Below are 115,343 nucleotides of genomic sequence, written 5' to 3'. Positions count from 1 at the left end.
CTGGTACGACGAGAAAAAATGGATCAATCACGATTGGCCACTTTGGAGAATGACTTTCCCAACCTATATCGGAACATTTTTTTAGAATTAAAAACAACTCAAATCTTAATATTTAAACATTAAAAACAAAATTATGGCAAAAAAAGTAGGAATTTTATTCGGGATGGAAGATACATTTCCGTGGGCATTTATTGATAAAGTTAACGAACTTGGAGGCGGAGAAATTATCGCTGAACCGGTAAATATAGATAAATTAGAGCAAGGTGCAGATTATGGTTATGCAGTAATTATTGACAGAATTTCTCAGGATGTTCCTTTTTACAGAGCTTATTTAAAAAATGCAGCATTGAACGGAACTTATGTGATCAATAATCCTTTTTGGTGGAGCGCAGACGAAAAATTTTTCAACAATGCTTTAATGTCAAAATTGGGTATTCCATTACCTAAAACAGTCTTACTTCCTTCACACGAAAGACCTACAGATACGTCTGAAACATCTTTTAGAAATTTAAAATTTCCTCATGATTGGGAATATATTTTTGAATATGTAGGATTTCCGGCTTATATGAAACCTCATGATGGGGGTGGTTGGAAAAGCGTTTACAAAGTTGAAAATCCACAGGATCTTTGGGATAAATTGAGCGAAACAGAACAATTGGTGATGATGGTTCAGGAAGAAATTGTTTTTCAGGATTATTACAGAGTTTATTGTTTAGGGCAAAAATACGTTCATATTATGCCTTATGAACCGAGAAATGCACCTCATTTGAGATATGAAACAACTCACCAAACTGAAGGTGAAGATCTAAAAAAATTGCTAAAAACGATTCACGATTATACAATCAAAATGAATCAGGCTTTAGGTTATGATTTCAACACAGTGGAATTTGCAGTAAAAGACGGAATTCCTTATGCTATTGATTTCTGTAATCCGGCTCCGGATGCAGACAGAAACTCTGTAGGAGAAGAAAATTTCGCCTGGATTGTGGAGCATTCAGCAAAATTAGCTATTGAAAAAGCGAAAGAATATGTTCCCGGAAAACCAAATATTGCTTGGGGAACTTTCGTAAAAGATTCAGTTAAATAGAAAAAACAAAAACACAGATAAAAAAATGCATCAATTTACTATAGGAATCGAAGAAGAGTATCAGATTATCGATGTTGAAAGCCGCGATTTGATTTCTCATGTTTCAAAAATCATTGAAGGTGGAAAAGCTGTTTTAAGTGAAAATTTAAAGCACGAAATGCACGAATCTATGATTGAAATGGAAACCGGAATTTGCCAAAACATTCAGGAAGCTCAGGCTGAACTAACCAATCTGAGACGTCATTTAATCAACACAGCTCACGAACAGGGACTTCGTGTTTCCGGTGGCGGAACTCACCCTTTTTCAAACTGGGAACACAATACGATCACGAACGGAGAACGTTACAATAAAATCGTAGATGATATGGGTGATGTTGCCCGTGGAAACCTCATTTTCGGTTTGCACGTTCATATCGGAATCCCAAATCGTGAAGAAGGTGTAAGAATTCAAAATGTGATGCGATATTTTCTTCCACATGTTTATGCACTTTCCGTAAATTCTCCGTTTTGGATTGGTAGAAATACCGGATTTAGATCTTACAGACAAGAGATTTTCGTTAAATTTCCAAGAACAGGAATTCCGAGCTACTTCAATTCTTTGGCAGAATTTGACAGTTATGTAGATCTTTTAGTGAAAACCGGAACAATAGATAATGCTAAAAAGATTTGGTGGGATCTTCGTGTTCACCCATTCTACCCTACCATTGAATTCAGAATTTGCGACATGCCTTTGAGAATCGAAGAAACGGTTTGTCTTGCTGCAATTATGCAAAGTTTAGTGGCTAAAATTTACAAACTGCATCAGCAGAATTTAAGTTTCAGAAGCTACAGAAGATTATTGCTGAATGAAAATAAATGGCGCGCCTCAAGAGACGGGATCCATTCTCATTTAATTGATTTTGGGAAAGAAGAATCTGTTCCTTATGCGGATCTTTTGAAAGAACTTTTAGAGTTTATTGACGATGTAGTAGATGAATTAGGATGCAGAAAAGAAGTGGAATATGCCTGGAAAATTTTAGAAAACGGAACCGGTGCAGATCGACAATTAGCGGTATATAAAGAAACCGGCGACTTGAAGAAAGTAGTTGATTACATGATCTCTGAAACCGAATTTGGTATTACTCACGGCGAAGCTGCTATATAATATTTTCATAACTTTGCAGAAATTATGAGGTTATGAAAGATGTAAGAATTGCTTTGCTGGATATGAATAACAATCAGACGAATCAAGGTTTTAAAAATATTAAAGAAATCTCTGAAACGTTCAAAAAGCAGTCAGAAGAAAATATTACGATTACAAGTTTTGATATAAGATTTAAAAACGAGATTCCGAATATTGAAGATTTTGATATATTCATTTCTTCTGGAGGACCGGGAAATCCACACCGTGAAGGTTTTGAATGGGAACAGAAATTTGCTGATTTTTTGGATGCTGTTTATGAACACAACAAACAAAATGAAGCTAAGAAATATCTTTTTTTAATTTGTCATTCTTTCCAATTGGCGAGTATCCATTGGGATTTGGGAAATATCTGTAAAAGAAAATCTTATTCTTTTGGAGTGCAACCGATTCATAAAACAGAAGAAGGTGAAGTTGAGTTTTTATTTAAAAACTTACCCGATCCTTTCTATGCGGTAGATTCAAGAGCGTATCAGTTTATTGAACCTAATTTGGAGCGTTTTGAAGAATTGGGAATGAAAATGGTGGCGATTGAAAAATTTCGTCCAAATATCAATCTAGAAAGAGCCATTATGGCAATTCGTTTTTCTGACGAAATTTTCGGAACTCAGTTTCATCCGGAAGCAAATCCTGACGGAATGATTGAAAACCTGAAAGACGAGAAAAATAAAGAAGCCATGATTGAAAACTACGGAATGGAAAAATATCTGGAAACCGTAGACAGGATCAATGATGAAGATAAAATTGTTCTTACACAATCTCAGATTTTACCCCGCTTTTTAAGTGATGCGAAGAAAAATATTTTGAAAGCCAATAAAGCAACAGCTTAAAAATAACTCAAATAAAAAATAATTAAAATCGAGCATTATTGCTCGATTTTTTAAATCACAAAAGAAAAAAAACATGATTCAAAAATACAGAAAACAATTTAACGAAGAATTTTCTCAGGAAAAATACAATCAGATGAAATCTTTGCTGATTGAAAAAAGTGGTTTAGAGCCGGGATTTAGACTTTCTGAAAGTCCGATCTTTTTAACTCAGGAATTCAAAGAGAAATTAATTTCCGCAAGTGAAAGTATCATTGATCAGATCCAAAATTTACCTGAAGGAACTTTAGAGAAATCAATCCCTGAAAACTGTAAAGTTCCCAATGATACAAAACAGCCTCACTTTTTCACAATAGATTTTGGTGTCTGCAGAAGCCCAAATGGTAAAATTGAACCTCAACTCATCGAATTACAGGCATTCCCTTCTTTGTATGCTTTTCAGAATATTTATGAAGAAACTTTTTGTGAAGTTTATCCTTTTTTAAATGAGCTTAAAAATAATATTTCAAAAGAGGATTATCAAAAACACTTGTATGAATTAATTGTTGGAAATGAAAATCCTGAAAATGTAATTCTGCTTGAAATTTATCCCGAAAAACAAAAAACAGCAATTGATTTTGCTTTAACTGAAAAGCTTTTAGGTATAAAAACGGTTTGTCTGACAAAAATCAAAAAAGAAGGAAAGAAGCTATTCTACGAAAATAATGGAAATTTAACCGAAATCAAAAGGATTTATAACCGTGTAATTTTTGATGAGCTTGATAAAATTCCAGACTTGAAAACTGAATTTAATTTCCGTGAAGAAGTCGATGTAGAATGGGTTACTCATCCAAATTGGTTTTTCAAAATATCCAAATATCTTTTGCCTTTATTGAAACATGAATTTGTTCCGAAAAGTTATTTCCTTAATGAATTTCCGGAAAATGAAAGCTTAGAAAATTTCGTATTAAAACCTTTATTTTCTTTCGCAGGAAGTGGAGTAAATTTAAATCCGACAAAAGAAATTACGGATGATATTTTGGACAAAGAAAACTATATTTTGCAGAGAAAAGTGAATTACGAACCAATTTTTGAAGATATCAACGGAGAATTTTCAAGAGCGGAAATTCGTTTGCTTTATATTTGGAAAGAAAATGAAGAAAGACCTGTTTTGCTTCAAAATCTTTCAAGAATGACCAAAGCAGCAATGGTAAATGTAGATTTTAATAAAAAAAATGCAATTTGGATTGGAAGTTCGCATGCGTTTTTTGGAGAATAAAAATATATTAGAAATGAATAGAAAAATTAGACTTTCTTTTTTATTGATATTAAGTTTAAATTCTTTAATCTTTTCTCAAGAAAATGAAGTTTCGTTGAAAACTCAGGCAAAACAATTTTCGCTTGATTTTGTTAAAGCTTACTTTCAAAAAGGTTGTAAAAACTATGATCTTATTTCTAATTCTGTAATTATTCTTGATGGAGATGGTATTGTAGAAAAGAAAAAATTTAAAGATAAACTCTGTGAATCATTTAATTCTGCAATTCGTAATAAATCTAAAACTTACAAAGATTATATAGACAATTACATAATTGAAATTTATACACCTCAAGAACTTATAGAAAAAAGTAGAGTTAAGCTTCCAGGATATTATGTTCCAACTGAAACTGATTATTTTTTCTTTGGCAATAAACTAAAAGATGAAAATAATGAGAATTTCATTTGGGATGACATGTTTATTTTTATGGTTAGAAAAGAAAATAACACTTGGTTTTTTAAAGGGGCAAGTGGATAAATTTAATCTTAATTTATTTTTATAAAAATAAAACCTCAGAAATACTGAGGTTTTTGCATTATATAAATATTATCTTAAATCCTATCCTCCTCAAGCAATTCTCTCGCCTGATATTCCTGAACAAGTTCAATAGCATTAGAAATCACATCACTTAAAGCGGTGATAAAAGTTCCTTCTTCTGCCATTCCCATTGCGTGTTTTAAAGCATCAATTTCTTTAGGAATAGTCTCATAACTTACATCTTTTCCTGAAGCCTGCATTCCATCGATAATCAATCCATTGATTTCTTCTTCTGTTCTTCCGCGAAGATGTTTTTCATTTCTGATGATGATATGGTCAAACATTCTTCCTGCAATTTTTCCGCACAGTCTGATATCTTCATCACGACGGTCTCCAACACCAGAAATAATCCCGATTTTTTTGGTAGATTCTACATTTTTAAGATAATCTTCAATCGCTTCATAACCTGCCGGATTGTGAGCAAAATCAATTAAAACTTTAAAATTTTTAAATTTAAAAACATTCAGTCTTCCCGGAGTTAATTGCGCACTTGGAATAAATGTACGAAGTGAATTTGAAATATCTTCAATCCCGAAACCATAAAGATAACACGCTAAACTTGCAGCCAGAACGTTATCAATCATAAATCTCGCTTTTCCTTCCATTGTAATAGGAAAGTCTTTTACTTTTCCGATTCTGATTTTCCAGTCGCCTTTTTTAATCGTAACGTAACCTTCTTCATAAACGCAGGTTGTACGACCTTCTTTAGCGAATTTCTTGATGTATTCATTATTTTCATCCAAACTGAAAATCGCAACATTACTCGGTAAATCGTTGATAACTCTCATTGAATATTCGTCTTCAGCATTCAGAACGCTCCATCCGTTTTTCTTTACGCTGTCGAGTACTACTCTTTTTACTTTGGTTAAATCTTTCAGATTGTGAATATCATTTAAGCCTAAATGATCTTCTTTAATATTGGTTAAAACTCCAATATCACACTGTCCGAAACCTAAACCTGAACGAAGAATTCCGCCTCTTGCTGTTTCCAGAACAGCAAACTCTACAGTTGGATCTTTCAGAATAAATTCAGCCGAAATTGGACCAGTTGTATCACCTTTCGTCAACATCGTATTCTGAATATAAATTCCATCTGAAGTAGTAAATCCTACTCTATAGCCATTACTTTTTACGATATGTGAAATTAATCTTGTCGTTGTCGTTTTTCCGTTGGTACCTGTAACTGCAATAATTGGAATTGTAAACGGTTTTCCTTGTGGATATAACATATCAACAACCGGAGCTGCAACGTTTCTCGGAAGACCTTCACTTGGAGCCAAATGCATTCTAAAACCAGGCGCTGCATTTACTTCAATAATCGCTCCTCCGCTTTCTTTTAATGGCTGAGTAAGATTTTCCGCCATAATATCAATTCCGCAAACATCCAATCCGATGATTTTTGAAATTCTTTCTGCCATTGTGATATTTTCAGGATGCACCATGTCGGTAACATCAATAGAAGTTCCACCTGTAGAAAGATTTGCAGTAGATTTTAGATAAACAACTTCTCCTTTTTGAGGAACAGTTTCTAAAGTATATTGAAGTTTTTCAAGCAACTCTGTTGTATCTTTATCAATAGCAATTTCAGTTAAAACATTTTCGTGACCGTAACCTCTTCTTGGATCTTTATTTTCTTTTTCAATCAGTTTCTCAAGATTAGATTCTCCATCACCCACAACATGAGCAGGAACTCTTCTCGCCGCAGCAACCATTTTATTATTGATTACCAAAACTCTGAAATCGTAACCTGTAATGTATTTTTCAACAATTACTTTTTTAGAATATTTTTGAGCGTGTTCTAAACCCGTCACTGAAGAAACCCAATCGTTAACGTTGATTGAAGAACCCTTACCGTGATTTCCATCTAAAGGTTTGATGACAATTGGATAACCAATTTTTTTGATAACTCTTTGCAGATCTTCTTCATCTACAATCAAATCTCCCATCGGAACAGGGATTGCAGCATCATGAAGCATTCTTTTCGTTAATTCTTTATTACAAGCAATATCAACAGCAATTGAACTTGTATTTCCAGTAATTGTGGCCTGAAATCTCTGTTGATTCACTCCGTAACCTAGCTGTACCAAAGAATTAGTACCCAATCTAATCCAAGGAATTTTTCTTGAAACTGCTTCTTCAACGATGCTTCCTGTAGAAGGTCCTAATCTTACACGCTCTCTGATTTCTTTTAATTTCTGAATACAAGCATTAATGTCGTATTCTTTATTTTCAATTAAAGCTAAAGCAATTTCAACCGCCTGTTCAGCTGCATAAATCCCTGCATTTTCTTCAATATAATCAAATACTACATTGTAAACTCCTGGAGATTTTGTTTCACGAGTTCTTCCGAAACCAGTTTCCATTCCTGCTAAAGTCTGGATTTCTAAGGCAATGTGTTCAATTACATGTCCCATCCAGGTTCCCGTTTCTATTCTATGAAAAAAACCGCCTCTCGTTCCTTCAGAACAACGGTGCGAGATCAATGAAGGAATAAGAAGCTCTATTCGTTCTCGAAAGCCTTCAATTTTATTGGTAGGAAAATTCTCTAATTCTTCGAGATCCAAACGCATTTGTATCAACTTCTTTCTTCTTATACTCCAAATATTAGGACCACGTAAAGCCTGTATCTTCTCAATTTTCATATGCAGCTACTTATTTTTTTTCATTTTGTTGAGTGAAATCATAAATTTTAACAACTATTATTTAATTATTAAAAAATCTAAGAATCACAGTTTAGTTATACCTTGTTATAATTAATAAAAACATCTTTCTAAATCAAAGATAATGTAAAACCTTAAAAAAAACCATAGGGTTATTAAAGATTTATTAAAAAAAAGCAATTTTCGTAAACAATTATAAATCAAACTAAATACGTTAAAACTGAGTTTAAATTTCCTTAACAATTTATTATTTTTTAAATTTGCAGGCTATGAAACCTGTTGGAAAATTAATTATTATCGGTGGAGCTGTGAATAAAGGCAGCTTTTCTGAGACCGATTACGATCAGAATGTTGAAAAAAATCTTAACTTTTTTGAGAGAGGAATCTTAAGGAAAATCATTACTGAATCTAAAAACAAAGAAAACTCGATAATCGAAGTCATCACTACGGCTTCGCAAATCCCCCAAATTGTGGGTGCTGAATATAAAAAAGCTTTTGAATTTTTAGGAGCTAAAAACGTCAATATATTAGACATTCACAATCGTGAAGAAGCTAATTCTGATGCTATTGTTGCCAGAGCAAACGCTGCGGATGTTGTGATGTTTACGGGTGGAGATCAATTGAGATTGACTTCTATTCTTGGAGGAACAAGATTTCACGACGCTATTTTGCTGAAATATCAGGAGCAGGATTTTATCTATTCCGGAACTTCTGCAGGAGCAGCTGCTGCCTCTGAAAATATGATTTATCAGGGAAGCAGTTCTGAAGCTTTGCTAAAAGGCGAAATTAAAACTACACAAGGTTTAGGTTTAATCGATAATGTAATTGTAGATACCCATTTTGTACAAAGAGGAAGAATCGGAAGACTTTTTCAGGCTGTCGTAAACAATCCCAGAACTTTGGGAATTGGTTTGGGTGAAGATACCGGACTTTTCATTCATAATGATACAATGACAGCAGTTGGATCAGGATTGGTGATTATTGTTGACGGAAGATTCATTAAAGACACTAATCTTACGAATATCAATTTAGGCGAACCAATTTCTATTGATAATCTTACTGTTCACGTCATGTCTATGAATGATCATTATGACTTAACGACAAGAAAACTGACGATAGAAAATTCACAGTTTAATCCGATACCTCAAACATAAAAATAAATTAAAGTGAAGAATTTCTTCACTTTTTTTATATATTTAAAAATCAAATAATCAACATGAAAATTATAATCCACGGTGGTTTTTTCTCTGAAAGTGACCAAAGTCACGAAGTAAAAATTGCCAAGCAAAATTCTTTAAAAACGATTGCTGAAAAAGCTTATCAATATTTAGAAACAAATTCGGCAGTTGATACTGTTGCTTATGCCGTTTCGCTTTTGGAAGATGATGAATTATTTAATGCAGGAATCGGTTCACAAATTCAAAGTGATGGAATTATAAGAATGAGCGCAGCTTTGATGGATGGTGAAACTCAGAAAATGAGTGGTGTAATCAATATTCAGGATGTAAAAAACCCGATTTTTGTTGCTAAAGAATTGATGAAAGAAGATGACCGTGTTTTAGGCGGAAACGGAGCTAAAAATTATGCTACTGAACATGGTTTTGAGAATTTCTCAACTGAAATTCCTCAAAGAAGAAAAGAATACAAAGCTAAGCTTGAAAACGGCGGAAAAGGAACTGTTGGTTGCGTTGCTTTAGATAAAAATGGAAAGTTAGCCGTTGCAACTTCTACCGGAGGAAAAGGTTTTGAAATTCCGGGAAGAATTTCTGATTCTGCTACAGTTGCAGGAAATTATTCCAATGAATTTTGTGCAGTTAGCTGTACCGGAGTAGGCGAAGACATTGTAAGTAATGCCACTTCTGCGAAAATTGTTACCAGAGTAACTGATGGAATGACTTTAAAAGAAGCTTTTGACAAAACTTTTGCAGAATTAAAAGAAATAGATGGTTTTGCAGGTGCAATTGCCATTGATAAAAATGCAAATATTTATCATCAAGATTCTTATCCAACGATGGTTTTTGCGAGTTTTGACGGAAATGATTTTGAAATCTTTAATTAATTTTAACAAATATTTATTATTCCGAAATATTTTTTGGCATAGATTTTACATCATTGTTTATAACAAATTTAATATTATAAACATTTAAAATCAGAAATCATGGGAAATAAGACAAACGGAATTTTAGCTTTATTAGGAATTGGTGCTTTAGCATATTGGAAGTACAAAAAATCTACTCCAGAACAGCAACAAGCGGTAAAAGATAAAATCAATTCTGCAAAAGATAATTTGAACAAATGGGGAAATGATTTGAAAGATAAAGCAAATGATGTTGCTTCGCAAGCTCAAAGTAAATTCGATGAAGCTAAAGCTAAAGTTGAAGATACGGCTTCAAATATTTAAAAATTCATTCAACATTCATATACAGAAAAGTCATCATTACGATGACTTTTTTTGTGCAGAAATGGCATAAACCATTGGTATTTTGTTTCCGAATTTTTCAGTCCTCCATTTTCCTTTTTCGAATTCTTCGATGTGTTTAAAACACGGATAAGGTGACCAATCAAACTCTTGAAATTGTTCAATAACCAAGTTTTTACTGATAAGATTTTGCATGACTTCAGACAAAGAATGATTCCACATTACATATTCCTGAACAATTTCCGCTGAAAAATCAGCGTAAGTTCCTTCATACGTTTCCGCAATTGGTTTTTCGTTAAAATAATTGTAAGAAATATCTTTAAAATCATCATCAAACATCCAAACTACAGGATGAAATTCTGCCATAATAAATTTACCGCCCGGTTTTAAAAAACGATCAATCACTCCTGCCCATTTTTCAAGATCAGGAAGCCAACCAACTGTTCCATAACTCGTAAAAACGATGTCAAATTTTTGGTCTAAATTATTTGGCAGATCATAAACATCAGAACAGACAAATTCTGTATCAATATTACATTTTACAGCTAAACTTCTTGCTTCTTCAATCGCTTTATCCGATAAATCAATTCCGGTAACTTTCGCTCCCATTCTAGAAAGCGAGATAGAATCCTGACCAAAATGACACTGCAAATGCAAAATTGTTTTGTCTTTCACATCTCCTAAAAGTTCAAGCTCTATTGAATTTAATGAGGTTCTGCCTTTCAAAAATTCATCAACAAAATAAAAATTTGACTTCAAATGCGGTTCTACTTTGGCATTCCAGGATTTTTTGTTGATTTCTAAATAGTTTTCCATTGAGTTTTTGTTTGATGTAAATATAATTTTTTTTGAAAATATAAATTGGTTTACGGGAAACCGTAATGAAAAAATGTTTTAGCAATGTAGGTTTGCAATAGAAAAAACAATGCTTTTGTTGTACTAAAGTTTTGTTTTACAGGAAAATTAATAACATTTAAATATCAAACATGAGTAAAAATTCTTCTTTAGGAGCATCTGACCTTTTTTTGGGTGTGCTCGCTATTTTATTAATCAGCGTAAGTTTTTACCAGACTTGGCTTGGTCTCGAACAGATTTTTGGTAATGCATCTTTTGTGATCGCATTGGTTCTTTCACTTCTTCTGCTTTTCCTTTGCTGGATGTTGCGTGCTGCAAAGTTGGAAGGTAAATCAACGGGAAGTTTAGTCGGTATTTACATTTTTATTGCGTCATTTTGTTTCATCGCCAACTTTAATGCTTTGTACACACGGTTTATGCGAACAGACATTTACAGCAATGAATTGAGAACTTTAAATGAAGATTTTAATAATTTGGAAACCAGCATAGAATCAAAATTAAGTTATAAATATCCAAAAGAAACTGCCAGAAATATAGAAATAAAGAAAAAGCAGTTGATGGCTCAAATTATTGATCCTGCAAACCAGGGAATTGGTTCGAGAGCTCAATCTTTAATCAGAGATATTGAAAAAATGACAGGTCAAAAAGTTGATTTACTGACACCTGTAGGTAATGATTACGATGATTTGGCACAAAGAATGGGAAATCAAATCGATAATATGGTGATGGATTTATCTCCGGATGAAAGAAATCTAAAATCTGACATCAATAGTTCTGTTTTGAAATGGAACAAAAGAACGCAGGAATTTCTGGCTTTAAGTAAAAAAGACAAAGATGATTTAGCACAAACCCTTATTGACAATGCTTTAACCGATTATAATAAAATTGGAAGCAGGGCAACAAATGTTTTGGGCGAAGATAAATTCAAATTTGAAATTCTTACTTCTAAAACTCAGGATGTAGGAAAAATCGGTTACGCTTTCGAGCATGCTATAAAAAACTTCGGAATGTATCAATTTGTAGTTTTGGCAGGTTGTATTCTATTGGATTTTGTGATTGTGATTATCATTTTACTGGTGACAAATCCTGATAATAATAGTAACAGAAGTGTATTAGGCGGTTCCAGAAAAAAAGGCTCAACATTAATTCCAAATAAATAGAAAATGATAAATAAAGATAAACCGTTCTCATTTGACGATTACGATAATGAGAATATTTTTCAGAAGCAAGATAATTTTCAAGATTTAAATCATCAGCCTGAAGAAAACCCTTCGATTTACTCTACTCTTGAAATGGATGATGACGACGGTTTTGTTCCTACCTCCAACGGAAGTACAACTACGGTACAAAATAAAGACAGCAATTTTGTATTCTTTTATGGAACTTCCGCATCAGGAAAATCTGTAATTCTGTCTGCAATTTTATATTATCTAAATTCTTTTGCAGGCGTTTTACGTCCTAAATTAGGAAGCCCAAATTCTCGTGAAGCTCACGTTTTACTTGCCGATTTTTTTGAAAATATTAAAAAAGGAATTCTTCCCAACAGAACAACGAGAGATCAAGTGACACGATTAGATTTTGTATTTGATCCTAATAATAAATCTAAAAAAGTTCCGCCGATAAGTTTATCATTTTTAGAAACTGCAGGTGAAAACCACAACGAAATTTCGCGTGGAGGAAAATATGTAGATGGAATTGAAGCCTATCTTAACTCTGATATTCCGTTAAATTTTATCATTGTGACAAGCTACGACAGAGCGCATCATGAAGATTCAAAAATTGTTGAATTTTTAGATTATCTCGAAAGAAAAGGTAAGAATCTGAAAAACGTAAATGTACTTTTAGTGATTTCAAAATGGGATAAATCTGGGAATTTAGGTGTTGATAATGAGCAGCATTTAGAAAATTTCATTAGTGAAAGATTGAGTATGACCAACAACAGAATTGATACTTATAATCTAAGCAAAACGTATTTCACGATAGGAAATGTACAAAATCAAGCAGGAATGGAAAAAATCACATTGCTCAATCTTGATTCAGCTGAAGTTATTTCCAAATGGCTCTATCATAATATTGTAGGCTATAATTTGGATTACGAAGGAACTTTTTGGGAAAAAATAAAATTTAGCTTTTCTAAATAATGAAGAATATCAATGTATTCGGATATGCAACCTTTGGTACGCCAAATGGCTTTACACAATCCTGTATCCACGGAAATCAAAGTTTAGAAAAAGTTCTTAAAAAATTTGATTTAAAATCGGATGCCATTCAGCTGCTCTCGCCAAATGACCGTATTTACTCGATCAGAAAAGAATCTGTACAAAACAATGCCGTTGTCTCTTACTCTGTTTACACGTTTGCAAAAGAGAAAAACTCAAATAGAAGCGGAACATTTATAGGAACAAGTTTGGTTTTTACGAACGAAATTCTTCCTGAAAATTTAATTTTAAGTTCTCTTCACGAAATTCATATCAATCTTAAAAACAATAATGTTAGCGGAGATAATTTTGTTTTGAATATCAGTCACTCGAAAGATTTTAACCTTCAAAATATCTTTTCGAAAGATTTTGAAAAATTAGAACATCAAACCAATAAAGTTAGTTTTTTAGATTGGGATAATTCCGGATATAGTCTGGTTATCAAAACGGATAAATTAGACGTCAATTCTATCCAAAATTTATTCAAAAAATCTATACAAATACTTCCTAAATATGAGACGATTTATTTTATTGACAGTAAAGAAATAGCTGAATTTGTTTCTCAAAAAAAATTATTCAGATTAATCGACAATAACGGATTAGACAGAGAAATTGAGAAATTACAGGAAGAAAGAGTACAGAAAACGGCAGATGCAATTTTAAGTTTCAAAAACAAAAGGCAAAAGCACGAAGAAGAGGGAAGAAAAGAATTTGACAGTTTAAAAAAGAAAATCGAGCAAAACGAGCAAAAGCATTCTGAAAACAGCAAAACAATTGAGGAAGCAGATCGTAATCTTAAAGCTTTAAACAATCTTTATCAAGTTTTTTTAAGAAAATCAGACGAATTAATTACAAAATTAAGCTCTGAAAAGGAATTGGGTGACATCAATTATTCTTTTAATCAATTGGAAAGAGAATTTATCAAAGAAAAAAATAAATTAAATTCTACAAATGAAATTTCTTCTTTTTCTAATAACAGAACAGTTCCATCAAGACCGACAAGTCGATTTATTCATGAAGACGAAGAAGAGCCAAAAGAAAGAAAATTGGATGTTTTCAAAATTATTTCGGTAGTTTTAAATGTACTTTTAATTGGCGGGGCAATTGTATTTTACACTATGTTTTATGAAAAACCACAGGAACAAATTCCGATTAACATACCAGAAAATAAAGAAGACATAACTCTTGAAACCACCATTTTAGATTCGGTATCAGATAAATTGAATCCTATGCCGAATGCTATTGCAGAAAATCAAGAAAACATCGCAGAAATGCTAAAAAAATTCGATAGTACATCTAAAATAAACTATGTTGTTGAAGTTATTTTCGAAAAAAATAAAAGTATTAAAGATATTTATCAAAATCAAAAAGGTAATTACACAAAAGCACTTTTTGAAAAAAACACCAATGCTTTTAAAATAAATAATTCTGATACTATTTTAATGAATAAAAATTTACTGTTGCAAATTCCAACTTATAAAAACTGAAATTTTCAATATCCTTAATATCTTACTCTTAGGTTATAAATTTCCTAAGAGTATTTTTCATAGTGATAAAAGTTCTATGAAAGTAAACTCAGAATCCTTTGATAACAGCAATAAAATACTTATCTTGAAATAATGTACAAAACTTTAATTCTTCTACTTTTCCCACTCCTACTCTTTTCTCAAACCAAAACCTACAAAGTAATTGGTGTAAAAGACGGAGATACTGTTGAACTTTTAATGGATGGGAAACCGCAAGTTGTAAGATTATCAAATATCGATTGCCCTGAAAAAAAGCAACCTTTTGGAAATAATGCAAAACAGTTTGTTTCTGATTTATGCTTTGGAAAAATGGTGGAAGTTTCAGGTAATGGTAAAAAAGACAGAAACAAAAGGTTGATTGCAGAAATCATTTTATCTGATGGAAAAAACATTAATAAAGAATTGGTAAAAAATGGTTTAGCTTGGCATTTTAAGAAATATTCTAAGGATAATAGTTATGATATTTTGGAAAAACAAGCCAGAAAATTAAAGCTCGGTTTATGGAAAGACACAAATCCAATAGCGCCTTGGGATTGGAGAAAATCACGAAAATCATCTTCACCTAAATCTACTAATATGGTATTTTCCAAAAATTCTTCAACAAAATAAAGAGGATTTCAAATCATGATTTCTTTTAGTATTCCCAGATTTTTATCAGTATCTAAATTTTCTCTGATTTGATATGACTTAATTTAAACGATAGTTAAAAAAAATCCACATTTTAATATTAAATATTGCTTAAATTAGTATAAAATATATTGGGTTTTCCAAAAACTATGTTAAATTTGCCTCAAACTAAGAGCTAAAACCTAAATTAACAACTGTATTTCAAATTATTATATCAAATAATAATTCCACACCTTATCATTTTTAATATTTTTATGAGTTTTGATTAATGCTATCAAAGCAATAATTATATTTATTTTATTCATCGTTAAAAAATACTTTTGTTAAAAAAATAAGAGCAGCTTGAGATTAGTTTTTTTAGTAGAAATTTATTATTAAAAATTATGACAGCAATTTTAGAAAAAAGTCAGATAATCAATATGTTTGAAGATTCTAAAAGTAACAATGCAAGTTATTCTTTTGGAATTAATTGGGGGAAAGTAGAAATGCAGAAGCGTAACTTTTTAGGTATTAAAACTAAAAAAGTGGCCAGTGACATAGACCTTGATTTTACCTGTGTTATGTTTGATTCGCAAAAAAAAGCAATTGACTGGATTTATTCTCCGAAATATAACAGCTGGCTTATTCAAAATAATTTCCCATTGGGGAAATTCCAATCTAAAGACGGAGCTTTTAAACATCATGATGATACTTCAAATGAAGATTCTGAACACAAAAAAGTGATCAATGTAAATCCTGAGAAAATAAGTGAGGAGGTTTATACGGTTTTCTTTTATCTGAATATTGATGTGAAGAAAACTAAGCAAACTGATTTTTCTTTGGTTGATTCTATAGAACTTAAAATTAATCATCCGGAAATTGATAAAACGCTTTCTGAATTTAAAATTCAGCCCAATTCTAATAAAAAAAATAAAGGAACTTTAGTTTTAGGTAAGCTTTATCGAGAGAACGGAACCTGGAAATTCATGGCGATGGATAAAGCAATTGATGAAAAAAGATTCATCCGCTTTACACGGGGATTTTAATTGTTTGTTTAAATATTATAGAATATTTCTACTTAAAATAATGATAAAAAATTCCGGCTGTAAAACAGCCGGAATTTTAATTTATACTTATCCGAAAAAATCTAATTTAGATTAATTTGTCATATTAATTCTTACATTCGGCAACAGAGTTTGTACTTTATCAATCTCAGAATTCGGAATACTATTTCCTTTTAAATAAATAGTTTTCAGTTTTTTCATCTTTTCAATTCCGGCAGGAAATGCAGTGATTTTATTGTTTCTGATATCTAAAACCTCAAGATTTTCAAGGTTATAGATTTCTGCCAAGTCTTCATTAGAAATATTGTTGTCGTTGATGAATAATCCTGTTAAGATTTTCATTTTAGACATTCCTGAAGGAAAAGATTCAATCTTGTTTTTGTAAATATCAAGTCTTTTTAAGTTCTCAAGTCCATACATGGGAGCAGGAAAAACTTTGAAAAAGTTATCATGTAAATTCAAAGTTTTAAGCTTGCTTAGTTTTGAAAAACTGTTGGGTAATTTTTCAAGACTGTTATTTGAAAGTGATAAATCCTGAAGATTACTTAAACTTCCTATTTCTTCTGGAAGAACGGTCATTAAATTGGCTGAACAAGAAAGTGATTCAAGATTAACCAAATTTTTAATTGTTGAAGGCAGATTAAGTTCCTTCGATTTTACATTTTCTCTGCTTCTTTGGTCTAATCCTCGAGTAAGCATTAATTTTTTCAGCGTCTTTAATTTCCCTATTTCTTTCGGAAAAGAGAAGTAGCTGTATTTTATAAACTCAAGTTCCTCAAGTCCTTTAAGATTAAAAATCTGTAAAGGCATTGTTTCGCTTCGCATATTATGAATATTCAACACCTTAAGATGATCTAAGGAAGAAAATTCTTTTGGAAAATCTGTAATACCGTGACCTCCAGTTATCACAAATTTTTCAAGATTTTTAAAATTTAATATTTTCGGAGGAATAGATTTTAAATTATCAGACTCACTGATAATTAAAGTTTTCACATTCCATGAAAAAATATGATCAGGAATCTTATCAATTTCTCTTAGCACAACACGGTCGCTCTCTTTTGACAAATCAATTTTTTCTGGAGGAGGCATCTTTGGAGATTCATGATATTGCGCTGAACTCAAGTTAAACAAGAAATAAAGCGGTAAAAAGGCAATTTTCTTCATCATTTAGTTCGTTAAAAATTCCTCTAAAGAAACCGTTTTCTGTTCTCCTGCTTCAAGATTTTTAAAGGTTACAGTTTCGTTTTTAAGTTCTTCTTCACCTAAAAAAACAAGGTTTTTAATTCCTTTCTTTTCGGCGTATGTAAATTGCTTTCCAATTTTAGCATTTTCGGGATACAATTCTGCAGAAATTCCTTTTTCTCTTAATTGAATGATTAATTTTAAAGCTTCTAAAGTTTCTTCGCCTCCAAAATTGGCAAACAGATATTCTACGTTTGAAGTGGCGTCTTCAGGAAAAAGATTCAACTCTTCCATTACAAGATAAATTCTGTCAAGACCGAAAGAAATCCCAATTCCCGGAACATTTTTTACTCCAAAAACTTCAGTAAGATTATCATATCTTCCACCGCCACCGATAGAACCCATTTGCGCTTCGTCTGCTTTTACTTCGAAAATTGCTCCGGTATAATAATCTAAACCACGAGCTAAAGTAATATCAAAAACAAGGTTCTGAATATCAACACCCAAATTTAAAGATTGAGTGATGACATATTCCAGTTCTTCAACTCCTTTTAATCCGATTTCGTTTCCTGCAAATTTTTCTTTTAATTGAAGAAGATTTTCCAAAGCATCATCAGATTGATTAAACAGGAAATCTAATTTATCAATAGAATCCTGAGAAATTTCTCTTTCCAGAAGTTCTTTCACGACTCCATCTTTCCCAATTTTATCTAATTTGTCTAAAGCAACCGTGAAATCAATTAATTTATCTGTAATTCCTGCATATTCAGCTAAACCTGAGAGTATTTTTCTGTTGTTAATATGAATCGTCACTGAAACTTTTAGTTCAGCAAAAGATTTTAGATATAATTGCACTAAATCAACTTCCTGCAAAAGGCTTTCGCTTCCTACAACATCGGCATCACACTGGTAAAACTCTCTGAATCTACCTTTTTGCGGACGATCAGCTCTCCAAACCGGCTGAATCTGGTAACGTTTATAAGGAAAAGTAAGTTTCCCATGATTCATAGCTACAAATCTTGCAAAAGGTACAGTTAAATCATAACGAAGAGCTTTATCTGTAAGATTTTCTGAACTAAAAGGTTTATCTAAAGCTTTCTGAAAATCATTCTGCATTTGAGTTTTTTTGTCATCTTTAGCTTCATTAATGCTTGAATTTAAAATCTTAAAAATCAAGCGATCCCCTTCTTCTCCATATTTCCCTGTTAATGTTGAAAGATTTTCAAAACTTGGGGTTTCCAAAGGCTGGAAACCAAAAAGTTCAAAATTCTTCTGTAATATATTGATGATGTATTTTCTTCTTGAAACTTCCAACGATGTAAAATCTCTCGTCCCTTTTGCTAAGCTTGGCTTCATTTTTATAAATGATAATTGATTGTTGATAAATGATATTGATTGCAAAAATAAGCAATTGAAAGGACTTTTAAACCAATAAAAAAGCCGGAGGTTTTATTCTCCAGCTTTCAGTTTATCATTTGTGTTTTAATCTGTAAATACTTTTTTACACGCTTTCTAAAATTTCAAGAATTTCTTCACCATAATTTTCAATTTTATGCTTTCCAAAACCTTTAATATCTAAAAGCTCTTCTTTCTTTGCCGGTTTATATTTAGCTACAGAGATCAATTCTTTATTAGTAGCAATAAAATAGGACGGAAGATTTTGTTCTTTGGCTTTTTCGGACCGCCAAAGTTTCAGGGCTTCTAAAATTTCAATTTCATCACTGTTCAGCGTTTCATCATCAGCAGAATATTTCACAGCTTTAGAATCTTTCACCGTGTTTTTATTGATCTCTGTTTTATATTCATTGAAATACAAAACCACAGACCAGAAGTTCTCCTCATGCACAAAAGCGGTCTCCACTTTTATGATTTCGTGATTGTTCAGAAAATCATCAATCATTTTCTGATCCTGCAAGAGAAATTCATCTGCAATTCTCACTTTTAAAACTTTTATATTCATCTTTAGTGATTTTAAAGCTTATTTCAATTATTTACCACCTAAAAGCAGAAGTTCATCTACTCTTATTTCCGTAATATATCTTTTCACACCATCTTTATCGTCATACGATCTGTACGTAAGTTTCCCTTCAATAGCAATCTCTTTTCCTTTTGGAACATACTTTTGAAAAATTTCTGCTGTTTTTCCGAAAGCAACCAAACTGTGCCATTGTGTTTCTTCTACTTTTTCACCTTTTGAATTGGTGTAATGATCATTTGTAGCCAACGATACGGAAACTTTCATTCCGCCATTTTCGAAGTTTACTGTTTCAACTTCTTTTCCTGTAAAACCTATTAAGGTTACTTTGTTTCTCAGTGACATAACTTTGTATTTTTAAAATTAATATTCAGATAAGAGACGTTCACTTGTTTTCTCAAATCTCTGTTGCAAAGATTCGACAGATTGGAAAATTTAGTCGGTGATAAACTATTTAAATTCGTTTGTAGTCGTTTGAAAACGGATTAACAATTAAAGATCAATTGATTATCATTTTCAAGAATTTTCTTCAATTATTTATATATTGTTTTATATTTAAACTTTATCAGAAATAATAAAGTGAATACTTCGGAGACAATTCTACTAGAGACTCACTTAATAACGACGATTTCTACAATTTAAATGAAGATTTGATTATACTAAATTCACAATGGTTGAGAAATCACCCGGATTTATTAGTTTTAAGTATTAGTGATATGTTCACCGAGTTAGAAAAATTTATTGGAAGAAAAATAAATCACTAAACAGAAATCAGCATTTCCACCAACAAAGTTTTTCAAAATTCAGAATTACAATGTTATTGTATTTTGTCCATTTTTTTCCTCATATAAGAACAATTTCTTTCTTTTTATTATATTAAAATTAAACCATACATGTTGACTTAACTTCAAAAATTTAAAGAAACCCATGTAATAAAATATCACACATGATTGTTTTAAACTAAAAGACAAGAATGAAATATATACTTTTCCAGATTTTACTTTTTACATCCATATTTACTTTTGCACAAAACGAATTAAAAATTACAGGCACAATTTTTAGCCAAAAAGATTCAAAAATCAGTCAGGCAATTGATGTTTATTTATTTGACCGCGAAAATCATTTAATAAAATCGACCATTACTCAGGATGCAAAATTTGAATTTAATCATTTAAAATCGGGAACTTATCATATTCAAATATCTTCTGACGAAACCATTCAAAATGAAAAACCATTTCTTTTGGAAAAAGATGCAGAATTGAATATTCTTTACAATCTAAAAACTCAAGAAATTCAAGAAGTTACCATTGCAGGAAAAAGAAAAAGTTTCACCGTCGAAAATGGAAATATTACTTTAGAAATTGCCAATTCACCATTAAATAAATTGCCGACATCTGTTGATCTACTTTCAAAACTGCCATTTATAAGGGTTGATGCGAATGGTGAAGGTTTAAATTTCGTTGGAAAAGGCGTTCCATTGCTTTATATCGATAATCAAAGAGTTGATTTTGCCACTTTATCGGGGATTTCTGTAGAAGATATAAAATCGGTTGAAATTATTAGAAATCCATCTGTGAAATACGAATCTGAAGGAAAAGCAGTTATTAAAATCAATTTAAAAAAAAGCAGAAAAGACGGATCTCAACTCAGTATTTCAGAAACTGCGATGTTTCAGAAAAAATTCAGTAATTATCTGAATGTCAATTTTCAGCATAAAAAAAATAAAACGGAATGGAAACTCAATGCAGCCTACAATCAGATCAATCATTGGGAAAGCAATGGTTTTGATTATCAAGTTCCTTCCGAAAATATAAAATCAGATTACATTATAAAATCGATTACAAAAAGACCACAAACGATTTTCGGAGCAAGTATTTATCAGGAAATTAACGAAAACGATTATGTGACGCTATCAGTAAATGCGAACTTCAGACCGGATATAGGAGATAATAATACGGTGACGAATTATTCTGAAAACGGTAATTTTAATCATATTAAAACATTAAATCATCAAAACAGTAACCGAGCCACCATCAATTCGATTTTTAATTACAATAAAAAACTGACAGAAATTGACGCCAATATTTTCACAGGCTTACAGTACAAGAGAGAAAGCAAAAATGTAGATTACGATTTTTATAATGATACCAACAATTCGGGCTATTTATTTAATCAGTTTCGAAATCAGCACTATTCGGGAAATGTTTATTCAGGAAGAATTGATGCCGAGAAAAAATTTGGAGAAAAATATCTTTTGGAATTGGGTGGAAGTTTTACAACAGCAGAAACCAAAACCGACAATAAAACTAATTATGCAGAGATTTTACCCATCGAATATTTCAAATATAATTTCAAGGAAAGCAATATTGCATCTTATTTAAATCTGGGAGCTACACTAAAAAAATGGCAATTGAAAGGTGGTTTAAGAATGGAAACCACCCGTGCAAAAGGATTTGATATTGTAGAAAATGCAGCCAATATTGAAAGAAATTATATCGATTGGTTTCCTAATGCAGAAATTACTTTTGAGCAAGATGACAAAAAGACATTTAGCTTAAATTATCGCAAAAGTATTTCCCGTCCCAATTACAGCAATCTGGCTTCTGGTGGTTTATATGGAAGTCCGTATGTGGAATATGTAGGAAATCCAGAGCTTATTCCAACATACTCAAATACAGTATCTTTTGCTATGAATATTAATAAATGGTCTTTGAACGCTTCTGTTTATTCTTCAAAAAATCCGATGGGCTACACTTTGGTTTATAACGAAAACAGCCATATTTCAAAGTTCACGATGGTGAATTTCGAGAAAGAACTTGGTGCAAACGTCGGTTTAGATTATCCATTTAATTGGAAAAAATGGAGTTCGCAAAACAGTCTTACATTAAACTATGACAAAACAGAAGATTCTTTGGCAATCTTAAAAAAGTCTACACCTTATCTCTATTTTTCAACTAATAATACTGTTGTTTTGTGGAAATATTTAAGCTTTTTAATGGATGGCTCTTACATTACAAAACGTGTAGAAGGTTTATATGAAGGCAATGCAATGTGTCTTGTCAATCTTGGCTTCACCTCTTCGGTTTCTGATTTTGATTTTACTTTTCGATACAATGATGTCTTCAGACAGATGGATTATGTGCAACAAATGACATATCAAAAAATAACGTCAAAAGGAACTTTTTTCGGTAATACTCCTACTCTTTCAATCGCCGTAAAATATAATTTCGGTAAACTGAGAAAATCGAATTATAAAGAGAATGCTGTAAACGAAAATTCGAATAGATTGTAAAGTTAAACTTTAGGTTGTTGTACGATTTTAATCTGTCTAAAATAGTCGTTTTATTTTTTGTCATTCTGAATGGAATTTTGCGAAGCTTTATGAAATGAAGAATCTTGAAATTCAGGTTTTAGAGATTTTTCGATTTCACTTCAGAACTACGTTCGTTGACTTTCAGTCAACACTCAAAATGACAAGCTTATTATTAAAACTCTCTCCTAAAATTAGAATGTTGTGTTGCCGTAAAATAATCACAAAAAACCTGATAAACTGCAGAATCGGTATGGCTTGCTTTAATTCCTAACTGAAAATAAATATCAAGAATTTGGTGCGACAAATCTTCAACCAAATCTGATGAATAATCATGAATTTCGGACTGTTTTTCAGAAATAATTAATTTGAAATCATGTAATAAAGATTCAATTTCATCAGCAAATTCAATTACCTTTTCCATTGCATCTTCTATTCTTTTATTGAAAAAATCCAAGTTAAGATGAGGTCGAATTTGAAGTGCTTCTTCTGCAAAATGAGAAGCCATCCCTAGATAATTTACCAACAAAGTTAAATCCACAAAAATCCTGAAAGGAATTTTATCTAAAACATCATCCGTAAAAAATTCATCATAAATAAAACTGTAATCTTCCGAAACTTTTACGTTATCCACTTTAAAAGAATACGTTCCGGTTGCTTTCATTCCCATCGATTTCCAATTGGGAATAATTTCAGCCTGATCTTTAGAAACAACAAATGATCTGATGATTTCAGAACCAGATTCATCAAGTAAAGGATTTCCGTTTTCAGTTAATTTAGCATTTAAAGTAAAGTGACTTAAATGTGGTGCTCCCGTTGCAAAGTGCCAAAGTCCGTTAATCAGAAAAGTTCCGTCGGCTTTTTTTTCTGCAGTTCCTCCAATCATTCCGCTTCCTCCGAAACAGGTTTTAGCATCAGCAAAAAATTCTTCTGCTATTTGAGGTTTTAAATTTCTTGAGAAAAAGTTGGCTCCAGAACATAAAGTCAACATCCAGCCTAAACTTCCATCGATTTTTGACCAATCAAAAAGTATTTGTAAACCTTGGCTTAAACGTAATCCCAATCCGCCATACATTTTCGGAACCCAAATCTGAAGTAATCTCTCCTGATGAATCTGATTGATAATTTGAGACGAAACTTCAGAAGCTCCGTGCATTTTTTCTCTTATTTCTTTATGCGAAAACATTGTGAAATTCTTTTCGATGGTTCTTTTAATCATAATTGTCTTCTGCTTACTATTGTTTCTTATCTCTCGTAGATTTTGCAGATCATCAAAAAAATCTGCGCGATTTGCTAAATCTGCGTGAAAAATTTAACTATTAAATTTATTCAACAACCGCTAATTCTTTTGATTTAATAATCTTCCGCCATTCCAAATAACCGGAAATAGCAACAATAAATAAGAAAGCCGTCAAAACAGCATACAGATAAAGACCTTTATGAATCAACAACGGAATTGCGATGATATTGCTCATATTCAGCAAAACCCAGTTCTCAATTTTTCTTCGAGCCATTAACCACATTCCAGCCCAAGCAAAAGCACTTACCAAAGAATCTAAAATCGGGACATCAGAATCGGTAAACTGTGTTAGAAAAAACCAAAACAAACCGAAAGTTCCCACCACAATTCCTGCAGTAATCACTTTTTCCTGATTGGTGGTTTCAGAAATTACTGTTTCTGATTTTCTTTTACCAAATTTCCAGTAGAGCCATCCGTAAATGCTCATTACCAAATAGTAAAGATTTAAAGTAAATTCCGCATAAAGCTTTGCGAAAAACATCACGTAAAGTGAAAGCGAAATTCCGGCGATACCAAAAAGATAATTGTTTGAATTGTTTTTTCTGGCTAATAAAACCTGAACTACTGAAAAGCAGACACCAAGCCATTCTTGCCATGTTGTCTGTTGTAAAATTTCCTGCATCAAATTAACTTATATAAATTAAATGATGAGATGATAAATCATAAAAATCCCTACGTCGGCATTATCCGAATCAGGTGTGGAAAAATTTCCCGGGTATCATCTCAGCCGCTATTGCAGCACCCCATTGATGGCGCAAATGTGAGACTTTTTTTTGGAAAATGAAAGTATTTTGTTTTTTAAACTGTAAAATACATTATAATTATATTGATTTAAATACAATTATCTTATTAACGCAATGAGCGCTAAAATTTTTTTTAATGTTTAAGAATATTTTTCGTTCGCAAGGGCACTTCGTTCAGCAAAATTCAATAGCGCTCATAGCTGAGTGAAACGCCATTGCGAACGGAAAATGTTTCAATTAATATAAATTGACTTTGCGTTCATTGCGTTAAAATTTTATGTCGCTTTTATTTCTCTTAATTAGCCGTTTACAAACGGATATTTTGTATCTTTAAATTTCAAATAAATTTATTGTGAAAAAGACTTTCAAAAGAACGCTCAGGGTATCGAAATATGTCATTTATAAAGAAACATTGGTTGATTATAAAGAACATTTTTGGTCATTTTTAGGAGCTTTTTTTGGTATTGGAATTATTGCTTTTTTACAGTCACAGTTTTTATTTAAACAGGAAAACATATTTTTAATCGGTTCTTTCGGAGCTTCGTGTGTATTAATTTACGGAGCGATTCAAAGTCCGCTTGCTCAGCCGAGAAACTTAATTGGCGGTCATGTGATTTCAGCAATAATCGGAGTTACTGTTTTTAAAATTGTTCCTGATATTATCTGGATTTCGGCACCTTTGGCGGTTGGTTTATCGATAGTTTTTATGCAATACACCAAAACACTTCATCCTCCTGGTGGAGCAACAGCATTAATTGCAGTCAGTTCGACGGGAAAAATCCCTGAGTTGGGCTATTGGTATGTACTTTCGCCTGTTTTATCGGGTTGCTTGATCTTACTCTTAGTTGCTTTGGTTTTTAATAATATGACAAAAAACCGAAGCTATCCTACTCACAGCAGATTAATTAAAGCTTTAAAGAAAAAACATAAACACAAACTGAAAAATTAATTAGTATGGAATGTATCGAATGCGGCGAAAAAATCATCGGCAGGTCTGATAAAAAATTCTGTAACGACGCTTGCAGAAATGCTTTTAACAATAAACAGAACAAAGATTCGAGCAATCTGATGCGGAATGTAAACAACAAACTTCGCAAAAATTATCGTATTCTGAGTGAAATTAATATTGATGGAAAAACTAAAATTGCAAAGTCAAAATTAGATGGCTTAGGTTTTGATTTTAAATATTTTACCAATATTAAAGTTTACAAAAATGGTTCTGAATATAAATTCGTTTACGACCAAGGTTATAAACTGTTGGAAGAAGATTTTATATTAATTGTTAAAAATTAATTTCACAAAAATGAAAGAAATTATTTTAATTACCGGTGCAAGTGGAGCCATTGCAAGAACGCTTTCAAAAAAATTAGAAAATGAATACTCCATTCGGTTTTTAACCCGAAAAAAAGAAGCCGATAACGAATTTGAATGGGATTTGGAAAACCAAATTGTCGATGAAAACGCTTTTGAAAACGTAAGCCATATCATTCATCTTGCAGGAGCGAATATTTCTGAAAAACGATGGACCGACGACCGGAAAAAGGAATTAATTTCCAGCCGTGTCGATTCAGCAAAACTGATTTTAAACACATTAAAAAAGAAAAATTTAAAGCTAAAATCCTTTATTTCAGCTTCAGGAATTAATTATTACGGAACAAAAACTACAGATAAAGTTTTTACTGAAAATGATGCTTCAGGAAATGATTTCCTGAGTGAAGTCGTCGTTGTTTGGGAGCAAGCTGCAGATGAATTTAAGGTTGAAAATATTGCGGAAAGAGTTGTGAAAATAAGAACTGCTGTTGTTCTTTCTAAAACTGAAGGCGCTTTAGAAAAAATGATGACTCCGATAAAATTTGGGATTGGTTCACCACTTGGAAACGGAAAACAATATATGCCGTGGATTCACATTGAGGATATTTGTTCGATTTACCAATTTGCTTTAAAAAATCCTGAAGTTGAAGGTTCTTTTAATGCTTCTGCTCCACAACATACAACTAATGAAAATTTAACGAAATTAATTGCTCAGGTTTTAAAGAAACCTTTGTTTATGCCGAATGTTCCAGCTTTTATTTTAAAATTGATATTTGGTGAATTGGCAGATGCTTTATTAGAAGGCTCTAGAGCTTCTTCGGAGAAAATTCAGAAAGCAGGTTTTGAATTTAAATTTCCTGATTTAAAAATGGCTTTGGAAGATTTGCTGAAGAAATAATTTTATAAATTAATAATAAACAGACATAAAAAAATAGAATGCGAGAGACGAATGTAAGTATCGAAAAAACAGAAATCTTATCTGATAATTGGTACACGTTGAAGAAAGTAACCTTTAACATTAAAAAACAAAACGGAGAAACCGAAACGCAAAGCAGAGAAGCTTATGACAGAGGAAACGGAGCCGTTATTCTGCTTTATAATACTGATTCCAAAAAAATAATTTTAACAAGACAATTTCGACTTCCAACGTACATTAACGGAAATGCGAACGGAATGTTGATTGAAGCTTGTGCCGGTTTATTAGACGACAATAATCCTGAAGACTGCATCAGAAAAGAAACTGAAGAAGAAACAGGTTATAAAATTTCTAAAGTTGAAAAAATATTTGAAGCTTACATGTCTCCCGGATCGGTAACAGAAATTCTGCATTTTTTTATTGCTGAATATTCTGATGAAATGAAAATCAATGAAGGAGGCGGACTTGAAGAAGAGGGCGAAAACATAGAAGTTTTAGAATTAAATTTTGATGAAACACTTGCTATGATTGATAACGGAGAAATAAAAGATGCGAAAACCATTATGCTTTTACAACATCTTCGACTGAAAAATATTTTGTAGAATTCTACATCCACACCTAAATTAAAATATTATGAAATTTTTATTCTCAATTGGGCTTTCGTTATTGCTTTCTTCTAATTTTTTCGCTCAGAAAATTGAAAAATTAAGCACAAGAGATGTTGCCATTGTAGAGCATTTTAAAAATGATTATAAAAAGAAAAGCTATAAAAAATTTGCAGGAAAAATAACGGTTAAAGATAATTTGATACAGTTTGACGACAAAACAGTTTACTATGATAAATCTGATAAAATCACTTCAATTATTCTGAAAGAAGGCTTAATTTATCCACAGCTTTTAACCGATTTTCAAATGCAGAAATTTTTGGATGAAACAACCGATAAAACACAGAAAAGATTTTTAAAATTACAAAAAGACCCGAAAGCTTCTTTTGATGTGAATAATATTAAGTTGAGTAATACTACAGAACTCACTTTTTTAAATTCAAATCTCAAAACCAAAAGATTTAAAATTTCTTTGAAAGACATCAGACTAAATTCAACATCGATTTATCTTTTTGAATTGATGAATGATAAATCAACGAAAGATATTTCTTTGGAGGAGTTTATTAAGGGGGCCAAATTGACTTATATTGATACTGAATAAAAAAAATTGACCTAAAACAATGAATATTTTAAACTTTCTTAATAAGCAATCAAGAATTGAAAAGATTCAGGAGTTTATTGTCTTAAATAAGGAACAAAATATAGAATTCTGGGAAAGAAATGGGTTTCAGGAACTTCATAATCTTATAATTATTCTTTCGCAATCTGAAATAAAAAGCTTAGGTAAAATCATTGAAAGCTGGAACGAAAAAGAACAAGCAATTCTCACAGATTGTATTGCTTATGGCATTGATGGCAAATTTGATATAAAATATGATGATGAAAAAAGAAGTTTAATAGCTAAACTTTACTTTCATGTTCCATACTTTTTACACCCTAATATAAAAAAATGGAGAAAAAACTACAAAATCAATTCTAAAACAAAAAGCAGTAATTTAAACATTCTTTCTGTTTACGATTATTTATTAAAAAACGAATATGTAGATGGTGATTTATGGAGTATGGGTGGTGGAAATGAAGCAATCCAAAGTATACTAAATTACTTCAATGATAATGATTGGAATGAATTAAAAATAGATTTTCTTAATTGGACAGAATATCAACAATTAGTAATTATTAATGCTATTCCGCATGGTTTTGACAATACATTTCCTCCTAGTTCACAAGAGAAAATAACTCATCAGTCTGGAAATTTCTTACTTGATATATTTGTTTTATTAGATGATTTTGAGATAAGATCAGAAATTTCTTATAATAGTTTTTTCATCAATAGGAGTAACACTCAACAAATAGAAAAGCTAGAGTTTATGAAAGAATGGATGGTAAAAAATGGTTTTGATAATGAATCTTGGAAACAATCTATAATTAGTCCCCTCAGCAATATTGAAGAAGCAATAAGCAAAATTAATTTTACAAATTAAGTAGATTTCATGAAAATTAAAAATATAGATCATATTGTTTTAACTGTTGCAGATATTGAAAAGACTGTAGAATTTTATGCTGATATTCTTGGTTTTGAAGTCGTAACTTTTGGAGATAACAGAAAAGCCTTGATTTTCGGAAATCAAAAAATCAACCTTCATCAAAAAGGAAAAGAGTTTGAGCCCAAAGCTGAATATCCAACTTCAGGTTCTGCAGATTTATGTTTTATTGCTAAAACAGACATTCACCAAGTTTTGGAAGAATTAAAACAGAAAAATATTGAAATTATTGAAGGAATTGTTGACAGAACCGGAGCTTTAGGAAAAATAAAATCCGTTTATTTCAGAGATCCAGATTTTAATTTGATTGAAGTGAGTAATTATGTGAATATTGATTAATTGATTTAAAGCATTAGTAATTTCCTATGTATTAAAGAAATCTTATTTTTGTCAAAATTCAATCATGAAAAACCTTTATATCATTCTGTCAGCTGTTTTTATATTTTCTTGTCAACGAAAAAAAGAAAACAGTGAAATTATTACAATAGAATCCGACCAAATACAAAGAAATAAAATTATTCATGATACTTTAACATCAGATCAACTTGATAAAATTAAAATCATTCAAAAAACATTTCAAGAAGTTTATCCTGTAACCTTAGAAGAAACAATTGATAATTTTAAAAGGGATCAAAATCCTGATAATGAAATTGCAATATGGCTTGATATGTCGAGTGCGTATGAAAACTACTTAAAAAGTCAAACTAACAATTTAGATTTAACGAAAAAACAAGAAGTTTTTAAACTTTTACTTTCAATATCTATGATGCCTTCCAATGAAGCCATACTAAATTCTGAATTAAAAATTCTGGATGAAAACGAAGCAAATAAAGTCTTAAGCTTTTATACTGAAAGCCCTAAACCTATTAAAGTTTATCAGAAATAAACTAAATACTCACTCCATGAATATTCTTCACTTCCGCCATTACAAAAGTGCTATGTGTACTTCCGATAGAATCTACGCTTCCTAATTTATTAAACACAAAATCTTGATAATGTTTCATACCTCTTACCTGAACTTTCAGTAAGAAATCAAAATCACCAGAAATATTATAACATTCTCCCACTTCATCAATTTTCAGTTTGATTTGACAAAAAATAGTAAACCACCATTCAGTTTTTCAGCTTCTAAAATGGCTGTATAATGTTTAATATAACCTTCCTGCTCTAGTCTTTTAACAGATTGGGCGATTCGTGATGAAGTAAATGATCTGGAGAAAGCAGGAATCAGAATCATCCAAAATATCTCCTATATAGATGCAGATCTGATTACGATTGAATGCTCCAGAAGTCAGATGGAACTGTTGAATGCTTTTGCAGATTTCAAATATCCGAATGAGATTGGACCGGGAGTTTATGATATTCACTCACCAAGAGTTCCGACGAAAGAGGAAATGGTAGAATTGCTGAAAAAAGCTCAAGCCGTAATTCCTGCACAGCAACTTTGGTAAACCCCGATTGTGGCTTGAAAACCCGTCATTGGGATGAAACGGAAAAGGCGTTGATTGCGATGGTGGAGGCTTCGAGGGAAATGAGTAAGGAATTTGCTTTGGAGATGCTTTAATAATTATGATATTTGTTTTTTCAGGAGCCTTTTGAGGCTCCTTTTTTTTTGGTAAATAATTATAATATCAATATATTTAGTTAAAATAAAATTATGGATGAAAAAAATACTTTAGGAATTTTAAAAGATTCACAACAATTGTTAATGGCAATTTATGGTGACTTAGCACAGCCTTCAGTGAAAAAAGTTGGAGTAGCATTAGGAACGGTCATAGAATTTTCAACATCAATATTTCTTCCTTTAAAATTTCAAAGTGAAAAATGGAAAATTAATTTTGATAAAAGATTAAATGATTATAAAAATAAGTTATATAGTATTTCTGAAGAAGATATTATAGAAGTCAATCCACAATTGGGAGTTCCTATAATTGACCGTTTAGTATATACCACAAATGATGATATAGCTGAAATGTTTTCTAATTTATTAACAAAAGCTAGTTCTATAAAAACAGTATCTCAAGCACACCCAAGTTTTATAAATATTCTAGAAAGAATTTCCTCAGATGAGGCCAAAATTATTAAATATTTAAAAAATAAATCATATATTACTAATATAAGCTATAGGCTTTATAGAAGAGGTACAGAAGGATATGTAACTACATTAAATAAGGCTACTAGTTATTATTTCCCAATAATGTTTCAATCTATTTAGATAATTTAACTTGTTTAGGTATAATTAGTCAAGAAGAAAAAAGGTTTAAAGGTGATTTTGAAGCATATGAAACCTTATTTAAAAAGTATAGTTTTGAAAATATTAAAAACGAACTATCCTTTGCTTTGGATGATTTTGATAAATTAGAGAAAGTTAAATCATTTTATGATGTAACCGATTATAGAAAGGCATTTATAATCTCATGCAGTATTTAAAATGTTATAAGTAAATGATATGACCATCGAAGAATTTGTAAAAAATTTCTACATAGAAAAACAAAATATTCTCAATTCCAGTTTTGATACTCAATCAGAATATATAAGTCTTGTTTCAACTAAAATTGAAGAATTAAATCTCAATGAGATTAAAAATGAAAAATTTAAAAAGATCATTTCTTATCTTTTAGATGATACTTTTTATACAATTTTGCTTGGTTTGGATGGTTCGGCAAGTATTGGAGATTTACAAGAACCTTTTAAAATTTATGATGAAGAAGATAATTTAATTTCTGATGGTGGAGATTTGGAAGGTTATGCATACAAATATTTTCATGAGAATAAATTAGAAACTGAAAATTCAAAATGTGATTTTATAGCTCAAATTCATTTTAAAAAAGAAAATGAGGGGGGAAGAAATCATTATGTAAAAAGTGATTACCGATGTCAATTGGTTTTCAACTTTGATGATTACCAAACTTCTGCTCGTCAAATTTATATTGGGACAGATTTTGCTTTTCCCGGAGATATGGTGAATGCAGAAATCGACATCCTATCTCAAGAGTATTTTAATGAAAAATTAAAGGTAGGAATGGTTTTTAAATTATATGAAAGTTTACAATTAATTGGTACCGGAAAAATTATTAAAATTGTCAACGAAAAATTATTCAAAGATTAACTTACTATTACTAATCCTCTTCGAAACTTAATTTAATTATATCTTTTTCCACTCAAATAAATTAATAATCAAAAACTTACGATTTTTCAAATTAAAAACCCTAATTTTGCACCCCGAAATAAGGATTATTCATTATGAAAAAAATAGGTGATTACAGAAAACTTCTTGAGGTAGACAATACCGCTACTTTGAAAGATTTAAAAACAATTTACAGAAATGTGATGAAAGATACACATCCTGATAAATTTGTGAATAATGAAAAAGGGAAACTTGAAGCTGAGGAAAAAAGCAAATCTGTGATTGAAGCCTATCACTTTTTGGTAAGTATCAACCCTGAAACGCAGGAAAAATACAAAGAAGAATACACAGAAACGATTACTACATCAATTATTACTGATTTTTATCTGGAGAAATCAATTTTGAAAGTTCAGCATTTGAACGGTAAAATGTTTGAATACATCGGAGTTCCGAGAAATACATATATCAAAATGGTGAATGCTGATTCTCCGAGTCGCTTCGCAAGAAGACATATCTATGGTAATTTTATCTATAGAAAGTCTGGTGAAGTGATGGCTGATTAATTTTTTCAGATTATAAGATATATTGAGCTTTCAGATTATTCTGGAAGCTTTTTTGTTGCTTTTGGTCAAACTCAAAGGCGCTAAGATATTTTAAATGGCAATTATTTATAAGGCGCTAAGATTTTATCTACGATAAAATTCATGATACCGAGATTGTTGAAAATATTTGATTTCTTGCGCCTTAAAAACAGCATGAAAGATAAAAAGCTTTGCGACTTTGCGATAAACCAACAATATATTCAAGTGCTTTTATAAAAATATTAATTAGTTTTTAAGATTCCTTCGTTGCTTCAGAACTACGTTCGCAGATCTTCAGTCTGTTCGCAATGACAGAAGAAAACCGCATCATTTCTAATACGGTTTCTATGTTTATGATTAAAAATTAATTTCCGTTACCGTTAAGATACGTTTTTATCGTTTCCAAAACACCAAAGCTGTCATTGGAACAGGCTTCAAACTTCGCAGCTTCTTTTACCGAGGGATGTGCATTTTTCATGGCATAAGAATAATGTGCATTTTTAAGCATTTCAATATCGTTCAGATAATCGCCGAAAGCCATCGTTTGTTCGGGAAGTATATTTAAAGATTTTTGTAATTTTTCGATTGCGTTTCCTTTGTTGGTGTGTTTATTCATAACATCCAGCCAGTTTTTTCCGGACACAACAACAACCAAATTTTCATTTTCAAACTTTTTCAAAGCAGGATACAAAAACTCTTCAGAGCTCATCGGATGATAAATCGCAATTTTAAAAACCGAATCATCGACTTCCTGCGTAAGGTCTTCCCTTTTCTGATTTTCAATATAATATTTAGAAAAATAATCTACAAAATTTTGATCTTCACTTTCGTAATATGAACTTCCTTTTGCACTTAAAACCGCTCTTGCATCAGGAATTTCCCGTACCGCATGAATAATATCCGCAATTGATTTCTGGCTTAATTTATCTGCAAAAACTTCCTCATTTTTATAGACTACATATCCTCCGTTTTCAGCAATAAAACCTATTTCATTTTCAATTTCTCCAAAATATTTTGTAATTCCCGACATCTGTCTTCCACTTGCAGGGACAAAGAGAATATTCCTTTTTTTCAGTTCTTCATACACCTTTGGAAAATCCGGACTTACTTCGTATTTCGAGTTCAGGAAAGTTCCGTCCATATCGGTTACAATCAGTTTAATATCCTTCATAAAATTCTTTTTTCTTCTTCTTTTTGTTAAACCTTGTACAAATATAGAGGTTAAAATCTTAAACGTTGACTTGGATTCTGTTATAAATAGTTAGTTTTATTTTAAATTTTGTTAAGACAGAAATGAATTTAAAAGTTCTTTTGTCATTCTGAATGGAATTTTGCAAAGCATTATGAAATGAAGAATCTTTTGAATTGATATATTTGAGATTTTTCGACTTCACTTCAGAACTACGTTTGTTGACCTTCAGTCAATGCTCAAAATGACAACTTTGTAAAATTGAACTTGAAAATTAAAACTTTTTTAATGCTTTAAAAATTCGTGCTTTATTCAATCAAATAATTAAATTCTTTTCTATATTGAGATGGGCTTTTCCCAGTAAATTCTTTAAAAGTTTTATTGAAATAGCTGAAGTTATTAAAACCTGATTCAAAACAGACATCCGTAATGCTTAAAGGTTGTTCCGCAAGCAATTTTAAGGAATGCGTTATTCTATATTCGTTGACGAATTGTGTAAATGTTTTATTGGTAATTTTCTTAAAATAACGACAGAATGATGGAACTTTCATACTCGCCAAATCAGAAATCTGCTCCAAAGTAATCTGTTCTTTAAAATGGTCTTTTACATAATTAAAAATATGATTAATTCGCTCGTTATCCTCAACTTGCGTTTGTAAATAATATTTCCCTGCGTTTAAAATTCGGTATTCATTTGTTGAAGCAAGTTCTTCCAAAATTTTGAGGAATTTCATTAATTTATCTAATGCAGAAGATTCATGCATTTCAAGAATTTTTAAACCAATTTCTTTTTTTATCATTTCTGAAAATACAATTCCGGCTTTTGCTTTTTCGAGTAAAGCGGTAATTTTCTGCATCTCTGGTAAAGCCCAGATTTCTTCGCCTAAAAAATCGGGTTTAAATTGGATAACCATTTCATAATCATTATTGGTATTTTCATTGGTCATTCCGCAATGCGGCAGATTGGTTCCCATTAAAACCAAGTCTCCATCTGAAAAATAAGAAATATTACTCCCGATTTGTCTTTTACCGGAACCACCACAAACGAAAATCAACTCAATTTCAGGATGATAATGCCAAACATGAGACTTGATATTTTCATTTTTTAAAAATTTTAAACTTGTGAAACTGCTTCCTATATTAGGTTTTATGGCTTCAAAGGCGGGATGAGAATGTTTCATATCACTACCATTAATTTATACACAAAATTAACAAATACTATTTAAATAATTAATCTAAAGGTTAAAATAGCACATAAATAAGAAAATTGTAGAGTAGAACCAAGTTTATACTTCATCTAAATTTGCAGTATTAACAAATGAAAAATAAATGTTATGAAAAAAGTATTTAAATCAGTTTTATTGATAGGTTTCTTATCCATTTCAGCTACGGCAATGAGTAAAGAAAAGGACTTTTCTCTTTCATTTGGAAAAACGGAAGCAGAAACGGTAAATTTTGAGGTATCGAATGCAAAAAATGTATCGGTAGTAATTTACAATGACTTTTACGGAGAATTGTTTTCCGATACTTTTGAAGACTATAATTCTGTGAGCAAATCTTATAATTTTAAAGATTTGGATTCAGGAGTTTATTATTTGGTACTTGAATCTCAGCAGAAAATTGAAAAATATAAAATCAAAGTATATTCAGATAAAAAAATTGAGATTGAAAAAGAACCTGTTTCAGAAATATTTAAGCCTGAATTTGTAGTTGACGGAAATAAGGTTAAATTACTTTTATCTGGAGTAAAAACCACTGCGAAGATTTCGGTAACAGATTTTGAGGATACTATTTACTACAACGCAACAAAATCTGCAACAAATGGAGAGATTGAGCTTACTTTTGATTTTAGTAAAAAAACAGCTGATCAATATATCATCACTGTAGAAGAAAACGGAAAAGTTTTTAATAAAATAATCAGTTTGAGATAATTGAGCTGATAAGAATTTTTATATAGTTTGTTTTTAAAGTTAGGTTTTTCCTGAAATTTTCAGTGAAAATCTGACTTTTTTGTTTTTTATGAATTGTTTGTTTTTGATTTAATAGGATTGCCTCCTATCCTTTAGAATTTCGTCCCGTTGGAACTGTGTAATGTATCTGATGGTAGATATTTAATAATTAAGTTTTCAAGCTTTATTTGTCTTTGGTTAAGCGCAAAGGCGCAAAGATTTTATCTGCGATAAAATTTATGGTACCAAATTTTTTGAAAACCTTTGATTTTCTTGCTCCTTAAAAACAGCATAAATGATAAAAAATTTGCGGTCTTGCGAATAATCAACTTTATTTTTTTCAAATTGCTTCTTGGATTCATACTGGATTACAAACATGCCGTTTACTTTTTAAGATTGCTTCTTCGCTTCGCTCATCGCAATGGCACATAAAAAAACCGCATCATTACTGATACGGTTTCAAGGTTAATTAAGGTTGTTATATTAATCTACGTGTTTCGGAGTATAACCGTCTTCACTTAGTTCTTTTTCTACATATTCAGCTTTCATTTCAGCGTCATAATCAACTGTTTCATTTTTACCCATTCTTCTCAATAATGAATCGAATAATGAATAAACCACTGGTACGATAATCAAGGTTAGGAATAATGATGAAGTTAAACCACCGATAATTACCCAAGCTAGACCATTGTTCATCTCCGCTCCTGCTCCTTTTGCAATCGCAATCGGAATCATACCGAAAATCATCGCAATCGTTGTCATCAAAATCGGGCGAAGACGTGCATGGTTTGCCTGAATCAAAGCATCATGCGTACTTGCTCCGGCTGCTTTTCTCATGTTGGCAAAATCGACAATCATAATCGCATTTTTCGCCACCAAACCAATCAACATAATCATACCCAACATCGTAAAGATATTAATGGTATTTCCTGTAATAGCAAGGATCACCATTACTCCAATCAATGCCAAAGGAATAGAGAACAATACCACAAATGGATATACAAATGAATCATACAGCGAAACCATTACAAGATAAACCAATACGATAGCCGCTAATAATGCGATTCCTAACGTACCCATACCTTCTGTCTGGTTCTCCATATCTCCGCTCCAAATGTAATTTACTCCGGCTGGTTTTGTTTTTTCGTTGTCCATAAACTGCGCTGCCCATTCGTTGGCAACATCACCCATAGCACGACCTACAACTTTAGATTTCACTTTTACGGAAGCTGTTTTATCTCTACGCTCCAGCAAACTTGGTCCTGAACCCATTTTCACATCAGCAAACTGGCTCAATCTGATCTGTTCGCCTGATGGATTTGTGAACATTAAGTTTCTTACATCATCAATCGACTGTCTGTTTGCATCGCCAAAACGGATATTAATGTCATATTCATATTCTCCAGCTCTGAATTTTCCGTCTGTATTTCCTGAGAATGCAGTCTGCATTGTCTGACCAACACTTGAAAGATTTAATCCTAAAGAAGACATTTTATCTCTGTCAATATTCACCTGTACTTCAGGATTTCCTGAATCTGTTGATAATTCTGCATCTACAGCTCCCGGAACTTTTTTAAGCAAAGCTAAAATTCTGTTCGCTTCTTTGTTTGCAGTTGCATTATCCTGAGCGGTAACCACCATTTCGATTGGTGCAGCATCCGCTCCCATTAATCCGATTGGCGCTGTTTTAAATTCAACTCCAGTGAATTTTTCTTCTAATGCTCTTTTAATTTTAGCAGATTTAATATCTGTACTTTCATTACGTTCAGCTTTATCAACCAAAATTACCTGAATTTCTGATTGGTATAAAGTTGCCTGAGCTCCACCAAAACCTGATGATTGCTGACCAACTGTCGTAATCATATCGACAACATCTTTATCGTCTCTCAGGTATTTTTCAACCTGTAAAGTCAATTGATTGGTTTTTTCAACGGAAGCATCTTTCGGTAATTCCATTTGAACAAGGAACTGACCTCTATCCATTTTCGGGAAGAATTCTCCACCAATAAATCCACCTCCCATTAATCCCATTGTCACTACAATTAGAAGTACAAAGGTAAGTACAACGGTCATAATTCTTCTTAAACCAGATTTTAAAACCCATTCAAGAATTCCTGTAATCCAATGTGTGAATTTATCTAATTGCTTTTCAAACCAAAGGATAAATTTCTCGAAAGGATTTTTCCCCGTTAAATGAACCAATTTTCCAAATCTTGAAGATAACCAAGGAATAATGGTAAATGATGCCAATAAAGAGAACAATGTTGCAATAACTACCGTGACACAAAACTGTGCTAAGATATCTGAAACCAAACCTGAACTCATCGCAATTGGTAAGAATACCACCACAATTACCATTGTAATCGCTGTAACAGTAAATCCAATTTCTGAAGCACCATCATACGCTGCACGAATTCTGCTTTTACCCATCTCCATGTGACGGTAAACGTTCTCCAGTACCACAATCGCATCATCCACAAGAATACCTACAACCAATGAAAGTCCTAGTAAACTCATTAAGTTTAGCGTGTATCCCATCAAATACATTCCAATCACCGTTGCAATCAACGATACCGGAATAGAAACCATTACAATAAATGCATTTCTAATATTATGAAGGAATAATAACATTACCACTGCTACCAATATAATCGCTAAGAATAAATCAAAAATTACGTGGTCTGCAGCTTCAAGAGTAAAGTCTGTATTGTCATCAACAATTGCAACCTTTAATCCTTGAACTTTATAATTGGTTTGAACCTGCTCAATCGTTTTCTGCACTGCTTCAGAAACTGATACTGCATTGGCATCAGACTGTTTTTTCACTTGAAGTAAAATGGTAGGATTTTGGTTAAATCTCGCCACTTTTTCAATATCTTTTTGGGTATCAAAAACTGTTGCAATATCAGATAAACGAACCTGAGCCCCATTTTTGTTTGATACTACAAGACTATTCATTTCAGCAATATCTCTGTATTTTCCTGAAAGTCTAATAGTAGATCTTGAAGTTCTCGTTTTCAAAGCTCCCGTCGGGAAATCTAAGTTTGAAGAAAGAATCGCCTGCTGTACATCTGAGATGGCAACGCCATAACCCTGCATTTTCTTTTCATCTAAGTTCACCTGAATTTCTCTCTCCTGTCCACCAACAAGGTCAACCTGAGCAACACCGTTTACACGTGAGAAAACCGGTTCTACTTTTTTATCTAAAAGATCATAAAGCTCTTTACTGTTTAGTTTATCACTTGAAATACTCAAAGTCATAATTGGTAAATCATCCAAAGAGAATTTTTGAAGCGATGGCGGATCTGCATCTTCCGGAAGGTCTGCTAAAATTGCGTTTACCTTTCTTTGAGCATCATTCAACGCATAATTCACATCAGCACCAGTATTCAACTGAACCATAATTACTGATAAACTTTCGTAAGAAGAAGATTCAACTTTTTTTACGTTTTCCAAAGAACCAACGGCGTCTTCAATCTTTCGGGTCACCGAAGTTTCCACCTCAGAAGGTGAAGCTCCAGGATAAACCGTAGAAATCGTTACCATATTGGTTTCAAACTTCGGAATCAATTCGTACCCCATCATGGAGTAACTTAATAAACCTCCCAACGTCAGAATCGTAAATAATACGATGACAAGGGACGGTCTTTTAATGGATATTTCTGCTAACTTCATCTTCTACTACTTTACGATATTGATTTTTGAACCGTTATCAAGGTTAATCTGTCCGCTGGTAATTACTTGTTCACCACCGTTTAATCCGCTGATGATTTGTACTTTATCTCCGTATACTTTTCCTGTTTTTACAGTAATCATTTTAGCAGTTCCATTCTGAACTATAAAAATTTGTCCTGAACTTACTCCATTAGCAAAAGCTTCTGCAGGAACCGTTAACATATTTTGAGTTTCAGCACCATTATTTGTTTTAAATAAAGCTGTTGCATACATACCTGCCTTTAAGTTTCCTCTGTTTTGAACTTCAATTTCTACAGGGAAATTTAAAGAAGCATCACTTTTAGGAGCGATAAATGTAATTCTTCCGCTGAAAGAGTCATCAGGTAAAACATTTACATTAATTGCTACTTCCTGACCTAACTGAATTCTTCCAATCTGGCTTTCATCAACCAAAACTGAAAGTTTTAATGAATTGATATTTACAATTTCGAATAAAGCTGTTCCCGGAGCAACAACCATTCCCGGCTCAACCATTTTTTTGTTGATTGTACCGCTGATTCCCGCTCTGATACTTGTATCGCTAATTTTAACACCTTGAGCTCTTACTGCAGCTTGCATATTTTTAAGCTGAAGTCTTGAATTATCTAATTGCTGTTTTGTAACACCACCTGTTTTGAAAGCATTTTCATAACGTTGGTTATCTGCAATTGCATTCTGCAAATTGTTTTGAGCCTGAGTAACATCAACTTCAATCGCATCTCTCTTGATTGTTGCTAAAGTTTGGCCAGCTCCAACTTTAGAACCTTCTTTTACCAAAACACTCACAATACGTCCTGAAATTTCAGAAGATTGCTGCATTTCCTGCTTTGGAATAAAAGTTCCGTTTGCTGAATAGTCGGTGTTGATATTTTCTCTTGAAACAGTAATTACATTCACGTTGATTTTGTCAACCTGTTTTGCAACCTCTTTTACTTCTGTTTCCTGCTTCTTTTTATTATCTGTTATTTTCCAAGCTGCCAAACCAACAAGTACAGCTGCTACGATGATATATATTAAAGTTTTTTTCATGTTCTTATGGGTTTTGTAAAGTATTAAGCTCTCCTTTAGCTTTTATTAATTTAATTTCAGCCTGTTTGTAATCTAATAAAGCAGTGGTGTAATTTTGTTTTGCATCTGTTAAAGCATTTTCAGAATCTAAAACTTCCGTTAATGTTGCCAAACCGTACTGATAATTAGCCTGAGTATCTCTCTGAACTTTTTCAGCTAATGTTACATTGCCTTTCATGCTTTCGATATTGATAATGGTATTTTCCATATTGGTAATGGCATTTTTATATTCTAAACTTAAACTCAACTGTGTATTTTCAATATCCTGATCAATGTCTAAAATATCAATTTCTGCCTGTTGAATTTTTGATTTTGTAGCTCCACCCGTGAAAATCGGAATGTTTATATTTAAACCAATCGCAGAATAATCACTCCAAAGAACACCATTATTGATTCCGTTTGTCAAAGGAAATTTAGCACCTTGTCCACCCCAACCGTAATTTGCCTGTAAACCAACTGTTGGATAAAGATATGCTTCGGTTGCTTTTTTATTGTATTGTAAAAGTTCTCTGTTTTTCTGCAAAACTTTCACTTCAGTTCTTGTATCTAGATCTACAGTTCCAGCGATTAGTTCAGGTCTTGGTTCGATAGATTTTTCTTCAAGCTCGATTTCATTTTGAATAGGAACTCCCATATAAAATTTCAGAGAGTTTTTTGAAAGCTCAACCGCATTTACTAACTGCTGTCTGCTTGCACTGATATTCGTCAACTGAACATTGGTTCTATCTAAATCAATACCTTTTGCTAAACCATTATCTACCAAACTTTTAATTACATTTCTTACCTTTTCAGTATTGGTGTAACTTACGTTTAATGTTTTAAGATTTTCTTCTTGTACAAAAACTTGATAATAAGCGGTTGCAACATTCTCGATAATCTGCTCGTTTGAAAGCTGAGCATTTAGAACATAAAATTCTCTTGTAGATTTTGCAGCTTTAAGACCTGTAAAAACTCTTTGGTCAAAAATTGCCTGATTGACAGTTACTACAGCACTTGAACTCCAAGGTTGTCCCAGTTGTGCACGAATTCTCTGACCTCCAAACTCTAACAACGACTCCTGAATGATCGGGTTATAGGTCAAACCTGCAGTAGCACTCACTTGTGGTAATGCACCTGCTCTTGCTTCGTTGATCTTGTATTCCGCTTTTTTAATCTGTAAAGCCGCTTTTTTAGCTTCAGCTTTATTTTGCAACGCTTGTTTAATAGCTTCCTGCAGAGTAATCTGCTGTTGCGCATAAGCTGATGAAGAGGCCAACATCATAAATGCTGCAGCTACACCAATTTTGAGCTTTTTAGCAGTTATACGTTTTCTGTTCATAATTCTATACTTCGTTTATTTTTTTTGTTTAATAATGTTATTCCTAAAGGACGATTGATTTCTTAAAATACTTTAACAGTTTTTAATTATTTTTTAAAAAGCATATTTAAGATAATATCTTTTCTGTCAGCAATCAGTAAATCAAATTCTTTGTCATCAATCATCATATTCTCTAGAAAAAGAGGACGCACCGCACTCGGAAATACCAAAAGTGAGATCATATTGAGAACAAATTGTACAGGTGCCATCTTTTCGATGTTTCCCAATTCCATTTCTATTTCAATATCCGCATACAGTTTCTTTAATTCCTCTTCTTCTACATCCCTTTTATGACAACTTCCTTTATTAATTTGCGAGACAATATAAGTTTCCAAATAAGGATATTGAAGACTTGTCTGTAAACTTCCGTCAATAAAATTGGCAATCTTTTCTTTAAAAGGAAGGTCTGAATTCATAATCAGTTCAGATTTTTCTTTTTCCACTCGATGAGCTTCATCAAAAATAATTTGAATCAGATTATCTCTGGATCTGAAATAGTAATTAATCAGTGTTCTGTTGACACCCGCTTCATCGGCTATTTCCTGTGTTGTAGCATCAAACTTCCCTTGCACGAAGAAAAGATTCTTTGCAGTTTGCTTGATTAACTCTTGGGTTTGGTCTTTTTTTTCTTGTTTTGACATTTTTGTTAAACAATTTTGTGCAAATATATATCAATCATTTGTTTTGACAAAATTGTTAAACAAAATAATTAAGTAATTTCTTGTGATTATTATCATAAAAAAACTCCGAACAAATGTTCGGAGTTGCAATTTTATATTTGAGGAATAATTCTATAGTAACCTTATTTTATCATCTAAAATATCGACCACTTTATCTTTATATAAACCTCCTAAAGCTTTTTTAAAGTTTTTCTTGCTCATTTGCAGTTCATCTTTAATTTCTTCCGGAGAAGATTTATCTGAAAGATGCAGTAAACCGAAATTTTCTTCTAATTTGTTTAGGATTTTTTGTCTGAATTCATCAATATTTTCAAAACCTACAGGTTGAAGAGAAACATCTATTTTTCCGTCTTCACGAATTTCTTTAATGTAACCTTCTTCTTCAGATAGCGGATACAGTTTTTTGTAAACATCGGTGGTGTAGATCAGTCCAATATATTTTTTATTAATAATAACATTCCAGCCTAATTCACTTTCGTTCATCATCAGCAATTCAACTTTATCCCCTTTTTGGAAAGGTAAATCCTGATATTGAGGATTTCTCTTAAACTTGGTAGTTCCGGTAATTAATTTTAAATCTTCATCAATATAAAGATTCACCAAATATCTTTTTCCTTCAATAATCTTTGTTTTCTGCTGCTTATACGGAATAAAAAGATCTTTAATAATTCCCCAATCCATAAAAGCACCGCTCGGAAGACTTTGCACACAATTCATTACGGCAAATTCACCAACTTCAGCCAAAGGAGTTTCGGTTGTAGCTTTTAGCTTGTTATCATCCTGATAAACAAAAACTTCCAATTCATCCCCAATTTCTTTTTCTTCCCGAATGAAAACTTTAGACATAAAAGCTGTTTCGCCAGAATCGTCATTAAGCATCCATCCTGAATGATTTTTTTCTGAAATTTTTAAAGTTTGGGTTTTTCCGATTTGCATCAATGATAAATTTAGGGTGCAAAGGTAAGGAAAATAAGTTGGAGAGTTTTAGAGTTTAAGTTTGCTGAATTGATTTAAAATTAATTTCTATAGTTTTTCAAATCACTAATAAGGTTCTGCGATTCCTTTAAATAATCTGTATTTTCATCATTATTAAATACACCAACAGACTTTATCAGTTTATCTTTTTCATAATAACGTCTTAGTTCAGACAGCAGTTGAGGTTTTTCTAAATATCCATTTTCATCAACAGTCTGATATTTTTTAGAATGCACAAAAACCAATTTACCATTTTCTGTAAAGAAATATTCGGTGGTAATTATCCATGCAGATAAACCTAGCCAATATTCCATTTTCAAAAGTTTATTATTTTTATAGTATCCTTTTAATTCAACTCCATTATCAGTCACTTGATTTTTATCCATGAAATAAGAATATGGAACCGTTTTAATTTTAAAACCTTTTGTCTGATTAATATTTAGAACGGTCTTTTTTACAGACTCAATATTTTGTCCAAATAATAATCCGGAAAAAACAATTAGTGAAAATGGAATCAGCTTTTTCATAATGTTTAATTATTAGAGATAAAATCCATTAAATTACGTCTGCTGCTATCAAAATCCAATGCATCTCCAACGATAAAATATTTCTGTTTGTCAACACATTTTGAAAATAATGATTTAGCCAAAGTAATTTTATTTTTATCAAAACTTAAATCTTTCACTAAAACAGCAATCTGATCCGAAGTAAACATCGCGTGACGACCTTGCTGATTAATAAATGTAATTTTCTTATCATCAAACCATGCATCTTTTTTCATTGCAGACATAAATTGCTGGAAAGTCTGGTTATCCATTACATTCGGATAGTTTATGTTTCCATTGTTACCTGAATTTGCATAAGGATTATTCCAAACGTCATTCCAGTTATTAAAGCCATAATAATCATTTTGAATCGGATAAGAATCTAACAAATACAGACCTTTATTTGTGAAAAAATCGAGCACCAATCTGCTGTTGTTTCGGATATTTAAAGTTGTTCTGTAAATCAAATAACCGTTATCATAAATAGCAATAGGAACTCTTCCCGACGAAAGATCAAAAAAGCGGTATTTTCCTGAATTATTTGAAATTGACTGATCACCTAATTCCACATTAAAATATCCTTGCTCAGGAATTCTTAAAAAAACTTCTGCATACCCGTAATTCTGATTCCACTGATAATTTGGATTCGTCGGTCTTCTGTTTTGATTATTCTGATTATTTGGATTTCTAAATCCTGAATTACCGGAATTGTTATTTTTTGAAGCCTCTGTTTTATCTTTGGAAGCCCCCATTTCATTTTTTGAGGCTTCATTTTTCAAAAGTTCACCTGCTTTTCCGGCTTCCTGTGCAAAAAATAGTAGACCAGATAAAACAGCACAAATTGTAAATATTCTTTTCATAATGATTTGATTTTATAGTGAATTCGAACTCTATTTTCATGCCAAAAACTGACAATTTTAATTAAACTAAAATTTAAATTTTATCCGTTTAACCTTGCTCAAAATATTGAACCCAAGGGAAATTTAAACAAAAAAAAGAGAAGCCAAAACTTCTCTTTTATATATCTGCCAAAACTTGGCTTTTGTACTTTTTACTTGACTCTTACATGTGAAGTGCTCTCTTACCTGTAGCATCCAAAGCAGCTTCTTTAATAGCTTCTGCGTAAGTTGGATGTGCGTGAGAACTTCTTGCAATATCTTCTGCACTTGCACGGAATTCCATTGCAATTACACCTTCAGCAACCAAATCTGCAGCTCTCGCTCCAATCATATGGAAACCTAGAACCTCATCTGTTTTTTCGTCAGCGATAATTTTCACCAAACCATCGATATCACCACTTGCACGGCTTCTTCCTAAAGCTCTCATTGGAAAAGTTCCAATCTTGTAAGCTACACCTTCTTCTTTCAATTGCTCTTCAGTTTTACCAACTCCTGCAACTTCAGGCCAAGTGTAAACAACTCCAGGAATTAAGTTATAATTGATGTGAGGTTTTTGTCCAGCCAAAGTTTCAGCAACAAAAACTCCTTCTTCTTCAGCTTTATGAGCCAACATTGCTCCTTTAATTACATCACCGATTGCATAAATATTTGCAACATTAGTCTGTAGATGATCGTTGGTTTTAATTCTTCCCCTTTCATCTAATTCAACACCCGCTTTTTCAAGAGCAAGTCCGTCTGTGAAAGGTCTTCTTCCTACAGAAACCAAACAGTAATCTCCTTCAACAGTAACCTCCTCTCCTTTTTTATCTTTAGCAGTAATTTTTACAGAATCTCCGTTTCTTTCAACGGCAGAAACCGCTGTAGAAAGCATAAACTTCATTCCCTGCTTTTTAAGAACTTTAGTCAATTCTTTACTTAAAGCTCCATCCATTGTAGGGATGATTTTATCCATAAATTCAACAACAGTAACCTGAGAACCTAATCTTAAGTAAACTGACCCTAATTCAAGACCGATAACTCCACCACCAATTACAACCAAATGCTTAGGAATTTCTTTTAAATTCAAAGCTTCAGTAGAAGTAATCACTCTTTCTTTATCCAAAGTGATGAAAGGCAAAGAAGACGGTTTAGAACCTGTTGCGATAATTGTATATTTAGACTCAATGGTTTCTGAAAAACCGTCGTTTTTAGTTACTTTAATCTGAGTAGCAGATTCAAAGCTTCCAACCCCTTCAAAAACAGTAATTTTGTTTTTGTCCATCAGGAAGTTAATTCCTTTTGTAGTCTGCTCTACCACTTCATTTTTTCTCGCAATCATTCTTGCGATGTCAGCTTGTGGCTCGTTAATGATAATTCCATGGTTTTCGAAATTGTGTTTTGCGTTTTCGAAATGCTCAGAACTGTCTAAAAGTGCTTTTGAAGGAATACATCCAACGTTAAGACAAGTTCCTCCCAATGTAGAATATTTTTCAATAATTGCTGTTTTGAAGCCTAATTGTGCAGCGCGAATTGCAGCCACATAACCTCCAGGACCGGAACCGATTACGGTAACATCAAATTGACTCATTTTATATTTAATTTATTTATTATTCAGTTGATTAATTCTTACAAATTTAATGATTAATTACCACGCCACAAAGTGAGTTTTGTCAAGTTTTTTGAAAGGAATTCAGAATATTTAAATGTTAAAAACTAACATTTAATTTTCCTTCACCGAAAACTTCTCTATTTCCAAAAAAGTTTCCTCCGCCAATATACCAAGGAAGGTTTTCGAGATATTCTACGGCATTTTCAGGCTTCATTTCAGCAACCTCTTTTTTAGCGATAATTCCTTTAAACCATCTGCTTAATTCTGGAGAATTTTCAGATTTGATAAAATATTTAAGCCAGATTCTTTGACAAAGTCTGCATTGAATAATACTAACTTCAGCGTTTCTGCCATCTGTAAAATCGGTTCCTACTATTGAAGTTCTATATTCAGATTCAATTAAGTCATGCTTTTCACAGGCACAACCCAATTTCGGGAGTTTTTTCATGAATGATTTATTGATTTTAAATAAAATTGAGGTGCAAATTTAGGTAAATATAAAGATTATTTATTCGTCGGTTTTTCGTGTGAGAAACAATCATCTGCAAATTTTAAAATTCTTTTCTTGATAGTTTCATCACAGTTTCCACAATTTGAATTCATTGTTTTTACAAGATTTTCCTTAATTCCATTTGTCTCTTTATAGTTTTCAAAATCATAAAAACCACTGTATGCAATAGAATTATACCAATCTAAATATGTTTTCCCAGATTTATCAAAATCTATATATTCAAAAAACTCTTTTGGATATTTTTCCGCATATTTTCTTGCAGGAATTCCTGTATATTCTCCCAGAGCTCCGTCTTGAATAAGTATCGTTTTATGTAAAATCCATCGGTAAAATGGTCTTAAAGAATCATTATCTGTTGTAACCAAATTTAATAATCTCGCAGTTTCAGGTTCATCCTTAGGTCTATAGTTGCCTAAATAAAACTTTAACGCTTTTGAATCTAAATTTTTATTGGTAATATAATATCTCACAGGTTTTCCCCAAACAGAATCGAGATCAATAGAATGAGTTAATCCAAAACCTTCTTGCCAATTTGTAGATTCATATTCTACTGTGTCTTTATTTTCTTTAATGGCTGAAATTTCTTGCTTTTTACAAGAGAATAAAGTGAGTAAAAACAGTAAGAAAATAATTCTTCGCATTTAATCGATTGAGTTTAAAAATATTATTTGTTCACTAAATCCAATAGAATTTTCTCGTATCTATCTAAAATAATTTCCTTTGAAAACCTCGATTTTATAGAATTTTTTATTGAATCTGAATCGTAATCACGATGAATAAGGGTAAGAATTTTTTGTGAAAAATCTTCATGATTTTCAATATCCGCAATTTCTCCGTTTGTATTGTGCTGAATGATTTCGTTGATTCCGCCTTTACAGTTATTAACCAAAGAATACGTTCCGCAAGCTCCGGCTTCCAATAAAACATTTGGGAAACCTTCGTAACGTGAGGAAAGAATAAAAAGATCTGCAAACTTTAAAAACTGATACGGATTCTCTTGTCTTCCATGGAAAATCACCTGTTTTAACCCTAAAAAATCTTTCATCTGATGAAGTATCTCACGATCTCTTCCATCTCCTAAAATATGAAGGATAATTTTTTCATTTTTAAGCCTTGAGAAAACTTTTAGCAAATTATCAAAACCTTTTCTTGCTGATAAATTGCCGATGGCAACTACGTTTTTATAATTATATTTAAAACTTTCGGGTTTAGTAGAAATTAAAAGTTTTTCATTAATAAAATCAAAATCTACAGGATTATTGATTTTTGTGATTTTATGCTTTTTAATATTAAAATTGCTCACTAAATCATTCATCATATCATCGCTTTGCGCAATAATCTGCTGATAATTATTGTAGAAATTATAAAAAAATTTTATTTCTTTTCTTTTAATGTGTTCAGAAACAACATTGGTTTCTCTTGCAATAAATTTAATTTTCGGGAAAAGCTTAATAAATAAAGACAAATACGCATTCACTTCACCAAATCCAGAAAAAACAATATCAGGTTTTCTACGATAAATTTGAGAAAGAATGGGTTTTAGAGAATTTCTGATTCGTTCGATATTCAAATCGATAATTTCAACGTCTTTTTTAAGTAAATTTAAGTACCCCCCCTGTTTACGAAGAAGCAAAATTTTAGTTTCAAAACGATCTCTTGAGAGATGATTTGCGATGGTAGTAACGATTCTTTCTGCACCTCCGGTTTCCAAATCCGGCAGAATAAACATGACAGAAATTTTCTTATTCATAATAAAAAAAACTTACCCCAAAATTAGATAAGGTTATATTTTCTAATTCGCAACGTCACTGATAAATTTAATTCGCAACATTCTTACTTCTTCGTCAGACAATTCGTCTCCAAATTCATCTAGCAAAACTTTCATGCTGTCGCTTTCAGATTCAGTCATGAACTCCATGAATTCATCTACTATATCTTCATCAAAATTTTCTTCGATGTAGTAATTGATATTTAATTTTGTACCCTGATAAACAATACGTTCCATTTCCTTTAAAAGATCATTCATTGAAAGATTTTTGGCTCTTGCAATATCTTCCAAATCAATTTTCTTATCGGTATTTTGAATGATGAAAACCTTGTGACTCGATTTATTAGCCACATTTTTCAAAACCATATCTTGAGTACGCTCTATATTGTTTTCTTCAACGTAATTTGCAATAAAATCTGCAAATTCTTTTCCGTATTTTTTAGATTTCCCTTCACCTACTCCATAAACTTTTGCAATTTCCTCTACAGTAATCGGATATTGTACCGTCATATCTTCCAAACTCGGATCCATAAAAACCGTGTAAGGTGGAATCCCATGTTTTTTGGCAACTTTTTTTCTAAGTTCTTTTAAAAGTGCAAAAAGATTTTGGTCTAAACCTCCGCTAGATTGTTGCTGTACCTGATCGCTTTCTGCTTTTGTCTGAGACAAATCAAATTCACGGTCTTCAGCAATTAAAAAACTTTCTTTATAAGTATTATCTAAAACCTGATGACCTTTTGGTGAAATTTTTAAAACGCCATAGGTTTCAATATCTTTTTGTAAGAAATTCTGAACAGTTGCCTGTCTTAGGATTGTTTTCCAATAATTATCTTTTTCAGATTTCCCAAAACCAAAAAATGAACTTTGCTCCATTTTATAGGATTTGGTTACAGCATTTTCTTTTCCAACAATCACAGAAATTAAATCTTTAGACTTAAATTTCTCTTGAGTTTCATTAATTAATTCTAATGCTTTTTTCAAATCTTCTGAAGCATCTTTCAGCTTTGGCGGATTTGCCGCATTATCGCACATTTTCGCTCCTTCACCATTTACCGGATCGAAAATTTCTCCGAAATAATATAAAATATACTGTCTTCGGCTCATTGAAGTTTCGGCATAACCAACCACTTCATTTAAGAGCTGCAAACCGATTTCTCTTTCAGAAACAGGTTTTTGAGCCAAAAATTTCTCTAATTTTTCAATATCTTTAGGATCATAAAAAGCAAGGCAATACCCTTCTCCTCCATCACGACCTGCACGACCGGTTTCCTGATAATAACTTTCCAAAGATTTTGGGAAATCATAGTGAATTACAAAACGAACATCAGGTTTGTCAATTCCCATTCCGAAAGCAATTGTGGCAACAATTACATCTGCTTCTTCCATTAGAAATTTATCCTGATTGGCAACTCTCACTTTTTGGTCAAGACCTGCATGATAAGGAAGAGCATTGATTCCATTCACCTGAAGAAGCTGTGCAAATTCCTCCACTTTTCTTCGGCTTAAACAATATATAATTCCCGATTTACCTTTATTCTTATTGATAAATTTCACGATTTCTTTGTCAATATTAACTTTTGGAGTTACCTCATAAAACAAATTAGGCCTATTAAAACTTTCTTTAAAAACTAAAGCATTCGACATTCCCAAAGTTTTTTGGATATCATCCTGCACTTTTGGAGTTGCTGTAGCCGTTAAAGCAATCACAGGTACATCTGCAATTTTATCGATAATTTGTTTTAAGTTTCGATATTCAGGTCTGAAATCGTGTCCCCATTCTGAAATACAGTGCGCTTCGTCTATTGCAACGAATGATATTTTTACATCTTTCAAAAATTCAAGATAATCTTCTTTAATTAAAGATTCCGGAGCAACATATAAAAGTTTTGTTTTTCCGCTTTTTATATCATCAAAAACCTGCTTGGTTTGGGTTTTGTTTAGAGAAGAGTTCAGAACGTGGGCAATACCTGTTTCCGAAGAAAGTCCGTTTACAGCATCTACCTGATTTTTCATCAGTGCAATTAGCGGCGAAACGACAATTGCAGTTCCCTCAGAAATAAGAGCCGGAAGCTGATAGCAGAGAGATTTACCTCCTCCTGTAGGCATCAGGACGAAAATATCTTTTCCGTTTAAGAGATTATTGATGATCTCTTCCTGCTGTCCTTTGAAAGTTGAAAATCCGAAGTATTTTTTTAATTCGCCTGATAAATTGGCTTTTTTTGCGCTCATCTAATTTTGTATTGCTAAATTTGCATCCAATCCAAAGTTATAAAATTTTTACTTAAAATGAAAGCAATAGCTTTTTTTACTGTTTAAATTTATATTGAGTATAAATTGAATTCTTTGGTAATTTACATACTAATTTCGTTATAAAAATGGAAAGAGACAAAATTATCTCAATCGCAAAGAACACATTAACTATAGAAATTTCTGAACTGGAGAAATTAAAAGAAAGAATCTCAGACGAATTTGTAAAAGCAGTAGAACTAATTCATTCTGCAACCGGAAAATTGATTGTTGTAGGAATCGGAAAATCTGCACACGTTGGAAATAAGATTGTTGCAACTTTAAATTCTACGGGAACGCCTTCACAATTTTTACATGCTTCAGAGGCAATTCATGGAGATTTGGGAGTTATTCAAAACCAGGATGTAGTTTTGTGCATTTCAAATTCAGGAAATTCTCCTGAAATCACCAATTTGGTTTCTTATTTAAAAGATTATTCTTCCGCTTTAATTGCAATGACTGGAAACAGAAAAAGTAAATTGGCAGAATTTTCTGATGTCATTTTAGATACTCATGTTGATTTAGAGGCATGTCCGAATAAACTGGCTCCGACAAGTTCTACAACCAATCAAATGGCTTTGGGAGACGCTCTAGCAATTTGTTTAATGGAATTGAATGATTTTAAAGAAAATGATTTCGCTAAATTTCATCCGGGTGGAAGTTTAGGTAAAAATTTAACCGCAAGAGTTGAGCAGTTTGTTTCTTCTCAAAAACCTCAAGTTAGTGAAGATTCATCAATAAGAGATGTGATTATCTCTATCAGTTCTTCAAGCCATGGAATTACCGTTGTAACTAATGAAGAAAAGATTATCGGAGTTATTACCGACGGAGATTTACGAAGAATGCTTCTTAATGGCGATGATATTTCTACAATTTTAGCAAAGAATATCATGTCTGCAAATCCGAAAACGATAGAAAAAGATGCTTTAGCAAAAGAAGCGATGAAAATTTTAAAAGATAATAATATCGGACAATTAATCGTGACAGAAAACGGGCAGTATTTCGGAATTATTGATTTGCATAAATTGCTGGACGAAGGAATAAATTAGGTTTGATATTATTTAAAGTGAGAAATTTTATAATATTTTGTTTTGCATTTTTATCATATAATCTAAATGCTCAAGAAGTTGATAGAATGTATTATTTATTAGGAGCAGTTGATAATTATTCAGGTAGAAATTATGACCTAAAAAACAGTGAATATAAAGGCTACATTTTAAAGGTCAATAAAGATGAAACCAATAAAATTAAAAGGCTTGAAGAAGTTTCCGGATTAAAATTCTCAAGTTTCAGTTCCGAAATTTTAAAAGATTGGGTCTCTCTTAATTCTGATCATTATGAAAAAGAAATTAATAAATATTATTCTTTCTCTAAAATGAAAGGTATAGAAAATTATAACGGAAAATTAAATCTTGACAAAGTTTTAAAAGGAACAAAAAACCAATTATTATCTTATTTGTTAGGTTCATTTTTAATTCATGGAAGTATAAAAATAGAAAATGACGGTGGAGATCAGTACGAGGTTTATCAGATTTCAGTTGCTAATGCTCAACCACAATTTGAAGTTTTAAAATCCATTTTAAAAGAATTAGGCGTATATACTATTAAAGAAGAGATTTGGTATAAAACTCCATTTACATTTCATGTGAAATTTTCACCTGATTCCGAATTAAAAACTTTATTAGATAAAGAATTAGCTTATCAGAACAATAAGTATCTAAAATAATTATTATCATTGCAAATCGAATCTCAGAATTCATAACATAAATTTATGGCAGAAGAAAAAGACATGTCTTTTTGGGGACATATTGGCGAGCTGAGAGGACACTTGATCCGATCTATCATAGCAATTATTGTTGCGGCATTTATTGTCGGTTTTAACATTAATTGGATTATGGATCACATCTTTTTTGGTCCTACAAGAAATGATTTTCCAACTTTTAAATTGGTGAATGAATTTTCCCGTTGGATTTTGGGCGAAGACAGTATTACTTTACCGGACGAATTTCCGGTGCGTGTTCAGAGATTATATCAGCAGTTTAATGTGATGATGGCAGTTTCCATTTTTGGTGGAATTGTAGCCGCATTTCCATACATCGTGTGGGAATTATGGCGATTTATCGGCCCTGCTTTACATCCGAATGAAAGAAAAAATTCAATTTTTGTCATTAATTCGGTTTGGATTTTATTTATGACCGGAGTTTTGTGTGGATATTTTCTGATTTTACCTTTCGCTGTAAATTTTGGAGTTATTTTTAAAATTTCAGATATTATCATTCCACTCTATGACTTAAGTGATTATACTACTCTATTCTTACAGGTCGTTTTAGGAATGGGAGTTGTATTTTTATTTCCGGTTTTGATTTATTTCTTAACCAACATCGGAATTTTAAATCCGAAATTCATGAAAACATACAGAAGACACGCCATCGTTTTAATTATGGTTGTTGCTGCAATTATTACTCCTGCAGACGTTTTGAGTATGATGATGGCAGCTTTACCATTATTGCTATTATATGAATTTAGTATAGTAATGTGTGGTTACACTTATAAAAAAGTACAGAAAAGAGAAGTAAAGCTTCCTGCGGTAAGGTAAAATGCATTAAAAAAAATCAAATATTAATCAAATAGCTTGTTGAAGAAAATCCAATAAACTATTTTTTTAAATTTAATTTTCAATAATTACTGAAAGTTCAAAAAGTTTTATTTATATTTGTTTAGAAATAAAACAATAATCAAGATGAATAAAATATTGAACTATTTAATTGCAACAGTTTGGTTTGTCAATGGTCTGTTTTGTAAAGTTCTAAACTTAGTTCCAAGACATGAGCAAATCGTTGGCAGAATTTTAGGTGACAATCATTCAAGAATTGCAACAATAATTATTGGAATTTCAGAAACAATTATGGCAGTCTGGATTTTATCCGGATTTAAATCAAGACTGAATGCAGCAACACAGATGATCGTCATTGCTTCAATGAACATTCTTGAATTCATTTTAGTTCCAGATTTATTACTTTGGAAACATTACAATTCGTTGTTTGCTTTTCTTTTTATGATGTTGATTTATTTCAATGAATTTTATTTAAAACAAAAAACCAAAAAAGTATCATGCTGAAATTTCTAAAAAATCACCCGTTCGCTGTAGAAGCTTTTTTTGAAAGTTCGCTTGTTTTCACCTTCGCAGTTCCGAAAGAAGAGCTGAAACATCTTATCCCGGAATGTCTCGAGTTAGATATCTTTCAAGATAAATGGGCTTTCGTAGCTGCAGCTATGGTTCAGACTAAAGACCTCCGTCCGAAAGGCTTTCCGAAATTCATGGGAAACGATTTCTTTTTAATTGGTTATCGTGTTTTTGTAAAATACACCAACAGCGCTGGAAAAAGACTGCGAGGTTTATATATCTTAAAATCTGAGACCGATAAAAAGAAAATGGAATTCATGGGAAATATTTTCACCCATTACAATTATACAACGACCGACATCCATCAAATTGAGAAAGAAAATTCAAAAGAAATCCACTCAATTCAGTCAAAATTTAAAGTCAGTTTAAGCAAAACAGAAAAAGATATTTTGCTGCCAGAAAATTCACCATTTGCGGACTGGAAAGAAGCCAGAAGATTTGCCGGACCTTTGCCTTTCACTTTTACTTATAATGAAAAAACAAAAGAAGTTCTCATCATTGAAGGCATAAGACAAAACTGGACTCCTGAACCCGTAAAGGTTCTTGATTATCACCTCGATTTTTTAGATAAATTACAACTGAAAAATCCAATTTTAGCCAACGCTTTTATTATTAAAAATATCCCGTATTACTGGAAAAAAGGAAAAATAGAATCATGGAAATAAATAGAAGAAAATTTCAGGGCGTTTTAAATATTTTAAGCTTTAACCGACATTTTTACATTTTCGGAATCGGAGTTTTAGCTTTAATTATAATCAGTCACCAAATCTTTCACTGGTCAGATAGTCTGTTTTGGATCATCATCATTTCATTTTTATATGGACTTATAATGCCTTTGATTGTCTCTGCATATATTTATGATTTTTCCGGATATTATAATTTTAATTGGCTTAAAAAATGTGAAATTGACGATTTAAAGGTTAAAAAAATTGTCAATATCAATGCAGGTTTTGATGAGACAAGTTTTATCATTAAAAACAATTTCCCCAATGCAGATCTGAAGGTTTTCGATTTTTATGATTCTGAGCGACATACCGAAGCAGCAATTATAAGAGCTAGAAAAGTAAGCTTGGTTTATCCGAATACACAACAAATGAAATCAGATTCAATAGCAATGAATGATAGTTCTATTGATCTTGTTTTTCTTCTTTCGGCGGTTCATGAGATCAGATCAAATGAGGAAAAAATTCAGTTTTTGAAAGAGTGTCATCGGATTTGTAAACCAGATGGAAAAGTTATTATGGTTGAACGTTTAAGGGATTTTCCAAATTTTTCAGCATTTTCAGTCGGATTTACTCATTTCTTTTCGAAAAAAACTTGGAGGAATGCTTTCGAAAGTGCAGGTTTTAAAACTTTTGAAGACATTAAATTTACTCCGTTCATGTCCATTTTTATTTGTAAACCATAAAAACTTTTGATAATGCATACTCAGTTAATTATTATCGGGATCATATTCATTGTTTTAGCATCAATCCACATTATTTTTCCGAAATATTTTGAGTGGGAAAAAGAATTCAGATTATTGAGCCTGATCAACTCTCAAATTATGAAAGTTCATACTATTTTCATTGCTCTGACCGTTTTTTTAATGGGTTTACTTCTTCTTACATCTTCAGATGAATTAATAGAAACCAATCTTGGTAAAAAAATAATATTCGGATTGGCAATCTTTTGGACTTTCAGACTGATCATTCAGTTTTTTGGTTATTCATCAAAACTCTGGAAAGGCAAATTATTCGAAACGAGTGTACATATTATCTTTTCTCTGCTTTGGATCTACATAAGTTTTGTGTTTTGGACTATATATTTTAGTCTTACTATATATTCTTGAGATTAAATTTTATATTTTTGAAAGCATCAAGTTTCACATCTTATGAAAAAAATTTCATATTCGCTTCTATTGATTTCCGGTCTTGCTTTCGGACAGTTTTTTGAAAAGAATAAAACATTCACAAAACAGGATACTTTAAAAGGGTCAAATACAAAATTCCGGGATTTTTGGGATGTTAAAAAATATGATTTGTCTGTAGAACCTAATTTCGAACAGAAAAGCATTAAAGGGAACAATACAATTAGTTTTGAAATTACTAAAAACATAAAAAATCCTGTTTTTCAGATTGATTTACAACAACCGATGAAAGCTGATAAGGTTCAGTGCAGTTTTCCTACAATTGGCAACTTTAAAAGAGACGGTGATTTCATCTTTATTTCAGCTAATAAATCTTTAAAAAAAGGAGAAAAATACACAATTGACGTAACGTATTCTGGAAATCCAATTATTGCCAAAAATGCACCTTGGGATGGAGGCTGGATTTTTAAAACTGATGAGAAAGGAAATCCTTGGATGAGCGTTGCCGATGAAGGAATCGGAGCATCAGTCTGGCTTCCTACAAAGGACATTTGGAGTGATGAACCAGATTCCGGAATTGTAATGAAAATTATTACTCCGAAAAACTTACTTGGAGTCGGAAATGGAAGGTTAATCAATCAGAAAACAGAAAATAATAAGAACGTTTTCACTTGGGAAGTGAAGAATCCAATTAATGCGTATTCTATCATTCCGAATATTGGAAATTATGTAAATTTCAAAGATTCTTATGACGGCGAAAGAGGGAAATTAGATCTTGATTATTGGGTTTTAGATTATAATTTAGACAAAGCTAAAAAGCAGTTTCAGCAGGTAAAACCGATGATGAAATCTTTTGAATATTGGTTCGGACCCTATCCTTTTTACGAAGATTCTTATAAATTAGTAGAATCTCCACATTTGGGAATGGAGCACCAAAGCAATGTAGCCTACGGAAATGGTTACAAAAACGGATATTTAGGAAGAGATTTATCAGAAACCGGAGTAGGGTTAAAGTGGGATTTCATCATCATCCATGAAAGCGGACACGAATGGTTTGCCAACAATATTACTGCAAAAGATCAAGCAGATATGTGGATTCATGAGGCATTTACCAATTATTCTGAAGTTCTTTTTACCGAAAATTATATTGATAAAAAATCTGCAGATATTTATGCACAAGGAATTCAGAATACTATTGAAAACGATGTTCCTATTATCGGAAAATACGGTGTGAGAAATGAAGGAAGCGGCGATATGTATGCAAAAGGTGCAAGTATGATTCACACGATGCGACAGATTATCAACGATGATGCTAAATTCAGGCAGATCTTGAGAGGTTTGAATAAAGATTTTTATCATCAAACTGTAACTACCCAACAAGTAGAAAAATACATTTCTGAAAAGGCCGGATTTGATTTTTCGAGTATTTTCAACCAATATTTAAGAACGGTGGATGTTCCTGTTTTGGAATATTCTCAAAATGGAAATGAACTGAAATATCGTTTTGTAAATGGAGTTAAAAACTTAAATCTTCCGATAAGATTTGGTGATCAAACTATTTCTCCGAATGAAAACTGGCAGGTTTTAAAACTTCAAAATTCAAATCCGGTGCAGTTTAGCAAGAATTATTACATTAGATATAAAAAAATTCAGTAAAATATTAAGAGCAAAATCGGTTTTCGGTTTTGCTTTTTTTAACTAAAATTTAGCAATAAATTATATTTCCGCTTGTAACAAATTCAATTTAAAATCAACTACTTATCTATAAATTAGACCTAATGAAAAAAATAGTAATAAGTTTAGGGATTCTGGCAGTAGCTTTCGTTCAGGCACAGTCGATTAAAACCAATATCGATTTACTTAACGTAAAAGACGATAAAGTAGCCGTAACGATGGAATTTCCGAAAATGAAATCGAACGACGTAAAATTTCACTTTCCTAAAACCGTTCCCGGAACATATTCTGTGGATGATTACGGAAGATTTGTAGAAGGAATCAAATTTTTAGACAATAAAGGAAAAGAAATCGCTTTTACCAAAGTAAATGACAATACGTATTCATTAAAAAATGCAAAAGCTTTAACCAAAATTACGTATTTCGTTAACGACAGTTTTGATGAAGAAAACGAAACTCAAAAACACAAAGCCGTATTTTCTCCTTCCGGAACTGATATTGAGGAAGGAAAAGTTTATTTAATCAATACCCATGGTTTTATTGGATACATCAACAATATGCAGGATGTGCCTTATCAGTTGGTTATTCAGAAACCTAATGATTTTTATGGAACGACTGCTTTGGTTGATCAGGATAAATCTGAAGCGACCGACACTTTTACCTTGGCGAATTATGCTAAACTTACTGACTCTCCATTAATGTATTCAAAACCTGATTACATCACTTTCAATGCAGGCGGAATGGATCTTGTTTTAGGTGTTTATTCTCCGACCGGAAAATATAAAGCAGCAGATTTTAAAGAAAATTTAGAAAAAATGGTAGTTGCTCAGAAGAAGTTTTTGGGCGATATGAATACCAATAAGAAATATGCCATTATGCTTTATCTTGCAGGAACTCAAGGTCCGCAAATAAAAGGTTTTGGAGCTTTGGAACATCATGAATCTACAAGTGTTGTTCTTCACGAAATGATGCCAAAAGAAGCGATTGATGAAGCAATTGTAGATGTCGTTTCGCATGAGTTTTTCCATACGGTAAATCCTTTAAAAACACATTCTGAGGAAATTCACTATTTCGATTATGCAGATCCGAAAATGTCTCAACATCTTTGGATGTACGAAGGCGGAACCGAATATTTTGCCAATTTATTCCAGATTCAGGAGGGGTTGATTACGAAAGACCAATTTTTACAAAGAATTGCTGACAAAATCAAAAACTCGAAAAGTTATAACGATACGATGCCATTCACGGTGATGAGTAAAAATATTCTTCAGGATGAATACAAAGATCAGTACCGAAATGTTTACGAAAAAGGAACGCTTTTGGCAATGTGTCTTGATATTGAATTGAGAAAATTATCAAACGGGGAAATGGGTTATCGTGACATGATCAGAAAACTGTCTCAACGATTTGGTGAAAACAAACCATTTAAAGACGATAAACTGATTGACGAACTGGTAACGATCACAGGATTTCCACAGGTAAAAGATTTTTATAATAAATATATTGCAGGAAGCAACCCGACTCCTTATGCTGAATATCTGAAAGAAGTAGGCGTTGAAATCAATAAACAGGAAACTCCGCCAATTTTCTGGTTTATTAAAAGCCCTGAGCAAACTGGCTTTGATGAGAAAAGTAGTGCATTTGTATTTGACGACCATTCTGCACTTTCTCCTTTTGCAAAAAATATCGGTATGAAAATTACCGATAAAGTTCTTGCTCTAAATGGTAAAACAATCAATATTCAGAACGTTCAGGAATTTATCGGTTATGCTCAATCCATCAAAGACGGACAAGACGTGACGGTAACGGTTCTTCGTAAAAATGGTGATAAAGAAGATAAAATTGACTTGAAAGGAAAAGCTATTTTAGATAAAATAACGATGGAAACGCTTCAGTTTAAAACCAATCCCACTCCTGCTGAGCAGAAACTTCAGGATCAATGGTTGACCGGGAAAAAATAGTTTTTTTAAACATAAATCTAAAAAGTCAGTAAGGTTATCTTGCTGGCTTTTTTCGTTTAAAACATATCCGTTTCGGTTATTTAACAGTCTGTTTCGGTTGTTTAGCGAATCATTTCTGTCTTTTATCTAAACGATACGGTCTTCTACCCAAAAGTTTCCGTTCTTAACCTTATTATTTCAATTTTTAACCGAATCGTTTGGGTTCGGAACCCTAATTTTCCGGTGGATAACCGAATCATTTCATTAAACAACCGAAACTATGAGGTGTTGAACCGAATGATTGAGATTGTTTAGTTTGATATATATTAATTTTAACGCAATAGCTCTCAAAGATTGATTTCCTGATCTTGAAATATTTTCCGTTCGGAAGGGCGTTCTACTCAGCTAAAGATGTAACTGCACATGGCTAAAAATCAACTGAAGATTTACGAACGCAGTTTTGATTTTCCGAACGAAAAGTTTTAAACAATAATTTATAAATCCTTAGCGGAGACATTAAAATGATTATTGCAATGGAAAACAAAAAAACAGCTCTCATGAGAAAGCTGCTTTTCTTTGTTAATATGAAGTGAAAATTTAATATAAATCTAATTCTATCGGATTATTGTTCTTTTTGAAACCTTCTTTGGCATTTTTTTCCATTTCTCTGAAAACCTGATTAGGATCTGAAATCTCTCTTCCATCAGCAGATTTTGTTTTGAAAATAACTTTATTGGTGTCAGAATTTTTAGACATCATTTCTCGCATATTTTTAGTAGGATCATTCTTGTAATTTTTCCATACTTTTTTAAACTGCTCTTTTGTAGCTTCGATATCTTTTGTTCCTACTCCGTAAATCTGCATTCCATTCGGAAGTGCAACTTCTTCATTTTCAACTTTATTTATTTTTTTATTTCCGGCTAAAGTCATCGAATGTGTTCCCGTTTTATCTTCAATTTTCACAATTAAACCTGGAAGTCCGTAGAATTTGTAAGGTCCGTCCTGAAAAGGAATTTCCGTTGTAAACCAAGCCGTCCATTGTCTTCCAAGATAAGTGGTCGTTGCTTTTTGAGCACTATATTCTCCAATTTTTTGTTTGTCGGGAAGAATTTTCCATTCTGGTTTTTTGTTTTCTTCGACTTTATAGCTGTCGCTTGCAACTCTTGTAAACAAATACGTTTTAAATTCAGGATACTGTTTTGTTACTTTATAACTAATTTGTCCGGGTTTCTCAGATCTATTGATGGTAAAACTACCAGAATTAAGCTTCATTTGTTTTGCCAATTCAGCATTTTGCGTAGAATCTGCAATATACTTTTGATTATCCATAAAAACAGAACCCTTTTGATCGATATCTAAAAGCATTACGGCGTTTTTCACATTGGCTTTATCCGTAGAATCTGAAACAAACTTGTAATCGTAAAAGAATCGGTTGGTCTGTGAAAAAACTAATACCGATAAAAGTAAGAAGCTTAAATTTAAAGTTGTTTTCATAAGTGTTTTATTTTTTAACTAATTCAATTCGGTTGTTGTCTTTTTTAATTTTTTCGATTTGGCGCTGTTCCATTTCTTTCATGTGATTATTTTGTCCTTCAACCATTTTGATAGTAATTCCGCCTGACTGAATCATTTTTAATCCACTTGTAGGATCTTTTTCAAAATCTCTGATCAGCTTATCATATTGCTTTTGATTGATTGAAATATTTTTATCAGAAATAATATCTTTTGAAAGTTCTTTTATATTTTTTACACCCTGCAAATTAAAAACATGAGATTTAGTCTTGTCTTCCAATTTCACGATAAGTCCCGGAAGACCATGAAATTTATACGGTCCATCCTGGATCGGAATATCTGAAGCAAACCACGCCGTCCAATGTCTTCCACCAAAATCAGCTTCTGCTTTCTGCGTATTCCATTCTCCTATTTTTTGTTTCTCTGAGCTGATTTTCCAGTTGATTTTTCTTTCTTCAGCTACCTTATAATTATCAAGAAGAACTCTGTTATGAAAAAACACATTGTAACCGGGATATTTTTTTGATATTTTATAATTCACTGATCCTTTCCCCGCATCTGCACTTATAGAAATGGCACCTCCATTAGAAGCCATTTTCCTAATTTCAGCTCTTCTCAAAGAATCTGAACTGTATTTGTCATAACTGTAAAATTGAGATCCCTCATCTGAAACATCGAGATTCATCATCTCAGATTTTACTTCAGATACATTGGTAGAATCTGGAATAAATCGGTATTCGTAAATGAAACGTTTGTTTTGAGCGTTCGCTAAAATTGCGATAAGTAATAAACTGAAAGTAGTTAATAATTTCATTCTAAAATTTATTTGGTGAAAAATTCCATTTTGTCAAGCTTTGAAAAACCCTTGTCTCCATAAGGGGTTCTATACATTTTCACAGATTTGAAAGGTGCTTTTGCAAGTTTTTCTTTTCCAAACATTTATTCTTCAAAACCTTTCATATACATTTTGACTTCTTCTTTTGTGTATTCTTTTCCATCTATAAAAAACTGACCATCTCTTAAAGGCATTACCATCGTATTTGAATTTACAGGTGCGTAACTTTTTTTATCTTTTGTAAGTGGTTGGTCTTTACCGGTAACATACGAAGCAATAAGATCAGATTTAAAAATAATCATATTATTTCTGTTAATTTGTGACTGTTTTTCTACTTTCGCCTGAAGCCTTTCCGCCTCATCTCTCAGTTCTTTAGTTTCTGCCTGAGTTAACGGATTTTTATCATAATCTCTTTTAGCAGCAACTTTTACTTCTTCTGCAATAATTTTTCCTGTATTTTCTTTTTCTCCGTTTTGTCTTTTTATTTCATTTTCACGAGCGGTATATTTTTGATTAACGTATTGCTCATAATACCATTTCGGATTTATTTTTTTGACTAGTTGATGAAATTTCCCAGCATTTTCTTTACTCATTTTAGAAATATCAGTTGCCTGAAAAACTCCATACTGTTCTCTTTCTCCAAAAATCCAATGGTCTTTGTCATTATTTACATGAGAATTTGAACTGAAAGCAATTGTTTTATTTTTATTTTGTTGATAATACTCTTCAAATTTTTGTTTAGAAACAATTTCTGCATTAATCACATATAGAGCTTTCTCATGGGCATTATTTAACTGCTCTTCATAAGGAATATCGTTTGCCTGAGGGCTATATTTTACTTTTTCTGCTGCAGGTGTATCCCAAACAACAGCAACAACTTTTCCGATAAACTGATCGTCTTTCTTTACATTTTTATTTTTTCCGCCAACGTAAATAATCGGTAAATCATTACTCAAAAAGTTTTTATTTGCAGAGAAATAATAATTTTTATCAGCATTAAATTCAGCCTTTTTCTGAGAAAATATCTCCTGACTTACTTTTTTACCATTAAAAATGAAAATATCATTTGCCTTATATTCTGACGTCCCATTTATTTCATCAGAAATCGTATCATGAGTTATTGATAAATTTTTTCCCTTATTTTTAATTAAATCAGCAATTGTTTCTATTTGCTCATTCTGCTTTTCAATTTCTTTATTTTCTGCATTTACCATATATGCAAAAGCAATGGTAAACATGATTGGAAGCGCAAAAAAACGTCTTGCGTAAGCATATTTTGTTTTTGGTTTTTGTATCATTTTGAGTCTTTTTTTAAGATTTGAATTCAGAAACGGACTGGTTCCCGGTAAAATATTTCCTGAAAAATGGCTTGATAACAACATCTCTGCAAAAGCTTTGGTATCAGATTGTTTTACAGCTTTTTTGTCAGCCAAATATTCGTGAATTAAACTAATTTCTTTTTTGACAATATGAAAAATTGGATTGAACCAGAAAATTGCAGTAACGATTTCGATGAAAATTTTATCATACGAATGTTTTTGTTCAATATGAACCATTTCATGCTTTAAAATCTGCTTTCCCAAGTCGGATTGGATGAGAATACTGTCTTTCCAAAATAGGTTTTTAAAGAACGAAAACGGTGCATCATGCAAATCAGTATGGTAAAAATTAATCCCACTGATTTTTTCTTGTCTAAATTTATTTTTAAGACGATTGATCCTAATAATTCCAATAAAAAGTCTGGTTAATAAAACTGTTGTAATTCCAGCGAGTAAAAAAGGAATATATCTTAAAAATTCATTCTTATCATTTGTATTTTTAATCTCTGTGAAATTTTGAAATTTATTGAGAATCAGAAAAACTTTGTCATTCAGTTCTATGGTAAAATATTCAATTTTCAACAACGGTAAAACCAGAGAAACCACAACCAGCAACAAAAGATAAAATCTATTATAGTGATGAAAAGTCTTGTCTTTCAGGAAAAATAAGTAATAAGCAAACATAATTCCTGAGCAAATAAATACTTTAAAACAATAGATTGCGGTTTCCATGATTTTGTGTTTTTATTATTTTATTTCTTAGTTTTGATATAAATCTCTCCTGATTTTTTTCCTGTAGTTTTTGTTTTATTTACAGTTATTGATTCAATATTTTTAGGATTAAGATTTTTCATTTCTTCGTTTGAACTTGCTTTTTCATCGATGAAAATTTTAATATCCTCATCAGAATTAATGTCAATTATATCTTTAACATTAGTCTTGAAAGTTGAACTATTAGGTAGAGCTCTGCTAATTGGTGGCGTTATGGATTGTGTATAAGAATAATTTACTTTTGGTGCATGAGCATTTACTGCAACAATCCATGGTTTTCCCTGTAATTCAGCTTGTTCTTTTCTGATTTCCTTCAGTTTTTTCTCAGCTTCAGCTCTTTCTTTATTTAATTTATCAAGCTTTCTCTGTTCTTTTTTAGTAAGCTCTTTCTTTGAAAAATTGCTTGTTCCATTGAAAAAACTATAATCATTTCCTGAATAATTTTTTACAATTTTCTTTAATTCTTCAGAATTAGCATTAATATCTTTTCCATTAATATAAAATTTATTGAGCTTTCCGTATTTCTCTTTGAATTCAGGTGAATTAAATTTCTCTTTTATTGCTTTAATTTTATCTTCGCTTAAATCTAAATCTTTAAAATCTTTAGAGTTTAACATTTTATCAAAATCAAACTCTTCTCCATGAACAGTTATTTTATAGTTATCTCCATCAGGGAAAACTCTTTTTACTTGCATATCTTTAAGAATAACTTTAGCATCTTTTTCTGCTAACATTTTATCTCTTCTTGTTAAAAGTTCTTCAAAATCAGCTTGATATAATTTGTCACGGGAAATCTTATCCATTTCACCAGAAAGCTGTTTCAATTCTTTAGCTTTTAATTCAAATTCGTAGCTTTTTTCACCTTTTTCTTTAGCTATTTTTTGAAGTTCAGTAGCTTTTTCTTTTGATTTTTCGCTTAACGTTTTTAGTTTTTCAGATTGAATTTTTAATTTCTCATTTGCCTTTGAAATTTTTTCCTGCTGTAATTTTACAATTTGATCCGTTTCATTTTTAGGAGATAAAGTATCTTTTTTAATTTCAGCAACGGCTTTTTCAATTTCAATATTGGTTTCTTTTATTTCTTTGTTTTTGGCATTCACCATGTAAGCAAATGCAACGGTGAATAAAACAGGCAGAGCAAATATTCTTCGCGCATATGCGAATTTTGTTTGAGGTTTTTGTAACATTTTAAGTCTTTTTTTAAGGTTTGAACTTAGAAACGGACTGGTCACAGGCAACTCTTTTCCGGAAAAGTGGCTTGCTAAAAGCATCTGCGCAAATGCTTTTGTGTCCGATTGTTTTACGGCTTTTTTATCAGCCAGATATTCGTGAATTAAGCTTATTTCTTTTTTAATGATATGAAAAAACGGATTGAACCAGAAAATAGAAGTGATAATCTCCATAAAGATTTTATCTACAGAGTGTTTCTGCTCAATATGAACCATTTCGTGCTTTAAAATTTGTTTTCCGATGTCTGAATTAATGACAATAGTATTTTTCCAAAAAAGATTTTTGAAATAGGAAAAAGGTGCTTCAGAAAGATTGGTCTGGTAAAAATTTACTCCTTCAAAACTTTCTTTTTTAAATTGGTTTTTGAGTTGTTGGATTCTGAAAATTCCGTAAAGAAATTTCCCTAAAAAATAGAGAGAAACCAATCCCAAAGCTGAAAAAATAATTCTAAAATAAATGTAGTCATTGTCTATGCTTTTATTTGCGTTTAAATTTTGTAGCTTACTAATTAATAAAAACAGATTTTCATTAACCTCAATTGTGAAATCTTCCACTCTAATCAAAGGCAGGAAAATCGAAATCAACATTGCAGACAAAAGGTAAAATCTGTTGTAATGATGAAACGTCTTGTCTTTTAGAGACAACTGATAATACAAAAACATTACACCCGAACAGATTATTACTTTTCCGAAATAAAAAATAAGAGCTTCCATAGTTATTAGTCTTTGTTTTTTAGTTCATTTAATAGCATTTCAAGATCTTCAACGGTCATTTCGTTTTTTTCAACTAAAAAAGAAACGGCACTTTTGTAAGAACCTTTAAAATAATTCTTCACCAAACTTTTCATAGTCTTTCCAGAATATTGCTCTTTTGTTACCAAAGGAAAATATTCATGCTGTCTGCCGTAGACATTATAATCAACAAATTCTTTATCTTTTAGAACTTTCAGAATCGTAGAAACTGTATTCGTATGCGGTTTCGGTTCGGGATAGAGATCCAAAAAATCTTTTAAGAAACCTTTTTCGAGTTTCCACAAAAACTGCATTACCTGTTCTTCTGCTTTTGTTAAAGTCTGGATGATCATAATATGATTTTTAATTATTGTGATAAAGTTACTAAAAAATCCATATCACTAATAAATTAGTTATACAAATGTAGAATTATTTTTCATTCGAACAACTATTTTTTTAGTGATAAAAATAAAATTTAAATAATAAATTGAAAATCAACATTTTACAAAATATTAAAATATGTTAAATTTTCAATTAACAGAAATATGCTCTAATTATTTATCAGAGAATTGGTGAATTTTAATATAAATTCTTAAAACTTGTTAAAATTTATTAAATAAAATGATTATGAATGTGCTGAAAATGAGAAAATATATTTATTTTAGTGCTTTAAAAATTTCTAATGAAAAGATATACTCTACTTTCTGTTTTAATGCTGTTGATTTTTAATGTAACATCAGCTCAAACATCATCTGTTTTCGGGTCTGTTACAGAAGCAAAAACAAAGATTGAAAACACTGTTCCTTTGGTTTTGGAACATTTGAAAAAAATAAGCGAGTCTCAGAAAGACAATTCAATACTTACTAATGGTACAACTGCACTTAAAAAAGAATATGATGCGGTAGCTTTAGAATTTGATCTTTATAAAGGAAATATGGCAAGTTGCATCGTTAATAAATCTAAGAAAGCAACAAAATGCATGAATTATCACACGCAGTATTTCAAAAATACGTTAGGAAATTACGATAACTTCATCAATTATATCACAAAGAAAAACGGATATTTAGGAGTTGATGATGATAGCGTGAAAAAAGATTTCAAACCAACAGAAATTGCTACTAAAATTGATACTGACTTTACAGCAGCTTCAAAAGCAGTTGGAAGATTGAAAGGAAACAGCAAATCATCTTATTTTGAGCAGGTAAAATCTGAAGATTTTAAACTGGCTCCATTTGAGACGTTGATAAAATAAGAGTTTTTATAATTTATATAAAAGTCCCGCTTCATTGAAACGGGACTTTTTTTGTTATAATTTTTTATATTCGTCTGAAACAACTTTACCATTAAAGGGTTCACTCCAAGCTACGAAAACTCTTTCATCTGTAGATCTCAAAATTTCAGCCTGAATAACTTCATATTCACCGTTCTCATCTTCTCTCTGCACAATAAGATCTACACCTTTACCAATTCCCTGATCAACTTCAACTTTATACCTTTCACCATCCTTAATGAAATCTTCTTTTCTAAATGTCATATCTGCCATAATTATTTATTTTTAATAATACGACAAGCAATTTATAAACCAAAAAAAGCAAAATTTCAAACGCAAAAAAGGAGAACCATTTCTGATTCTCCTGTTGGTAGCGGGGACACGACTCGAACGTGCGACCTCCGGGTTATGAGCCCAACGAGCTACCTACTGCTCCATCCCGCGATATATCTTTATATTTTTTATCGAAAACACTTTGCTTTGTAGCGGGGACACGACTCGAACGTGCGACCTCCGGGTTATGAGCCCGACGAGCTACCTACTGCTCTACCCCGCGGTATATTTTTTAAACGTTTACCGAAAACGTTAAATTAGTAGCGGGAACCGGACTCGAACCGATGACCTTTGGGTTATGAGCCCAACGAGCTACCTACTGCTCCATCCCGCGATATATCTTTATAGTGTTTATCGAAAACACTTTGCTTAGTAGCGGGGACACGACTCGAACGTGCGACCTCCGGGTTATGAGCCCGACGAGCTACCTACTGCTCTACCCCGCGGTATATTTTTTAAACGCTTACCGAAAACGTTAAAATTAGTAGCGGGAACCGGACTCGAACCGATGACCTTTGGGTTATGAGCCCAACGAGCTACCTACTGCTCCATCCCGCGATATATCTTTATAGTGTTTATCGAAAACACTTTGCTTAGTAGCGGGGACACGACTCGAACGTGCGACCTCCGGGTTATGAGCCCGACGAGCTACCTACTGCTCTACCCCGCGGTATATTTTTTAAACGCTTACCGAAAACGTTATACTTAGTAGCGGGAACCGGACTCGAACCGATGACCTTTGGGTTATGAGCCCAACGAGCTACCTACTGCTCCATCCCGCGATATTGGATTGCAAATATACGAATATATTTCAAAACCACAAGCAATCCTTTAAATAAAGGCATATTCTTTGATTAAACCTAAATATTCGTACATTTGTTTATGGCAAAGATTTTAAAAATTTACCCCGACAATCCTCAGGAAAACCTTATTAATGAGGTTATTAAAACCCTGAATAATGGCGGACTGATTATTTATCCGTCTGATACAGTTTATGCTTTAGGCTGTAATATTTTTGACATTAAAGCCATGGAAAAATTGGCTCAGATTAAAAAACAGAAGCTTGAGAAAGCAAAATTCTCTATTATATGTAATGATTTAAGCCATTTATCCGATTTTACAAGACCTATTGACACCTCAGTTTTCAGGTTTTTGAAAAGTCACCTTCCTGGACCGTTTACATTTATCTTAGAAGCCAACAAAAGTTTGCCTTTAGCTTATAAAAATCATAAAACTATTGGTATCCGTGTTCCAGATCATCCGATTCCGCAGTTGATTGTTGAAAAACTAGGACATCCTATCGCTTCAACTTCTATTAAAGATGACGATGAAATAATCGAATATTCTACCGATCCGGAATTAATCGCTGAGAAATATGATCATTTGGTTGATTTAGTTATAGATTCAGGTTATGGAGATAATGTTGCCTCTACAATTGTCGATTTAACTTCAGGCGAACCGGAAATTATTCGTCAGGGAAAAGGAGAAATTTAGAAAGATATTTAAAATGAGTCTGAACGGAAGATATTCTTTAGGCATAATACTCACTTTTGTATTACTTGCCACTTCGATGCTGTATTCTATTCCTTTAATCAATTCTTTTTTTAATTATAAAACGTTAACGACAGATTTATTTTTTTACAACAGACTTTCTCTGTGGTTGGTTTTGTTATTGGTTTTAATTTATAATTTTTTCATCGAAAACAGGTCGTTTTTTGTTTGGGAAGATCGGAAATATTCATTTCTATTTTATTTTGGAGCAGTCATTCTTTTATATTTAATTAGTTTATTTGGAGGAGCTTTTCTTAATGCAATTGTTATTTTTTTAACCAAAGAAAAAGTAAGTGAAAGGCTTATAGAATTTAAAATTTTATTTAAAAACAATTATTTACTCATTATTTTTACTTGTTTAACAGCAGGAATTATTGAGGAATTGTTGATGAGAGCCTACATTCAGCCAAGAATTGAAAAAATATACAATAGTCCGGCTTTAGGAATTATTGTTTCCGCATTATTATTTGCTATTTTACACAGCACATATGGAACGATTGCACAAGTTGTAGGTCCTTTCTTTATCGGGATTGTATTTGCCTTATTTTATAAAAAATATTCCAACATTAAAATTCTGATTATCTGCCATTTTATGTTTGATTTTATCTCGATGATGCTGATGAATTTAGTCGATTTTAAACATTTATCTTTATTAAACCTATGAAAATTATAACCTCTCCTGCCAAATTAATGAATGTAGAAAACTCAACCGATTTTTTGAGAAGTTCTACACCAAAATTCATTGAACAGGCAGAATTGATACAATCTCATTTAAAACATAAATCGCCAAAATATCTTTCAGATTTAATGGAAATTTCGTCAAAACTGGCAGACGAAAACTGGGAAAGAAACCAAAAATGGAAATCTAAACCTACCTCAAAAGAATCTGCACCAGCGATGTTTGCTTTTACAGGCGAAGTGTATCGTGGGCTTGATGCAAAAACTTTAGACAAAAATGCAGTCGATTATCTTCAGAAGAATTACAGAATACTTTCCGGATTATATGGCTTGCTGAAACCTTCAGATAAAGTGATGTTATACCGTCTGGAAATGGGCAGAAATTTTGAGTTTGAAGGAAATAAAAATCTTTATGAATTTTGGACAGAAAAAGTAACAGAATTACTTAATTCTGAAATGAAGAAAAATGAAGTCCTTTTAAACTTAGCGAGTAATGAATATGTAAAAGTGGTTGACAGAAAAAAACTCAATCATCAGGTTATCGACTTTGATTTTTATGAAATGAAAGATGGAAAGCTAAAAACAATTGTTGTTTACACCAAACACGCAAGAGGTTTAGTGGTGAGATTCTGTGCAGAAACAAATGCTAAAAATTTGAATGATGTAAAAGCATTTAATTATGATCGATACAGAATTGATGAAGAAAAATCGACAGATACAAAACTAATTTTCACAAGATAATGACATTATTACAGCTTAAAAAATATTTTTCAGATTCGCTTTCGGAGGTTTATACAGATTCTGAAACAGCATTTATATTTCAGGCTTTTGTGGAGGAAATATTAGATTTAAATTCAATTCAGCAAAGACAATTTTCGGATGAACAAATCTCTTCAGAACACGAAGAAAAATTTAAACAAATCATTTCAGAATTAAAAACCGGAAAACCATATCTGCAGATTTTAGGCGAAACCGAATTTTATGGAATGAAATTTTTTGTTGACGAAAATGTTTTGATTCCGCGTCCGGAAACGGAAGAATTGCTTGAATTTGCCATTCATAGGATAAATCAGCAGTCTGTCATTCTAAATGAAAGGAAGTGTAATGAAGAATCTAAAGATTCCTCGTTCCTTGGAGTAACAAAAAATACGTTAAAGATTCTCGACATCGGAACCGGAAGCGGAATTATTCCTTTGGTTTTAAAAAAACATTTCCCTCAAGCTGAAGTTACTTCCATTGATTTTTCTGAAAAAGCTTTGGAAACTGCTAAAAAGAATGCAAATTTTCACCAATTAGGAATAAATTTTATTAATGCTGATTATTTGAATTTAGATTTAGATAAAAACTTTGATGTTATTATTTCAAATCCGCCCTACATCGGAATGGATGAAGAAAACGAAATTGCAGACTCTCTAAAAGAATTTGAACCTAAAATGGCGTTATTCTCCCCGACTTCTGATGCCTTAATTTTTTATAGAAAAATAGCTGAAGATTCTAAAAAATATCTGAATGAAAATGGACTCCTCTTTTTAGAAATCAATCAGAAATTAGGTCCAGAAACCTTAGAACTATATGAAGATTTTACTCATTCTGAATTGATAAAAGATTTAAGTGAAAATGACCGTTTTATTTTTGGAATTAAATAATATTACGTTCAAAAATTCATATAAAGTTAATTGTAATCCAATTTCGTTTTATTTTTATATTCTTAATTTTATCACACCAAACAAAAATTATATTTATGAAAAATTCAATGAAAAGCGCTCTGCTTGCTTGCGGAGTTTTATTTACGATTTTCAGTTGCAGTACTGATGCAACAACTCTTACGGATTCTGAAATGAATTTTGCTAATAAAAGTGAAAATAGTAAGAAACAACAGACTTATCAGTTAAAAGTAGGTACTACTCAAAACGGAGTAAACACAATGAGTGGAACTTATGACATGGGCGGAATTTATGCAACCGACGTAAATACAGGTGATGTTTATGACGGATATATCACTTATGTTGGTGGTTTTGCAAAATTACCAGGATATTTTAACGATCTTCCTGAAGGAACTTATGAAATATCGGCGTATCAGGGACAAGGAGGTTGGGTTGGTTATGGATCTACTACAATAACCTTAACACCATCTTCAGTTGGACAAGACGGTTATGTGAATGTTTATATCCCAATTGCCTGGGCCGAATAGTAAATCTAAAATAATAAAAAAGACTGTTTTCATTAGAGAACAGTCTTTTTTATTTCAGATGATTTGAAAGAATTTAGTTAATTCTTTTTCTTACAAATATTTCATACGCCAGATAAATCAACGGCAGTGACATAATTCCTATAAATAAAGAATTTTCAATTGCACTTTGAGGCTGAACAATCACAGCATAAACCAACCCAAAAAATGCTCCGCCTAAATGCGCTGCGTGTCCTAAATTATCCCATTGTTTCGGGTTTAACATCATATAAACAGAATATCCAAAATATAGAAGTCCAAAAATAAATCCTGGAATTGGAATAGGTATAAAAAAGAAGTAAATTCCGATACTTGGTTCCATTGCTATTGCCGCAAATAAAATACCCGAAACTCCTCCACTCGCTCCAATTGCAGAATACCACGGTTGTTTTTGGTAAATAAATAATGAAAAAATATTTCCTAAAAGAATAGAACCAAAGTAAATAATAAGAAAACCTACATTTCCGAATCCTTCTAAAATTACCGGACCGAAGAAGTAAAGTGTCATCATATTAAATAACAAATGCATTATATCTGCATGAAGAAATCCTGCAGATATAATTCTGACATATTCTTTTCTATGTTGAATTGCTCCTACATTAAATTTATATTTTTCAAATATTTCTTTATTGTTAAATGCTATAAAACTTATAATTGCTGTAATAGCAATAATTATAATTATGATATTCATATTTTTTAGTTTTCGCTCTCATCACTCTGAAACAGATCTCCGATTGTTCCGCCTTCATCATCTACAGAAGGTGTAAAATCCGGTTCTTCATAAACTTCCGGCTCCTCTTCTTCTGGCTCAGGAATTGTAATGTTGATATTTTTAACTTTAAATTTCGTGAACTGATTTCCGATTGCTTTTATTCCTTTTACGGCAATAAATTCGTCTATATTGATAGACTCCGGATCACGTTCTTTTCCTTTATCTTTTGCAAAAATAATTTCTGCAGTTGTATTATTAGAAACAAGAATTCTTTCGATAAAAGATTTCGGATGTTCCGATGGCATAAAGGTTTGAATATTGGTATTGTTTTCCAGCAAGAATCTTTTGATGAAATAAATATCCTTTTCTCCGTCGTAATAAATACAGGTTATAGGTTGATTTGGTCGCCATTTTTCTAAGATAATATATTCATCATCGAAGCGGTTTCCAAGATCAAAACTTACCAATTTCGCTTCACCTTGAGCATTAATAGTTAAGATTTTATCATCACCTTTAAAATTCCCTAGTAAAGTTCCTCTCACATCGGCATTTAATCTTCTTACGGTATCATCAAACCAGATTTTTCTCGGAGCTAAAGTAGAAACACCTTCTTCCTTTAAATCAACTTTCTTTACAGAATATTTGGTTACCAAATTCCCTTTTGAATCCCTTCCTTTAATGGCTAATTCAGAGAAATCAATTTCCATTTTATTTTTTCTGATTCTTGGATTTGGTTTTAACAAAACAGTTACAACTTCCGCTTCACCATTCGGATTTGCCGAGAAATAAAGCATTTCCGAGCCTTTTATATCCGAACCTAAAGCATAATCTGTATTTCGTGTAACACCGGTTACCGAAAAACGTTTCATATAATAAGGTCCGTCTCTACCTTCACGATAAATCATGTTATAAACAGTGCGTTTATCATTCTTTTTAAAGATGGCAACGTGTTGAATGTCTTTTCCGATGAAAGTTTTAGCCTCCACTTTCACGACTTTCATACTTCCGTCTTTTCTGAATGTAATAATATCATCGATGTCTGAACAGTCAAACAGGTATTGATCTTTTTTAAGCGAAGTTCCAATAAAACCTTCCTCGAAATTGGCATAGAATTTTTCGTTGGCAACGGCAACTTTCGATGCATCAATCGTATCGAAAATTCTTAGTTCCGTTTTACGTTCTCTGTCTTTCCCGTATTTTTTTTGAATGTTTAAATAATATTCAATTGCATAAGCAATAAGATTTGCCAAATGGAATCTTACCTGCTCTATTTTTCCTTCTAGTGCTGCAATATTTTCTTTAAACTTATCTAAATCGAATCTTGAAATTCTTTTAATTCTGATTTCAGTTAATCTTAAAATATCTTCTTCCGTAACTTCTCTTAAAAGGTGTGCAGTATGAGGTTTTAAGCCTACAGCAATTGTTTTTAGAACTTCTTCCCAGCTTTTCACTTCTTCAATGTCATGGTAAATTCTGTTTTCGATGAAAATTCTTTCCAAAGAAGAAAAATGCCAGTTTTCCTGCAATTCGTGAAGCTCGATTTCCAATTCTTTCTTCAATAAAGAAACGGTGTGATCGGTATTCATTTTAAGAATCGTGGAAACATCAAGGAACATGGGTTTATCTCCAACAATTACACAAGCATTCGGAGAAATCGTAACCTGACAATCGGTAAATGCGTATAAAGCATCGATTGTTTTGTCGGGCGAAACTTCGTTGTGAAGATAAATCAGAATCTCAACTTTATCTGACGTATTGTCTTCAATTTTTTTGATTTTAATTTTCCCTTTCTCGTTGGCTTTCAAAACAGAATCAATCAAATCTGTTGTTGTTTTAGAAAAAGGAAGCTCAGAAATCATCAAAGTATGTTTGTCTACCTGAGAAATCTTCGCTCTGGCTCTTACTTTTCCACCTCTGTGACCGTCATTATATTCTGAAACATCAAGAAATCCTGCGGTTAAAAAATCCGGGAAAATTTCAAACTTTTTACCTTTTAAATAGGCAACTGAAGCTGTAATTAATTCATTAAAATTGTGCGGAAGAATTTTTGTGGAAAGTCCAACCCCGATTCCTTCAACTCCCTGAGCCAAAAGCAAAGGGAATTTCACCGGTAAATCAATCGGTTCGTTATTTCTTCCATCGTAAGATTTAGACCATTCTGTAGTCTTTGGATTGAAGACAACTTCCAAAGCAAATGGTGTTAATCTCGCTTCAATATATCTTGCTGCAGCTGCAGAATCTCCGGTGTAAATATTCCCCCAGTTTCCCTGAGTATCGATAAGCAATTCTCTCTGCCCGATTCCGACCATTGCATCGGTAATCGAAGCGTCACCATGTGGATGATATTTCATCGTATTACCGACAATATTCGCTACTTTGTTGTAACGCCCATCCTCCAATTCACGCATGGAATGCATAATTCTACGCTGAACCGGTTTGAAACCATCATAAACAGACGGAATCGCTCTATCTAAAATTACATAAGATGCATAATCCAGAAACCAGTCTTTGTACAGTCCTGAAACTTTTTTTAAGCTTTCGCCTTCGTGAGAGTTGTCTTCTATCATTACTTATTCTTGATGTCTTTTCTCTTTATTAGTTTTTACTACTTTGTTGAGGGATACTTTTAAATCGTTGGCTTCTTTATTTGTTAAATACGAAATTTCATATTTTAAAATCGTCGAGCCACTATTTTTACTCGTAATGGTTATATAGAGTCTCTTTAGAAACAAAACATTTACCATCTCAAACTTAATTAATTTATACTTCGGAAATTCGTCACTTAAAGGTTTATTAATGAACGGGACAATATTTCTGTTTCTAAAATGCAATGCTTCTCCATCGCTGTCATATTCAAAAATTTGCCTTCCGTTTAGGTAAAAAATAATCAGTAATATGACCGGAATTATAATTAAAAAATAACTTTTACCTTCCAGAATATTAAATCTCATTTCATCAAAAATAAAACCTATAATTCCTGCAGATAACATCATCAATAAAAGGGTATTGAAAAAATTATATACAGGTGCTTTTTTCCTGTTACTTAATCTCATCTTGTGTATTTTGTGTTTTTTGTTAAATTTTATGGCTCAACTTCATCTAAAATCTCTTTTTTATTAATATCCTGATCTTCAACAACTAGATTTTCAAGAATGAAAACCTGTCGATCCGGTGTGTTTTTTCCCATGTAGAATTCCAGAAGTTGCTCGATTGTTTGATCTTTTCCGATAACTACAGGTTCAAGGCGAATATCTTTTCCGATAAAATGCTTAAACTCATCAGGTGAAATTTCTCCCAAACCTTTAAATCGGGTAATTTCAGGGTTTTTACCTAATTCATTTAAAGCTTTCACTCTTTCTAATTCAGAATAGCAATATCTCGTTTCTTTTTTATTTCTAACCCTAAATAACGGAGTCTGAAGAATAAATAAATGTCCGTTTTTAATCACATCCGGGAAAAACTGAAGGAAGAACGTAATCATCAAAAGTCTGATGTGCATTCCGTCAACATCGGCATCCGTTGCGATAATTACCTGATTGTATCTTAAATCTTCAAGACTTTCTTCAATATTTAAAGCAGCTTGAAGCAAGTTGAATTCTTCATTTTCGTACACCACTTTTTTGGTCAAACCATAACAGTTCAGAGGTTTACCTTTCAATGAAAATACAGCCTGCGTTTCAACATCTCTGGATTTTGTGATTGATCCTGATGCAGAATCTCCTTCGGTAATAAAAATCTGAGTTTCAGCTTTTCTTTCTGCCTTTTGATCGTTGTAGTGCTGTCTGCAATCACGTAATTTTTTGTTGTGAAGCGAAACTTTCTTGGCTCTTTCTCTCGCTAATTTCTGAATTCCGGAAAGTTCTTTTCTTTCTCTTTCTGAAATTAAAATTTTTCTCTGAATAGCTTCTGCAATTTCAGGATTTTTATGAAGAAAATTATCTAATTTACTTTTTAAGAAATCAATAATAAAAGTACGAACTGTAGGTCCGTTTGGTCCTATATCGTTTGAACCTAATTTAGTTTTTGTCTGAGATTCAAAAACCGGTTCTTCAACATTGATGGAAATTGCTGCAACAATCGATTTTCTTACATCGGAAGCATCAAAACTTTTATTAAAAAATTCACGGATTGTTTTTACATAAGCTTCTCTGAAAGCATTCAAATGTGTTCCACCTTGCGTTGTATTTTGTCCGTTTACGAATGAAAAATAGGTTTCTGTCTGAGATTTATCGGTATGCGTAATCGCCACTTCAATATCATTATCTTTCAAATGAACAATCGGATATAAAACATCACTTTCAAGCTCTTCTTCCAGCAAATCTTTCAATCCGTTTTCAGAATAAAAAGTTTCACCGTTGAAAATAATCTTCAATCCAGGATTCAGATATGCATAATTGCGGAGCATTCTTTCGATATACTCTTTTCTGTATTTATAATGAAGAAAAATTTCAGAATCGGGAGTAAACAAAATTTCGGTTCCGTTTCTGTCTGAAGTTTCTTTTTCATCGTGTTCCTCAGTGATTATACCTCGGCAAAATTCAGCAACCTTCATTCTCCCTTCACGGAAAGAACGCACACGGAAATAATCTGAAAGTGCATTTACGGCTTTTGTACCGACACCATTCAGACCAACTGATTTTTTGAAGGCTTTACTGTCATATTTACCACCGGTATTCATTTTTGAAACCGCGTCAACGACTTTCCCCAAAGGAATTCCACGACCGAAATCTCGAATCATGACTTTTCCGTCATCTACTTTTATTTCAATTCTTTTACCGGATTTCATTCTGAATTCATCAATCGAGTTATCCAGAATTTCTTTCAGCAAAATATAAATACCGTCATCAGCAGACGAACCATCGCCTAACTTACCGATATACATACCGGGACGCAAACGAATATGTTCCTGCCAATCGAGGGTTCTGATATTATCTTCGGAGTAGATAGGTTGTATTTCTTGTGACATATATTATTTCAGCAAACATACAAAAGTACAAAAACGGCGAAAAATATCCGAATTTTTTCGAGTCGTTTTTCTTATATTTTAATGATAAAATTTAAAATTTTTAATCTTATTAATATTCATTTAATTTAACATAAAATTACAGTTCGAAATTTTAAAATTTGCACTAATTTAGATTCATAAAGAATTTAGATGATACAACTTCCTTCTTCGAAACTTCCAAATGTTGGAACCACCATATTTACCCAAATGTCTCAATTGGCAAATCAACATCAAGCCATTAATCTTTCACAAGGCTTTCCTGATTTTGAGACAGATTCCGAATTACTGAATTTAGCTAATGATTTTATTAAAAAAGGATTCAACCAATATGCTCCTTTAGGTGGAATTATGGGTTTGAAAGAGGAAATTGCAAGAAAAATTGAAAATTCTCATAGTGCAATTTATCATCCCGAATCTGAAGTCACCGTCACAGCAGGCGGAACTCAGGCAATTTTCACAGCGATTGCTACATTCATTAAAAAAGATGATGAAGTAATTATTTTTGAACCCGCTTATGATTGTTATGAACCAACCGTAGAACTTTTCGGAGGAATTGTAAAACGTTTCCAAATGAAAGCTCCCGATTATGAAATTGATTGGAATGTGGTGAAAAATTTAGTTTCAGAAAAAACAAAAATGATTATTCTGAACAATCCGAACAATCCTTCCGGGAAAATTTTAAAAGAAAATGATATTCAGGAATTAATAAAAATCGTAAAAGACACGAATATTTTAATTTTAAGCGACGAAGTTTACGAAAATATTGTCTTTGAAGGAAATCAACATTTAAGCATCTGTAAATATCCTGAATTAAAAGAAAGAAGTCTTTTAATCGCTTCTTTCGGGAAACTTTTTCACATCACAGGTTGGAAAATCGGATATTGCGCAGCTCCAAAAGCTTTAACAGACGAATTCAGAAAAGTTCATCAATTCAATGTTTTCTGCGTGAATACTCCACTTCAAATGGCTTTGGGAGAATACATGAAAAATGACGAGCATTATAATCAACTTAATCAGTTTTTTCAGAAAAAAAGAGATTTCCTGAGACAAGGTTTAGCTCAGACTTCATTTGAACTTCTCGACTGTGAAGGAACGTATTTTCAGGCTTTGAAATATGATAAAATTTCAGACAAAAGTGACTTTGATTTCGCCACAGAATTAACCATTCATCATAAAGTGGCAAGCATTCCGTTTTCGGCTTTTTATAAGGATAAATTAAATGAAAATGTAATCAGATTATGTTTTGCAAAGAAAAATGAAACTTTGGAAAAAGCGATTGAGAATTTGGCTAAACTTTAGATAAAAATTGATGGCTTTGAGAATCTCATTCACATCTTTTCACGAGTAATACCTTTCAAAATACAGATTTTATAAATATTCATGAGCTAATTTTAACGTTGCAGAATAATTCAATTTTTATATTTTAATTATTCTGCAGTAAGTATAATAAGTCCAACAAAAATATAGCCCTTTTGGGTGATTGTTTTGAAGCGATATTACCAATACTTTTGAGTAAAATTAACAACCATGAAATCATTATCATTAAAATCGCTGTTCATTATTTTATGTGCAAGTATTAATTTCACTTTTGCACAATCAACTTTTAAAGACAAATATTTACAGTTTTTGGAAGAAACCGCAGTCGTCTCACAAAATGACATCAAAAGCTTTATGAAGAAAAAAGGCTTTTCACTAGAAGATTCTGCTGACAAATTTGACTCTAAAATGTTTTCCTTTAAAAACTCTTCTGATCAAAGTGTTATGGTAGCATATACCAATACCGGCAAATTATATGCAGTAAATTTTAGCATAAAAGGATATATGGACGAAGCAGAAGATGAACTGGAAAGTAAACAATTCAAAATGCAAGATAAATTGCTTAAGAAAAATGGCTATAAATATTTTTTTCTAATTGATGAGTATAAAGATTCAACGAGTGCGATGTTATTCACAGATCAGCACAATTTCAACAAACCTTCTAAAAATGACAGATTGGTAACGGTTGACAAGTTAAAAGAAATACTTGGACAAAGTAATACATCTGTGCAAAAAATATTAACACAGAAAAAATATTTTCATGATGAAGAAATGGATGATGAGAAAGATGGTCGTAAAGAGGAAGTATTTATAGACGTTGATTATGAAACAGAAATCGTTGTAAGTTATAAGAATGGGAAATCTTTTATCGTGGAAGTAGATAACATTACAAAGGATGACTATAATAATATGCTACAATGGCTAAAATCTAACAAGAATGAAAAAATGAAACCGGAAACAGCTATGTTTAAAACAAGAGATTCTTGGGATATCTTTAATGGGGATTATACCGTATTTCTAGCTTATGAGAATGAACCCAACTTCAAACCAGTTAAAATTATTCTACGTAAAAACGACTAATTAAAGATGCTTATTTACAGATATAAACATCATTTCAACAAAGCAAAAGCGCTCTCAAATTCATGAGAGCGCTTTTTAAAATATTATATAACTAACTTTTAATATTTTTAAACATTAAATCTGAAGTGCATCACATCACCGTCCTGAACGATGTATTCTTTACCTTCAACAGAAAGCTTTCCAGCTTCTTTTACCTTTGATTCTGTACCATAAGTAACATAATCATTATACTTAATAACTTCTGCACGAATGAAACCTTTCTCGAAATCCGTGTGAATTACACCTGCAGCTTGAGGAGCCGTCCAACCTTGTCCGATTGTCCAAGCTCTTACTTCTTTTACACCTGCTGTAAAGTAAGTCTGAAGCTTCAATAAATCGTAAGCTTTTCTGATCAAACGGTTTACTCCAGGTTCTGTAAGACCAAGCTCTTCTAAGAAAATTTCTCTTTCTTCGTAAGTTTCCAATTCATTGATATCTGCTTCAATCTGAGCTGCCAAAACTACTACTTCAGCATTTTCATTCTTAGCCATTTCTTCAATTTTCCCAATCCAATCGTTTCCGTTTTTAATTGAATTTTCATCCACATTACAAACGTAAAGAACTGGTTTGTTGGTCAACAACTGAACTTCACCAATAATTGATTTTGCAAAGTCATCCATTGCAAATTCTCTTGCATTTCTACCATCTTCAAGGTGTTTCTGGAGATTTTGAAGTATTTCGTACGTCAATAAATCTTCTTTTTTTCCAGACTTGATGAACTTTTTCGCTTTTTCAACAGCTTTACCCACTGTTTCCAAATCTTTTAACTGAAGTTCAATATCGATAATATCTTTATCTCTCAAAGGATCTACTGAACCCTCAACGTGGATAATATTTCCGTTTTCAAAACATCTTAAAACATGAATAATTGCTTCACACTCACGAATGTTTGCCAAGAATTGGTTTCCTAAACCTTCTCCTTTACTTGCTCCTTTTACAAGACCTGCAATATCTACAATCTCTACAACAGCAGGCAAAACTCTTTCAGGGTTTACCAATTTTTCAAGCTCGAATAATCTTTGATCCGGTACAGAAACCGTTCCTAAATTCGGCTCGATAGTACAGAAAGGATAATTCGCTGACTGCGCTTTAGCATTGCTTAAGCAGTTAAAAAGAGTTGATTTACCTACATTCGGTAAGCCTACGATTCCACATTTCATAACGTTAGATTCAAAGTTTAAGGTTTAAAGTTTAAGGTGATATTACCTTTCACTTTCAGCGTGCAAATATAGTGATTTTACGGTGGAATTCATAATACAATTTTATTTCTTGATAAACATCCGCAAATCATACTTTTCTTTAATGTTTTAAATTAATAATGATAAATATTGCAAATTAAATTATTTCGAAAAAGTCAGTATTTTAGCCATCCCAAAAATATTTCATGAACACTTCAACTTTCATTCAAAACCACGTCAATATATCCGATAAAAGCATTAATGCCACTTTAAAATTATTATCAGAAGACTGCACGATTCCTTTTATTTCACGTTACCGAAAAGATGCAACAGGAAATTTGGATGAAATTCAGATCGAACAGATTTTTAAACTTAATAAACAGTTTGAAGAAATTGTAAAACGTAAAGAAAGCATCTTAAAATCGATTGAAGAGCAAAATGCATTAACCTCAGACTTAAAAACAAGAATTGAGTCAAGTTTTGATATTCAGGAACTAGAAGATTTGTATTTGCCATTCAAAAAGAGAAGAAAAACAAAAGCTGATACTGCAAAAGAAAAAGGGCTTGAACCATTGGCAAAAATCATTATGAGTCAAAACGTTCAGGATTTACAGTTCTTGGTTTCAAAATATATTAATAACGAAGTTGCATCCGAAGAAGAAGCTTTACAAGGCGCAAGAGATATTATAGCAGAATGGATTAACGAAAATATGTACGTTCGTAAAAATCTTCGCCGACTGTTTCAGCGTAAAGCTGTAATCATTTCAAAAGTTGTTAAAGCAAAAAAAGATGAAGAAGGCGCACAAAAATTTTCGCAATATTTCGAATGGGAAGAAAGTTTAAACAGAACTCCATCACACCGACTTTTGGCAATGTTGAGAGCAGAATCTGAAGGTTTCGTAAAAACAAACATCGGAATTGATAAAGATGAAGCTTTAGATTTTATAGAAAATGCCATTATTAAATCTAAAAATGAAAGCGCAGAACAAATTGTTTTAGCCATAAAAGATTCTTATAAAAGACTTCTTGAACCTGCTATTTCTAATGAAACTTTACAGGAAGCAAAGGAAAAAGCAGATAAAAAGGCGATTGAAATATTCTCAGAAAACCTCAGCCAACTTCTACTCGCTCCGCCTTTGGGAGAAAAAAGAATTTTAGCGATTGATCCGGGTTATAAAAGTGGTTGTAAAGTAGTCTGCCTTGATGAAAAAGGAGATTTACTGCACAATGAAACCATTTATCCTCATGCTCCGCAAAACGAAAGCGGAATGGCAATGAAGAAAATCCGTTCGATGGTGAATGCTTACCATATTCAGGCGATTTCTATCGGAAACGGAACGGCAAGTCGTGAGACAGAATTTTTTATTAAGAAAATCGCTTTTGATAAGCCATTACAGGTTTTTGTGGTTTCAGAAGCGGGAGCGTCCGTTTATTCTGCTGGTAAAATTGCGAGAGAAGAATTTCCGAGTTTTGATGTTACGGTTCGTGGTGCGGTTTCTATCGGAAGACGGCTTTCAGATCCTTTGGCTGAATTGGTTAAGATTGATGCAAAATCAATTGGTGTAGGACAATATCAACATGATGTAGACCAGACTCAGTTGAAAAATGAACTGGATTCTACGGTGATGAGATGCGTAAACTCTGTTGGAATTAATTTAAATACGGCAAGTAAATCGCTTTTAAGTTACGTTTCGGGAATTGGTGAAAAGATGGCAGAAAATATTGTGAATTACCGTGCTGAAAACGGTGCTTTTGAAAACAGAAAGCAACTGAAGAAAGTTCCGAGGTTGGGTGAAAAAGCTTTTCAGCAGGCTGCAGCGTTTATTAGAATTACAAATAGTGAGAATCCTTTAGACAATTCAGCAGTTCATCCTGAAGCATACGGAATTGTTGAAAAAATGGCGAAAGATTTAGGCATAAAAACGGATGAACTGATTGCCAATAAAGAAAAAATAAATTTAGTTCAAGCAGAAAAATACCTTACCGAAACCATTGGAATTTTAGGGATAAAAGATATCCTGAAAGAGCTTGAAAAACCAGGATTAGACCCAAGAAGAGCAGCCAAAGTTTTCGAATTTGATCCGAATGTAAAAAAGATTACAGATCTAAAAACAGGAATGATTCTTCCCGGAATCGTCAACAATATTACCGCTTTCGGATGTTTTGTAGATTTAGGAATTAAAGAAAGCGGATTGGTTCATATTTCTCAGTTAAAAGACGGTTTTGTTTCTGATGTAAATGAAGTTGTGAAATTGCATCAACATGTTCAGGTAAGAGTGACGGAAGTTGATGTACAGAGAAAAAGGATTCAACTGAGTATGATTTTATAATTAAAATAATGAGAATTTCGGAGCTGACAGAAAGAAAAACAACCCGCAGAGCAACTCGAAATTTTGATTCGGAAGGCAGGCGTATTTATCAGGAATTTGAATATGAGTTACCTTACAAAGCTGATTTCACAGGTAGTGAAAGGCAAAGAGAATGTGCAAAAGTAATTGATGCAATTCCTTTATTTTTGATTTTCCTTTTCGTTTTTAAACAAACTCTATTTTTCTCATTTTTGTTTTCGATTCCAGCAGTAATAATTGTTGGAAGTGTTACTGAAACAATTTGGGGAACAACTTTAGGAAAGAAATTTTTCAAGATGGTTGTTATTGATGATTTTGGAAACTTTCCTGGTTTTTCTAAATCTTTAAAAAGGAATTTTTTGTGCCTGTCAAACTTCTATCCTTCATTTTCAGAATATACTACGAAAAATGTAGCATTTGGAACTCAAACATTTTTCAGAACAGATTTAAGTATGCACATGAATAATAAATTGTGTACGACTTATATTGTCAAAGAAAGACAACTGTTAGAAATCAAAAAGTTATTAAAATAAAAAAATCCGTTTCAAAATAGATGAAACGGATTTTTTATAAACCTTCTTATTAATCAAACTAAAATTTGAAATCAGATTTTTTAATGTCTTTGTTGTATTTTAAATCTATCAGACTCACAATTTGATCACCATTCTCAGATTTAAATATATTTTTTGAACAGTAGGTAAGCTCTCCAAATTTTTTATAATCTGTACATAAAATGGTTGAAAAAGAACTTTTATTAGGATTCTTTTTTTCCTCTTTCTTCAGTAAGAAACTTTCTGTATCATAATATAGATTTGTAATACTTCCATCTTTTGCAGTAGCTTCTACTTGATTAAGTTTTTCATCTTTATCAGTTTTTATAAACTTTACTTTAAATAATTCAGGGTCAAGATAAGCCACTTCATTCATTATATACTTTCTATCATGCTTATCTTTAAACTCTTCCTGATCTGCAATTTTCTTTTGGCCATTTACAGTTTCATATCCTGTTTTACCATCAAACCAAGATCTGTAAACAATTCTCCCTTCATATTCTATTTCAAAACTTCCCAAGTTTGGAGCCATTTCTTTAGTAATGTAATTTACATTTCTCCCATCCATAATGGTAGAAGATTTAGAATAAAGAGTTTTTATATTGCTTAAAAGTTCTTTTCCTCCAGTAGCATTAATTGATTTTTCAATGATTTCTTTCCCTTTGATTTCCTCTGTAGTTTGGGAAAAAACAAAATTATTTGCCATTATTAAGCAAAAAGTAATTGCCGTGGTTATTTGTTTCATATAGTTTTTAATTATTTATAATCCTTAGAATCTCTTCTCGGTTCTTTTACTTCCGGCCATTTTGAGATTTCACCTTTATCATTTTCAGGCATTGTTCTGCGCTCTCTGCTTGTAAATTCAGAATCTTCAGAAGCCATGTACGCTAAAGTTGCGGTAAGAATCACATTGTTTTTAACCTCATCAAAAACAATTTTATCATATGTGTCTTTCGTAGTGTGCCATGTATAACCGAAATATCCCCAGTTTAATGAGCTTAAAGAAAATCCGGGAACTCCTGCTGCAACAAATGAAGCATGGTCAGAACCTCCTCCACCCGGCATTCCTGGGAAATCTGTTTTGATGTGATCCCTCACATTTTTTGGAACGGCATTCAACCATTTTCCGATGTAGTCGTATGATTTCACAAAACCTTGTCCTGCAATATTTACTACTCTACCCGTTCCATTGTCTTGGTTAAAAACTGCCTGAGTTCCTTTGATAATTTCAGGATTATCTGCTACAAAACCTCTTGAACCGTTCAAACCCTGCTCCTCACTTCCCCAAAGTCCGACAACAATCGTTCTCTTAGGATTCGGATAATATTTTTTAAGAATTCTCATGGTTTCAAGCATTGTTAAAACGCCCGTTCCATTATCTGTAGCGCCTTGAGCGCCATCCCAAGAATCTAAATGAGCAGAAAGAATTACATATTCATTCGGTTTTTCTGAACCTTTAATCATCCCTATCGTGTTGAAAGTTTTTGCATCGGGAAGAACTTTTGATTGAGCGTCAACCTTAATTCTGGGCTTACTTCCTTTTTCAGCCATTCTGTATAATATTCCATAATCTTCCACATCGATATCAAACATTGGAATTTTAGAAGTTTTTGCTCCGAAAATACGGTTAGCTCCCATAATTCCTGTCCAGTTTGAAATCGCAATTCCCGCTGCTCCTGCTTTTTCTAAAGCTTCAGGAAGCGTACTATTATCATACCCAATATTTTTCACATAATCGCGAAAGTCTTTTGAAGCCTGCTCTTTTTCTGCTTTTAATTTTTCGTATAATTCAGGGGTTGCAAACTCTTTGATCTGCTCATCTGAACGACCGATTTTCTGGTATTGAGCCATCAAAACAATCTTTCCTTTTACAGAAGGAAGCCATTTGTCAAACTCTGCTTTAGAAGAAACTTTTGGAAGTACAATAACTTCTGCTTCCACTGCTTTTTTGGTTGCAGGACTCCATGCTAATTGCGTTGCTGACAAAGTTTTTGTTCTTGGATAAACCATATCAACATGCGTTGTTCCTCTTTGCCAACCTTTCCACGTTCCGAATTGCTGTAAATTGGCATCAATTCCCCAAGATTTTAATTTATTGACTGTCCATTCGTTCGATTTGAGCATTTCGGGAGTTCCGACCAATCGAGGACCGATTCCGTCTAATAATTCGAATGCCATATCTTCTAACTGAGAATGATTATTTGTCTCGTTTACAAAACTTTGAACAATAGGATTCAACTTCTGTTCTGATGATTGCGCATTGGCAAACTGACTCGCCAAAACCACTGCAGGAACTGCAAAAAACGTATTTATCTTCATACTTTTTATTGATTGGCATAAAGATAAAGTTATTTAATGAAAATTAAAATTTTGATTATCTACTTTAATTTTCAAATCTATTCCACTTCAAAAATTGCCTGAATTTCCACTGATGAATTCACAGGAATTGAAGGTGCTCCCAATGTTGCTCTTGCGTGTTTTCCTTTTTCGCCAAAAACTTCAACTGCCAAATATGAAGCCGCATTCATCAAATATGCATGTTTCGTATAATCATCTTTTGTATTGAAAATTCCTGTAAGCTGGACGACTTTTTTCACTTTATCTAAATCTCCATTCACAGCGTCTTTCAAGACCGCAATAACGTTCAGCATCGTTTGTTTGGTTGCTTCTTTTACCTGATTTTCATCTACAGAAACGCCCAACTTTCCAGGATTCATAATTTTACCATCTTTCAGAGCAACCTGATTGATAAAAACCAAATTTCCTGATCTTACAAAAGGAGAATAATTTCCTACAGGTTTCGGAGCAATTGGAAGAACAATATTTTTTTCAGCCAAAACCTTTTCTATACTTTTATTTTGTGAAATTTTAAATTCTGAATTTTTTTTAAAAGTTCCTTTTAAAGCGAAAACAATTTTAGCGAAATTCTTTCCTTGTTCAAAAGCAATTTCTTTTTCTCCAACGCTTGGTCTTTCAACATTTTTTACGGAAGCTAAACTTGTTGCACCCAAAACCGTATTTCCCTGCGTAATATTTTTATCAATTTTCTCAACACCACGAATTCCGTTTGAAACCAAAACCATCCCATGAACTGAAAGACTATTCCAAAAAGCCTGAACCGCCAATTCATTTCCTGCTCCACTTCCAGCCGACATAAAAACCGTTGCAGGCATTCCCTCCAAAGCATGATTAGTCCACAAATTCACAGTTTTAGAAAGAAACTCGCTCATTCCCGTACTGATGTTTCCGAAATAAACGGGTGAACCAAAAGCAATTGCATCATAAGAACTCAACTCATCAACTGAAGCAACAGGAATATCTTTAAGTTTTGGATTATCCGATGACTTCACCTGTTTTATAACAGACTGAACGTTACTGTTGTTTTCAATACCTTTTGAAATTTGTTTTGCCAATTCATACGTTCCTCCGTTGTCGGAATGAATCAATACCAAAACTTTTGCTTTATTATTTTGAGCCATAATCGTGTTTGAAATGATTGTTAAAATTAAAACTGCTAAAAATCTGTTGAATGTTTTCATGTAAATTATTTAAGACAGTACAAATTTACTACTGTCAATTTTCTTAATTTTGCCAAAAACTTTATGCAAAACGCCAAATCCAAATGCAGTCTTACCGAACAGGAAAACGGATTTTTTGATGATTCAATCGAAAAGCAAGCTTACATTTGGTATGAAGAAAATTGGCAACATGATGATTATGAACATCTTCATCAACGCGCTCAACTTAATTTTGTAAAAGAAGGCTATCAATATTTTCATATTGATGATAAAATCTATCTCGTTCCGCAAAATCATGTTATCTGGATTCCTTCTCTACAAAAACATAAAATTACCTCGGAAGCAGAAACTGTAAAATTAATGGTCAGTTTATTTAAACACATTCCTGAAGATGATTTTTATGGAAAAGTTCATGTATTTTTAGCTCCGTCAATTTTAAAAGAAATGCTTTTATACGCTTCAAAATGGAATAAATTAACAGAAGAAAACCATGAACAGGAAGTTTTTATGAATGCTTTGCTTACAAGCCTTCCCAATTTCTGTGATGAAAATTCTGCTTTACAGATTCCTATTCCTTCAGATAAAAGATTATTGGAGGTTTGTGAGTTTATTAATGAATGTTATCATGAGAATCACAGTATCGAAGAATTGGCTGAAAAGGCAAATCTTTCAACAAGAAGTCTGCAGCGAATTTTCAAACAAGAAACCGGAATAAGTGTAAAGAAATATATTCAACTGATAAAAATTCTGAAAAGTGTAGAATTAATCGATTCAAATCAGTTTACGTTAAGCGAAATTGCTTACAAAATTGGCTACAAAAGCCTTTCTGCATTTACATCTTCCTATTTGGCAGTGATGAATGTAAAACCAAAAGTAATTAAGAAAGTAACATTTTAAGACAAAAAAATAAGCCGACTAAATGAGCCGGCTTATTTCTTATTTTTTAGATTCTTCAACAGAAACTTTTCTAAAGTCTTTGAACAATTTGCTTAATTCTAAAGCTGATTTACGAGCTCTAGTTCCAGCTGCTTTGTTTCCTTTTTCAACTTGTTGGTTTGCTTCTGTAGTGAACGCTTCAAATTCTGCGTTGATTTTTTCGATAAGTTCTTTCATGTCTATAAAATTTAGGCTGCAAATATATGTTTTCAGACGATTCCAGCCTAATTGTAGAGGTTTTTTTTGACATAATAAGTGAAAATATAACATGAAAAATCAAAAAAAGGTAAAAAAGCAACTTTTAGAGGGCTGATTTAACATAATAACTCACTTTTCTGACCTAAATTTTTAGCATTTACTTTTTACTTTAAAAGAAGTTCTCTTGCTTTCACACCAGCTTTTTCTATCAAAATAAGACTTTCCGAAGTCAGATAATCAGAAAATACAGCTCGGAAACAATGCTGATATTCGTTGGTTATAGAAAACGTATTTCCGGGTGTAAATAGGATTTTGTTCTTCTCACAATAATTATAAAATTCTTCCATATTAATTTCTCTGGACAGTTCACACCAAATGCTGTAACCGCCTTCTGGTTGATGGAAATATGAGCTTTCAGGAAAATATTTTATTAACGCTGACCATAAATACATCGCCTGTTGATTTAATTTTTTCCTGAACGAACGGAGATGACGGTCATAACTGTTATTTTGAAGAAGTTTAACAATTAATTCCTGATATAATGGAGAAACCGTTCTTCCCAATGAAAATTTTATTTTTTCTGCTTCGTGATAAAACTTTCCTGCATGTAACCAACCCAAACGAATTCCTGGAGCCAGGCTTTTAGAAAAAGATGAAAAAGTTATTACATTATTATGTTCATCAAAATTTCTAAGGCAGCTTGGTCTTTGTTCGGTAAAATGCAAATCACCATAAATGTCATTTTCAATAATTGTAATTTTAAATTTTCCAGAAATACTCAGTAATTTTTTTTTATCTAAATCATTCATTAATTTCCCTGTAGGATTGTGGAAATTGGGAGTAATAACCAAAGCTTTGATCGGATGTTCAAGACAGACTTTTTCAAAATAATTTATATCAAAACCGTTTTCGTATTGTACAGGAATTTCAATGATTTTAAGTTTTAAATTTGCCACAACTTCAAGTACCGAAAAAACGCACGGACTTTCAATCGCAATCACATCCCCTTCATTCGTCACAGAGCGGAGCGCAATAAACAAAGCTTGCAATGCACCATCGGTGATGATAATTTCATCGGGATATATAATACTTCCAACTCGTCGCATTCTATCGGAAATAAGATTTCTCAATTCTTCAGAACCATTTGGTGGATAATAACGAAGTAATGAAGCACCTTTTTCCCTGATTACGTTTTGCATTGTGCGAAGAATAAGTTTTTGCGGAATCATAGAATCTCCGGGGACAGCATTATTGAAAGAATTTGCTTCGGATGATTTATTTCTTGCTGATGTTAATTCAAGATTACTGGTAAAGTCAACATCTCTTGAAACTGGTAAAAATTGTTTTTGTGAAGTGGGAAACTGATTTTCAAAACTTTTATCGACAAAATACCCTTTTTTGGAAACGCTTTTCACCAAACCTTTTAAAATAAGGCTTTCATAACCGCTCTGAATAGAAACAATACTTAAATTATATTCCTTTTTTATTTCACGAATCGAAGGTAAACGCTCACCTTTTAACAAAATCCGTTTATTGATTTTATCTTCGATAGCCGCAGTGAAAATTTCATATTTATAAGAAAACATTTTTTTTAATAAATCTATACTGAGCAAATTTATAAAATTAAAATCTGTACTGATTATTTTTTCATACACTGTATCTATTTTCTGAAATCAAATCTCTCTACCTTTGATAAAAAAGTAATGGAAATAGTTTCAAAATTTGTAATTGGTTCAGATAAAGGAGTTTCAGATTTTTTAAATGTAAAAAAACTTGCATTTATTAATCTTCACAAGAGTTTTATTAGTGAAGAAGAAATCAATAGTTATATTGAAGAGAATTTTGATGAAAGAAAAACGATTAACGAACTGAATAATCTTTCCAACCAGCTTATCATAACTTATAAGGAAAATTTAGCTGTTGCATACTGCCTTATCAAAAGCGGTTCAAGAAATCCGCTTTTTCCTGAAGAAAAAAGAGCCACAGAAATTGATTTTGCAATTCTCCCAGAGCATGATTCCGAAGAAATAAGAACTTCACTTTACACTAAATTTTCATCTGCAACTAAATTCGCCGATATTATCTGGATTAATATTTTACAACATAACACATTAATTGAATTTCTGAAAAGCAAAAATTTTGAACTTGTTGAAAGTACTTTGAGTCAGGAATTTAAATTACCTGCAAATATTTTTTGTTTGGAATTATTAAAATAGTTATCAAACAAATATCAAAATCATACTCTTACTATCGTTAAATTTAACCTTATTTTAAAACAATTGAAATAAATTCAAACATAACGCATTATTTTTTGAATATTTTTTACATAATATTCAAAATAACTATTAATTATACCACATAAATACTTATTTTTGGCGAATATTTATTAAACACCATCACCACATAATGTTTAAAGTATTCGATGAATTAAAAAATAACGGATTTAGTATTAATTTGGTTTCCGAAATAATTAAGCGCAACAATTTTTCAAGAAAATTTAATACTTCAGATTATTTTTCCATTTTTCTGGTTGGAGAAAATCTTGACATCACTGTTGAGAATAAAAAATATCAAATTCCTGGAGGAAACTCAGTATTCATTGGTCCTCAAAAAAATGTAGAGTTTGGAAATACTTTAGGGAAAGAAATCTACTCCATTGTTTTTTCAAAAGAATTTTTCGACAAAACTTCAAAAGACAGTATTTATTTAAACTCAAATATATTTTTCAATTTTAAGTCTCACATTTTCGTAGCTCCCTATTTTGGGAACAACGATTACAACAAAATCATATTAATAGAAAGACTTAAAAAGTTTTCTGCTATCGATGAAGAAAATATTTTTATTTCTGCAGCTCATAACGCTATTGAAAGTTTAATTCTTGATGCACATTTACACATTGATCACAAAAATGATCCAAAAGAAGACCATTTACATTCTGTAAGTTTAGTCAATCGTTTTACAGTAATTCTTCAGCGAGATTACAAAACCGAGAAGAAAGTTTCTTATTACGCAAGTGAACTTAGAGTATCAAGTAGAAAATTGACAGACATGACAGAATTTGTTTATGGCAAATCTGCAAAACAAATGATTATTGAAAAAGTCACTTTCGAATGTGAGAAAGCTATTAAATTTTCCAACAATACTTTATCTGAAATTGCATTTGATTTAGGCTTTAAAGATGAAGGTAACTTTAGCAATTTTGTAAAAAAACATAGTGGTAAAAAGCCATCCGATATGAGAGAATTGGTTGGATAGAATCTTAATATTCCACACAAAAATCCCACATAAATTAATGTATTTTGCTCTAATTATTAGAGCATTTTTCATTTGTAATCAATTATAAAATAAAAACAATAATCCATTAATTATCAAATGATTAAAATTAATTTTTACGTAAAAATTTATAAATATTTACGTAAAAATTATTAAATCAAACCCACACTAAATTGTATTACGTATTTATACTGATTACATTTGCATTATTAAATAACAAGAACATATAAAAATCATTAGTATCACAAAATAAAAAGAACACCAAATCACAAAGTTTTAAAAGTTTTTTATTAGTATTTAATCTATTCTTTTCAACCAATACATTCAATCATATTAATAAACTTTTCATCATCAGTTTTCAGTGGTAACTGGATTTATTAAGACAATTAATGAATCCTGTTACCTTTTTATCTCAGTTAAAAAAAATGATTATTCTCAATTGTTTCTCAACAATAATTAATTATTCAAATTAGATATTTGCAGCAAAAACACTATTCTTTGCAGTAAATACAGTATCACTTACTCATTTTTGTAAAAATTCACAAAAAATAAGCGTGTTTTTGCAAATCCCATTCTCTAAATGGCATGTATCTTTGCACTCGAAAAGAATAGATAAATATCTAATTAAAACTGATTGATACATGAAACAATTTTTATTTACAGCATTAGCTATCGTGGCTTTTGCTACTACTGCTAAGGCTCAAAACCAGGTTAAACTGAATGTAATTCTTAGGCCTATCCAAACTTTAACGATTAAGGAAGATCAAAAAGATGTAAATCTTGAGTATGTTACGACAGCAGATTACCAAAATGGTGTTAGTAAAACAAATGACAATCATTTAACGATTTACAGTACCGGAGGATTTCAGGTAAAAGTGCAGGCAAATAATGCAAATATGGAGCTTAACGGTAAGAATATGGCGGTAAGCACTATAAAACTTACCACTTCTGCTGGTTCACAGGCATTAGAAAATGCAACTTATAAGCAGGATTTACCTCTTTCTGCAAGTGAAACAACAATTGTATCTTCTACAAGTGGTGCCGTAAATAAAAATGTAAATGTAAAATACCAAGGTGGAGGTGCGAATACTTACATTGATAATTATGTAGCTGGGCAAAACCCATCAACCTATAAGGCAACTTTAGTTTATAGCATTGTAAGTGCATAAAAAAAAATTGAAAACTGATGATGATAAGAAGTGTCACAAATATTAAATTGTGGCACTTTTGTCGTAAAATTCTGATATGAAAAAATTTGTTTTACTTTTCTTATTCATAATTATCAAAATTCAAGCTCAGACAGGAATTTCGGTATCTCCACCAAGAGTTTATTTTGAAACAGTATCCGGAAGCAGTAACACACAAAAGGTTACTGTAACCAATGTGAGTGCAAAACATACATTGGATCTTGCTGTGAGTCTTGGAGATTGGGAATATGATGAGAGAGGTGAAAATATCATGCAACCAGCAAATACTTTAGAAAACTCTTGCGCAGATTGGATAAGCATTAACAAAGAAGATACTTATTTCAGCCTTGGTCCTGGAGAAAGAAAGGACATCAATGTAACTTTAACTACTCCTACTCTATCAAAAGACCAGCTTGATGCACATACAGCCGTACTTTTTGTTAGTCAAATGAATCCTGTAGACGGAAAAGACAATACGGGAGCCAAAATAAAAGTAAGCGTAAAATCAGGAATTAAAATTTTTCATAAAAAACCAGAAACTTCCGCAAGAAAAATCGAAATTAAAGATTTAAAATTCGATACAGCCAATAAAGTTCTGAATCTGCAGTTTGAAAACCAATCATCATTATGGACTGATGGTAAAATCACCACAGACCTAATCAATACAACGACGGGAAAAAAAGTAGCCGTAGAAACGGTTGTTTTTTATACACTTCCCGGAAATATCAGAAAAGTAAGCATTCCTGTTAATGATTTAAAAGAAAAAGGCTCTTACAATCTATCTGTCCTGATTGATTACGGGGACGATAGTACTTTGGAAATGGCAGAACTGAATTTTAATTATGAATAAATATTTTACTGTTTTTTTCCTGATTTTAAATTTGGTTTTACATGCTCAGGTTTCTGTAAGCTCGTGGATAAACAGTTATATGCAAATCAACAACTACAACGGAAACACAAATTCGGATGCATATACCGTTACATTTGCGGGAAACGGAAATTTTAATGTACCCAACTGGAGACTTTCTGCACGTCTTCAGCAAAATATTATTTCTGAAAACGGACAATACACTATTCCGGGGAACAAGGTTTCACTTCAACCAATTTCTACAACAGGACAGGCAAGTCCGGGACCGATTCCGTCTATGGCTCAAATTGGGGCAACATCAAATGTATTTCTGCAGGAAAATGTGGAAGCTTTTTTGGTTCCTCAATCTAATGCACCACTTTATAATATGTCATCTTCACCAAATGCGTATTATAGTTTATCATTAAAATATGCGATTACGCTTATGGGTGGAGCTTATTTGGGAAATTATCCTGCATGGACGAGATTTAATGCAACCATAGAATTTACCGCTTACGACCAAAATAATAATGTGATAGGAAGAATACCACATACTTTTCAGTTTCATATCGGAAGTCTTTCCGGGACACCTCCTGTTACGCAGGAAATGTCTATGATTATTGACTCTAATGCATCAAATGGTACGCTTTTATTCGACAGTGCGCAAGATTATAATGACGGAAACAGTGTCACCTACACCAATGGTTTAAGAGTAAGTACAAACACCAACTTCCAGCTGAAAGTACGTTCTATTCAAAATAATCTTAGTTCACAGCTTGGTTATACCATTCCGATATCTACAATTCGTGTAAGATTACAGCCTTTATCGCAAGGAACACAAACGGTTTATCCTTTAACCTTATCTACTACGAGTCAAATTTTAGCTAAAGGAAATGCTTCTCAGACAACAGCTTTTAATTATGATCTCATTTATTATTCTGTAGCTCAGGATCCGCAGCTTATCAACGCAAAACCCGGAGAATATTCTACGTCTCTGCAATACGAAATTACGCCTCAATAAGTTTTTAAATGAGTTTTAGTTACGGAAAGAAAATTCTGTTTTTTATTTTAATGGTCATTGGTTTTATAAAAACTGATGCTCAAACTCAGCAGTTTCCTATAAGAATGGAAATTGAAAAAGATAATCAAATTTCAAAATCAAGATTAATTAATATTGTCGTAGCACTGCAAAACAATGGTTCAGAGAGTTTTACAGGAAACCTGCAATCTGTTTTACCTCAAGGTTACAAAGCAATTTCCGGAGCACAGATTCCGGTAAATCTTCAGAAAGGTGAAAAGAAATATATTCCTTTACGATTAATTGCAGACACCAATGCAAAAGCGGGAAGTTCGGAACTGAAAATCCAGCTTTTAACCCAAACCGGAAACATTATTTCTGAGCAAATCACAACCCATACGATTGAAGTAGACAACAACTTAATGATGTCGCCGCTGTCGCCTATTATTTTCAAGACTTCAGATAATGAGACTATTTCGGTAAAAATTCGTGTATCAAACACAGGGAATATAGCACAAAACATTACTTTGGTTTGTAAATTTCCAGATCCAGACAATGGAAACTCTTTTGTAGAACAGGAAGCTGTTATCGGTGTAAAAAAAGATTCCATATTTACATTTAATTATCAGCCGTCAAAAAGTCTTTCGGGAAGTTCAAATTATACAATTAATATCTCCGGTTTTAGAAATCCCGAAAAAGAAATTTTTAATACAACCAGCGTAACTGTTCAGAATATTGCCAGTAAGCAGCGTTTTCAGGAACCACAGTACAGCAATTTTACAGATCCTTCGAAAAATGAAATCACCACTTCATTCAGAAGAATGGGTGAAAATCTTAATATGTACCAAATTTTAGGTTCAGGCGGATTTAATTTACCTTCGGGATATCTTTTATTAAAAGCAAATGCATCTCTTTTTAACAATCAAGATTTACCGGTTCTTACTAACACCAACATTACTTTTTTTCAAGGTAATAATGAATATAATATAGGTTCTGTAAACAGAATTTTTGAAACTACACTTTCAGGTCGTGGTGTAGAATACAGCCATAATTTTAGCTCAAATAAAAAATTAGAAGTCGGATTAGTAGACCAAAACTTTAACCTCCTCGAAAGAAACGCATTTTTTAAAAACGGACATGGTTTTTTCACCAAAGGAAGTCTAAACACCAACAATGACGATAAAAATTTATCGGCTGTTTACGTTTACAGATACGACCCTTATGAAAAAGGGAAACATCACATTTTGGGAACTGAAGGAAATTATGCATTTAACAAAGAATGGAAATTTAATACTAAACTAAACGCAGGATTAAGTTCTTACGATGTACAGGATGTTCTTAAACCTTCATTAGCTTTTGAAACGACGTACAGAGGAGTTATTGATAAATATGATTTTAATGGAAATTACTTCTATAGTTCTGCATATTTTCCGGGAAACCGAAGAGGAAGTACACAAATTCAGCAGAATGTTTCAAGAAGTTTCGGAAATTATACTCTGTTTACAAGTTTTAACTATTCTAATTTTACTCCAAAATATTACTTTTTCACTCAAAAGCAATATTCAGAGAATGAAAGATTTGATATCGGTGTAAAATTTCCGAGCATAAGGAACGTCAATTTTAGTATGATGTACCAATATCAGAATGAATCTTCCAACAGTTTTAACAATTTTTTAGGGAGCTGGTTTGATGATAAAGCTAAAAATGTTGACGTACACAGACTAGTAGAATCTTTTACATGGTCAGATTACAAAAGCAGACAGTCAGTTCTTTTATCTTTTGAGAATGGGTTTGTAAATTATCCGCTCGTAGAAAATCCACAGTTTCAGTTTAGATTTACCGGAAATTATACTTTCAAAAAATTTAACTTTAATGCAATCTATCAGAAAGGAAGTTTTTATCTTTCTGAATATGCATTTGCCTATCAATTCAACAAAAATATAGATTACGAAAGACGCTCATTCTCACTTTTCTATAACAACCAGTTTTTAAAACAAAAACTAAATGTAAGTACCGGAATTTCTTATGTAGATGATATTATTTACGGTAAAGCGCCTTCAGCTTTTTTCAATGCGAAATACAGCACCAAAAAATTCGGAGCTTTTTTAAACTCTTCATGGTACAATTATTCTGTTGGAAGCTTAACGAATAATATTTTTACGTTAGAACTCGGAGTTACGATTAATATTAAAAAATCTGCGCTTGATTCCGGTAAAAAAGGAAAAATTCAAATTTTCACGTTTTATGATGAAAATAACAACAATATTTTCGATCCCGAAGAAAAACCTGCCCATGATTATATTGTAAGCATCAATAATGTTGTACTAAAAACGGACGCTTCAGGAACAGCAGTTTACAAAAATGTTCCTTTCGGTAATTTTGAATTAAAACAATTAATACAACAAGGTTGGTATTATGATGAACAAGAATTAGATTTAAACAGATACAACTATCCTTTAACAATTCCGCTTCATCAAAATGGAACTTTGATGGGAAGATTATTTGTAGATTATAATGCTGCAACTTCTGTTGAATTTGACTTAAAAGCCACATCCATTTACTTCAATATCCTTAAAGATAATCAGCTTGTACAGAGATTCAGCGCCAATGATGAAGGAAAGTTCACTTCGTTTCTTCCAACAGGAAATTACACAGTGATGATTGATGAATCGTCACTTCCAGCTAATATTTACTGTGACCAAAAAGTTGGAAACGTCAGTTTAAAAGCCGGAGAAATTTCTAAAGTTCCTGATTTTATCCTTAAAGTGAAGCAAAAGAAAATTAACAAAAAAACATTTACCAACTAATTATTTTTCCTTTACATCTTTGATAATCTTTTTCTCTGCAGCTTTCGCTTTTTGTTCCTGAGCAGCTTTTTCTTTTCGCTGTTGCCTTTTTGTTTTTTTCTCGGCACGACGTTCTTCACGAATCACTTTGTTGGATTTTTGATTGTATAAAGCATCAACAATTCCTTGTCCAGTTTTACTGAAGATTTTAATTTTCGGTTTCTCGTGAGTTCCAGTAACCACTACAGGAAAACCAATTAAACCACCTGGAAGAATTCCTACTCTGATTCTTAAATCCAGTAATCCGTTGAAACTGGTTGTTCCACTAATTGTAGGTCTTAAAATAGAAACTTTAAAAGTAAATTTATCAACGTGAATTAAATTATTTTTGATATGAGTTTCGATATTTACGCCTTTCATATCTGGATTATTGAATGCTTTTGCTCCAATGTCATTTCCAACTGCAGAAAGCATTTTTAAGTTTTTCACTTCCACATCCCGAAGATTTACCACTCCTCCACCTTCAAGAGACGGATAAATTGGAGTCATATTCTTATCAAAATCTCCTTTTAATTTATAGTCTATAGAAACAATTCCTTTCACGTTTTTTGCGGCAGTTGCCATCTCACGAATCATATCAATCTCGTTATACGCTCGTTGAACATCAAAATCTAAAACATTTAAGGCAATATCATAATTTGCGGTCAACGGAGATTCATCCTGATAACGTGCATCAATTTTCATTCTGCTTCCTACAACGTCAAATGAAGTATTTTTTAAGAAAACTTCTCCTTTATTTACCGAAGCCAAACCGAAAAGATTATTAAGATTTAAACCTTTAAACTCAACATTTTTGGCATCAGCTTCCAACGAAACATCTAGATTTTTAGGGATAATTACAACTCCGCTGCTTTTCGGATTTTCTACTTTGGCATAATCAACTTCTATCGATTTTTTTGAATTATCTCCGTCTTTCAAGGCCATAAATTCATCAATCAAAATGTATCTTGATTTTAATTTGAATTTCCCGTGAAGCGTTCCTTTTCTTTCAATGAAATAATTAATCGTATTTAAAAGGTAACCATTTAAAGCAAAATCTGATTTCCCATAATTCGCAAAAAACTTTCTGAACCACATTTTTTCATTCTCAAACTGAAAATTCCCTTCTTTAATATAAAATGATTTTGGAAGATATTCTGTGGTTGCTTTTATATTTTTTAAAATCAAATTTCCTTTGTTATCTAATTTGCTGTATTGACCTGTAGTTGCATAGCTTTGTCGTCCGTTTAATGATAAATCAGCCATAATTAAACCGCTTACATCCAAGCCTTTTTTAGCAAAAACTTTATAAATTCTTCCGACATTTAAAACTCCTTTTGCCCGAACTTTATACAAAACATCTTCAAAATTCTGAAGATCTGCATTTACAAAAACAGGGTTTCCTTCAAAATCAAATTTAAAAGGATCGAGTTTTACTCCCAAACTTTTGAAAGTTTCGTCTGTATTTGTAATATTTGCGGCAATATTAATATTCTGAATTGGGTTCGGGTAGTATTTTGTTTTTAACCAACCGTTTTTCAGATTGAGATATCCGTTTGTTTTAGGGAATAGTTTTTTATCTAAACTAAAAATTCCGTTTGCTTTAATATTAGTATCCATTAAACCTCGAACATCAATATCTTTTAAGCCTAAAGCCTGACTCAAAGTCTGCAAATTAACCGCGCCTTTTACATCTGCATTAATCTGCATTTCATCTAAACCTTTAGTCTTTACCACAGCTTTGAAATTATTATTCGGACCTAAATCAAAACTCAGATTTTTTAAGTCTAATCCTAATTGTTCGGTATTTAAATCCGGTAAATCTACATTCAGATCCATATTAAAATTGTTCATCGGAACAGGCGCCTTTCCGTTAGAAACAAAACCATCTTTCATCAAAAGTCTGGCTTTTAATCTTGGTTTCAAATTTTTAGGTTCGCTGAATCTTCCTTTTAAACTGAAAAACAAATCGCTGTTTCCTTCAATCTTCGTGTCTTTTGCCCAATCTAAATATTGTGGCGGAAGAACGGAAATCATATCACGAATTGTCGTTTTTTCTGAAGCTGCGTTAATATCAAGATTATAACCATCTTTCAAAATACTTACAAAACCTGTAAATTTTAATGGTAATTCGTTAATTCTCAGTTCATTTTTTCTTAAAACAAAAGTCAACGCATTGGTATTAATTCTCGTGATTAAATCTGCATGTAGCGTTTTTTGTTTGGCATAATAAATTCTGTTTAAGCTAAAATCAAGTTTATTAATATCTAAGTAGGTTGTAAGGTCGAAAATATCTTCACTTAAACCACCTTTTCCTGTATAATTTAAACCTTTTGCATCGACTAAAACTCTTGCAGCATGGTCGTTATATTTGATATTCCAGTTTTTTAGTTTAATTAAATCCAATTTAATTGAAGCTCCCGCTCCGGTTGTATCTTTTGGTTTTTCCGAAGGTTTTGAAACGTAAACATTATAATTTGCTTCTCCTTTTGTATTGACAAAAACATTTGCAACAGCATCAGTCACGTAAATTTCATCAATCTTAACTTCACCATCGAAAATCAGATTTTTAAGATTAATTCCTACCGAAAGTTCTTTTGCAGCCAACAACGTATCATTCTGAAATGGTTTTGAACCTTTCAACAAAACATCGTCAACAGAAACCGTAAGTGAAGGAAAATGTCTGAAAAATGTAAGATGTGTTTTTTTGTAATCGAGTTTTCCTGCAAGATGTTTATTGGCAAATATTTTTACCTGTTCCGAAACTGTTCCCGGAAATAAAATTGGAATAATAAACATGAGAAAAAGAATGGAAGCAATCGAAATTCCCGTCCATTTCAGAATTTTCAAAATTATTTTTTTAAACCTCTCCATGATTCGATAATTTTGATATTAATAGCTAATAGATTGTGATCATCTCAAACTTATCTAAAATCGAGCCATTGAAAATATAGCAGATAAACAAAAAATAGAATTTTATTCAAGAAAATTCTTTAAAAATAGATCATTTATAAATTGAGCAATTAAGAATAACCTGAAATTCTGAGAAATAATTTAGACAAAAATGAAATGGAAAAAACACAAAAAATTTTGCCTCAATCTATTATTTATTGGGATTTTTGATACATTTACGCTCTCAAAATAATCAATGCTATTTTGAAAAAAAGGAATTATGGAAGAAAACATAGAACAGCTTAAATTTCCTATTGGCAAATTTGAAAAGCCTAAAATTATCACCGAAAATCATATCAAAAACTGGATAGAAACCATCAAAAATTTTCCACAAAAACTAAAATCTGAAGTCGAAAATCTATCTAAAGACGATTTGAAGAAAACATATCGACCAAATGGCTGGATGATTTCACAAGTTGTTAATCATTGTGCAGACAGCCACATGAACAGTTTGGTAAGATTTAAACTCGCTCTAACCGAAGAAACTCCTACAATCAAACCTTATCAGGAAAATTCGTGGGCAGAATTAGTTGATTCTAAAGATTTCTCAATTGAAAGCTCAATAAAAATGCTCGAAGGAATTCATGAAAGATGGACTTTTATTCTTGAAAATTTATCTGAAATTGAACTCAACAGAACGTTTATTCATCCTGAAGGTCAAGAAGAAATCTCACTAAAAACCAATATTGGAATTTACGCTTGGCATTGTAATCATCATCTTAACCATGTGATTATTGCTAAAAGAAATTGAAATAAAATATAATCCCGAAAACATTGAAATTTCGGGATTATTTTTCAAATGAAATTAATTTTAGAAAGTCTTCACAAATCCCAATCCTACACTTTTATTCTGATAAAAAGGCAAAATCATCGCAGAAGAATTTTTGTTTTTTCCACTGAGTAAATTGTTAATTTTAGGAAACAGCCAATACGCCAATTCAGTAGACAAGATTCCAAAACCTGCACCTGCAACAACATCTCCAAACCAATGTTTGTCATTAAACATTCTGTATGCTCCTGTAAAAACTGCAAAAGAATACCCTGAAATACTCAATAAAAAATTAGTGTCTTTATACTCGTGAAACATAAACTGAGCCGATGCAAAAGCAATAGCAGTGTGTCCAGAAGGAAACGACAAAGTATTGGAACCATCGGGTCTTCCTTCTTTTACCAAATGTTTCAGAGGAAGTGTAAATGCAGAAGTAATTAACATTGAAGTTCCGTAAATAATCGTTCTGTCTCGGAAATTATGCTTTCCTTCCATTCCTGCTGCATTCAAACCATAAACCAAAGCAACGGGAGCAAACTGGGTGTAATTATCTAGTCTGATGTGATCTGGTTGATGTTCTTTGATTTCATCACGTGTAGAAAAATTGAGTTGTTTCAAATCTTTTATCGTTAAACTCGCCACTCCATAACCAATAAGTCCAGTCGGAATAATGAGTTTCTTTAGATTGAATTTATTATTTTCAGGATTAATTTGAGTTTCTACAGAATCCTTTTCCAATTGTTGGGTTTGAATACTGTCATTACTATTTTGCGCTGATAATTTGCCGAAATTTAAAATCACAATTACAAAAATGAAGAGGTATGAAGTTTTATTTAGCATTACTGATTGATTTTTAAATTAAAATTTATAACTATAGCCTAATCTGATTACCTGTGTTTCGTAGTAATCATTACTTGTATAATTAAATCCGTTGCCCTGAACTTGTTTTTTGATAACCATTGTATTGAATAAATCGGTTGCATTCACGAAAAATTCTCCTTTACCGTTTTGAATCGATCTTTTAATTCCTAAATCGACTGAAAATCTAGAACCTATTTTTCCCTGCGGAATAATATCGGGTGCTAAATACATTGCAGACAACTGTGCATCAAACCATTTTATAAATTTAAAAGTGTTATTCATTTTAAGATTCCATGAAATTATTCTTTGAGTCTCTGTCGAAAAAACATTTGGAACCGGATAAAGATTGGTCACGCTGAAAGCATCAATCTGATTTCTGTAAAGATTTCCATTAATATTAAATGAATATGTTTTTGAAATTTTCTGATTAAAAATCGCTTCCAAACCGGAATTATTGCTTTTTCCTGTATTTTGAAACACCGCATAAATCAAATTACTGTTCGGAATAATGCTCGAAATTCTCGTAATCGTTCCATCCGAAAAACGATGATATAGTGCAGAATAGAAATACCCGTTTTCCCAATTGTATTTGTACCCCATATCAATTGAATTGGTAAACTGTGGACGAAGAGCAGGATTTCCAACTTTGATGATTTCCGCATCTTCATATTTCGGAAAAATTCTGATGTCGACTTCATTTGGTCGGTCTACCCTTCTGTTATAAAAAATCGAAAGTTTGCTGTTGTCATTCAGTTTATAAGCCAATCTCAGATTCGGAAATGGCTGTGTATAATTGTAACCATCACTTTTATAAGTTGGATGATTTAGATTCACATCATACTGAATTTTCACATATTCCAATCTCATACCTAATTCAGCTTCCCATTTTGGAGTTTCAAAAATATAATTGGCATAAGCTGCAGGAATTAATTCTTTATATGTCGCCCAACCTCCCGAATTTGCATCTAGAACAGAATTTACGCCAGGAATAAAATTCATATCAGTCGGAATATTTCGGTTTCTGATTTTGATTCCGGTTTCTATCCTTCCGTATTTTAAAGATTTCACATAATCTACACTAAAATCATAAACTTGTTCGTCTGATAATAATTTAAAGGCATCCGTTCCACTTGAAGAAGGTAAAAAATTATCGTAAAAATACTTTTCATCTTCTCTGTGAAATGTATAATTAAATCCGATGTTTAATAAATGTCCTGCTTCTTTAAATTTATGTTGATAATTTGCGGTTCCCATCCAAGTCGTTTTCAACTCATCTTCCAAAAACTGCCATAAACGCAATCTCTGCGAATAATTTCCGTTAAAAAAAGGTTGATCTCCACGGTCGATGATTTTTTCACTTCCAAACATTCCGGAAATTGTCAATGAATTTTGAGTGTCAATATTCCAGTCGATTCCTGCTTTTGTAGTAAGAAAATTGGTATTTCTGTTTCGTTTTAACTGAGAATTAATAACAGTTCCGTCTTCGTAATTTCTGGTTACAAATTCGTTTTTGTTCAGTGTTTCTGTATATAAATTATCTGTCTGGAGAAAAATATTTACCCTATCTTTTCTATAATTTAAAGAAACTGAAGGATTAATTTTTGGAGTCAGAGTATATTGTGAACTTATAGTTGGAAGATTTTCCTGTCTTACCCAAAGTGAACCTAAACCTGTTGTTAATCCAACCTTTCCGTTCCAGCCATTTTGTTTGTTTTTCTTCATGATGATATTGATAATTCCTGCATTTCCGTTGGCCTCGTATTTTGAAGAAGGATTATTAATCACTTCAATTCTTTCAATCGAAGAAGCGGGAATATTATCCAACCCTGTCTGACTTCCGAAACCTGTCATTGCGGTTTGTTTACCATCAATAAAAATTGTTACTTTATCATTTCCTCTGAGCTGAATTTTCCCATCCTGAGTGGTAATTCCCGGTAAATTCTGCATCGTCTGCAAAACCGAACCACCATTCTGACTAATATTATCGGCAACAGAATATGTTTTTTTATCAAGCTGATTGCTAATTCCATTTTCCTTGGTGGATGTTAAAACAACTTCATCAATCTTAGTTTCTTTCTCAGCTTTTGGAATCAGCTCAATCATTGGAATTTCAATAAATTTAGAAAGACTTCCCACAAAAAGATTCTGGTGTTTTGTTTCAAATCCTGAAAGAGAAAATTCAAGATCATAAGTATCTGTTTTTACGTCTGTAAGAGAAAATCTGCCCTCATTATCGGTAATTGTCCCTAAAACCAATGTACTGTCATTTGGTTTTTTCAAAACAACACTTACATAAGACAAACCTGTTTTATCTGCACTGTTTTTTATGATTCCGAAAATAGTGACCTGCGTATTTTGAGCATTAATGAAACCAACCGAGACGAGAATCAATAACATGAAAACAATCTTCTTTAGCATTTTTAATATCATTTAAATTATTTTGATACAAATTTGCCATCTGAATTGGAAGAAATTTTGAATTTGGAAGCTTTTGAAAATTAAATTTTTAAGCTCTTTTTAATTAATATTTTTATCAAACTTATTACAAAATTCTCTCGCAGATTTTGCTGATTCAGCAGATTTATTTTTTCTTCAAAACCTGCGAAACTTTCTTAATCTGCGAGAGAATTTTTAATTTATTTTAAATTATTAGAAATACTTAATTCGTCTTCATTTTACCATTTTTAAATCTCGTACTTGCTGTTTGATAATAAGAAATCGTTTCGGAAACCAAAAGATTATTTTTCTTTTTCATTTCCGATAAAGACTGGTCATTTCCTGAAACATTGAACTGTTTAACTCTTTTTCTGTCATCAATTTGTGTAAAAACATTAGCTTTTAGCATTCCCAAAGTGCGGTAATTTCCGAGAAAAGCTCTTTCATCGCCGATTTTGGTTTGATTGATGTCTTTTCCAAATAAAGAAGTCTTGTAATTCCAGCCTAAATATCCGAATAAAGTCGGCATCAAATCAATCTGTGAAGTCAAACGGTCGATTTTTTCAGGAGAATGATTCAGATTATAAATAATTGCAGGAATGTGATGTTTTCCAATATTGATTTCCCATTTTCCTGCGCTACTTGCACAATGATCAGCCACAATTACAAAAACGGTATTTTTAAACCACGGTTTTGATTTCGCATCAGCAATAAATTTCCCTAAAGCATAATCTGTATATTTTACGGCAGCATTTCGATCTCCCTGCGGAAGATTTATTTTACCATTCGGAAAAGTGTAAGGTTTATGATTGGAAGTCGTCATTACAAACTCAAAGAAAGGTTTTCCTTGTTTATGATTTAAATCTGCATATTTTATCGATTGTTTGTATAGATCTTCGTCACAAATTCCCCACGCATTTTCAAAACTGACTTCATCATCTTTTATTTTGAATCTGGACGTTTTAATTTGATCAGAAAGCGGATTTCCCCTGTCTCTATCCACAATATCAAAACCTTGTCCGCCAAAAAAGTTATTCATATTATCAAAATATCCATCTCCGCCGTAAATAAAATATGGATGATAATTTTTAGTTTTAATGATGGTAGAAATCGAAAACAAATTATCATTATTCGGTCGTCTCACAATGCTGTTTCCAGGAGTTGGAGGAACAGACAAAGTCAAAGCTTCCATTCCACGAACGGTTCTGGTTCCGGTTGCATATAAATTGGTAAAAAATATACTTTCTTTTGATAATTGATCGTAATTTGGAGTGAGCTGATCTTTATTTCCAAATTCTGTCAGAAAATCTGCACTAAAACTTTCGATAGCAATTAAAATAATATTGGGTTTTTGCTCATGATTTCCAGTTGTTAATCTTGAAATATCACTGTAATTTGTGGCTGTAAATTTTTGATTTTCTTGTAAAATATTTTTTTTGAGAATTGAATACGCTTCTTTTTCTGGAAGCTTCGGGTAAAAAGTCTCATAATCTAATTCGTTTGATTTAAATGCTGAAATAAATGAAAAAGCGCCATTCTTTCCCAATTCATTAACCACTAAATTATTACTAAAATCTGCCTGTTTATTTTTCATTATTGAACCTAAACAAACTGAAACCAATAGTAAAGGAAGTGAAAAAGTGGATCGTTTTGAAATTGGTATTTTATCTGAAAAAGTATATTTAAAAACCTTTATTTTTTTAAATAAAACAAAAGTAAGCGCAATTAAACCTATTAGAACAAAGACAATTAAAGGAAGCGGATAAGATTCGTTGATATTTTCAAAAACTTCGTATGTATAAATGAGATAATCTACTGCGATAAAATTAAATCTGACTCCAAACTCTTCCCAAAACGGAATTTCAGCCAGCAAACTGAAATAAATAATGATGAAAATTAGTGTTAAATAAAAGTAGGTAAAACTTTTGTCAAACAAAGAACCAATCCATTTTTTAGGCAAAATCAAAAGATACAGTCCATATAAAAACAGAAATAAAGTTCCTACTGTAAAATCGTAAATAAATCCTGTGAAAAATGCTCTCAGAATATAAATTAGATTAAAATCAACATCTTTTGAAGACCAAATCAGAAAAGAAATCCGAATGAGAAATGAAAGCAAAATATATAGACTTAAAACACTGAAAAGTGCAGAAAATCTTGTTCTGTAAAGGTTTTTAATGAAAATTGACAGTTTCTTGAATATCATCACAATTATTTGAGACGACAAGATTACATTCCAATTTTGAAGAAATTTTGAATTTTAGAAATTCACAGAGAAAACATGAAAATTATTTTTAAAAGAATATTCTATTTCCCAATGATGAAATCTGCAGATTTCTTTGATGATCGCCAAACCAAGACCGCTTCCTTTATTATCCGAAGAAAATCTGGAAAACCTTTTGAAAAGTAAATCCCCGTTCAGTTTTTGAGTTCCGGAATTATAAACCTGAAACGAATTTTCATTTAATTCTATTTTAATAATTCCTGAATTCGGGGTGTGACGAATCGCATTGATCAAAAGATTATTGATTAAAATCTCCGTCAAAGCAACATTTCCAACAGCTTTTATATTTGAATTGATGACACTTGAAACCGATATATTTTTTTGCTGAAAATGCTCTTGAAGTGTCTCAAAACATTGCCCGACAAGTTCATCCAATTGAATTTCAGAATTTTCGAACTGATTGTTTTCGATTTTCGCCAAAAGCAATAAATTTTTGTTGATTCTTGAGCTTCGAGTTAAAGCCCGATTCATTTCTTCAGCAATTTCATATTGTTTTTCTGTTAAATCTTTGCTTTGCAGTAAAATATCAAGCTTATTTTTTAAAATCGCTAAAGGCGTTTGTAATTCGTGTGAAGCATTCTCTGTAAATTCTTTTTGGGTTGCATAAACAGAAACACTGTGATCAATCAGCTTTCGAAGTGACTCGTTAAGGTCTTCAAATTCTTTGGTATCGGTTTTTAAAAAATCAATTTTATCATTACTATTAAGATTAAATTTTTTTAATTTTTCTAAAGTATTTCGGAAAGGTTCCCAAATCGTTTTCGATAATCTTCTGTTTAAAATAAACAATCCCATTACGATCATAAGAAAGAAAAAACCTGTAATCAAGCCGATAATCATTACGGTATCTTCCGTTTCTTCGATATTGGTTTCGATGGTAAATAAATACGGAGCATTCTTGATGTAGACAACTTTCTTTAAACATCTATACCGCTCAATTTTCTTATCGGCAGAAAAAGGTTTGTATTTTTCAACGGTAAAAATAGAATCCGGTTTTATCTGATTTATTGAAATTTTTTCAATATTTGTTCCCGGCTGAATTTTATTCCAAAGAGCAATATTTTGCTGAATTTCATCATCATTCATATTTGCCTGATTGAAATCGTAAGAAGTTTTCTCAGCAACAATCGTATTATGCTCATCCAATTCTTCCTGCCAAATAAAATCTACCACAAAATAATACACAGGAACACTGATGGTAAGAACAATCAGCACGTAAATTATAAAAGGTTTTGTAGTTTTACTTAACAGTGGTTTCATAGCATCAATTTACCCATTTGTAGCCAGTTCCATACACTGTTTTTAAATAATGGTCACAACCTGCATCATACAGTTTTTTCTTTAAATTTTTTACATGAGCATAAACAAAATCGTGATTATCAAGCATATCTGCAAAATCCCCAGAAAGATGCTCTGCCAAAGTACTTTTAGAGATGACTTTATTTTTGTTTCCGATAAAATAAATCAACAGGTCAAATTCTTTTTTAGTTAAAACAATTGTCTGATTATTAATCGTTACCGTTTTTGAAAGCAAATCAATCTGCAACTCATTATTCTGTATTTTATTGGAGTTATCAAACTGCTTTCTACGGATAATCGAAAAAACTCTTGCCATCAGCTCAGAAAGATGGAAAGGTTTCGTCAAATAATCATCGGCGCCCATCTGCAGACCATTTACGCGGTCATCCAGACCATTTTTCGCAGAAACAATGATAACACCATCCTGTTTATTTTGTCTTTTCAGTTCTTCTAAAATATCCAATCCGTTTCCATCGGGAAGCATGATGTCTAGAATAATACAATCATATTGGTAAGTATTGATTTTATCCATCGCTTGACGGAATGTAGATGCAAATTCGCAGAGATAATTTTCTTCCGACAGATATTCAGAAATGCTTTTAGCCAAATCTTTTTCGTCTTCTATGATTAAAACTTTCATGCTGCGAATTTATATTTTGAATTTAGAATAAATTTAGAATTTTTATCTGAACCAAAAACATTTTCACCTTAAAACCTCATCTTTTGAATTCTCACTGCATTCAAAATTGCGAGCAAAGCCACACCAACATCCGCAAAAACCGCTTCCCACATTGTAGCCAAACCGCCTGCTCCAAGGACCAAAACAATTCCTTTTACTACAAAAGCGAGAATAATATTTTGCCAGACAATTTGTTTCGTCTTTTTACCTATATTGATTGCCATTGGAATTTTTGATGGCTTATCATCCTGAATCACCACATCTGCAGTTTCAATCGTTGCATCGCTTCCCAATCCGCCCATTGCAATTCCGACATCGCTTAAAGCGACAACTGGAGCATCATTCACACCATCGCCGACAAATGCTACACTTTCATTTCGGGATTTTATTTCTTTCACTTTATTTACTTTATCTTCAGGAAGTAAATCGCCAAAAGCATTATCAATTCCCAATTGTTGAGCTACAAATTTTACAACCGTGCTTTTATCTCCACTTAGCATTGTTGCTTTTACATTCAGACTGTGCAATTTCTCTATGGTCGATTTTGAATCTTCTTTAATTTTGTCAGCAATTATGATATAACCTGCAAATTTCCCATCAAAAGAAATCGCAATTACAGTATAAATAATATCAGCCAGATTAATATCATATTGAATATTAAACTTGTCCATCAATTTAAAATTTCCGACCAATAATTCTTTGTCATTCACATTGGCTTTCAAACCATGACCCGTAATTTCTTCTACATTTTTAAGGTTTATAGATGAATCGATTTTACCAACATACTGATGAATGGCTGTTGCAACGGGATGGGTACTGTTATTTTCCAAAGCATTGACCATTTGAAGCAATTCATTTTTATTAAAATCTGAATTAATATTTACTTCCTGAACTTCAAAAACCCCTTCTGTCATCGTTCCGGTTTTGTCCATTACAACATTTTGGATTTTGGCTATTTTATCTAAAAAATTACTTCCTTTAAACAAAATTCCGTTTCGCGAAGCAGCTCCGATTCCGCCAAAATATCCCAAAGGAATTGAGATCACCAAAGCACACGGACAAGAAATCACCAAGAAAACCAAAGCTCTGTACAACCAATCTCTGAATATATAATCACTGACGAAAAAGTAAGGTAAAAGGCAAATTAAAATCGCTAAAACCACGACAATAGGAGTATAAATTCTCGCAAATTTTCTGATAAAAAGTTCGGTTGGTGCTTTTTGAGAAGTTGCATTTTGAACCAATTCAAGAATTTTACTCAACTTACTATCTTCGTACGCTGTAGTAACTTTTACTTGTGCAACAGTTTGAAGATTGATCATTCCGGCAAGAACTGTTTCGCCTTTATTTTTGGTATCGGGTTTACTTTCTCCCGTCAAAGCTGCGGTGTTGAAAGATGCAGATTCACTCAATAATTCACCATCCAAAGCCAATTTTTCGCCTGATTTTAATTGAATAATGTCTCCGATTTTTGCCTGTTCAGCTTTAATTATTTTCGAAGTATTATTTTCTAAAATAGTCACTTCATCCGGTCTTTGGTCAAGCAAAGCTTTAATATTGCTTTTCGCTCTGGTAACCGCCAAAGTCTGGAAAACTTCGCCGACTGAATAAAACAACATCACTGCAACACCTTCCGGATATTCTCCGATCGCAAATGCTCCAACAGTAGCAATTCCCATCAGGAAAAATTCAGAAAAGACATCGCCTTTCGTAATACTTTCAAATGCTTCTTTTAAAACTGGTAATCCAACCAGAAAATACGCAGCCCCATACCAAACAATTCTCACCCAATCTTTAAACCAATTCTGCGGAAAAAAATGATCCATTCCGATTCCCAAAAGTAATAAAACCAGTGAAATAATGCCTGGTAAAAACATCTGAAATGTTGTTTTATCCGAACTTCCGTGGTCGTGTCCATCGTCATCATTGTGGTCGTTATTGTGATGAATAGCCTGTTTTTTTATATTTTCTCCGTCATTGGAGCAACATTCTTTTGACATTTTTCTTAATTTTATTTCAAATTTATAGAATGGTTTGATGCAATACTATTGCAAACTTTCTTCTTCCAGGCAGTTTTCGCAGATTCCTTTCGCAAAAAATCGTATTTCATCTATCCTGAGACTCGTTTTCATATTTTCAGGAAACGAAATATCTTTTTTACAGGTGGTCTGTTTACAAATTTTGCGGTAAAAATGTAGATGCCAATCTTGGTGAGTATTTTCATTACAACCGTCATCACAAAGCTTATATTTTGTTGTATTACTTTCCTGAATACTGTGTACAATTCCTTTTTCTTCAAAAGTTTTTAAAGTCCTGTAAATGGTAGTTCTGTCTGCATTTTCAAAATGATTTTCTACTTCAGAAAGCGATAGAGCACTTTTCTGATTGCTTAAAAAATCATATATCAAAATCCTCATACTTGTTGGTTTGGTATTTTTATAAATGAGTCTGTTTTCTATATTTTCTTTCATTTACTTCGATTTATTAGTGTCCATGGTCACCAGAATTAGACAATTTAGCATTCACAAAAAACGCACCTTTAACTACAATTTTTGCATCCGGACCTATTTCAGAAACTGGAGTTATTGCTGTATAACCCATATCAGAAGAACCTTTCACGATTTCAACCTTTTCAAAATTAATTGTTTTTGAATGTTTTTCAGCTTCTTCTTTTCCGTGGTTTTCGCTTTTTTCCTCCTTATGTTCTTCTGCTTTTTTATTGGTCTTAACAAACACATAGTATTTTCCATCGGCTTCCACAATTGCCTCATCAGGAATTGCAGGAGTTGTACTTTTATCCAGACTCACAATTCCGGTGATATTCATTCCGTCAATTAAACCTATCCTATTTCCCGTAACATTGGCGTGAACGGAAATTGTTTTGCTCTCATTTTCGAAGGATGAACCGATACTGTAAATTTTCGCATCATATTCTGTTTCAGGATTATTGGTCAGTTTAAAATGAACGAGTTGTCCGATTTTCATTTTTGGTAAATCTTTTTCAAAAACTTGTAAATCAAGATGAATAGAATTGTTATCAATAATATCCAAAACCGGCGATGAAACATCAACATAACTTCCAATCTGTGCATTGATATTACTTATTGTACCGCTAATCGGTGAAGTAATCACCAAACCTGAACGTAAATTTCCATTAGAAACTTTTCCCGGACTGATTCCCATCAATTGCAATTGTCTTTGCAAAGATGCTCGTTGAGTTCTCAGACTTTTCAGTTCTGCATCGGCACTTTGAAGATTTTTCTTCGCTCCGGCATCATTATCAAACAATTCTTTTTGTCTTTTAAATTCTTGTTCAGCAAAGGAAATTCTGCTGTTTACAGTTAAATATTGTTCCTGTAATCGAATATATTCAGGATTGCTGATGGTTGCCAAAACCTGACCTTTTCTCACAAAATCACCAATCTGAACTTTAATGGTCTGAATAACTCCGCCATACAAAGATGTTACGGTTGCTTTTTTATTGTTGGGAACTCTCAATAAACCGTTAGCTTTGATGGTTGAAGTCAGTTCTTTCATTTCTATTGTTCCCAAAGTCACTCCAACAGATTTCATTTGTTCTTCTGTCAATTCCGTAATGGTTTGAGGGGCTTCCTCGTGATTTTCTTCGGTCTGTTCGGTTTTAATTTCACCTTGAGGTTCTTCCTTTTTTCCCCCACAACTTATCGCAAAAATTGAGATGATTATTAATGAAATGATTTTATATTTAATTTGCATTTTTATTGATTTATGATTGAATTAATGATAATGACAGATTCATTGACCTGCTGAATGGATTCCAGATATTTTAACTGAATATTCGTAGCGGTTTGCAATGCGAAAAGATATTCAACGTAAGAAATTTCCCCAGTTTTATAGCCTAATTTTCCGGCTTTGGTAATTTTCTCCGCATTCGGAATCGCCTGATTCACATAATATTCATACTGTTTTATGTTTTGCTGATATTGGTTCAAAGCATTTTCCAATTGTGTTTCCAATTGTTTTTGCTGGAATTTTGCATTCGATTCAGCCATTTGTTTTTGGTAATCAAAAGACTCCATTCTTGCTTTTGTCGCTCCAAACGTCAAAGGAATCGAAACACCAACTGTTGCCGAATGAAAACGGTTTCCGCCATTGAAATACTGCTCCATCCCATTCACATTCTGAAACCCAATCAACGACTGATTTGTATAACCGATTGTAAATTCGGGAAGTCCCTGCGATTTTTCAACATTCTTGTTCTTTTCCGCAATTTCCATTTCCTGATAAAAGGCTTTTACCAAAGGATGTTTTGCAATAGCTGAACTATCCAAAACATAATTTGCTTTTAAAGGTTGATAATTTTGATCAAACGGAACAGCTATATTTTCCGAAGTATTTAAAGTCGTTTTTAAATTTTTATAAGCATTCGTCAAATAAACTTCATTTTGTCTCAATAATAAATTGATTTCGCCTTTTTGAGTTTCAGCAGTATTAATCTCAATTTTCTTAATATCTCCTGCCTTGAATCTTACCGTTGCAATTCGGATAAAATCATTATACAAACTGTCTAAATTTTTGAGTTTCGACTGATTATATTGTAGATATTCAATCTGATAATAATATGTTCTGACCTGTTTTGCCAATTCGTTCGCCGAAATCTCTTTGCTGATTTGCTTTCCCTTAATTTGCTCGGTAATCAAATCTTTTCTGGCTTTAAACAAAGTCGGAAACGGAATTGTCTGAGAAATAGCAAAAGACTGGTCAAATTTTCTGGAATTATATTGTCCTAATTGTGCATCAACATTCATTTTCGGAAGTTCTTTTGATGTTGGTTTCAAAGCTTCAGCAGATTTAATATCTAAATCTTTTGATTTCATCAAATGACTGTTTTCCAAAGCGATTTGAGTTGCCCGCTGTACTGTCAGAGGATTTCCTTGTTGTGCTTTAAGTGTATTTCCCAATAAAAAAAACAAAACAACAACTGCCGATACAGATTTAGATTTAAAATTTTTAAAATTGATTTTAGAATTAAAAATAATATACAACATCGGCAACACAAACAAAGTCAAAAACGTTGCTGTAACCAAACCTCCGATGACAACCGTTGCCAAAGGTTTTTGAACTTCCGCTCCTGCTCCCGTGGAAATTGCCATCGGTAAAAACCCTAATGAAGCTACTGTTGCCGTCATTAAAACAGGTCTTAATCGGGTTTTTGTTCCTTCCACTACTCTCTTCAAAATATCGGTTTCTCCTTCTTTTTCTAATTGATTGAAAGTTCCGATTAACACAATTCCATTCAAAACGGCAACTCCAAACAAAGCAATAAATCCGATTCCTGCACTGATGCTGAAAGGCATATCTCTCAATAATAATGCGAAAACTCCTCCGATTGCACTCATAGGAATCGCTGTAAAAATCAACGCTGCCTGTTTAAACGAATGAAATGTAAAATATAGTAACAGAAAAATCAATAATAATGAAACAGGAACAGCAATCATTAATCTTTCGCTCGCCGCTTTTAAGTTCTCAAACTGACCACCATATGTGAAATAATATCCGGAAGGTAACTTGATT

103 protein-coding genes, 7 tRNA genes and 2 pseudogenes (2 of these 112 running past the window's edge) are annotated in these 115,343 nt (G+C 32.1%); 56 read left to right on the top strand and 56 right to left on the bottom strand.

The features are described from left to right. The 6 genes from OF897_RS05490 to OF897_RS05465 all read left to right on the top strand — a co-directional run. On the top strand, positions 1-85 hold the final stretch of the coding sequence (locus tag OF897_RS05490; protein WP_267264683.1) for an alpha/beta hydrolase-fold protein. It extends 626 nt beyond the left edge of the window; the window shows 85 of its 711 coding nt (coding positions 627-711); its start codon lies off the left edge, out of view; its stop codon occupies positions 83-85. A 48-nt stretch (positions 86-133) separates the two neighbouring features. Continuing rightward, on the top strand, positions 134-1,087 hold the full coding sequence (locus OF897_RS05485) for an ATP-grasp domain-containing protein (RefSeq protein WP_267264682.1): 954 nt from the start codon (positions 134-136) through the stop codon (positions 1,085-1,087). 25 nt (positions 1,088-1,112) lie between these two features. Continuing rightward, positions 1,113-2,231 carry a carboxylate-amine ligase gene (locus tag OF897_RS05480; RefSeq protein ID WP_267264681.1) on the top strand — a complete coding sequence of 373 codons (1,119 nt, stop codon included), beginning with the start codon at positions 1,113-1,115 and terminating at the stop codon, positions 2,229-2,231. 32 nt (positions 2,232-2,263) lie between these two features. Then, a complete protein-coding gene (locus OF897_RS05475; RefSeq protein ID WP_267264680.1) occupies positions 2,264-3,097 on the top strand; it encodes a type 1 glutamine amidotransferase in 834 nt (277 codons plus the stop codon). 73 nt (positions 3,098-3,170) lie between these two features. Continuing rightward, complete coding sequence (locus OF897_RS05470) at positions 3,171-4,352, top strand: hypothetical protein (protein WP_267264679.1); 1,182 nt, start codon at positions 3,171-3,173, stop codon at positions 4,350-4,352. Between the two features lie 13 nt (positions 4,353-4,365). Continuing rightward, a complete protein-coding gene (locus OF897_RS05465) occupies positions 4,366-4,866 on the top strand; it encodes a hypothetical protein (RefSeq protein WP_267264678.1) in 501 nt (166 codons plus the stop codon). A gap of 74 nt (positions 4,867-4,940) precedes the next feature. On the opposite strand, the gene cphA is transcribed toward OF897_RS05465, so the two are convergent. Then, positions 4,941-7,568 (bottom strand): cyanophycin synthetase, encoded by a 2,628-nt coding sequence (gene cphA / locus OF897_RS05460; protein WP_267264677.1) that lies wholly within the window; start codon positions 7,566-7,568, stop codon positions 4,941-4,943. A gap of 287 nt (positions 7,569-7,855) precedes the next feature. On the opposite strand from cphA, the gene OF897_RS05455 reads away from it, so the two are divergent. From OF897_RS05455 to OF897_RS05445, 3 genes are all read left to right on the top strand, one after another. Next, entirely contained in the window at positions 7,856-8,740 is an 885-nt protein-coding gene (locus OF897_RS05455; RefSeq protein ID WP_079464718.1) for a cyanophycinase, read from the top strand. A gap of 62 nt (positions 8,741-8,802) precedes the next feature. Then, positions 8,803-9,645, top strand: coding sequence for an isoaspartyl peptidase/L-asparaginase (locus OF897_RS05450; RefSeq protein ID WP_267264676.1), 843 nt, complete (start codon positions 8,803-8,805; stop codon positions 9,643-9,645). Positions 9,646-9,744: 99 nt separating this feature from the next. Further along, on the top strand, positions 9,745-9,987 hold the full coding sequence (locus OF897_RS05445) for a YtxH domain-containing protein (RefSeq protein WP_267264675.1): 243 nt from the start codon (positions 9,745-9,747) through the stop codon (positions 9,985-9,987). Positions 9,988-10,023: 36 nt separating this feature from the next. Here OF897_RS05445 and OF897_RS05440 read toward each other — a convergent pair whose 3' ends face one another. Beyond that, positions 10,024-10,821, bottom strand: a complete 798-nt coding sequence (locus OF897_RS05440; RefSeq protein WP_267264674.1) for a class I SAM-dependent methyltransferase — start codon at positions 10,819-10,821, stop codon at positions 10,024-10,026. 170 nt (positions 10,822-10,991) lie between these two features. On the opposite strand from OF897_RS05440, the gene OF897_RS05435 reads away from it, so the two are divergent. The 5 genes from OF897_RS05435 (at position 10,992) to OF897_RS05415 (ending at position 16,236) form a co-directional block, all read left to right on the top strand. Next, entirely contained in the window at positions 10,992-12,020 is a 1,029-nt protein-coding gene (locus OF897_RS05435; protein WP_267264673.1) for a hypothetical protein, read from the top strand. A gap of 3 nt (positions 12,021-12,023) precedes the next feature. Further along, positions 12,024-13,001: a hypothetical protein gene (locus tag OF897_RS05430; RefSeq protein WP_267264672.1), complete on the top strand. Its 978-nt coding sequence runs from the start codon at positions 12,024-12,026 to the stop codon at positions 12,999-13,001. Next, a complete protein-coding gene (locus OF897_RS05425) occupies positions 13,001-14,545 on the top strand; it encodes a hypothetical protein (protein WP_267264671.1) in 1,545 nt (514 codons plus the stop codon). The genes OF897_RS05430 and OF897_RS05425 overlap by 1 nt, the downstream gene beginning before the upstream one ends. A gap of 132 nt (positions 14,546-14,677) precedes the next feature. Next, positions 14,678-15,193 (top strand): thermonuclease family protein, encoded by a 516-nt coding sequence (locus OF897_RS05420; RefSeq protein WP_267264670.1) that lies wholly within the window; start codon positions 14,678-14,680, stop codon positions 15,191-15,193. A 401-nt stretch (positions 15,194-15,594) separates the two neighbouring features. Beyond that, positions 15,595-16,236, top strand: coding sequence for a TerD family protein (locus tag OF897_RS05415; RefSeq protein ID WP_267264669.1), 642 nt, complete (start codon positions 15,595-15,597; stop codon positions 16,234-16,236). A gap of 111 nt (positions 16,237-16,347) precedes the next feature. On the opposite strand, the gene OF897_RS05410 is transcribed toward OF897_RS05415, so the two are convergent. The 4 genes from OF897_RS05410 to OF897_RS05395 form a co-directional block, all read right to left on the bottom strand. Beyond that, positions 16,348-17,343: a leucine-rich repeat domain-containing protein gene (locus OF897_RS05410; protein ID WP_267264668.1), complete on the bottom strand. Its 996-nt coding sequence runs from the start codon at positions 17,341-17,343 to the stop codon at positions 16,348-16,350. Positions 17,344-17,421: 78 nt separating this feature from the next. Continuing rightward, positions 17,422-18,792, bottom strand: a complete 1,371-nt coding sequence (gene hisS / locus OF897_RS05405; RefSeq protein ID WP_267264667.1) for a histidine--tRNA ligase — start codon at positions 18,790-18,792, stop codon at positions 17,422-17,424. Between the two features lie 145 nt (positions 18,793-18,937). Next, positions 18,938-19,396 (bottom strand): HRDC domain-containing protein, encoded by a 459-nt coding sequence (locus OF897_RS05400; protein ID WP_267264666.1) that lies wholly within the window; start codon positions 19,394-19,396, stop codon positions 18,938-18,940. Between the two features lie 27 nt (positions 19,397-19,423). Beyond that, complete coding sequence (locus OF897_RS05395; RefSeq protein WP_267264665.1) at positions 19,424-19,756, bottom strand: single-stranded DNA-binding protein; 333 nt, start codon at positions 19,754-19,756, stop codon at positions 19,424-19,426. A 628-nt stretch (positions 19,757-20,384) separates the two neighbouring features. Between OF897_RS05395 and OF897_RS05390 the strand changes: the two genes are divergently transcribed. Further along, positions 20,385-22,703 carry an outer membrane beta-barrel family protein gene (locus OF897_RS05390; protein WP_267264664.1) on the top strand — a complete coding sequence of 773 codons (2,319 nt, stop codon included), beginning with the start codon at positions 20,385-20,387 and terminating at the stop codon, positions 22,701-22,703. 193 nt (positions 22,704-22,896) lie between these two features. Here the strand turns inward: OF897_RS05390 and OF897_RS05385 are convergent, their stop codons facing one another. Together OF897_RS05385 and pnuC are read right to left on the bottom strand one after the other, a co-directional pair. Then, positions 22,897-23,940, bottom strand: a complete 1,044-nt coding sequence (locus OF897_RS05385; RefSeq protein ID WP_267264663.1) for an acyl-CoA dehydrogenase family protein — start codon at positions 23,938-23,940, stop codon at positions 22,897-22,899. 106 nt (positions 23,941-24,046) lie between these two features. Then, on the bottom strand, positions 24,047-24,646 hold the full coding sequence (gene pnuC, locus OF897_RS05380; protein WP_267264662.1) for a nicotinamide riboside transporter PnuC: 600 nt from the start codon (positions 24,644-24,646) through the stop codon (positions 24,047-24,049). A 470-nt stretch (positions 24,647-25,116) separates the two neighbouring features. Here pnuC and OF897_RS05375 point away from each other — a divergent pair, with 470 nt between their 5' ends. From OF897_RS05375 to OF897_RS05340, 8 genes are all read left to right on the top strand, one after another. After that, positions 25,117-25,713 (top strand): HPP family protein, encoded by a 597-nt coding sequence (locus OF897_RS05375; protein WP_267264661.1) that lies wholly within the window; start codon positions 25,117-25,119, stop codon positions 25,711-25,713. 5 nt (positions 25,714-25,718) lie between these two features. After that, on the top strand, positions 25,719-26,057 hold the full coding sequence (locus tag OF897_RS05370) for a hypothetical protein (RefSeq protein ID WP_267264660.1): 339 nt from the start codon (positions 25,719-25,721) through the stop codon (positions 26,055-26,057). A 10-nt stretch (positions 26,058-26,067) separates the two neighbouring features. Then, a complete protein-coding gene (locus OF897_RS05365) occupies positions 26,068-26,973 on the top strand; it encodes a TIGR01777 family oxidoreductase (protein ID WP_267264659.1) in 906 nt (301 codons plus the stop codon). Between the two features lie 38 nt (positions 26,974-27,011). Beyond that, positions 27,012-27,593 carry a GDP-mannose pyrophosphatase NudK gene (nudK, locus tag OF897_RS05360; protein ID WP_267264658.1) on the top strand — a complete coding sequence of 194 codons (582 nt, stop codon included), beginning with the start codon at positions 27,012-27,014 and terminating at the stop codon, positions 27,591-27,593. Positions 27,594-27,624: 31 nt separating this feature from the next. Further along, the gene (locus OF897_RS05355; RefSeq protein ID WP_267264657.1) at positions 27,625-28,197 is read left to right on the top strand and encodes a hypothetical protein; all 573 of its coding nucleotides are present in this window, start codon (positions 27,625-27,627) and stop codon (positions 28,195-28,197) included. 19 nt (positions 28,198-28,216) lie between these two features. Next, complete coding sequence (locus tag OF897_RS05350; RefSeq protein WP_267264656.1) at positions 28,217-29,077, top strand: hypothetical protein; 861 nt, start codon at positions 28,217-28,219, stop codon at positions 29,075-29,077. Positions 29,078-29,086: 9 nt separating this feature from the next. Beyond that, positions 29,087-29,476, top strand: coding sequence for a VOC family protein (locus OF897_RS05345; RefSeq protein WP_267264655.1), 390 nt, complete (start codon positions 29,087-29,089; stop codon positions 29,474-29,476). A 64-nt stretch (positions 29,477-29,540) separates the two neighbouring features. Next, positions 29,541-30,023 carry a hypothetical protein gene (locus OF897_RS05340; protein WP_267264654.1) on the top strand — a complete coding sequence of 161 codons (483 nt, stop codon included), beginning with the start codon at positions 29,541-29,543 and terminating at the stop codon, positions 30,021-30,023. A 1-nt stretch (position 30,024) separates the two neighbouring features. Here OF897_RS05340 and OF897_RS05335 read toward each other — a convergent pair. Further along, positions 30,025-30,347, bottom strand: a pseudogene (locus OF897_RS05335) (Lrp/AsnC family transcriptional regulator); the annotation flags it as partial. A gap of 22 nt (positions 30,348-30,369) precedes the next feature. Between OF897_RS05335 and OF897_RS05330 the strand changes: the two are divergent. From OF897_RS05330 to OF897_RS05315, 5 genes and pseudogenes are all read left to right on the top strand, one after another. Next, positions 30,370-30,701: pseudogene (locus OF897_RS05330) on the top strand (5-methyltetrahydropteroyltriglutamate--homocysteine S-methyltransferase); the annotation flags it as partial. A 93-nt stretch (positions 30,702-30,794) separates the two neighbouring features. Beyond that, on the top strand, positions 30,795-31,352 hold the full coding sequence (locus OF897_RS05325) for an Abi-alpha family protein (RefSeq protein ID WP_267264653.1): 558 nt from the start codon (positions 30,795-30,797) through the stop codon (positions 31,350-31,352). Beyond that, the gene (locus tag OF897_RS21665; protein WP_407648280.1) at positions 31,343-31,567 is read left to right on the top strand and encodes an Abi-alpha family protein; all 225 of its coding nucleotides are present in this window, start codon (positions 31,343-31,345) and stop codon (positions 31,565-31,567) included. Before OF897_RS05325 ends, OF897_RS21665 begins: the two co-directional genes overlap by 10 nt. Before the next feature lie 19 nt (positions 31,568-31,586). Then, positions 31,587-32,246 carry a hypothetical protein gene (locus OF897_RS21585; protein ID WP_323809018.1) on the top strand — a complete coding sequence of 220 codons (660 nt, stop codon included), beginning with the start codon at positions 31,587-31,589 and terminating at the stop codon, positions 32,244-32,246. Between the two features lie 134 nt (positions 32,247-32,380). After that, entirely contained in the window at positions 32,381-32,827 is a 447-nt protein-coding gene (locus tag OF897_RS05315) for a KTSC domain-containing protein (protein ID WP_267264652.1), read from the top strand. 382 nt (positions 32,828-33,209) lie between these two features. On the opposite strand, the gene OF897_RS05310 is transcribed toward OF897_RS05315, so the two are convergent. Beyond that, the gene (locus OF897_RS05310) at positions 33,210-34,016 is read right to left on the bottom strand and encodes a Cof-type HAD-IIB family hydrolase (protein ID WP_267264651.1); all 807 of its coding nucleotides are present in this window, start codon (positions 34,014-34,016) and stop codon (positions 33,210-33,212) included. A gap of 326 nt (positions 34,017-34,342) precedes the next feature. Then, complete coding sequence (locus OF897_RS05305; protein WP_267264650.1) at positions 34,343-35,215, bottom strand: AraC family transcriptional regulator; 873 nt, start codon at positions 35,213-35,215, stop codon at positions 34,343-34,345. Between the two features lie 153 nt (positions 35,216-35,368). On the opposite strand from OF897_RS05305, the gene OF897_RS05300 reads away from it, so the two are divergent. Next, the gene (locus tag OF897_RS05300) at positions 35,369-35,965 is read left to right on the top strand and encodes a hypothetical protein (RefSeq protein WP_267264649.1); all 597 of its coding nucleotides are present in this window, start codon (positions 35,369-35,371) and stop codon (positions 35,963-35,965) included. Positions 35,966-36,466: 501 nt separating this feature from the next. Here OF897_RS05300 and OF897_RS05295 read toward each other — a convergent pair. The 12 genes from OF897_RS05295 to recQ form a co-directional block, all read right to left on the bottom strand. Further along, on the bottom strand, positions 36,467-39,658 hold the full coding sequence (locus OF897_RS05295; protein ID WP_267264648.1) for an efflux RND transporter permease subunit: 3,192 nt from the start codon (positions 39,656-39,658) through the stop codon (positions 36,467-36,469). A gap of 6 nt (positions 39,659-39,664) precedes the next feature. Next, positions 39,665-40,726 carry an efflux RND transporter periplasmic adaptor subunit gene (locus OF897_RS05290; RefSeq protein ID WP_267264647.1) on the bottom strand — a complete coding sequence of 354 codons (1,062 nt, stop codon included), beginning with the start codon at positions 40,724-40,726 and terminating at the stop codon, positions 39,665-39,667. A 4-nt stretch (positions 40,727-40,730) separates the two neighbouring features. Continuing rightward, on the bottom strand, positions 40,731-42,083 hold the full coding sequence (locus OF897_RS05285) for a TolC family protein (RefSeq protein ID WP_267264646.1): 1,353 nt from the start codon (positions 42,081-42,083) through the stop codon (positions 40,731-40,733). Between the two features lie 86 nt (positions 42,084-42,169). After that, a complete protein-coding gene (locus OF897_RS05280; RefSeq protein WP_267264645.1) occupies positions 42,170-42,763 on the bottom strand; it encodes a TetR/AcrR family transcriptional regulator in 594 nt (197 codons plus the stop codon). A gap of 150 nt (positions 42,764-42,913) precedes the next feature. Then, on the bottom strand, positions 42,914-43,738 hold the full coding sequence (locus OF897_RS05275; protein ID WP_267264644.1) for a CvfB family protein: 825 nt from the start codon (positions 43,736-43,738) through the stop codon (positions 42,914-42,916). 80 nt (positions 43,739-43,818) lie between these two features. Then, positions 43,819-44,304 (bottom strand): hypothetical protein, encoded by a 486-nt coding sequence (locus OF897_RS05270; RefSeq protein ID WP_267264643.1) that lies wholly within the window; start codon positions 44,302-44,304, stop codon positions 43,819-43,821. A 5-nt stretch (positions 44,305-44,309) separates the two neighbouring features. Next, positions 44,310-45,182, bottom strand: a complete 873-nt coding sequence (locus OF897_RS05265; protein ID WP_267264642.1) for a DUF4476 domain-containing protein — start codon at positions 45,180-45,182, stop codon at positions 44,310-44,312. 202 nt (positions 45,183-45,384) lie between these two features. Further along, complete coding sequence (lpdA, locus tag OF897_RS05260) at positions 45,385-46,788, bottom strand: dihydrolipoyl dehydrogenase (RefSeq protein WP_267264641.1); 1,404 nt, start codon at positions 46,786-46,788, stop codon at positions 45,385-45,387. Between the two features lie 118 nt (positions 46,789-46,906). Continuing rightward, a complete protein-coding gene (locus OF897_RS05255; protein ID WP_267264640.1) occupies positions 46,907-47,257 on the bottom strand; it encodes a hypothetical protein in 351 nt (116 codons plus the stop codon). A gap of 56 nt (positions 47,258-47,313) precedes the next feature. Continuing rightward, positions 47,314-47,961 (bottom strand): hypothetical protein, encoded by a 648-nt coding sequence (locus OF897_RS05250; protein WP_267264639.1) that lies wholly within the window; start codon positions 47,959-47,961, stop codon positions 47,314-47,316. 23 nt (positions 47,962-47,984) lie between these two features. Next, positions 47,985-49,070, bottom strand: coding sequence for a glycosyltransferase (locus OF897_RS05245; protein ID WP_267264638.1), 1,086 nt, complete (start codon positions 49,068-49,070; stop codon positions 47,985-47,987). Between the two features lie 42 nt (positions 49,071-49,112). Further along, a complete protein-coding gene (gene recQ / locus OF897_RS05240) occupies positions 49,113-51,317 on the bottom strand; it encodes a DNA helicase RecQ (RefSeq protein WP_267264637.1) in 2,205 nt (734 codons plus the stop codon). Positions 51,318-51,463: 146 nt separating this feature from the next. Here recQ and OF897_RS05235 point away from each other — a divergent pair, with 146 nt between their 5' ends. From OF897_RS05235 to OF897_RS05195, 9 genes are all read left to right on the top strand, one after another. Further along, complete coding sequence (locus OF897_RS05235) at positions 51,464-52,423, top strand: KpsF/GutQ family sugar-phosphate isomerase (RefSeq protein ID WP_267264636.1); 960 nt, start codon at positions 51,464-51,466, stop codon at positions 52,421-52,423. An 86-nt stretch (positions 52,424-52,509) separates the two neighbouring features. Further along, complete coding sequence (locus OF897_RS05230) at positions 52,510-53,100, top strand: hypothetical protein (protein ID WP_267264635.1); 591 nt, start codon at positions 52,510-52,512, stop codon at positions 53,098-53,100. A 45-nt stretch (positions 53,101-53,145) separates the two neighbouring features. Beyond that, the gene (tatC, locus tag OF897_RS05225; RefSeq protein WP_267264634.1) at positions 53,146-53,970 is read left to right on the top strand and encodes a twin-arginine translocase subunit TatC; all 825 of its coding nucleotides are present in this window, start codon (positions 53,146-53,148) and stop codon (positions 53,968-53,970) included. A 144-nt stretch (positions 53,971-54,114) separates the two neighbouring features. Continuing rightward, positions 54,115-54,492, top strand: coding sequence for a DoxX-like family protein (locus OF897_RS05220; protein WP_267264633.1), 378 nt, complete (start codon positions 54,115-54,117; stop codon positions 54,490-54,492). Continuing rightward, positions 54,486-55,223, top strand: a complete 738-nt coding sequence (locus OF897_RS05215; protein WP_267264632.1) for a DUF2071 domain-containing protein — start codon at positions 54,486-54,488, stop codon at positions 55,221-55,223. The genes OF897_RS05220 and OF897_RS05215 overlap by 7 nt, the downstream gene beginning before the upstream one ends. Then, on the top strand, positions 55,214-55,966 hold the full coding sequence (locus OF897_RS05210; protein ID WP_267264631.1) for a class I SAM-dependent methyltransferase: 753 nt from the start codon (positions 55,214-55,216) through the stop codon (positions 55,964-55,966). Before OF897_RS05215 ends, OF897_RS05210 begins: the two co-directional genes overlap by 10 nt. A gap of 12 nt (positions 55,967-55,978) precedes the next feature. Beyond that, on the top strand, positions 55,979-56,389 hold the full coding sequence (locus tag OF897_RS05205) for a hypothetical protein (protein ID WP_267264630.1): 411 nt from the start codon (positions 55,979-55,981) through the stop codon (positions 56,387-56,389). A 42-nt stretch (positions 56,390-56,431) separates the two neighbouring features. Continuing rightward, positions 56,432-58,063 carry a M1 family metallopeptidase gene (locus OF897_RS05200; RefSeq protein WP_267264629.1) on the top strand — a complete coding sequence of 544 codons (1,632 nt, stop codon included), beginning with the start codon at positions 56,432-56,434 and terminating at the stop codon, positions 58,061-58,063. Positions 58,064-58,185: 122 nt separating this feature from the next. Continuing rightward, a complete protein-coding gene (locus OF897_RS05195; RefSeq protein ID WP_267264628.1) occupies positions 58,186-60,042 on the top strand; it encodes a M61 family metallopeptidase in 1,857 nt (618 codons plus the stop codon). A 576-nt stretch (positions 60,043-60,618) separates the two neighbouring features. Here the strand turns inward: OF897_RS05195 and OF897_RS05190 are convergent. The 5 genes from OF897_RS05190 to OF897_RS05170 form a co-directional block, all read right to left on the bottom strand. Further along, complete coding sequence (locus OF897_RS05190; RefSeq protein ID WP_267264627.1) at positions 60,619-61,515, bottom strand: GLPGLI family protein; 897 nt, start codon at positions 61,513-61,515, stop codon at positions 60,619-60,621. A 7-nt stretch (positions 61,516-61,522) separates the two neighbouring features. After that, positions 61,523-62,347 carry a GLPGLI family protein gene (locus tag OF897_RS05185; RefSeq protein WP_267264626.1) on the bottom strand — a complete coding sequence of 275 codons (825 nt, stop codon included), beginning with the start codon at positions 62,345-62,347 and terminating at the stop codon, positions 61,523-61,525. Between the two features lie 125 nt (positions 62,348-62,472). Next, entirely contained in the window at positions 62,473-64,419 is a 1,947-nt protein-coding gene (locus OF897_RS05180; RefSeq protein ID WP_267264625.1) for a M56 family metallopeptidase, read from the bottom strand. 20 nt (positions 64,420-64,439) lie between these two features. Then, the gene (locus OF897_RS05175) at positions 64,440-66,401 is read right to left on the bottom strand and encodes a M56 family metallopeptidase (protein ID WP_267264624.1); all 1,962 of its coding nucleotides are present in this window, start codon (positions 66,399-66,401) and stop codon (positions 64,440-64,442) included. Positions 66,402-66,406: 5 nt separating this feature from the next. Further along, complete coding sequence (locus OF897_RS05170; protein ID WP_267264623.1) at positions 66,407-66,772, bottom strand: BlaI/MecI/CopY family transcriptional regulator; 366 nt, start codon at positions 66,770-66,772, stop codon at positions 66,407-66,409. Between the two features lie 329 nt (positions 66,773-67,101). Between OF897_RS05170 and OF897_RS05165 the strand changes: the two genes are divergently transcribed. Further along, on the top strand, positions 67,102-67,671 hold the full coding sequence (locus OF897_RS05165) for a hypothetical protein (RefSeq protein ID WP_267264622.1): 570 nt from the start codon (positions 67,102-67,104) through the stop codon (positions 67,669-67,671). Positions 67,672-67,725: 54 nt separating this feature from the next. Here the strand turns inward: OF897_RS05165 and OF897_RS05160 are convergent, their stop codons facing one another. The 8 genes from OF897_RS05160 to OF897_RS05125 all read right to left on the bottom strand — a co-directional run bounded on the left by OF897_RS05160 (position 67,726) and on the right by OF897_RS05125 (position 68,804). Further along, on the bottom strand, positions 67,726-67,962 hold the full coding sequence (locus OF897_RS05160; RefSeq protein ID WP_267264621.1) for a glutathione synthase: 237 nt from the start codon (positions 67,960-67,962) through the stop codon (positions 67,726-67,728). A gap of 95 nt (positions 67,963-68,057) precedes the next feature. Further along, positions 68,058-68,133, bottom strand: a tRNA-Met gene (locus OF897_RS05155). A gap of 39 nt (positions 68,134-68,172) precedes the next feature. Further along, positions 68,173-68,245 (bottom strand) — tRNA-Met (locus OF897_RS05150). A 38-nt stretch (positions 68,246-68,283) separates the two neighbouring features. Then, positions 68,284-68,356 (bottom strand) — tRNA-Met (locus tag OF897_RS05145). A 39-nt stretch (positions 68,357-68,395) separates the two neighbouring features. Continuing rightward, a tRNA-Met gene (locus tag OF897_RS05140) sits at positions 68,396-68,468 on the bottom strand. Positions 68,469-68,507: 39 nt separating this feature from the next. Beyond that, a tRNA-Met gene (locus tag OF897_RS05135) sits at positions 68,508-68,580 on the bottom strand. Between the two features lie 39 nt (positions 68,581-68,619). Further along, a tRNA-Met gene (locus OF897_RS05130) sits at positions 68,620-68,692 on the bottom strand. A gap of 39 nt (positions 68,693-68,731) precedes the next feature. Further along, positions 68,732-68,804: transfer RNA gene (locus tag OF897_RS05125), tRNA-Met, on the bottom strand. A gap of 100 nt (positions 68,805-68,904) precedes the next feature. Between OF897_RS05125 and OF897_RS05120 the strand changes: the two genes are divergently transcribed. The 5 genes from OF897_RS05120 to OF897_RS05100 all read left to right on the top strand — a co-directional run bounded on the left by OF897_RS05120 (position 68,905) and on the right by OF897_RS05100 (position 72,442). Further along, positions 68,905-69,516: an L-threonylcarbamoyladenylate synthase gene (locus OF897_RS05120; RefSeq protein WP_267264620.1), complete on the top strand. Its 612-nt coding sequence runs from the start codon at positions 68,905-68,907 to the stop codon at positions 69,514-69,516. 13 nt (positions 69,517-69,529) lie between these two features. After that, positions 69,530-70,237 carry a CPBP family intramembrane glutamic endopeptidase gene (locus tag OF897_RS05115; protein ID WP_267264619.1) on the top strand — a complete coding sequence of 236 codons (708 nt, stop codon included), beginning with the start codon at positions 69,530-69,532 and terminating at the stop codon, positions 70,235-70,237. Then, positions 70,234-70,992, top strand: a complete 759-nt coding sequence (gene yaaA, locus OF897_RS05110) for a peroxide stress protein YaaA (protein ID WP_267264618.1) — start codon at positions 70,234-70,236, stop codon at positions 70,990-70,992. The genes OF897_RS05115 and yaaA overlap by 4 nt, the downstream gene beginning before the upstream one ends. Continuing rightward, positions 70,992-71,897: a peptide chain release factor N(5)-glutamine methyltransferase gene (prmC, locus tag OF897_RS05105; RefSeq protein WP_267264617.1), complete on the top strand. Its 906-nt coding sequence runs from the start codon at positions 70,992-70,994 to the stop codon at positions 71,895-71,897. Before yaaA ends, prmC begins: the two co-directional genes overlap by 1 nt. Positions 71,898-71,992: 95 nt before the next feature. Beyond that, positions 71,993-72,442, top strand: coding sequence for a hypothetical protein (locus OF897_RS05100; RefSeq protein ID WP_267264616.1), 450 nt, complete (start codon positions 71,993-71,995; stop codon positions 72,440-72,442). A gap of 73 nt (positions 72,443-72,515) precedes the next feature. Here the strand turns inward: OF897_RS05100 and OF897_RS05095 are convergent, their stop codons facing one another. The 4 genes from OF897_RS05095 to OF897_RS05080 are packed head-to-tail and all read right to left on the bottom strand — an operon-like array spanning position 72,516 to position 78,156. Then, positions 72,516-73,169: a rhomboid family intramembrane serine protease gene (locus OF897_RS05095; RefSeq protein WP_267264615.1), complete on the bottom strand. Its 654-nt coding sequence runs from the start codon at positions 73,167-73,169 to the stop codon at positions 72,516-72,518. Positions 73,170-73,174: 5 nt separating this feature from the next. Further along, entirely contained in the window at positions 73,175-75,757 is a 2,583-nt protein-coding gene (locus OF897_RS05090) for a DNA gyrase/topoisomerase IV subunit A (RefSeq protein ID WP_267264614.1), read from the bottom strand. A gap of 3 nt (positions 75,758-75,760) precedes the next feature. Beyond that, positions 75,761-76,243 carry a hypothetical protein gene (locus tag OF897_RS05085; protein WP_267264613.1) on the bottom strand — a complete coding sequence of 161 codons (483 nt, stop codon included), beginning with the start codon at positions 76,241-76,243 and terminating at the stop codon, positions 75,761-75,763. Between the two features lie 29 nt (positions 76,244-76,272). Continuing rightward, positions 76,273-78,156, bottom strand: coding sequence for a DNA topoisomerase IV subunit B (locus OF897_RS05080; RefSeq protein WP_267264612.1), 1,884 nt, complete (start codon positions 78,154-78,156; stop codon positions 76,273-76,275). A 189-nt stretch (positions 78,157-78,345) separates the two neighbouring features. Between OF897_RS05080 and OF897_RS05075 the strand changes: the two genes are divergently transcribed. Together OF897_RS05075 and OF897_RS05070 are read left to right on the top strand one after the other, a co-directional pair. Continuing rightward, the gene (locus tag OF897_RS05075) at positions 78,346-79,494 is read left to right on the top strand and encodes a methionine aminotransferase (RefSeq protein WP_267264611.1); all 1,149 of its coding nucleotides are present in this window, start codon (positions 78,346-78,348) and stop codon (positions 79,492-79,494) included. Between the two features lie 228 nt (positions 79,495-79,722). Further along, on the top strand, positions 79,723-80,592 hold the full coding sequence (locus OF897_RS05070) for a hypothetical protein (protein WP_267264610.1): 870 nt from the start codon (positions 79,723-79,725) through the stop codon (positions 80,590-80,592). A gap of 107 nt (positions 80,593-80,699) precedes the next feature. On the opposite strand, the gene ychF is transcribed toward OF897_RS05070, so the two are convergent. Beyond that, entirely contained in the window at positions 80,700-81,791 is a 1,092-nt protein-coding gene (ychF, locus tag OF897_RS05065) for a redox-regulated ATPase YchF (protein ID WP_267264609.1), read from the bottom strand. Positions 81,792-82,015: 224 nt separating this feature from the next. Between ychF and OF897_RS05060 the strand changes: the two genes are divergently transcribed. Further along, positions 82,016-84,139, top strand: coding sequence for a Tex family protein (locus OF897_RS05060; protein ID WP_267264608.1), 2,124 nt, complete (start codon positions 82,016-82,018; stop codon positions 84,137-84,139). Positions 84,140-84,147: 8 nt separating this feature from the next. After that, a complete protein-coding gene (locus OF897_RS05055) occupies positions 84,148-84,690 on the top strand; it encodes an RDD family protein (RefSeq protein ID WP_267264607.1) in 543 nt (180 codons plus the stop codon). A gap of 58 nt (positions 84,691-84,748) precedes the next feature. Here OF897_RS05055 and OF897_RS05050 read toward each other — a convergent pair whose 3' ends face one another. The 3 genes from OF897_RS05050 to OF897_RS05040 all read right to left on the bottom strand — a co-directional run bounded on the left by OF897_RS05050 (position 84,749) and on the right by OF897_RS05040 (position 88,247). Then, positions 84,749-85,453: a hypothetical protein gene (locus OF897_RS05050; protein WP_267264606.1), complete on the bottom strand. Its 705-nt coding sequence runs from the start codon at positions 85,451-85,453 to the stop codon at positions 84,749-84,751. An 11-nt stretch (positions 85,454-85,464) separates the two neighbouring features. Continuing rightward, entirely contained in the window at positions 85,465-87,027 is a 1,563-nt protein-coding gene (locus tag OF897_RS05045; RefSeq protein ID WP_267264605.1) for a M20/M25/M40 family metallo-hydrolase, read from the bottom strand. Between the two features lie 77 nt (positions 87,028-87,104). Further along, positions 87,105-88,247, bottom strand: a complete 1,143-nt coding sequence (locus tag OF897_RS05040) for an Atu1372/SO_1960 family protein (RefSeq protein ID WP_267264604.1) — start codon at positions 88,245-88,247, stop codon at positions 87,105-87,107. A 63-nt stretch (positions 88,248-88,310) separates the two neighbouring features. Between OF897_RS05040 and OF897_RS05035 the strand changes: the two genes are divergently transcribed. Next, the gene (locus OF897_RS05035; RefSeq protein ID WP_267264603.1) at positions 88,311-89,123 is read left to right on the top strand and encodes an AraC family transcriptional regulator; all 813 of its coding nucleotides are present in this window, start codon (positions 88,311-88,313) and stop codon (positions 89,121-89,123) included. A 39-nt stretch (positions 89,124-89,162) separates the two neighbouring features. Here the strand turns inward: OF897_RS05035 and OF897_RS05030 are convergent, their stop codons facing one another. Next, positions 89,163-89,339, bottom strand: a complete 177-nt coding sequence (locus tag OF897_RS05030) for a histone H1 (RefSeq protein WP_055981058.1) — start codon at positions 89,337-89,339, stop codon at positions 89,163-89,165. A gap of 185 nt (positions 89,340-89,524) precedes the next feature. Next, a complete protein-coding gene (locus OF897_RS05025) occupies positions 89,525-90,946 on the bottom strand; it encodes an aminotransferase-like domain-containing protein (protein ID WP_267264602.1) in 1,422 nt (473 codons plus the stop codon). Positions 90,947-91,063: 117 nt separating this feature from the next. Here OF897_RS05025 and OF897_RS05020 point away from each other — a divergent pair, with 117 nt between their 5' ends. The 6 genes from OF897_RS05020 (at position 91,064) to OF897_RS04995 (ending at position 98,492) form a co-directional block, all read left to right on the top strand. Next, positions 91,064-91,576, top strand: a complete 513-nt coding sequence (locus OF897_RS05020; protein WP_267264601.1) for a hypothetical protein — start codon at positions 91,064-91,066, stop codon at positions 91,574-91,576. A 190-nt stretch (positions 91,577-91,766) separates the two neighbouring features. Continuing rightward, the gene (locus OF897_RS05015) at positions 91,767-92,615 is read left to right on the top strand and encodes a helix-turn-helix domain-containing protein (RefSeq protein ID WP_267264600.1); all 849 of its coding nucleotides are present in this window, start codon (positions 91,767-91,769) and stop codon (positions 92,613-92,615) included. A gap of 659 nt (positions 92,616-93,274) precedes the next feature. Continuing rightward, positions 93,275-93,802, top strand: coding sequence for a hypothetical protein (locus OF897_RS05010; RefSeq protein ID WP_267264599.1), 528 nt, complete (start codon positions 93,275-93,277; stop codon positions 93,800-93,802). Between the two features lie 76 nt (positions 93,803-93,878). Next, complete coding sequence (locus tag OF897_RS05005) at positions 93,879-94,670, top strand: fimbrial biogenesis chaperone (protein ID WP_267264598.1); 792 nt, start codon at positions 93,879-93,881, stop codon at positions 94,668-94,670. Next, entirely contained in the window at positions 94,663-95,688 is a 1,026-nt protein-coding gene (locus OF897_RS05000; RefSeq protein ID WP_267264597.1) for a hypothetical protein, read from the top strand. The genes OF897_RS05005 and OF897_RS05000 overlap by 8 nt, the downstream gene beginning before the upstream one ends. A gap of 8 nt (positions 95,689-95,696) precedes the next feature. Beyond that, positions 95,697-98,492 (top strand): COG1470 family protein, encoded by a 2,796-nt coding sequence (locus tag OF897_RS04995; RefSeq protein WP_267264596.1) that lies wholly within the window; start codon positions 95,697-95,699, stop codon positions 98,490-98,492. Here the strand turns inward: OF897_RS04995 and OF897_RS04990 are convergent, their stop codons facing one another. Then, on the bottom strand, positions 98,493-101,384 hold the full coding sequence (locus OF897_RS04990; RefSeq protein WP_267264595.1) for an AsmA-like C-terminal region-containing protein: 2,892 nt from the start codon (positions 101,382-101,384) through the stop codon (positions 98,493-98,495). A 298-nt stretch (positions 101,385-101,682) separates the two neighbouring features. Here OF897_RS04990 and OF897_RS04985 point away from each other — a divergent pair, with 298 nt between their 5' ends. Then, entirely contained in the window at positions 101,683-102,213 is a 531-nt protein-coding gene (locus tag OF897_RS04985; protein WP_267264594.1) for a YfiT family bacillithiol transferase, read from the top strand. Between the two features lie 60 nt (positions 102,214-102,273). Here the strand turns inward: OF897_RS04985 and OF897_RS04980 are convergent, their stop codons facing one another. From OF897_RS04980 to OF897_RS04940, 9 genes are all read right to left on the bottom strand, one after another. Further along, positions 102,274-103,071 carry a phosphatase PAP2 family protein gene (locus tag OF897_RS04980; RefSeq protein WP_267264593.1) on the bottom strand — a complete coding sequence of 266 codons (798 nt, stop codon included), beginning with the start codon at positions 103,069-103,071 and terminating at the stop codon, positions 102,274-102,276. 18 nt (positions 103,072-103,089) lie between these two features. Continuing rightward, positions 103,090-105,510, bottom strand: a complete 2,421-nt coding sequence (locus OF897_RS04975; protein ID WP_267264592.1) for a TonB-dependent receptor domain-containing protein — start codon at positions 105,508-105,510, stop codon at positions 103,090-103,092. A gap of 241 nt (positions 105,511-105,751) precedes the next feature. Then, positions 105,752-107,734 carry an LTA synthase family protein gene (locus OF897_RS04970; protein ID WP_267264591.1) on the bottom strand — a complete coding sequence of 661 codons (1,983 nt, stop codon included), beginning with the start codon at positions 107,732-107,734 and terminating at the stop codon, positions 105,752-105,754. Between the two features lie 54 nt (positions 107,735-107,788). Then, entirely contained in the window at positions 107,789-109,072 is a 1,284-nt protein-coding gene (locus tag OF897_RS04965) for a sensor histidine kinase (protein ID WP_267264590.1), read from the bottom strand. Between the two features lie 4 nt (positions 109,073-109,076). Continuing rightward, positions 109,077-109,751: a response regulator transcription factor gene (locus OF897_RS04960; RefSeq protein WP_267264589.1), complete on the bottom strand. Its 675-nt coding sequence runs from the start codon at positions 109,749-109,751 to the stop codon at positions 109,077-109,079. Between the two features lie 68 nt (positions 109,752-109,819). Beyond that, on the bottom strand, positions 109,820-111,790 hold the full coding sequence (locus OF897_RS04955) for a heavy metal translocating P-type ATPase (protein ID WP_267264588.1): 1,971 nt from the start codon (positions 111,788-111,790) through the stop codon (positions 109,820-109,822). Between the two features lie 45 nt (positions 111,791-111,835). Next, entirely contained in the window at positions 111,836-112,261 is a 426-nt protein-coding gene (locus OF897_RS04950; RefSeq protein ID WP_267264587.1) for a Fur family transcriptional regulator, read from the bottom strand. A 13-nt stretch (positions 112,262-112,274) separates the two neighbouring features. Beyond that, positions 112,275-113,525 (bottom strand): efflux RND transporter periplasmic adaptor subunit, encoded by a 1,251-nt coding sequence (locus OF897_RS04945; RefSeq protein WP_267264586.1) that lies wholly within the window; start codon positions 113,523-113,525, stop codon positions 112,275-112,277. Positions 113,526-113,527: 2 nt separating this feature from the next. Next, positions 113,528-115,343: the final stretch of a CusA/CzcA family heavy metal efflux RND transporter gene (locus OF897_RS04940; RefSeq protein WP_267264585.1), read on the bottom strand. It continues 2,546 nt past the right edge of the window; only the last 1,816 of its 4,362 coding nucleotides appear in the window; its start codon lies off the right edge, out of view — the gene reads right to left on this strand; its stop codon occupies positions 113,528-113,530.

The sequence above is a fragment of the Chryseobacterium formosum genome (assembly GCF_026460885.1).
Taxonomy (GTDB): domain Bacteria; phylum Bacteroidota; class Bacteroidia; order Flavobacteriales; family Weeksellaceae; genus Chryseobacterium; species Chryseobacterium formosus.
This window is presented reverse-complemented; position numbering and strand designations above follow the sequence as displayed.

Coding starts and splice junctions, on each gene's coding strand:
- OF897_RS05095 (WP_267264615.1), bottom strand. CDS start 73,169: ATGAATATCATAATTATAATTATTGCTATTACAGCAATTATAAGTTTT.
- OF897_RS05160 (WP_267264621.1), bottom strand. CDS start 67,962: ATGGCAGATATGACATTTAGAAAAGAAGATTTCATTAAGGATGGTGAA.
- OF897_RS05480 (WP_267264681.1), top strand. CDS start 1,113: ATGCATCAATTTACTATAGGAATCGAAGAAGAGTATCAGATTATCGAT.
- cphA (WP_267264677.1), bottom strand. CDS start 7,568: ATGAAAATTGAGAAGATACAGGCTTTACGTGGTCCTAATATTTGGAGT.
- OF897_RS05190 (WP_267264627.1), bottom strand. CDS start 61,515: ATGAAAACAACTTTAAATTTAAGCTTCTTACTTTTATCGGTATTAGTT.
- OF897_RS04965 (WP_267264590.1), bottom strand. CDS start 109,072: ATGAAACCACTGTTAAGTAAAACTACAAAACCTTTTATAATTTACGTG.
- OF897_RS05345 (WP_267264655.1), top strand. CDS start 29,087: ATGAAAATTAAAAATATAGATCATATTGTTTTAACTGTTGCAGATATT.
- OF897_RS05020 (WP_267264601.1), top strand. CDS start 91,064: ATGGAAATAGTTTCAAAATTTGTAATTGGTTCAGATAAAGGAGTTTCA.
- OF897_RS05035 (WP_267264603.1), top strand. CDS start 88,311: ATGCAAAACGCCAAATCCAAATGCAGTCTTACCGAACAGGAAAACGGA.
- OF897_RS05280 (WP_267264645.1), bottom strand. CDS start 42,763: ATGTCAAAACAAGAAAAAAAAGACCAAACCCAAGAGTTAATCAAGCAA.
- OF897_RS05435 (WP_267264673.1), top strand. CDS start 10,992: ATGAGTAAAAATTCTTCTTTAGGAGCATCTGACCTTTTTTTGGGTGTG.
- prmC (WP_267264617.1), top strand. CDS start 70,992: ATGACATTATTACAGCTTAAAAAATATTTTTCAGATTCGCTTTCGGAG.
- OF897_RS05355 (WP_267264657.1), top strand. CDS start 27,625: ATGAAATTTTTATTCTCAATTGGGCTTTCGTTATTGCTTTCTTCTAAT.
- OF897_RS05300 (WP_267264649.1), top strand. CDS start 35,369: ATGAAAAAAGTATTTAAATCAGTTTTATTGATAGGTTTCTTATCCATT.
- OF897_RS05385 (WP_267264663.1), bottom strand. CDS start 23,940: ATGATTAAAAGAACCATCGAAAAGAATTTCACAATGTTTTCGCATAAA.
- OF897_RS05175 (WP_267264624.1), bottom strand. CDS start 66,401: ATGGAAGCTCTTATTTTTTATTTCGGAAAAGTAATAATCTGTTCGGGT.
- OF897_RS05210 (WP_267264631.1), top strand. CDS start 55,214: ATGGAAATAAATAGAAGAAAATTTCAGGGCGTTTTAAATATTTTAAGC.
- OF897_RS05090 (WP_267264614.1), bottom strand. CDS start 75,757: ATGATAGAAGACAACTCTCACGAAGGCGAAAGCTTAAAAAAAGTTTCA.
- OF897_RS04955 (WP_267264588.1), bottom strand. CDS start 111,790: ATGTCAAAAGAATGTTGCTCCAATGACGGAGAAAATATAAAAAAACAG.
- OF897_RS05440 (WP_267264674.1), bottom strand. CDS start 10,821: ATGGAAAACTATTTAGAAATCAACAAAAAATCCTGGAATGCCAAAGTA.
- OF897_RS05235 (WP_267264636.1), top strand. CDS start 51,464: ATGGAAAGAGACAAAATTATCTCAATCGCAAAGAACACATTAACTATA.
- OF897_RS05245 (WP_267264638.1), bottom strand. CDS start 49,070: ATGAATAAGAAAATTTCTGTCATGTTTATTCTGCCGGATTTGGAAACC.
- OF897_RS05415 (WP_267264669.1), top strand. CDS start 15,595: ATGACAGCAATTTTAGAAAAAAGTCAGATAATCAATATGTTTGAAGAT.
- OF897_RS05205 (WP_267264630.1), top strand. CDS start 55,979: ATGCATACTCAGTTAATTATTATCGGGATCATATTCATTGTTTTAGCA.
- OF897_RS05265 (WP_267264642.1), bottom strand. CDS start 45,182: ATGAAAAGAATATTTACAATTTGTGCTGTTTTATCTGGTCTACTATTT.
- OF897_RS05050 (WP_267264606.1), bottom strand. CDS start 85,453: ATGAAACAAATAACCACGGCAATTACTTTTTGCTTAATAATGGCAAAT.
- OF897_RS05255 (WP_267264640.1), bottom strand. CDS start 47,257: ATGAAAAAACTCCCGAAATTGGGTTGTGCCTGTGAAAAGCATGACTTA.
- OF897_RS05025 (WP_267264602.1), bottom strand. CDS start 90,946: ATGTTTTCTTATAAATATGAAATTTTCACTGCGGCTATCGAAGATAAA.
- OF897_RS05055 (WP_267264607.1), top strand. CDS start 84,148: ATGAGAATTTCGGAGCTGACAGAAAGAAAAACAACCCGCAGAGCAACT.
- OF897_RS05220 (WP_267264633.1), top strand. CDS start 54,115: ATGAATAAAATATTGAACTATTTAATTGCAACAGTTTGGTTTGTCAAT.
- OF897_RS04985 (WP_267264594.1), top strand. CDS start 101,683: ATGGAAGAAAACATAGAACAGCTTAAATTTCCTATTGGCAAATTTGAA.
- OF897_RS05295 (WP_267264648.1), bottom strand. CDS start 39,658: ATGAAGTTAGCAGAAATATCCATTAAAAGACCGTCCCTTGTCATCGTA.
- ychF (WP_267264609.1), bottom strand. CDS start 81,791: ATGAAATGTGGAATCGTAGGCTTACCGAATGTAGGTAAATCAACTCTT.
- OF897_RS05350 (WP_267264656.1), top strand. CDS start 28,217: ATGAATATTTTAAACTTTCTTAATAAGCAATCAAGAATTGAAAAGATT.
- OF897_RS04960 (WP_267264589.1), bottom strand. CDS start 109,751: ATGAAAGTTTTAATCATAGAAGACGAAAAAGATTTGGCTAAAAGCATT.
- OF897_RS05010 (WP_267264599.1), top strand. CDS start 93,275: ATGAAACAATTTTTATTTACAGCATTAGCTATCGTGGCTTTTGCTACT.
- OF897_RS05450 (WP_267264676.1), top strand. CDS start 8,803: ATGAAAATTATAATCCACGGTGGTTTTTTCTCTGAAAGTGACCAAAGT.
- OF897_RS05485 (WP_267264682.1), top strand. CDS start 134: ATGGCAAAAAAAGTAGGAATTTTATTCGGGATGGAAGATACATTTCCG.
- OF897_RS05365 (WP_267264659.1), top strand. CDS start 26,068: ATGAAAGAAATTATTTTAATTACCGGTGCAAGTGGAGCCATTGCAAGA.
- OF897_RS05015 (WP_267264600.1), top strand. CDS start 91,767: ATGTTTAAAGTATTCGATGAATTAAAAAATAACGGATTTAGTATTAAT.
- nudK (WP_267264658.1), top strand. CDS start 27,012: ATGCGAGAGACGAATGTAAGTATCGAAAAAACAGAAATCTTATCTGAT.
- OF897_RS05425 (WP_267264671.1), top strand. CDS start 13,001: ATGAAGAATATCAATGTATTCGGATATGCAACCTTTGGTACGCCAAAT.
- OF897_RS05250 (WP_267264639.1), bottom strand. CDS start 47,961: ATGCGAAGAATTATTTTCTTACTGTTTTTACTCACTTTATTCTCTTGT.
- OF897_RS05420 (WP_267264670.1), top strand. CDS start 14,678: ATGTACAAAACTTTAATTCTTCTACTTTTCCCACTCCTACTCTTTTCT.
- OF897_RS05075 (WP_267264611.1), top strand. CDS start 78,346: ATGATACAACTTCCTTCTTCGAAACTTCCAAATGTTGGAACCACCATA.
- OF897_RS05200 (WP_267264629.1), top strand. CDS start 56,432: ATGAAAAAAATTTCATATTCGCTTCTATTGATTTCCGGTCTTGCTTTC.
- OF897_RS05305 (WP_267264650.1), bottom strand. CDS start 35,215: ATGAAACATTCTCATCCCGCCTTTGAAGCCATAAAACCTAATATAGGA.
- OF897_RS04970 (WP_267264591.1), bottom strand. CDS start 107,734: ATGATATTCAAGAAACTGTCAATTTTCATTAAAAACCTTTACAGAACA.
- OF897_RS05275 (WP_267264644.1), bottom strand. CDS start 43,738: ATGCAAATCGGAAAAACCCAAACTTTAAAAATTTCAGAAAAAAATCAT.
- OF897_RS05430 (WP_267264672.1), top strand. CDS start 12,024: ATGATAAATAAAGATAAACCGTTCTCATTTGACGATTACGATAATGAG.
- OF897_RS05170 (WP_267264623.1), bottom strand. CDS start 66,772: ATGATCATCCAGACTTTAACAAAAGCAGAAGAACAGGTAATGCAGTTT.
- OF897_RS05195 (WP_267264628.1), top strand. CDS start 58,186: ATGAAAAAAATAGTAATAAGTTTAGGGATTCTGGCAGTAGCTTTCGTT.
- OF897_RS05070 (WP_267264610.1), top strand. CDS start 79,723: ATGAAATCATTATCATTAAAATCGCTGTTCATTATTTTATGTGCAAGT.
- lpdA (WP_267264641.1), bottom strand. CDS start 46,788: ATGAGTCAATTTGATGTTACCGTAATCGGTTCCGGTCCTGGAGGTTAT.
- OF897_RS05475 (WP_267264680.1), top strand. CDS start 2,264: ATGAAAGATGTAAGAATTGCTTTGCTGGATATGAATAACAATCAGACG.
- yaaA (WP_267264618.1), top strand. CDS start 70,234: ATGAAAATTATAACCTCTCCTGCCAAATTAATGAATGTAGAAAACTCA.
- OF897_RS05000 (WP_267264597.1), top strand. CDS start 94,663: ATGAATAAATATTTTACTGTTTTTTTCCTGATTTTAAATTTGGTTTTA.
- OF897_RS05465 (WP_267264678.1), top strand. CDS start 4,366: ATGAATAGAAAAATTAGACTTTCTTTTTTATTGATATTAAGTTTAAAT.
- OF897_RS05005 (WP_267264598.1), top strand. CDS start 93,879: ATGAAAAAATTTGTTTTACTTTTCTTATTCATAATTATCAAAATTCAA.
- OF897_RS04995 (WP_267264596.1), top strand. CDS start 95,697: ATGAGTTTTAGTTACGGAAAGAAAATTCTGTTTTTTATTTTAATGGTC.
- OF897_RS05080 (WP_267264612.1), bottom strand. CDS start 78,156: ATGTCACAAGAAATACAACCTATCTACTCCGAAGATAATATCAGAACC.
- OF897_RS05185 (WP_267264626.1), bottom strand. CDS start 62,347: ATGAAATTATTAACTACTTTCAGTTTATTACTTATCGCAATTTTAGCG.
- OF897_RS04975 (WP_267264592.1), bottom strand. CDS start 105,510: ATGCTAAAGAAGATTGTTTTCATGTTATTGATTCTCGTCTCGGTTGGT.
- OF897_RS05325 (WP_267264653.1), top strand. CDS start 30,795: ATGGATGAAAAAAATACTTTAGGAATTTTAAAAGATTCACAACAATTG.
- OF897_RS05060 (WP_267264608.1), top strand. CDS start 82,016: ATGAACACTTCAACTTTCATTCAAAACCACGTCAATATATCCGATAAA.
- OF897_RS05470 (WP_267264679.1), top strand. CDS start 3,171: ATGATTCAAAAATACAGAAAACAATTTAACGAAGAATTTTCTCAGGAA.
- OF897_RS05410 (WP_267264668.1), bottom strand. CDS start 17,343: ATGCCTCCTCCAGAAAAAATTGATTTGTCAAAAGAGAGCGACCGTGTT.
- OF897_RS05230 (WP_267264635.1), top strand. CDS start 52,510: ATGTATTATTTATTAGGAGCAGTTGATAATTATTCAGGTAGAAATTAT.
- recQ (WP_267264637.1), bottom strand. CDS start 51,317: ATGAGCGCAAAAAAAGCCAATTTATCAGGCGAATTAAAAAAATACTTC.
- OF897_RS04945 (WP_267264586.1), bottom strand. CDS start 113,525: ATGCAAATTAAATATAAAATCATTTCATTAATAATCATCTCAATTTTT.
- OF897_RS05285 (WP_267264646.1), bottom strand. CDS start 42,083: ATGAACAGAAAACGTATAACTGCTAAAAAGCTCAAAATTGGTGTAGCT.
- OF897_RS05085 (WP_267264613.1), bottom strand. CDS start 76,243: ATGAGATTAAGTAACAGGAAAAAAGCACCTGTATATAATTTTTTCAAT.
- OF897_RS05310 (WP_267264651.1), bottom strand. CDS start 34,016: ATGAAGGATATTAAACTGATTGTAACCGATATGGACGGAACTTTCCTG.
- OF897_RS05400 (WP_267264666.1), bottom strand. CDS start 19,396: ATGAATATAAAAGTTTTAAAAGTGAGAATTGCAGATGAATTTCTCTTG.
- OF897_RS05370 (WP_267264660.1), top strand. CDS start 25,719: ATGGAATGTATCGAATGCGGCGAAAAAATCATCGGCAGGTCTGATAAA.
- OF897_RS04990 (WP_267264595.1), bottom strand. CDS start 101,384: ATGGAGAGGTTTAAAAAAATAATTTTGAAAATTCTGAAATGGACGGGA.
- OF897_RS05100 (WP_267264616.1), top strand. CDS start 71,993: ATGAAAAATTCAATGAAAAGCGCTCTGCTTGCTTGCGGAGTTTTATTT.
- OF897_RS05040 (WP_267264604.1), bottom strand. CDS start 88,247: ATGAAAACATTCAACAGATTTTTAGCAGTTTTAATTTTAACAATCATT.
- OF897_RS05180 (WP_267264625.1), bottom strand. CDS start 64,419: ATGGAAACCGCAATCTATTGTTTTAAAGTATTTATTTGCTCAGGAATT.
- OF897_RS05315 (WP_267264652.1), top strand. CDS start 32,381: ATGAAAAAAATAGGTGATTACAGAAAACTTCTTGAGGTAGACAATACC.
- OF897_RS05045 (WP_267264605.1), bottom strand. CDS start 87,027: ATGAAGATAAATACGTTTTTTGCAGTTCCTGCAGTGGTTTTGGCGAGT.
- OF897_RS05390 (WP_267264664.1), top strand. CDS start 20,385: ATGAAATATATACTTTTCCAGATTTTACTTTTTACATCCATATTTACT.
- tatC (WP_267264634.1), top strand. CDS start 53,146: ATGGCAGAAGAAAAAGACATGTCTTTTTGGGGACATATTGGCGAGCTG.
- OF897_RS05215 (WP_267264632.1), top strand. CDS start 54,486: ATGCTGAAATTTCTAAAAAATCACCCGTTCGCTGTAGAAGCTTTTTTT.
- OF897_RS05120 (WP_267264620.1), top strand. CDS start 68,905: ATGGCAAAGATTTTAAAAATTTACCCCGACAATCCTCAGGAAAACCTT.
- OF897_RS05340 (WP_267264654.1), top strand. CDS start 29,541: ATGAAAAACCTTTATATCATTCTGTCAGCTGTTTTTATATTTTCTTGT.
- OF897_RS21585 (WP_323809018.1), top strand. CDS start 31,587: ATGACCATCGAAGAATTTGTAAAAAATTTCTACATAGAAAAACAAAAT.
- OF897_RS05030 (WP_055981058.1), bottom strand. CDS start 89,339: ATGAAAGAACTTATCGAAAAAATCAACGCAGAATTTGAAGCGTTCACT.
- OF897_RS05115 (WP_267264619.1), top strand. CDS start 69,530: ATGAGTCTGAACGGAAGATATTCTTTAGGCATAATACTCACTTTTGTA.
- OF897_RS05165 (WP_267264622.1), top strand. CDS start 67,102: ATGAAAAGATATACTCTACTTTCTGTTTTAATGCTGTTGATTTTTAAT.
- OF897_RS05395 (WP_267264665.1), bottom strand. CDS start 19,756: ATGTCACTGAGAAACAAAGTAACCTTAATAGGTTTTACAGGAAAAGAA.
- hisS (WP_267264667.1), bottom strand. CDS start 18,792: ATGAAGCCAAGCTTAGCAAAAGGGACGAGAGATTTTACATCGTTGGAA.
- OF897_RS05445 (WP_267264675.1), top strand. CDS start 9,745: ATGGGAAATAAGACAAACGGAATTTTAGCTTTATTAGGAATTGGTGCT.
- OF897_RS04950 (WP_267264587.1), bottom strand. CDS start 112,261: ATGAAAGAAAATATAGAAAACAGACTCATTTATAAAAATACCAAACCA.
- OF897_RS05290 (WP_267264647.1), bottom strand. CDS start 40,726: ATGAAAAAAACTTTAATATATATCATCGTAGCAGCTGTACTTGTTGGT.
- OF897_RS05270 (WP_267264643.1), bottom strand. CDS start 44,304: ATGAAAAAGCTGATTCCATTTTCACTAATTGTTTTTTCCGGATTATTA.
- OF897_RS05455 (WP_079464718.1), top strand. CDS start 7,856: ATGAAACCTGTTGGAAAATTAATTATTATCGGTGGAGCTGTGAATAAA.
- OF897_RS04980 (WP_267264593.1), bottom strand. CDS start 103,071: ATGCTAAATAAAACTTCATACCTCTTCATTTTTGTAATTGTGATTTTA.